Source organism: Lentzea rhizosphaerae (assembly GCF_042649515.1).
GTDB classification, from domain to species: domain Bacteria; phylum Actinomycetota; class Actinomycetes; order Mycobacteriales; family Pseudonocardiaceae; genus Lentzea; species Lentzea aerocolonigenes.
In genome coordinates this window covers 1-115343 of record NZ_JBHRZI010000023.1, presented here as the reverse complement: position 1 = coordinate 115343, position 115343 = coordinate 1, and the positions used below count along the sequence as shown (strand labels likewise).

Annotated in this window: 83 protein-coding genes and 6 pseudogenes (1 of these 89 running past the window's edge); 43 read left to right on the top strand and 46 right to left on the bottom strand. The window is 70.0% G+C overall.

The features are described from left to right. Together ACFOWZ_RS27625 and ACFOWZ_RS27620 are read left to right on the top strand one after the other, a co-directional pair. On the top strand, positions 1 to 21870 hold the 3' portion of the coding sequence (locus ACFOWZ_RS27625; RefSeq protein ID WP_382376812.1) for a WXG100-like domain-containing protein. It extends 5754 nt beyond the left edge of the window; 21870 of the gene's 27624 nt are visible here — the last part of the coding sequence; the start codon falls outside the window, past its left edge; its stop codon occupies positions 21868 to 21870. A 118-nt stretch (positions 21871 to 21988) separates the two neighbouring features. Next, on the top strand, positions 21989 to 22732 hold the full coding sequence (locus tag ACFOWZ_RS27620; protein WP_382376811.1) for a type VII secretion system-associated protein: 744 nt from the start codon (positions 21989 to 21991) through the stop codon (positions 22730 to 22732). A 97-nt stretch (positions 22733 to 22829) separates the two neighbouring features. Here the strand turns inward: ACFOWZ_RS27620 and ACFOWZ_RS27615 are convergent, their stop codons facing one another. Beyond that, positions 22830 to 25418, bottom strand: coding sequence for a LuxR C-terminal-related transcriptional regulator (locus ACFOWZ_RS27615; RefSeq protein WP_382376810.1), 2589 nt, complete (start codon positions 25416 to 25418; stop codon positions 22830 to 22832). 246 nt (positions 25419 to 25664) lie between these two features. Here ACFOWZ_RS27615 and ACFOWZ_RS27610 point away from each other — a divergent pair, with 246 nt between their 5' ends. The 7 genes from ACFOWZ_RS27610 (at position 25665) to ACFOWZ_RS27580 (ending at position 41098) form a co-directional block, all read left to right on the top strand. After that, positions 25665 to 28079, top strand: a complete 2415-nt coding sequence (locus ACFOWZ_RS27610) for a right-handed parallel beta-helix repeat-containing protein (protein ID WP_382376809.1) — start codon at positions 25665 to 25667, stop codon at positions 28077 to 28079. 143 nt (positions 28080 to 28222) lie between these two features. Continuing rightward, positions 28223 to 30820: a helix-turn-helix transcriptional regulator gene (locus ACFOWZ_RS27605; protein ID WP_382376807.1), complete on the top strand. Its 2598-nt coding sequence runs from the start codon at positions 28223 to 28225 to the stop codon at positions 30818 to 30820. A gap of 104 nt (positions 30821 to 30924) precedes the next feature. Next, complete coding sequence (locus tag ACFOWZ_RS27600) at positions 30925 to 31689, top strand: IclR family transcriptional regulator (protein WP_382376806.1); 765 nt, start codon at positions 30925 to 30927, stop codon at positions 31687 to 31689. 232 nt (positions 31690 to 31921) lie between these two features. Further along, positions 31922 to 34573, top strand: coding sequence for a helix-turn-helix transcriptional regulator (locus ACFOWZ_RS27595; RefSeq protein WP_382376805.1), 2652 nt, complete (start codon positions 31922 to 31924; stop codon positions 34571 to 34573). A 58-nt stretch (positions 34574 to 34631) separates the two neighbouring features. Continuing rightward, positions 34632 to 37046, top strand: coding sequence for a hypothetical protein (locus ACFOWZ_RS27590; protein ID WP_382376804.1), 2415 nt, complete (start codon positions 34632 to 34634; stop codon positions 37044 to 37046). After that, positions 37043 to 39841, top strand: coding sequence for an ATP-binding protein (locus ACFOWZ_RS27585; RefSeq protein WP_382376803.1), 2799 nt, complete (start codon positions 37043 to 37045; stop codon positions 39839 to 39841). The genes ACFOWZ_RS27590 and ACFOWZ_RS27585 overlap by 4 nt, the downstream gene beginning before the upstream one ends. A gap of 381 nt (positions 39842 to 40222) precedes the next feature. Continuing rightward, positions 40223 to 41098, top strand: a complete 876-nt coding sequence (locus ACFOWZ_RS27580; protein WP_382376802.1) for a PucR family transcriptional regulator — start codon at positions 40223 to 40225, stop codon at positions 41096 to 41098. Between the two features lie 101 nt (positions 41099 to 41199). On the opposite strand, the gene ACFOWZ_RS27575 is transcribed toward ACFOWZ_RS27580, so the two are convergent. The 6 genes from ACFOWZ_RS27575 to ACFOWZ_RS27550 form a co-directional block, all read right to left on the bottom strand. Beyond that, positions 41200 to 41790 carry a superoxide dismutase family protein gene (locus ACFOWZ_RS27575; RefSeq protein ID WP_382376801.1) on the bottom strand — a complete coding sequence of 197 codons (591 nt, stop codon included), beginning with the start codon at positions 41788 to 41790 and terminating at the stop codon, positions 41200 to 41202. Between the two features lie 51 nt (positions 41791 to 41841). Continuing rightward, positions 41842 to 42192 (bottom strand): hypothetical protein, encoded by a 351-nt coding sequence (locus ACFOWZ_RS27570; RefSeq protein WP_382376800.1) that lies wholly within the window; start codon positions 42190 to 42192, stop codon positions 41842 to 41844. A 177-nt stretch (positions 42193 to 42369) separates the two neighbouring features. Beyond that, the gene (locus ACFOWZ_RS27565) at positions 42370 to 42777 is read right to left on the bottom strand and encodes a hypothetical protein (protein ID WP_382376799.1); all 408 of its coding nucleotides are present in this window, start codon (positions 42775 to 42777) and stop codon (positions 42370 to 42372) included. A gap of 82 nt (positions 42778 to 42859) precedes the next feature. Next, positions 42860 to 43192 carry a hypothetical protein gene (locus ACFOWZ_RS27560; RefSeq protein ID WP_382376798.1) on the bottom strand — a complete coding sequence of 111 codons (333 nt, stop codon included), beginning with the start codon at positions 43190 to 43192 and terminating at the stop codon, positions 42860 to 42862. A gap of 38 nt (positions 43193 to 43230) precedes the next feature. Further along, positions 43231 to 43512 carry a DUF3040 domain-containing protein gene (locus ACFOWZ_RS27555; RefSeq protein ID WP_382376797.1) on the bottom strand — a complete coding sequence of 94 codons (282 nt, stop codon included), beginning with the start codon at positions 43510 to 43512 and terminating at the stop codon, positions 43231 to 43233. A 45-nt stretch (positions 43513 to 43557) separates the two neighbouring features. Beyond that, positions 43558 to 44604: a baeRF3 domain-containing protein gene (locus ACFOWZ_RS27550; RefSeq protein WP_382376796.1), complete on the bottom strand. Its 1047-nt coding sequence runs from the start codon at positions 44602 to 44604 to the stop codon at positions 43558 to 43560. A gap of 231 nt (positions 44605 to 44835) precedes the next feature. Here ACFOWZ_RS27550 and ACFOWZ_RS27545 point away from each other — a divergent pair, with 231 nt between their 5' ends. The 8 genes and pseudogenes from ACFOWZ_RS27545 to ACFOWZ_RS27510 all read left to right on the top strand — a co-directional run bounded on the left by ACFOWZ_RS27545 (position 44836) and on the right by ACFOWZ_RS27510 (position 50280). Continuing rightward, positions 44836 to 46050, top strand: a complete 1215-nt coding sequence (locus ACFOWZ_RS27545; protein WP_382376795.1) for a PucR family transcriptional regulator — start codon at positions 44836 to 44838, stop codon at positions 46048 to 46050. Positions 46051 to 46197: 147 nt separating this feature from the next. Then, entirely contained in the window at positions 46198 to 46599 is a 402-nt protein-coding gene (locus tag ACFOWZ_RS27540; protein ID WP_382376794.1) for a TraR/DksA family transcriptional regulator, read from the top strand. Positions 46600 to 46680: 81 nt separating this feature from the next. Beyond that, positions 46681 to 46887 carry a hypothetical protein gene (locus tag ACFOWZ_RS27535; protein WP_382376792.1) on the top strand — a complete coding sequence of 69 codons (207 nt, stop codon included), beginning with the start codon at positions 46681 to 46683 and terminating at the stop codon, positions 46885 to 46887. Between the two features lie 36 nt (positions 46888 to 46923). Further along, positions 46924 to 47424 carry a VOC family protein gene (locus tag ACFOWZ_RS27530; protein WP_382376791.1) on the top strand — a complete coding sequence of 167 codons (501 nt, stop codon included), beginning with the start codon at positions 46924 to 46926 and terminating at the stop codon, positions 47422 to 47424. A 15-nt stretch (positions 47425 to 47439) separates the two neighbouring features. Beyond that, positions 47440 to 47720, top strand: a pseudogene (locus ACFOWZ_RS27525) (universal stress protein); the annotation flags it as partial. A 45-nt stretch (positions 47721 to 47765) separates the two neighbouring features. Beyond that, the gene (locus ACFOWZ_RS27520; protein WP_382376988.1) at positions 47766 to 48245 is read left to right on the top strand and encodes a universal stress protein; all 480 of its coding nucleotides are present in this window, start codon (positions 47766 to 47768) and stop codon (positions 48243 to 48245) included. A gap of 45 nt (positions 48246 to 48290) precedes the next feature. Beyond that, positions 48291 to 48656, top strand: coding sequence for a hypothetical protein (locus tag ACFOWZ_RS27515; RefSeq protein WP_382376790.1), 366 nt, complete (start codon positions 48291 to 48293; stop codon positions 48654 to 48656). Between the two features lie 97 nt (positions 48657 to 48753). Then, positions 48754 to 50280 carry a cellulase family glycosylhydrolase gene (locus ACFOWZ_RS27510; protein ID WP_382376789.1) on the top strand — a complete coding sequence of 509 codons (1527 nt, stop codon included), beginning with the start codon at positions 48754 to 48756 and terminating at the stop codon, positions 50278 to 50280. 40 nt (positions 50281 to 50320) lie between these two features. On the opposite strand, the gene ACFOWZ_RS27505 is transcribed toward ACFOWZ_RS27510, so the two are convergent. Beyond that, positions 50321 to 50950 carry an RICIN domain-containing protein gene (locus tag ACFOWZ_RS27505; RefSeq protein WP_382376788.1) on the bottom strand — a complete coding sequence of 210 codons (630 nt, stop codon included), beginning with the start codon at positions 50948 to 50950 and terminating at the stop codon, positions 50321 to 50323. Between the two features lie 479 nt (positions 50951 to 51429). On the opposite strand from ACFOWZ_RS27505, the gene ACFOWZ_RS27500 reads away from it, so the two are divergent. After that, the gene (locus ACFOWZ_RS27500) at positions 51430 to 52806 is read left to right on the top strand and encodes a family 43 glycosylhydrolase (RefSeq protein WP_382376787.1); all 1377 of its coding nucleotides are present in this window, start codon (positions 51430 to 51432) and stop codon (positions 52804 to 52806) included. A gap of 74 nt (positions 52807 to 52880) precedes the next feature. Further along, a complete protein-coding gene (locus ACFOWZ_RS27495) occupies positions 52881 to 54803 on the top strand; it encodes an alpha-L-fucosidase (RefSeq protein ID WP_382376786.1) in 1923 nt (640 codons plus the stop codon). 47 nt (positions 54804 to 54850) lie between these two features. Here the strand turns inward: ACFOWZ_RS27495 and ACFOWZ_RS27490 are convergent. The 3 genes and pseudogenes from ACFOWZ_RS27490 to ACFOWZ_RS27480 form a co-directional block, all read right to left on the bottom strand. After that, positions 54851 to 54928, bottom strand: a pseudogene (locus ACFOWZ_RS27490) (hypothetical protein); the annotation flags it as partial. Positions 54929 to 55089: 161 nt separating this feature from the next. Continuing rightward, positions 55090 to 56541: a glycoside hydrolase family 43 protein gene (locus ACFOWZ_RS27485; protein WP_382376785.1), complete on the bottom strand. Its 1452-nt coding sequence runs from the start codon at positions 56539 to 56541 to the stop codon at positions 55090 to 55092. Positions 56542 to 56560: 19 nt separating this feature from the next. After that, positions 56561 to 57955: a family 43 glycosylhydrolase gene (locus ACFOWZ_RS27480; RefSeq protein ID WP_382376784.1), complete on the bottom strand. Its 1395-nt coding sequence runs from the start codon at positions 57953 to 57955 to the stop codon at positions 56561 to 56563. Positions 57956 to 58839: 884 nt separating this feature from the next. Between ACFOWZ_RS27480 and ACFOWZ_RS27475 the strand changes: the two genes are divergently transcribed. Beyond that, positions 58840 to 61575, top strand: a complete 2736-nt coding sequence (locus tag ACFOWZ_RS27475; protein ID WP_382376783.1) for a beta-L-arabinofuranosidase domain-containing protein — start codon at positions 58840 to 58842, stop codon at positions 61573 to 61575. Between the two features lie 48 nt (positions 61576 to 61623). On the opposite strand, the gene ACFOWZ_RS27470 is transcribed toward ACFOWZ_RS27475, so the two are convergent. The 4 genes from ACFOWZ_RS27470 to ACFOWZ_RS27455 all read right to left on the bottom strand — a co-directional run bounded on the left by ACFOWZ_RS27470 (position 61624) and on the right by ACFOWZ_RS27455 (position 64334). Beyond that, entirely contained in the window at positions 61624 to 62685 is a 1062-nt protein-coding gene (locus ACFOWZ_RS27470; protein WP_382376782.1) for a hypothetical protein, read from the bottom strand. Positions 62686 to 62696: 11 nt separating this feature from the next. Continuing rightward, entirely contained in the window at positions 62697 to 63251 is a 555-nt protein-coding gene (locus ACFOWZ_RS27465) for an RNA polymerase sigma factor (protein WP_382376781.1), read from the bottom strand. Between the two features lie 85 nt (positions 63252 to 63336). Beyond that, entirely contained in the window at positions 63337 to 63753 is a 417-nt protein-coding gene (locus ACFOWZ_RS27460) for an MmcQ/YjbR family DNA-binding protein (RefSeq protein ID WP_382376780.1), read from the bottom strand. 17 nt (positions 63754 to 63770) lie between these two features. Next, positions 63771 to 64334 carry a TetR/AcrR family transcriptional regulator gene (locus ACFOWZ_RS27455; protein ID WP_382376779.1) on the bottom strand — a complete coding sequence of 188 codons (564 nt, stop codon included), beginning with the start codon at positions 64332 to 64334 and terminating at the stop codon, positions 63771 to 63773. A 109-nt stretch (positions 64335 to 64443) separates the two neighbouring features. On the opposite strand from ACFOWZ_RS27455, the gene ACFOWZ_RS27450 reads away from it, so the two are divergent. Both ACFOWZ_RS27450 and ACFOWZ_RS27445 read left to right on the top strand, forming a co-directional pair. Further along, a complete protein-coding gene (locus ACFOWZ_RS27450) occupies positions 64444 to 64878 on the top strand; it encodes a DUF6069 family protein (RefSeq protein WP_382376778.1) in 435 nt (144 codons plus the stop codon). A gap of 118 nt (positions 64879 to 64996) precedes the next feature. Continuing rightward, on the top strand, positions 64997 to 65899 hold the full coding sequence (locus ACFOWZ_RS27445; protein ID WP_382376777.1) for a DUF4082 domain-containing protein: 903 nt from the start codon (positions 64997 to 64999) through the stop codon (positions 65897 to 65899). A gap of 102 nt (positions 65900 to 66001) precedes the next feature. Here ACFOWZ_RS27445 and ACFOWZ_RS27440 read toward each other — a convergent pair whose 3' ends face one another. The 6 genes from ACFOWZ_RS27440 to ACFOWZ_RS27415 are packed head-to-tail and all read right to left on the bottom strand — an operon-like array spanning position 66002 to position 72514. Beyond that, positions 66002 to 67021 carry a C40 family peptidase gene (locus tag ACFOWZ_RS27440; protein ID WP_382376776.1) on the bottom strand — a complete coding sequence of 340 codons (1020 nt, stop codon included), beginning with the start codon at positions 67019 to 67021 and terminating at the stop codon, positions 66002 to 66004. After that, a complete protein-coding gene (locus ACFOWZ_RS27435) occupies positions 67022 to 67708 on the bottom strand; it encodes a M23 family metallopeptidase (RefSeq protein WP_382376775.1) in 687 nt (228 codons plus the stop codon). It lies immediately after the preceding gene. Between the two features lie 48 nt (positions 67709 to 67756). Further along, positions 67757 to 69481, bottom strand: a complete 1725-nt coding sequence (locus ACFOWZ_RS27430; protein ID WP_382376774.1) for a sensor histidine kinase — start codon at positions 69479 to 69481, stop codon at positions 67757 to 67759. Further along, positions 69471 to 70175: a response regulator transcription factor gene (locus ACFOWZ_RS27425; RefSeq protein WP_382376773.1), complete on the bottom strand. Its 705-nt coding sequence runs from the start codon at positions 70173 to 70175 to the stop codon at positions 69471 to 69473. The genes ACFOWZ_RS27430 and ACFOWZ_RS27425 overlap by 11 nt, the downstream gene beginning before the upstream one ends. A 5-nt stretch (positions 70176 to 70180) precedes the next feature. Then, the gene (locus ACFOWZ_RS27420) at positions 70181 to 70981 is read right to left on the bottom strand and encodes a hypothetical protein (protein WP_382376772.1); all 801 of its coding nucleotides are present in this window, start codon (positions 70979 to 70981) and stop codon (positions 70181 to 70183) included. Between the two features lie 45 nt (positions 70982 to 71026). Next, on the bottom strand, positions 71027 to 72514 hold the full coding sequence (locus ACFOWZ_RS27415; RefSeq protein WP_382376771.1) for a hypothetical protein: 1488 nt from the start codon (positions 72512 to 72514) through the stop codon (positions 71027 to 71029). 86 nt (positions 72515 to 72600) lie between these two features. Here ACFOWZ_RS27415 and ACFOWZ_RS27410 point away from each other — a divergent pair, with 86 nt between their 5' ends. The 3 genes from ACFOWZ_RS27410 to ACFOWZ_RS27400 all read left to right on the top strand — a co-directional run bounded on the left by ACFOWZ_RS27410 (position 72601) and on the right by ACFOWZ_RS27400 (position 75457). Continuing rightward, positions 72601 to 73716 (top strand): sensor histidine kinase, encoded by a 1116-nt coding sequence (locus tag ACFOWZ_RS27410; RefSeq protein WP_382376770.1) that lies wholly within the window; start codon positions 72601 to 72603, stop codon positions 73714 to 73716. Beyond that, entirely contained in the window at positions 73713 to 74369 is a 657-nt protein-coding gene (locus ACFOWZ_RS27405) for a response regulator transcription factor (RefSeq protein ID WP_382376769.1), read from the top strand. Before ACFOWZ_RS27410 ends, ACFOWZ_RS27405 begins: the two co-directional genes overlap by 4 nt. A 62-nt stretch (positions 74370 to 74431) precedes the next feature. Then, positions 74432 to 75457 (top strand): DUF4268 domain-containing protein, encoded by a 1026-nt coding sequence (locus ACFOWZ_RS27400; RefSeq protein WP_382376768.1) that lies wholly within the window; start codon positions 74432 to 74434, stop codon positions 75455 to 75457. Positions 75458 to 75493: 36 nt separating this feature from the next. Here ACFOWZ_RS27400 and ACFOWZ_RS27395 read toward each other — a convergent pair whose 3' ends face one another. Beyond that, a complete protein-coding gene (locus ACFOWZ_RS27395; RefSeq protein WP_382376987.1) occupies positions 75494 to 75982 on the bottom strand; it encodes a substrate-binding domain-containing protein in 489 nt (162 codons plus the stop codon). A 16-nt stretch (positions 75983 to 75998) separates the two neighbouring features. On the opposite strand from ACFOWZ_RS27395, the pseudogene ACFOWZ_RS27390 reads away from it, so the two are divergent. The 3 pseudogenes from ACFOWZ_RS27390 to ACFOWZ_RS27380 form a co-directional block, all read left to right on the top strand. After that, positions 75999 to 76364, top strand: a pseudogene (locus tag ACFOWZ_RS27390) (carbohydrate ABC transporter permease); the annotation flags it as partial. Next, a pseudogene (locus ACFOWZ_RS27385) lies at positions 76361 to 76846 on the top strand (hypothetical protein). The pseudogenes ACFOWZ_RS27390 and ACFOWZ_RS27385, both read left to right, overlap by 4 nt. A gap of 22 nt (positions 76847 to 76868) precedes the next feature. Continuing rightward, positions 76869 to 79185 (top strand): annotated as a pseudogene (locus tag ACFOWZ_RS27380) (beta-xylosidase/alpha-l-arabinosidase). 188 nt (positions 79186 to 79373) lie between these two features. Here ACFOWZ_RS27380 and ACFOWZ_RS27375 read toward each other — a convergent pair. The 3 genes and pseudogenes from ACFOWZ_RS27375 to ACFOWZ_RS27365 all read right to left on the bottom strand — a co-directional run. After that, entirely contained in the window at positions 79374 to 80228 is an 855-nt protein-coding gene (locus ACFOWZ_RS27375; protein ID WP_382376767.1) for an IS3 family transposase, read from the bottom strand. Continuing rightward, complete coding sequence (locus tag ACFOWZ_RS27370; protein ID WP_382376986.1) at positions 80225 to 80542, bottom strand: transposase; 318 nt, start codon at positions 80540 to 80542, stop codon at positions 80225 to 80227. Before ACFOWZ_RS27370 ends, ACFOWZ_RS27375 begins: the two co-directional genes overlap by 4 nt. Before the next feature lie 18 nt (positions 80543 to 80560). After that, a pseudogene (locus ACFOWZ_RS27365) lies at positions 80561 to 80692 on the bottom strand (helix-turn-helix domain-containing protein); the annotation flags it as partial. A 202-nt stretch (positions 80693 to 80894) separates the two neighbouring features. Here ACFOWZ_RS27365 and ACFOWZ_RS27360 point away from each other — a divergent pair. After that, entirely contained in the window at positions 80895 to 82058 is a 1164-nt protein-coding gene (locus ACFOWZ_RS27360) for an HNH endonuclease signature motif containing protein (RefSeq protein ID WP_382376766.1), read from the top strand. Positions 82059 to 82270: 212 nt separating this feature from the next. Continuing rightward, positions 82271 to 83044, top strand: coding sequence for an IS5 family transposase (locus ACFOWZ_RS27355; protein ID WP_382376765.1), 774 nt, complete (start codon positions 82271 to 82273; stop codon positions 83042 to 83044). Positions 83045 to 83071: 27 nt separating this feature from the next. On the opposite strand, the gene ACFOWZ_RS27350 is transcribed toward ACFOWZ_RS27355, so the two are convergent. Both ACFOWZ_RS27350 and ACFOWZ_RS27345 read right to left on the bottom strand, forming a co-directional pair. Beyond that, on the bottom strand, positions 83072 to 84526 hold the full coding sequence (locus ACFOWZ_RS27350; protein ID WP_382376764.1) for an NF041680 family putative transposase: 1455 nt from the start codon (positions 84524 to 84526) through the stop codon (positions 83072 to 83074). Between the two features lie 238 nt (positions 84527 to 84764). Next, a complete protein-coding gene (locus ACFOWZ_RS27345; protein ID WP_382376985.1) occupies positions 84765 to 85028 on the bottom strand; it encodes an STAS domain-containing protein in 264 nt (87 codons plus the stop codon). A gap of 262 nt (positions 85029 to 85290) precedes the next feature. Between ACFOWZ_RS27345 and ctaD the strand changes: the two genes are divergently transcribed. From ctaD to ACFOWZ_RS27325, 4 genes are all read left to right on the top strand, one after another. After that, entirely contained in the window at positions 85291 to 87045 is a 1755-nt protein-coding gene (gene ctaD, locus ACFOWZ_RS27340; protein ID WP_382376762.1) for an aa3-type cytochrome oxidase subunit I, read from the top strand. A 60-nt stretch (positions 87046 to 87105) separates the two neighbouring features. After that, the gene (locus tag ACFOWZ_RS27335) at positions 87106 to 88335 is read left to right on the top strand and encodes a cytochrome P450 (RefSeq protein WP_382376760.1); all 1230 of its coding nucleotides are present in this window, start codon (positions 87106 to 87108) and stop codon (positions 88333 to 88335) included. 73 nt (positions 88336 to 88408) lie between these two features. Further along, positions 88409 to 89308, top strand: a complete 900-nt coding sequence (locus ACFOWZ_RS27330; RefSeq protein ID WP_382376759.1) for an SDR family oxidoreductase — start codon at positions 88409 to 88411, stop codon at positions 89306 to 89308. 415 nt (positions 89309 to 89723) lie between these two features. Further along, positions 89724 to 90305, top strand: coding sequence for a DUF2231 domain-containing protein (locus ACFOWZ_RS27325; RefSeq protein WP_382376758.1), 582 nt, complete (start codon positions 89724 to 89726; stop codon positions 90303 to 90305). A 9-nt stretch (positions 90306 to 90314) separates the two neighbouring features. On the opposite strand, the gene ACFOWZ_RS27320 is transcribed toward ACFOWZ_RS27325, so the two are convergent. The 3 genes from ACFOWZ_RS27320 to ACFOWZ_RS27310 form a co-directional block, all read right to left on the bottom strand. Continuing rightward, complete coding sequence (locus tag ACFOWZ_RS27320; protein WP_382376757.1) at positions 90315 to 90617, bottom strand: hypothetical protein; 303 nt, start codon at positions 90615 to 90617, stop codon at positions 90315 to 90317. A gap of 64 nt (positions 90618 to 90681) precedes the next feature. Next, positions 90682 to 91479 carry an MBL fold metallo-hydrolase gene (locus ACFOWZ_RS27315; RefSeq protein ID WP_382376984.1) on the bottom strand — a complete coding sequence of 266 codons (798 nt, stop codon included), beginning with the start codon at positions 91477 to 91479 and terminating at the stop codon, positions 90682 to 90684. 191 nt (positions 91480 to 91670) lie between these two features. Then, the gene (locus ACFOWZ_RS27310; RefSeq protein WP_382376756.1) at positions 91671 to 91937 is read right to left on the bottom strand and encodes a hypothetical protein; all 267 of its coding nucleotides are present in this window, start codon (positions 91935 to 91937) and stop codon (positions 91671 to 91673) included. A 23-nt stretch (positions 91938 to 91960) separates the two neighbouring features. Between ACFOWZ_RS27310 and ACFOWZ_RS27305 the strand changes: the two genes are divergently transcribed. After that, positions 91961 to 92431, top strand: a complete 471-nt coding sequence (locus ACFOWZ_RS27305; protein WP_382376755.1) for a hypothetical protein — start codon at positions 91961 to 91963, stop codon at positions 92429 to 92431. Positions 92432 to 92687: 256 nt separating this feature from the next. Here ACFOWZ_RS27305 and ACFOWZ_RS27300 read toward each other — a convergent pair whose 3' ends face one another. From ACFOWZ_RS27300 to ACFOWZ_RS27290, 3 genes are all read right to left on the bottom strand, one after another. Continuing rightward, positions 92688 to 92963 (bottom strand): hypothetical protein, encoded by a 276-nt coding sequence (locus ACFOWZ_RS27300; RefSeq protein WP_382376754.1) that lies wholly within the window; start codon positions 92961 to 92963, stop codon positions 92688 to 92690. Positions 92964 to 93040: 77 nt separating this feature from the next. Continuing rightward, entirely contained in the window at positions 93041 to 93709 is a 669-nt protein-coding gene (locus tag ACFOWZ_RS27295) for a response regulator (protein WP_382376753.1), read from the bottom strand. Next, positions 93706 to 94911, bottom strand: coding sequence for a sensor histidine kinase (locus ACFOWZ_RS27290; RefSeq protein ID WP_382376752.1), 1206 nt, complete (start codon positions 94909 to 94911; stop codon positions 93706 to 93708). Before ACFOWZ_RS27290 ends, ACFOWZ_RS27295 begins: the two co-directional genes overlap by 4 nt. A gap of 154 nt (positions 94912 to 95065) precedes the next feature. Here ACFOWZ_RS27290 and ACFOWZ_RS27285 point away from each other — a divergent pair, with 154 nt between their 5' ends. Further along, entirely contained in the window at positions 95066 to 95989 is a 924-nt protein-coding gene (locus ACFOWZ_RS27285; protein ID WP_382376751.1) for an ABC transporter ATP-binding protein, read from the top strand. Next, entirely contained in the window at positions 95989 to 96855 is an 867-nt protein-coding gene (locus ACFOWZ_RS27280) for an ABC transporter permease (protein ID WP_382376750.1), read from the top strand. The genes ACFOWZ_RS27285 and ACFOWZ_RS27280 overlap by 1 nt, the downstream gene beginning before the upstream one ends. A gap of 272 nt (positions 96856 to 97127) precedes the next feature. On the opposite strand, the gene ACFOWZ_RS27275 is transcribed toward ACFOWZ_RS27280, so the two are convergent. Continuing rightward, entirely contained in the window at positions 97128 to 98018 is an 891-nt protein-coding gene (locus tag ACFOWZ_RS27275) for an alpha/beta hydrolase (RefSeq protein ID WP_382376749.1), read from the bottom strand. 24 nt (positions 98019 to 98042) lie between these two features. Further along, positions 98043 to 99401 (bottom strand): FAD-dependent oxidoreductase, encoded by a 1359-nt coding sequence (locus ACFOWZ_RS27270; protein WP_382376748.1) that lies wholly within the window; start codon positions 99399 to 99401, stop codon positions 98043 to 98045. Between the two features lie 14 nt (positions 99402 to 99415). Between ACFOWZ_RS27270 and ACFOWZ_RS27265 the strand changes: the two genes are divergently transcribed. Beyond that, entirely contained in the window at positions 99416 to 100315 is a 900-nt protein-coding gene (locus ACFOWZ_RS27265) for a LysR family transcriptional regulator (RefSeq protein WP_382376747.1), read from the top strand. Between the two features lie 311 nt (positions 100316 to 100626). After that, positions 100627 to 100998 carry a DUF5655 domain-containing protein gene (locus ACFOWZ_RS27260; protein ID WP_382376746.1) on the top strand — a complete coding sequence of 124 codons (372 nt, stop codon included), beginning with the start codon at positions 100627 to 100629 and terminating at the stop codon, positions 100996 to 100998. A 39-nt stretch (positions 100999 to 101037) separates the two neighbouring features. Here ACFOWZ_RS27260 and ACFOWZ_RS27255 read toward each other — a convergent pair whose 3' ends face one another. Continuing rightward, on the bottom strand, positions 101038 to 102063 hold the full coding sequence (locus tag ACFOWZ_RS27255; protein WP_382376745.1) for an alpha/beta hydrolase family protein: 1026 nt from the start codon (positions 102061 to 102063) through the stop codon (positions 101038 to 101040). A 63-nt stretch (positions 102064 to 102126) separates the two neighbouring features. Then, on the bottom strand, positions 102127 to 102447 hold the full coding sequence (locus ACFOWZ_RS27250) for a hypothetical protein (protein WP_382376744.1): 321 nt from the start codon (positions 102445 to 102447) through the stop codon (positions 102127 to 102129). A gap of 180 nt (positions 102448 to 102627) precedes the next feature. Between ACFOWZ_RS27250 and ACFOWZ_RS27245 the strand changes: the two genes are divergently transcribed. Continuing rightward, on the top strand, positions 102628 to 103029 hold the full coding sequence (locus tag ACFOWZ_RS27245) for a pyridoxamine 5'-phosphate oxidase family protein (RefSeq protein ID WP_382376743.1): 402 nt from the start codon (positions 102628 to 102630) through the stop codon (positions 103027 to 103029). A 19-nt stretch (positions 103030 to 103048) separates the two neighbouring features. Continuing rightward, complete coding sequence (locus tag ACFOWZ_RS27240) at positions 103049 to 103171, top strand: hypothetical protein (protein WP_382376742.1); 123 nt, start codon at positions 103049 to 103051, stop codon at positions 103169 to 103171. Positions 103172 to 103287: 116 nt separating this feature from the next. On the opposite strand, the gene ACFOWZ_RS27235 is transcribed toward ACFOWZ_RS27240, so the two are convergent. Further along, positions 103288 to 106056 carry a hypothetical protein gene (locus ACFOWZ_RS27235; protein ID WP_382376741.1) on the bottom strand — a complete coding sequence of 923 codons (2769 nt, stop codon included), beginning with the start codon at positions 106054 to 106056 and terminating at the stop codon, positions 103288 to 103290. A gap of 100 nt (positions 106057 to 106156) precedes the next feature. On the opposite strand from ACFOWZ_RS27235, the gene ACFOWZ_RS27230 reads away from it, so the two are divergent. Then, entirely contained in the window at positions 106157 to 107152 is a 996-nt protein-coding gene (locus ACFOWZ_RS27230; RefSeq protein ID WP_382376740.1) for a Vgb family protein, read from the top strand. Between the two features lie 47 nt (positions 107153 to 107199). Here the strand turns inward: ACFOWZ_RS27230 and ACFOWZ_RS27225 are convergent, their stop codons facing one another. Together ACFOWZ_RS27225 and ACFOWZ_RS27220 are read right to left on the bottom strand one after the other, a co-directional pair. Beyond that, positions 107200 to 107580, bottom strand: coding sequence for a hypothetical protein (locus ACFOWZ_RS27225; RefSeq protein WP_382376739.1), 381 nt, complete (start codon positions 107578 to 107580; stop codon positions 107200 to 107202). 127 nt (positions 107581 to 107707) lie between these two features. Further along, positions 107708 to 108001, bottom strand: coding sequence for an HPF/RaiA family ribosome-associated protein (locus ACFOWZ_RS27220; protein ID WP_382376738.1), 294 nt, complete (start codon positions 107999 to 108001; stop codon positions 107708 to 107710). A 245-nt stretch (positions 108002 to 108246) separates the two neighbouring features. Here ACFOWZ_RS27220 and ACFOWZ_RS27215 point away from each other — a divergent pair, with 245 nt between their 5' ends. Further along, positions 108247 to 108798 carry a DoxX family membrane protein gene (locus ACFOWZ_RS27215; protein ID WP_382376737.1) on the top strand — a complete coding sequence of 184 codons (552 nt, stop codon included), beginning with the start codon at positions 108247 to 108249 and terminating at the stop codon, positions 108796 to 108798. A gap of 150 nt (positions 108799 to 108948) precedes the next feature. Here ACFOWZ_RS27215 and ACFOWZ_RS27210 read toward each other — a convergent pair whose 3' ends face one another. From ACFOWZ_RS27210 to ACFOWZ_RS27185, 6 genes are all read right to left on the bottom strand, one after another. After that, on the bottom strand, positions 108949 to 109542 hold the full coding sequence (locus ACFOWZ_RS27210; protein WP_382376736.1) for an Rv1733c family protein: 594 nt from the start codon (positions 109540 to 109542) through the stop codon (positions 108949 to 108951). Between the two features lie 279 nt (positions 109543 to 109821). Next, the gene (gene ppk2, locus ACFOWZ_RS27205) at positions 109822 to 110613 is read right to left on the bottom strand and encodes a polyphosphate kinase 2 (protein ID WP_382376734.1); all 792 of its coding nucleotides are present in this window, start codon (positions 110611 to 110613) and stop codon (positions 109822 to 109824) included. Next, the gene (locus tag ACFOWZ_RS27200; protein WP_382376733.1) at positions 110613 to 113138 is read right to left on the bottom strand and encodes a cation-translocating P-type ATPase; all 2526 of its coding nucleotides are present in this window, start codon (positions 113136 to 113138) and stop codon (positions 110613 to 110615) included. The genes ppk2 and ACFOWZ_RS27200 overlap by 1 nt, the downstream gene beginning before the upstream one ends. Beyond that, positions 113119 to 113526 carry a CBS domain-containing protein gene (locus ACFOWZ_RS27195; RefSeq protein WP_382376732.1) on the bottom strand — a complete coding sequence of 136 codons (408 nt, stop codon included), beginning with the start codon at positions 113524 to 113526 and terminating at the stop codon, positions 113119 to 113121. Before ACFOWZ_RS27195 ends, ACFOWZ_RS27200 begins: the two co-directional genes overlap by 20 nt. Continuing rightward, positions 113523 to 113972: a universal stress protein gene (locus ACFOWZ_RS27190; protein ID WP_382376731.1), complete on the bottom strand. Its 450-nt coding sequence runs from the start codon at positions 113970 to 113972 to the stop codon at positions 113523 to 113525. Before ACFOWZ_RS27190 ends, ACFOWZ_RS27195 begins: the two co-directional genes overlap by 4 nt. A gap of 23 nt (positions 113973 to 113995) precedes the next feature. Next, positions 113996 to 115343 (bottom strand): acetate--CoA ligase family protein (locus ACFOWZ_RS27185; protein ID WP_382376730.1); only part of this gene is annotated, 1348 nt, incomplete at its 5' end.

Here is a 115343-nt window from a genome sequence, read left to right as displayed (position 1 = left end):
AGGCGGGTTCTGTTCGGCAACCGGCCGGCCAACATCGACCAGCACAAGCCGAACAACCTGGCCGGCGCCGACCTGAACACACCGGACGAACGCACCGCGGCCAGGGAGGCGCTCGAGGCGTTCGCCGAGCTCCCGGCGCGGGCCGGGCGGTTCGACCGGACCGCGGTGTTCAAGGACAGCGTGGAGCTGCGGACCTACAACCGGCCCGGTCTGCTCGGCGACCGGGAACGCGTCGTGCGCGTCGACCTGTCCGCGGACCTCACGAACCCCCGCGTCCTCTCCGTCGACACCACGCACCAGTTCTCCGCCTCCGAGGTGGTGGAGCACGGCCAGACCGCCGACCGGCAGAAGGGAACCGGCTTCGAAGTCGGTGCCGGCGCTGTCGACGTGCCTCCGCTCGGCCACAAGTTCACCAACGTCGTCGCGGTGGGCGGCGGCGGAGTGAACTACATGAGCAAGCAGGGCTCGACCGAGGGCACCGGCGTCAAGGAGTCCGTGGTCCACACGCGGACCGAGCGCGCCTACCTGGTCGCGTTCGACGCCACGTACGACGTGCACACCAGCAAACGGCAGCGCTGGCACGACTTCCTCGGCGGTCAGCACGACGGCCGCAGCACTTCGGACGCGATGCGCGTGCACGTGCCGGACGCCGCCACGGCGTGGATCCCCGCCAGCGAGATCCACCAGATCGGCCTGCTGCGCGACGCGGACCTCCAACACCTGCTCCCCGAGGAGGTGAAGGCCTACCGGCGCACGAACGAGGGCGAAACCGACTCCAGCCCGGACCGCCGCTCGGACGACTCCGGTGCGGGCGAGGAACAGAGTCCGCGCCAGGACAACACCGATCTCGACGTCGCCGCGCCCTCCAACGTGGGCCGCGGCAGCGGCCGGGTCGAGCTGCACCGGCTGGAGGCGGGCAAGGAGCTGCTCTTCCAGATCTCCAGCAGGATCGACGAGTGGTCGATCGAGCAGGGCGCCAGGAGCGTGCCCGCCTCGGTCGTCGAGCTCGCCCAGGAGGTGCTGTCCTCGCCCCGGACCGACCTCGTGAGCCGCGGCGCGGGCGACTTCGGCTCGATCAACGACCGGCTCGTCAACGACGTGCTCGGGCCGACCCTGACCGGTGCGGAGTTCGGCCCGGCCCTGCGCAGCATGCTGAACGGCGGCCTGCCCGTCTTCCTGCCCGCCATCAACGTCTTCGGCCGCGTCGAGCAGCTCGTGGTGCTGCGCGCGAACCTCGGTCCCGGTGAGTTCCACCGCGTCGCCTTCGACGAGACCGTCGAGGCCCAGACGGCGGCAACCCGGTCCTCCGGCTCCTCCACCGGCTCGACGTGGGCCATGGACTGGGGTCTCGGCGGGCAGGTCGCGATGGGCAAGAAGGGACTCCCCGCCGGCGGCTCCGGCCTCAGCATCGGCGGCTTCGGCGACACCGCGACCACCCGCACCGTGACGCACGAGCACGGCGAGACCGTGACCGCCAAGAGGTCCTTGGACGCCGTCGAGTTCCTGCACGACCTGCACGTCACGATGGACGTCTACAACTACTCGCGGGCCACGAAGTTCCGCCGCCTCTTCCCCGGCGGCACCTGGTACGAGAAGCCCTGGTCCACCGACTTCACGCTGCCCGCCGCGGTGCGTTCGGTCGTGCCGAAGGACGAGACGGTCCCGGTCGACGGGCAGCAGACACCGGCGCAGCGGGAGGCCACCGGGTCGCTGACGGAGTGGCAGCAGGCGCAGGAACTGCCCGCGGGACTGAAGGAACAGACGCCGCTGCACGTACGGCCGTTCGACTCGCCCGCGTTGCACGAGGCACTGGACGTGCTTGCGCGCGGCGACGGCGAACGACCCGTGCTGCACCCGCGCGCGATCCACCAGCTGCAGGCCGCGACCGGATCCCTGCCGCTGCGGGCGCACATCCGCGACCTGCTGGCCGGACAGCCCTACACCGTCAAGATCACGTCGGATGCGGTGCGACAGGTCGACATCACGGCCGACGTGGTGAAGCGGGAGCTGATCGGCCCGGTGCGGACCGAGCTGACCACCAAGGTGTCGGACACGGACACCACCAAGGTCAGCACGGTCACGAATGCCCAGACCGGCCTCATGCCGGCGGCCACCGCGAGTGCGGTGCACCTGGACAACGCCCAGCAGCGGCCCGGCATCAACGTGATCGAGAACTTCATGAAGGCGGTCGACTACAAGTCGACGGCCGAGCAGACCGTCAAGACCACCAAGGAGACCTCGTCGTCGGACGGCGACGGGCAGCCCGCCAGGACAGACGAGCGCTACCTGGTCCGGCTCACTCCGCAGTGGACGGTCACGCCCACGTTCCGCAGCTCGAAGGCGCCCCGGGCGTGGACGGAGCCGGTGCGCACGGCGGTGGACAGCCCGATCGTCGTCGAGACCGACCGCGCCGGCCTCGAACAGCTCGGCCTGGCCGATCCGACGCCGCCGGCCGCGGACCCCCGGCCGCGGAAGTCGCTGATCGACTTCCTGAACGAGCCGATCGAGGAGAATCCTGCCGGGCAGCAGAGGACGATCGCCGACTTCCTGAGCGAACCGGCGGACGCGAGCCCCCGGCGGGCGGACGAGGCCACCGGCACGTCCGGGCTCGACACGATCGACGAGGGCGGCGAGTCCGTCCTGACCCCCGCGGAACGGGACGCGGCGCCGGTTCGCGGGACCGTGGCCGAACTCGACCGGATGACGTGGACGGACCAGCGGCCGTTCGGGGTGGACCCGAGCGGGGAGATCCGCCACTTCGAACCGGGTGAGGTGCGGGTCCGGCCGTTGACGCGCAATGGTCAGGAGATCGGCCTGACCTTCCTGTCCGGCAAGGAAGGCGCGCGTTCGCTGAAGTGGGCGCAGGCACCGGCGGAGTCGCACCTGCGCGGCTACGTGCACCCGGAGACTTCTTCTGCGTTCCCCGGCCTTCGTGGCGCGGAACGGATCGTCTCGCCGTGGCGTGCCGACTCGACGTACGTCGCGGTGGGCGGTGGGGAGCACCACTTCGAGCTCCGGCTGGGCGACGGCACACCGCTGCGCGTGGACGGCACGACCTTCGCGAACGTGTTGTCCGGACTGGATTCCTTCCGCCGTCTGGCGGAGAACAACGCGGCCGCGTCGCTGGTCCTGCTGTCCGGTCGCAGCGGCTCCCTCGACGTGCCGGGTGGTGCGGCACGGGACTTCGAACGCGGGCTGCGGGCCGCCGCGCTGGACCACCTGGTGGTGGCGCCGACGACGGACGTGCACCTGCGCGGCCCGTTGTTCGGAGGCGCAGGGGCCTTGCTGGACCGCGGTGGCGAGACCGTGCTGGACCGCGGCGGCAGCTGGCGCGCGTTCCCGACGCCGGACGTCGTCGAGAACTCCGTGCTGCCCGCGACGATCGGTGACAGCCGGGTGCCGACCACCTTCCGCACCGGCGACGTGCGGGCCACCGGCATCCACCGCGCGGACGGCACGCCGGTGGGCGTCGCCTTCACCGTGGGCCGCGACCTGCGTGACGACGTGGGCGCCGTGACGTCGGTGCCGACCGGCACCACGCGCCGCTACGACGCCGGATACCCGACGGAAGAAGGTCTCGACGCCGCCGAGCTGCACGGTAGGGGGCGCTCCGAACCAGCGCCGTGGCCGGAGAACTCCTCGTACGTCTTCGCCCACGGCGAGGGCGACGCCGTGCACCTCGACCTCGTCGACGGCCGCACCGTCGAGGTCGACGGCGAGACTTTCGGCCGGGTGTTGAACGACCTGAAGGCGTTCCGCGACGGCACGGCACACACCGAGTCCCTCACGCTGATCTCGTGCGACACCGGCGTGATCCCCGGGGCGGGAGGCGTCGGGCACGACCTGCAGCGCGCGCTCAACCAGTTCGGCTACCGCCAGCCCGTGGTCGCGCCGACCCGCCAGGCGGGCACCTGGCGGCACGGCGACGGCACCTGGGAGCCGTGGATCGCCGACGCCGGCACCTGGGAGAGGTTCGCCTCCGACGACGCGCGGCAGCTCGGCGTGCGCAACGCGGACGGCGAGTGGACGTCGTTCACGCCTGCCGACGTGCGGTCCACCCCGGTGGTGCGCGACGACGGCAGTGTGGCCGGTGTGTCGTTCCGGCCGGAGGGAGCGGCCACTCCGGCAGGGCGGGCTTTCGCCGTGGACGTCGAGTCCACTTCGGACGGTTGGCTCACCGTGCACACCACCGACGGCACCGCGCTGTCGGTCGACGGGCCGACGTTCGCGCGGCTGGTCGCCCAGTCCGAGCCGTTCCGCACCGCGATGGGTGACGGGGAGCAGGTGCCGCTCGCGCTGGTTCCGTCGACGGCGGCGGAGGTGCCGAGCCGGCGCCAGGCTTTCCAGGACACCCTGCAGCGGGAGTTCGGCTTCCGCGAGACGGTGTACGAGATGCCGGTCGCGCGCGTCGAGACCGAGACCGTTCCCGGCACGTCAGGGAAGCCTGACGCCGAGCCGGTGCGGGCCGAATCGGACCCGCAGGTTGTGGAGAGGGACCGTGGTGAGGGCGAGTCCCAGCCGAGCCGGACGCCGTCGCGGCTCGACACGATCGACGAGGGTGACGAGTCCGGGCTGACCGTCGCGGACCGCGAGGCGGCGCCGGTTCGCGGCACGGTCGCCGAGCTCGACCGGATGACCTGGATCGACGAGCGACTCGCCGGCGTCGACCTGCACGGCGAGATTCGCCGGTTCGAGCCGGGTGAGGTGAGCGTCCAGCCGATCTCCCGGCGTGGTCAGCAGATCGGCCTGACGTTCCTGTCCGGTGATGAAGCCGTTCGTTCCCTGGAGTGGGGCGAGAAGCCCTCGGCATCGCACCTGCGCAGCTACCTGCACCCGGACACCTCCTCGGCGTTTCCGAGCCGCCGCGGCGCGGAGCGGTTCGAGTCGCCGTGGCACCCGGACTCGACGTACGTCGCGGTGCGCGGCAGCGAGACCTCGTTCGAGCTGCGGCTGGCGGACGGCACGCAGGTCCGCGTGGACGGGGCGACCTTCGCGGACGTGCTGACGGGCCTCGACGCGTTCCGTCAGATGGCCCAGGCGAACCCGGCCGCGTCGCTGGTCCTGCTGTCCGGTCGCAGCGGCTCGCTCGACGTGCCGGGAGGTGCCGCGCGGGACCTGGAACGCGGGCTGGCCGGCGCCGCGATGGACCACCTCGTGGTGGCGCCGACGACGGACGTGCACCTGCGCACCGCGCGGTTCGGGCGCGGTGGCGAGCTGGTGCTGGACCGGGGTGGCTCGTGGCGCGCCTTCCCGTTGCCCGACGTGATCGAGAATCTGGAGCTGTCCGGGGTCCACACCGACGGCACCCCGGTCACGTTCCGCACGGCCGAGGTGCGCACACGCGCGGTCACCGGGCCGGACGGCACGAACACGGGGACGGCTTTCGTCGTCGGCCCCGAGCTGGGCCCCATCCGCGGCGTCGAGCGGGACCCCTACCTGAACCGGACGTTCCTCTACGACGAGGGCTTCCCCGAGAACGGGAACAGCAGGTCGGACGGGACACCGCCCGGCCGCTACGAGGCGCCGTCCTGGCCTGCGGACTCGGCCCACCTCTTCACCCACGGCACCGAACGCACGATGTACGTGGAGCTGACCAACGGGCGCATCGCCGAGGTGACCGGCGAGACCTTCGCCCGTGTGGTCAACGACCTGCGCCCGTTCCGCCAGGTGCTGGCCGAGCGTCAGCCGGGCGCGATCCTGCTGATGGCCTGCGACACCGGGGCGGTGCTCGGACCGGGTGGTGCCGCGCACGACTTCCAGCGGGCGCTGGCGGAGTTCGGGCACCACCAGCCGGTGGTCGCGCCCACCCGCCCGGTGGGCATCCACGGCTGGAGCGGCCGCGGCTGGGAGACGCGGGTCAAGGACGGCGGCACGTGGGAGCGGTTTTCTGCGGCGCCCGCGCACGTGCTGGGCGAGTTCATCAGCCCCGACGGCACGGGCCGGTGGGACTCGTTCGCGCCTGACGCCGTCCGTTCGGAGCCGGTCGTGCGCGACGGCCAGGTGGTCGGTGTGTCGTTCCGGCCGGAGGGTTCGGTCCTGGAGGCCACCGGCGGCCGGATCGCCGACGGTGGTGTGCCGGAGCGCGCGTTCGCCGTGGACGTCGAGTCGTCCTCGGACGGCTGGTACGTGGTGCAGACCTCCCGCGGCGACTCCGTGTTCGTCGACGGTCCGGCCTTCGCGCGGGTGGTCGCCGAGTCCGAGGCGTTCCGCGGTGCCGACGAGGCTCCGATGGCGCTGGTGACGTCGACGCCGCTGGACCGGCCGGGCGAGGGTGCCGCGTTCCACGAGGCGCTGGTCCGCGACTTCGGCTTCCGGGAGTCGGTGTTCGAGCCGCGCGGCGCGGTCGAGGTCGTCGAAGGCGTGGACGGCACGCCGGTGTTGCAGACCGAGGACGGCTGGAGGGCACACCACGAGTCCGGCACGCCTTTGTCGGAGGACGTCCCGTGGGCGGACGAACGGCCGCAGGGCGTCGATCTCGCCGGTGAGGTCCGCCGGTTCGAGGCCGGTGAGGTGCGGGTCCGGGAGATGCTGCACGACGGCCGGCCGGTCGGCCTGACGTTCCTGAGCGGTTCCGAGCAGGCGGCATCGCTTCGGTGGGGCAGCGCGCCCGAGAGCGAGCACCTGCGGACGTTCATGCACCCCGAGGGGTCGTCGTCGTTCCCGAGCCGCAGGGGCGCCACCGAGATGGCGGGTCCGTGGCGCCAGGACGCGATGTACGTCGCGGTGCGCGGCACGGGAGACTCCTTCGAGCTGCGGTTGGGCGACGGCGCGCCGGTGCGCGTGGACGGGGCGACGTTCGGCCAGGTCGTGGCCGAGCTGAGGCCGTTCCGCGACATGACCCGGGACAACGCGGGTGGCTCGCTGGTGCTGCTCGCGGGCCGGTCGGGCGAGGGCACGGCGGCGCGGGACTTCCAGCAGGCGCTGGCGGCGCACGGCTGGGACCACTTGGTGGTCGCGCCGACGGCCGACGTGCACCTGCGGACACCACTGCTGGGCCGGGGTGGCCAGCTCGTCGTGGACCAGGGCGGGGCCTGGCGGGCGTTCCCGCTGCCGGACGTGGTCGAGGACCGCGTCCTGCCCGCGCTCACGACCAGGCGGGAGCCGACCGAGTTCCGCACGAGTCAGGTGCGGGTCACCGGGGTCGTCGATCCGCAGGGCAGGCCGGTCGCGGTGACGTTCGGCATCGGTGCGGAACTGCGCGCCGACGTGTCCTACCTGCGTCGTCCCGACGGCGGGACGACGTTGCTGCTGCCGGAAGGCGACCAAGGGCAGCGGGTCGAGCAGGACTTCGACGAGGGCAGGGACGGGTCGCAGCCGGCTCCGTGGCCGGAGCGCTCGGCGTACGTGACGCTGCACGGCTTCCCCACCCACGCGTTCCTGGAGCTCACCGACGGCCGCAAGGTCGGCGTGACCGGTGACGTGCTGGCCGGGGTGCTGCACGACCTGCAGGTGTTCCGCGACCTGATGTCCGCGCGTGAACAGGAAGCGCTGACCCTGCTGTCCTGCTCGACCGGTGCGCTGCGGGCCGCCGGTGGTGTCGCGGACGACTTCCAGCGCGCGCTGGCCGAGTTCGGCTACCCCCAGCCGGTGGTGGCGCCCACCAAGCCGGTCTACCTGCACACGTTGCGCAGGACCGTGTGGGAGACCTTCATCGTCGACGGGGGTCGCTGGGAACAGTTCTCGTCGGGACCTGCTCCGGCCCTGGGCAGGCTGTCCGGCGACGGGTGGGTGCCGTTCACGCCGGCCGAGGTGCGTTCGGCTCCGGTGCTGCGCGACGGCCAGGTGGTCGGTGTGTCGTTCCGGGACGGTGGCGCGGCCTGGGGCGAGACGGGCGGCAGGTTCACGGACCCGGTGCCGGAGCGGGCGTTCGTCGTGGACGTCGAGCCTGCCGGGGACGGCGAGTTCGTGGTGCGCACCTCCCGCGGTGACGCCGTGTTCGTCGACGGTCCGGTGCTCGCGAGGGTGGTCGGTGAGTCCGAGGCGTTCCGCGGTGCGGAGCGGGCCCCTGTCGTGCTGGCGCTGTCCGAGCCGGTGAACGTGTCGGGGCAGGTCCGCGGTTTCCACGACACGCTGGTCCGCGACTACGGGTTGCGCGCCTCGGTGTTCGAGTCGCGCGGCGGGATCGAGGTCGTCGCGGGTGCGGACGGCACGCAGGTCCTGCGGGCCGGGGACGGCTGGGCCGAGCACCGCACCGCCGCCGATGATGCGGAGATCACGCTGGCGGACGCCGACGGGCAGCGGCCTGCCGAGCGCACCGGCGAGGACAGCGAGAGCACGCCGTCGGAGGCGGAGTCCGAGCAGGCTCCCGCACCACAGGCGCCGCCGTGGGTGGACCGGCGGCCGATGGGCATCGATCTCGACGGTGAAGTGCGCCGGTTCGAGCCCGGCGAGGTCCGGGTCAGCCGGATGTGGCGGCGGACCGACCCGATGGGGCTGTGGAACAACAACCCGGTCGGCCTGACGTTCCTCAGCGGCACCGACCGCACCAACTCCCTGCGGTGGGGTGCCGAGCCGAGGGACACGCACCTGCGAGCGTTCGTGCACCCGGAGGGTTCGACGTCGTTCCCGCACAGTGCGGGTGCCACCGAGACGGGCGTGCCGTGGCGCAGGGACGCGATGTACGTCGCGGTGCGCGCCGAGGGCGGCACTTTCGAACTCCGGTTGAAGGACGGCTCGCGGCTGGGCGTGGACGGTTCGACGTTCGGGCGGGTGACGACCGAGCTGTCCAAGTTCCGGCACATGGTGAGCCACAACCAGAGCGGCACGGTGGTGCTGCTGGCGGGCCGGTCGGGTGTCGGCGGCGCGGCGGGGGACTTCCAGCGAGCGATGGCGGCTCAGGGCTGGCACCAGCTCGTGGTGGCGCCGACGGCCGACGTGCACCTGCGGACGGACTGGCCGGGCCGCGGCGGTCAGATCGTCGTGGACCGCGGTGGCGCCTGGCGGGCGTTCCCGGAGGCAGAGGCCGTCAGGAACCTGGAGATCGAAGCGGAGACGGGACACGGGCGCCCGACCAGCTTCCGCACGAGCGAGGTGCGGATCACCTCGATCAACGGCCCGGACGGCAAGCCTCAGGCGATCACCTTCCAGATCGGGGTCGATCAGCGCTTCGGACTGAAGTCGCTGTCGCGCCCGCACGAGGGCACGACCGGACTGCTGCCGGAAGGTGTGCGCAGCCTCTCCGAGGCCAGGCGCGCCATGCGCGCGGGGCGAATGGATGTGCAGCTCGCACCGTGGCCGGAGCAGTCCGCGTACGTGAACATTCACGGCTCTCCCGAGACCGTGGCGGTGGAGCTCACCGACGGCCGCACGGTCAGCGTGCGCGGTGAGGCGTTCGCCGACCTGTTGCTGGATCTGCGGGCGTTCCGCGACCTGATGGCCGTGCGCGAGCAGGAAGCGTTGACTCTGCTGTCCTGTTCCGTCGCCGCGGAACGGCGCAGCGGCGGTTTCGCGCACGACTTCCAGCGGGCGCTTGCCCAGGCCGGACATCGCCAGCCGGTGGTGGCGCCGACGAGGGTCCTCATCACTCACACGCACCACGAGGGTGTGTGGGGGAGCCAAGTCGAAGACGGTGGCCGGTGGGAACAGTTCTCGTCGGGTGGGGCCGTCACGCTGGGCAACCTGGTCGACGAGGCGCGCTGGGTGCCGTTCGAGCCGAGTGAGGTGCGGTCGGCGCCGATCACGCACGGCGACCGCACGGTCGGCGTGTCGTTCCGGCGGGACGGCGCCGTCGAGACCGTGCCCGTCGACGGGCAGGCGAAGCAGTTCCCGGAGCGGACGTTCCACGTGTCCGCTGAGTCCGATGTGGACGGCCGGATCGTGGTGTACACGGCCGAGGACAGGGCCGTGCACATCGACGGCCGGACGTTCGCACGGGTGGTGGCCGAGAGCGAGACGTTCCGCGGCACGGGAAGTCTCCGGCGAAGCGACCCGCTCGCGCTGGTCGTGTCGACCCCGCTGGACGGCCCGACGCAGGGGCGCGCGTTCCACGACGCCCTCCGCCTCGAGTTCAACGTCGAGAACCCGGTCCACGAACCCAGGGGAGCGGCGGGCCTGCGCGACGGTGCCGTGTGGACCCAGGACGGTTGGACCGTCTACAACCACAACGACAACCTCAACGTCCGCGTCATCGCCAGCAGCGACGGGACGACGTTGCGCGGTGTGGACCCGTCCGGTGAGGTGCGCCGGTTCGAGGCGGGCGAGGTCCGGGTCCGGCGGATGTGGCGGCAGACCAACCCACTCGGTCTGTTCGGCGAGCCCGTCGGGTTGACGTTCCTCACCGGCGCCGGTCTCGACTCCTCGCTGAAGTGGGGTGCCGAGCCCAAGAACACGCACCTGCAGACGCTGGTGCACCCGATGCCTTCACCGGACGGCACCCGCGGCGAGCCCACGCGGACGGCCGCACCGTGGCGCGAGGACGCGACGTACGTCGCGGCGCGCGGCGACAGGGACTACTTCGAGCTGACGCTCAAGGACGGCACGACGCTGCGGGTGGACGGCTCGACGTTCGGGCGCGCGACGGCACAGCTGGACAAGTTCCAGCACGTCGCGAACCGCAACGAGGGCGGCGCGGTGGTGCTGCTGACGGACTGGTCCGGTTCAGGTGAGGCCGCGCGGGACTTCCAGCAGGCGCTGGCGGCCGCCGGACGGAGTGAGCAGGTGATGGCGCCGACGACCGCGGTGCACCTGCGGACGGACGCGGCGCAGGCCGGTCAGATCGTCGTGAGTCACGGCGGGACGTGGCGGGCGTTCCCGGCGTCGGACGCGGTGCCGGCGCGCACGTACGGGTTCGGGCGGCTGCGGGGTGTGGACGCGACCGGTGACGTGCGCCGCTTCGAGCCGGTCGAGGTCCAGGTGCGGCCGATGACGCGCAGCGGTGACCAGATCGGCCTGACGTTCCTCACCGATGGCGAGCGGTCCGCTTCGCTGCGGTGGGCTCGTGAGCCCGGGAGCGAGCACCTGCGGACGTTCATGCACCCCGAGGGCTCGTCGGCGTTCCCGAGCAGCAAGGGCGCCGCAGAGGCGGCGGGTCCGTGGCGCGAGGACTCGATGTACGTCGCGGTGCGGGGTGGCGCGGACTCCTTCGACCTGTGGCTGGGCGACGACGCGCGCGTGCGGGTGGACGGGTCGACGTTCGGCCGGTTGATGGCGGAGCTCGCGCCGTTCCGCGCGATGACCGAGCACGACAACAGCGGCACACTGGTGCTGCTCGCGGGCCGGTCGGGCGGAGGTGCGGCGGCGAGGGACTTCCAGCAGGCGCTGGCGGCGCAGGGCTGGGACCACCTGGTGGTGGCGCCGACGACCGACGTGCACCTGCGGACCGCGTGGCTGCAGCGCGGTGGTCAGATCGTCGTGGACCGGGGTGGGTCCTGGCGAGCGTTCCCGTTGCCGGACGTGATCGTGGACCGGTCCCTGCCCGCGCTCACCCTGAAGTCGGAGCCGACCGTGTTCCGCACCGGCGAGGTGCGGGTCGCCAGGATCGACGACCGGCAGGGCCGGCCGGTGGCGGTGACGTTCATGGCCGGGCAGATGCTGCGCACCGACCAGCAGATGCTGAGCCGTCCTCACGACGGCACCACGTGGCTGTTGCCGGAGGGCGACCGCGGCGAGAGCTTCGACCAGGACGTGGCCGACGGCCGGGTCGCGTCGCAGCCCGCGCCGTGGCCGGAACAGTCGGCGTACGTGACGGTGCACGGCGTTTCCCACCTCGTGGGCTTCGACCTGACCGATGGCCGGAAAGTCCTGGTGGGCGGTCGCGTGCTGGCCGAGGTGCTGCACGACCTGCAGGTGTTCCGGGACCTGATGTCCGCGCGCGAGCAGGAAGCGCTGACCCTGATCTCCTGCGAGGTCGGCGCGAGGCGCGGCGCCGGTGGTGTCGCTGACGACTTCCAGCGCGCGATGGTCGAGCTGGGCTACCACCAGCCGGTGGTGGCGCCCACGAAGTCGACCGCGCTGTACGAGTGGCGCAGGAACACGTGGGACACCTACACCATCGACGGGGGACGCTGGGAGCAGTTCTCGTCGGGTTCGGCCACGGCGCTGGGCAGGGTGGAGGACCGGTGGGTGCCGTTCGCACCGGCCGAGGTGCGTTCGGCTCCGGTGCTGCGCGGCGGCCGGGTGGTCGGCGTGTCGTTCCGGGACGACGGTGCGGCGGCTCCGGGCTCGGCCTGGGCTGCCACGGGCGGCCGGGTCGCGGACGGGTCGGTGCCGCAGCGGGCGTTCGTCGTGGACGTCGAGCCGGGGGCGGCGAACGAGTTCGCGGTGCGCACCACCCGTGGTGACACCGTGTTCGTCGACGGTCCGGTGCTCGCGAGGGTGGTCGGTGAGTCCGAGGCGTTCCGCGGCGCGGAACGGGTCCCTGTCGTGCTGGCCGTGTCGCAGCCGGTGGACGTGTCGGGGCAGGTCCGGGGTTTCTACCAGACGCTGATCCGCGACTTCGGCTTCCGCGACTCGGTGTTCGAGTCGCGCGGCGGCGTCGAGGTCGTCGCGGGTGCGGACGGCGCGCCGGCGCTGCGGGCCGGTGACGGCTGGGCCGAGCACCGCGCCGACGCCGTGGCGCTGGCCGACGGCGGGATGCCACAGGACCGTCAGGCGAGGGTGAACGCCGAGGCCGGTCTTCGGCTCCTGGACGGCCCCGAGCAGGCTCCAGCGCGGGTGGACTCACGGCCGACGGGCGTCGACCTCAACGGCGAGGTGCGCCGCTTCGAGCCGGGCGAGGTCCGGGTCCAGCGGATGTGGCGCAAGACCGATCCGCTGGGGCTGTTCCGCGAACCGGTCGGGCTGACGTTCCTCAGCGGCGGCGAGCGTTCCGCGTCGTTGCGGTGGGGCGCCGCGCCCAGGAGCGAGCACCTGCGGACGTTCGTGCAGTCGGCGAACGACTCCGGGTTCCCGAGCAGCAAGGGGGCGGTGGAGGCGCCCGCGCGGTGGCGCAGGGACTCGATGTACGTCGCGGTGCGCGGTGGTGAGGACTCCTTCGAGCTGCGGCTGACCGACGGCTCGCGGGTGCGGGTCGACGGCGGGACGTTCGGGCGCGTGGTGTCCGAGCTGCCGAAGTTCCAGAAGATGGCGGAGGCCAACGAGGGCGGCTCGGTGGTGCTGCTCGCCGGTCGGTCCGGTGCGGGCGCGGCGGCGCGGGACTTCCAGCAGGCGTTGATGGCGAACGGCCGGCACGAGTTGGTGGTGGCGCCGACGACGGACGTGCACCTGCGGACGGACTGGCCGGGCCGCGGCGGCCAGATCGTCGTCGACCGCGGCGGTTCCTGGCGGGCGTTCCCGCTGGCCGACGTCGTCGAGGGCAGGGAACTGGAGGCGCGCACCCTGGGGAGGGGCTGGCCGACCAGGTTCCACACGAGCGAGGTGCGGGTCGCCTCGATCAACGGCCCGGACGGCCGCCCGCAGGTCGTGTCGTTCGTGGTCGGGCGGGAGCTGCGCCACGACGTGACGGAACTGTCGCTCCCGCACCGGGGCACGACGTCGCTCATCGAGGGGAGGTCGGATCACGGCAGGCCGGACCATTCGCAGCCGGCGCCGTGGCCGGAGCGGTCTGCCTACGTCACTCTGCACGGAAACCCCGACAATGCGCGGCTCGAGCTGACCGACGGCCGCACCGTCACCGTGAGCGGGGACGCGCTGGGCGAGCTGCTGCACGACCTGCGGGTGTTCCGCGACCTGATGTCCGTGCGCGAGCAGGAAGCCCTGACCCTGGTGTCCTGTCTGACCGGTGCGGACCGCTTCGGCGGCGGCATCGCGTTCGACCTGCAGCGCACGCTGGCCGACTTCGGATACCGCCAGCCGGTGGTGGCGCCGACGACGGTGGTCCAGGTCGGGGCGCCCCGCAGGGACGCGTGGGACACCGTCGTGGTCGACGGCGGCCGGTGGGAGCAGTTCTCGTCGGGACCGGCGTGGACGCTGGGCGAGCTCCACGGCGCGGCCAGGTGGATCCCGGTCGAGCCGGCCGATGTGCGGTCGACGCCGATCATGCACGGAGACCGGCAGGTCGGAGTGTCGTTCTGGCGCGAAGGCACGGGCGAGGCCGGGCCGGTTCCCGCTGACGCGCGGCCCGTGCCGTTGCCGAACCGGACGTTCCACGTGTCCGCGGAGTCCGATGTGGATGGACGCGTCGTGCTGCACACCCGCGACGGTGCGACGGTGCACCTCGACGGCCCGGCATTCGCGCGGGTCGTGGGCAACAACGAGACATTCCGCGCCGTGGGCGACTTCCGGAGGTCGGGACCGATCGCACTCGCGGTCTCCACTCCGCTCGGCGGTCGGAGCTGGGGCAGGGACTTCCACCAGGTCCTCAACCGCGAGTTCGCCGTGGAGAACCCGGTTCACCAGCCCAGGGGCGCGGCCGGCCTGCGCCGCGGCGAGGACGGCGCTCCGGTCGTGTGGAGCCAGGACGGCTGGACCGTGCACGACCGCACAGCCGACGTCTCCGAACTCGTCGTCCGTCCCGGCGCCGGACCGGACACGGGCTCCGGGCGGATGTCCCGGTCCGGCGGGGAACCGTCCTCGACGGGGCGGCTGCACGGTGTGGACGCGACCGGTGGGGTGCGCCGCTTCGAGCCGGGCGAGGTCCAGGTCCGGCCGATGGTGCGCGGTGGGGAACAGGTCGGCCTGACGTTCCTCGGCGGTGGTGAGCGTTCGGCTTCGTTGCGGTGGGCCGGTGAGCCCGGGAACGAGCACCTGCGGACGTTCATGCACCCCGAGGGCTCTTCGTCGTTCCCGAGCAGCAAGGGTGCGGCCGAGGTGCGTGGGCCGTGGCGCACGGACTCCACGTACGTCGCTGTCCGAGGTGGCACGGACTCCTTCGAGCTGCGGCTGACCGACGGCTCGCGGGTGACGGTGGACGGCTCGACGTTCGGGCACGTGATGTCCGAGCTGACGCCGTTCCGCAGGATGGCGGACGCCCCCAACGGCGGCACGCTGGTGTTGCTGGCCGGCCGGTCGGCCGCCGGTGCCGCGGCACGGGACTTCCAGCAGGGCCTGGCGTCCGGCGGGTGGCACCAGCTCGTCGTGGCGCCGACGGCGGACGTGCACCTGCGGACCGCGCTGCTCAAGCGCGGCGGCCAGATCGTCGTGGACGGCGGCGGCTCCTGGCGGACGTTCCCCGAACCCGCCGTGATCGCCAACCGGCAATTGGACGCGGAATCGTCCTACGGTGCGTCGATCACCATCCGCACCGGTGACGTTCGAGCGACCACGCTCAACGGTCACGACGGCAGGCCGCTGGCGGTCTCGTTCCTGGTCGGTGACGAGCTGCACCACCACGTGCAGCGGCTGGCTCTCCCGCCCACGCACCGGACGTCGCTCGTGCCGGAGGGCGTGGACGGCGCGCGGTTCGTGCAGGAGATGAAGGCGGGGCGGGACATTTCGCAGCCGTCACCGTGGCCCGAGCGGTCGGCCTACGTCATCACGCACGGCTTCCCGGAGAAGGTGCAGCTGGAGCTGGTCGACGGGCGCACGGTCATGCTGCGCGGAGCGGCGTTCGCCGACCTGCTCGGGGACCTGCGCGCGTTCGGGGACCTGATGGCGGCCCGCGATCCGGAGGCGCTGACGCTGCTCGCCTGCTCGACCGGCGAGATGCGCGGTGTCGGCGGTCTGGCGCACGACTTCCAGCAGGCTCTGGCGGTCCTGGGACATCGCCAGCCCGTGGTGGCGCCGACGAACACGGCCGGAACCTACTCCCTGAAGAAGGACGTCTGGAGCACCCACGTGCTCGATGGCCGGTGGGAAACGTTCTCGTCGGGCCCGGCCCCCGTGCTCGGTCAGCTGCACGACGAGACCCGCTGGGTGCCGGTCGACCCCGGCGAGGTGCGGTCGCGGCCGATCACGCAGGGCGACCGCCCGGTCGGAGTGTCGTTCTGGCAGGACGACGCCGGAGACGTCGGCCATCCACAGGCGCGGACCGCACGGTTGCGCGAGGGCACCTTCCACGTCGCAGTGGAGTCCGATGTGGACGGACGACTCGTCGTGCACACCACCGACGGTCGCACCGTGCACGTCGACGGCGCGGCGTTCGCCAGGGTGGTGGGCAACAGCGAGACGTTCCGCGCCGTGGACGGCTTCCGGCAGCCGATCGTGCTGGCCGCCTCGACGCCTCTGGACGGACGGACTCCCGGCGCGGACTTCCACCAGACGTTGCGCGGCGAGTTCGGCGTCACCACTCCTGTGCTCGAGCTCAGGGGCGCGGCCGGCCTGCACGCCGACGGCCTCAGCAGGCCCGTCGTCTGGTTCCAGGACGGCTGGACCGTCCACGACCGCGACGCCGCCGTTCCCGCACAGGTCGTCCGCCCGCCCGCTCCTGGAGCGCGCGCCGACGGGCTGACGTCACTGCCAGGGCTGGGACGCCTGGAGGGTGCGGAACCCTCCGGTGAGGTGCGCCGGTTCGAACCCGGTGACGTCCGGGTCGAGCAGCTGCGGGGCAAGTCGAAGGAGCCGATCGGGTTCACCTTCCTCACCGGTGCGGAGCGTTCCGCCTCGCTGCGGTGGGGTGCGGAGCCCGGCAAGGAGCACCTGCGGACCTTCGTGCAGCGGGAGGGTTCGTCGTCGTTCCCGAGCAGCAAGGGCGCGATGACGGTCCCCGCGAACTGGCGCCAGGACGCGATGTACGTCGCGGTGCGCGGTGACGCGGACTCGTTCGAACTGCGGCTGACCGACGGCCCGCGGGTGCGGGTGGACGGGTCGACGCTCGGGCGGGTGCTGTCCGAGCTGCCGAAGTTCCAGCGGATGGCGGAGACCAACGCAGGTGGCACGGTGGTCCTGCTCGCGGGCCGGTCGGGCGCCGGCCGTGCGGCCGCGGACTTCCAGCAGGCGCTGACGGCGCAGGGCTGGCCGCACCTGGTGGTGGCGCCCACCACCGACGTGCACCTGCGGACGGCGTGGTTCAAGCGCGCCGGCCAGGTCGTCGTGGACCAGGGTGGTTCCTGGCGGACGTTCCCGACCGCCGAGGCGGTCGAGAACCGGACGCTCAGGGCGCGGACGCTGAGGGGGCAGCGCACCTACTTCAACACCGACGACGTGCGGGTCACCTCGATCAACGGCCCGGACGGCAGGCCACAGGCGGTGTCGTTCGTGGTCGGCGGGGAGCTGCTCCAGGACCTGAACACGTTCGCGCGGCCGCATCGCGGCAGGACGACGTTGCTGCCGGACGGAGAGGCCGGTCGGCGGATCGAGCAGGAAATCAACCAGGGTGCGGATTTCTCGCAGCCCGCACCCTGGCCGGAGCCGGCCGCGTACGTCACCGCGCACAGCAACCGCAACATCGCGAGGATCGAGCTGACCGACGGCCACTCGCTCCTGGTGGGCGGAGCGGTGCTGGCGGAGTTGGTGCACGATCTGAGGCCGTTCCGCGACCTGATGGCCGCGCGAGAGCACGAAGCGGTGACGCTGCTGTCCTGCTGGGCCGGCGCCGACCGGCACGCCGGTGGTACCGCGTTCGACTTCCAGCAGGCACTGGAGAGGCTCGGGTACCGCCAGCCGGTGGTGGGGCCGACGGGACCTGTCCGCTTCGGCCTCGACGTGCCCGGGACCTCGTGGGAGAGCTTCGTGTCCAGGGGCGGCCACTGGGAGTCGTTCCCGTCCCCGTGGGAGTGGTCCCCGAACCGCCGGGGCGACGTGGACCTGATGGCCGCGCCGCGGACGAGCCGGCTGCCCGAGGGCGTGGGACTCGACGGACAGGTGCGCCGCTTCCGGCCGGAAGACGTGCAGTTCAGGGCGATGACGCGCTGGGGCTCGCCCGTCGGGCTGACGTTCCTGACGGGCAGTGAGCAGTCCGCCTCGCTGTCGTGGGGAGGTGCTCCCCGCGGCGAGCACCTGAACACGTTCGTGCACCCGGAAGGTGATGGTCCGTCGGCGTTCCCGAGCAGCGACGGCGCTCAGCCGGTCCCGGCTCGCTGGCGCGAGGACTCCCTGTACGTCGCGGTCGAGGGTGCTGCCGGCGGCTTCGAGCTGCGGCTGACCGACGGCTCGCCGGTGCGGGTGGACGGATGGGACTTCGGCCGGCTGCTGGGTGGCCTGGACAGGTTTCAGCAGATGGCCGCCTCCAACCAGGGCGGTTCGCTGGTGCTGCTCAGCAGCCGGTCGGGGCTCAGCGGCGCGGCGGACGGCTTCCAGCGCGGGCTGGCTGCCGCGGGCTGGGACCACCTCGTGGTGGCGCCGACGTCGCACGTGCACCTGCAGCCGGGGACGTGGCGGCACAGCGGTGGCCAGCTCGTCCTGGATCGCGGTGGTTCCTGGCGGACGTTCCCGACGACGGACGTGCTCCACGGCGTGGACCTGCCCGCGATGACGGTCGACGGAGAGTGGACGCGGTTCCGCACGAGCGAGGTGCGCGCGACCGTGCTCCACGGCCCGGACGGCGCTCCGATCGGGATGGAGTTCCTCGTCGGTGCCGACCTGCGTGACCACCAGGCGCAGATGTCGCACCCCCACCGCGGCACGACGATGCACCTGGGGGAGTGGGAGACCACTCGGTGGCGAGCGGCGCAGGACCTGCGCGACGGCACGGACAGCTCGCGACCCGCGCCGTGGCCGGAACGCTCCGCCTACGTCGTGCTGCACGGCAACACCGAAGGGGTGGACTTCACGCTCACCGACGGGCGCACCGTCGGGATGAGCGGTGACGTCCTGGCGCGGGCGCTGCACGACCTCCGGCCGTTCCGCGAGCTGATGGCCGGACGCGACGCGGAGGCGCTGGTCCTGCTGTCCTGCGAGGCCGGCGCGGTCAGGGAAACGGGTGGGGTGGCCCACGACTTCCAGCGGGCGCTGGCCGAGTTCGGGTACCGCCAGCCGGTGGTCGCCCCGGCCGCCAAGGTCGGCCTCCACACGCACCGCGGAGACGGGACGTGGGAGACCTACGTGCGCGGCGACGGCCGGTGGGAGCACTTCTCGTCGGGCGCGGCGCTCGCGCTGGGCAGGCTGCCGCAGGAGTCCCGCTGGGTCTCGTTCGACCCGGCCGCCGTGCGGTCGGCTCCGCTGGTGCGGGCGGGCCGCACGATCGGCGTGACGTTCTCCGACGGCGCAGAACCCGCGCCGCGCCACGAGGTGGTGCAGGGCGTGCGGTTGCCGCAGCGGACGTTCCACGTGTCCGCCCAGTCCGATGTGGACGGTTTGCTGGTGGTGCACACCGGCGACGGCAGGACTGTGCACGTCGACGGCAGGACGTTCGCGCGGGTGGTCGGCAGCAGCGAGGTCTTCCGCGGTGCTGACGGCACAGGGCCGCGGATGCCGATCGCGCTGGTCACGTCGACCCCGCTGGACGTGCCTGGCCAGGGCGGTGGCTTCCACGAGATTCTGCGTCAGGAGTTCGGCGCCCACGAGCCGGTCTTCGTGCCGAGGGGTGCGGCTCGGTTGCTGTACGCCCAGGACGGCGGTCCACTCGTGTGGACGCAGGACGGGTGGACGGTCCACGACCACGCGGCCGGTGTGCACGACCACGTCGTCCATCCCGCCGGGGCCGGGCAGTCCGGTGCTGGGCAGGCCACGTCCACGCCGATCGAGGCCGGTCGCAGGGACGACGTGGACCTGATGACCGCCGGGCCGAGCCGGTCCGAGCCGCACAGCGGCGCTCACAGCGGTGTCTCCGAGCAAGATGCCCGGCTGGCCGCCTGGTTCGACGAGGCGGATCGCAAGGCGGAGACGCCCGCACCGGTGGACCAGGTGCCGCTGGCCGAGCGCGGTGCCGCGCTGAAGTCAGGCCGTTCCTGGCTGCAGCGTGTTTTCGACCGGTCGACGGTCCTGGCGGCCCTGGACGCGGCGACCGGCGAGCCGCGGACGTTCCGCCGGCGCGATGTCGTCGGGCATCTTCTGACCTCCGGGGGCCGCACCGTCGGCGTGACGTTCCGCGGCGGAACGGATCAGGTCGCGGTGCCGGTCACGGCAGCGCGGGGCGGCGTCTTCCACGTCGATGCCGACGCCAGCGCCACCCGGTTCGGGCTGACGTTGAAGGACGGTTCCCGCATCACGGTCGACGGTGGGACGCTGGCCGCCGTGGTGGCGAAGGCCAAGCCGTTCCGGTCGGCGGAGGCACTCGCCGGTGTCGCCCTGCCGGGAACGGCGGCGGGCGCGCTCGGCCACGACGGTGGTGCGGCGCACGACTTCCAGCGCGCGCTCGCCGCCGCGGTGGTGGCCGAGGACGGCCAGGGCCGCTGGCGCGGGTTCGGCGGCGTGGTGGCGGGCACCGACGCCACCGGCCGGGTGCGGCTGTTCAGCGCGGCCGACGTGCCGGTCGAGCCGATCCGTGCCGGAGACTCCGTCGTGGGCGTCTCGTTCCGCGGTGCCGTGGACGAGCCTGCGACGGGCCCGTTCCAGGTGGCCGTGGACGGCGACGTCGAACGCTTCCACGTGAGGCTGGGCGACGGGACGCGGGTCGCACTGGGCGGCTCGGCGTTCGCGGACCTGCTGGCGTCGCACAGCGAGTCGCGCGAGGTGACGCTGCTGGCCTCGAGGGTGGGCGCGTACAGCTGGCGCGGCGGTGCGGCGCACGACTTCCAGGCCGCCTTGAGCGACAGGCTCGGCGCGGAGGCGAGGGTGACGGCGGCCCTCGGCGAGCTCGCCGGGCCGGAGACGGCGTGGCGGGAGTTCCCCGAGGTGCCGCTGCACCAGCCGGCTCAGGGCTACCGCGCCGACCTCGGCGCCTACGTCGACGTGACATCTGCCGACGTGCGGGTCGAACCTCTGGTGAAGGACGGCCGGACCATCGGTGTCGTGTTCGGCATGAGCGACGACGACGTGGCGGCCGCGCACGCGTGGACGGCGGCGGACGGCCGAGGCACGATGTCGGTGCTGCCGCAGGGAGTCAGCGACATCAACGCGGTCGAGGGCGGACTGGATGCTCAGTCCGGCCCGGTACCGTGGCCGGAGAACACGTTCTTCATCGTCAGCCACAGCTTCGGCGCCGAGGGCGCCTCCTCCGGCTTCCGCGTCCACGACCGCGACGGTGCGGTGGTGTCGCTGTACGGGCACCCGTTCGCCGACCTCGTGCGGCGGCTGGAGCCGTTCCAGGAGCGGATGAGCGGGCCGGACCGTCCGGAGGCGATCGCTCTGATCGTCTGCACGGTGGGCGACGACGGCGCCGGTCAGGCCGCGCACGACTTCCAGCACGCCCTCTCGGCCTCGTTCGGCCACGATCTCCCGGTGCTCGCCTCGACGGACTCCGTCCACATCGGGGTGCGGGACGGGCGCGCGGTGACCGCGCTGCACCACGGCGGTCGCTGGAACACGTTCTCGGGCGGGTTCGGCCTGGTGCTCGGCACGGACTCCACCGGCCGGATCGCGTCGTTCCGGCCAGAGGACGTCCGGTCGCACCTCGTGGATCACCCGGCCGGAGTGTCTTTTGTGGATGGTCCGGAACGGACTGCCGTGGAACGGTGGCCGGACGGCGCGGCTGGTGTGGACGTGCGTGCGGCCGAGGACCGGTTCAGCGTCACGCTCGCCGACGGCCGTGAGCTCACCGTCGACGGCCCGGCTTTCGCGAAGGTGCTCGTGGCGTCCTCCGCGTTCCGCGAGCTCACGGCGTCTGGAGCTCCGACCGCGCTGGTGGTGACGGACGGTGCGCCGAGCGCGGTGCGCGAGTTCCAGGCGAAGCTGGCGTCGACCTTCCACGTGCACACGCCGGTGCTCACGCCCGGTGCCGAGTGGGCTGTCCACGCCGGGCGGCCGTTGGTGGTGGAGCGTTCCGCCGACGGCGAGGTGCGCCTGGTGAGCGCGCCGGAGACCGAGGACGACGCGGCCTCCGAAGACGGCTGGTCGGCGGCTGCGTCGTCCGCCTGGGACGAGCGCTCGGTGCCGGATCTCGACGACGTGGAGACGCCGCGCTCGATCTCCCTCGCCGACTTCCTCGGTGGCACGCCGCCCCGTGAGGAGGATCGATGAGGACTACAGTGGGTGTTCACCTCCGCACGGGCGTGGCCAGGACTTCCGTGAATGATTCCCCCGGAGGTTGCCGCCTCCGCGCTCCAGGAGGCCCACCGGCCGTCGACGGGTTCCTTGAATGGACACGCACGAGAAGCATCACGACGAGCACATCGGCCGGGAGGCTGTGATGGCGGAGACCGCCACGACGACCGAGCAGACCGAAGCCCGGTTCGAGGGTGATCAGTGGGTGTTCCTGATCGACCCCGCCTGGCAGGCAGAGCAACCGGAGCCCGCGGAAGGCGAAGAACGTCCGCGCCCGCCCCTGGAGGTGGTCGTCGGAGGGTGGTTCGTCGAGCAGGACGGCACCACCAGCCGCTTCCACGCCAACCCCGACTACCTGCCGACGCGACCGGACTCGCCGACCGACCCGGTGGACGCGACGCTGCAGATGGTGACGCGCGGCGAGGCCGAGCCCGGCGAGCTGCTGTCGATCATGACCGAGGGCAGCGTCTTCGGCGTCGCCGTGACCGAGGAGAACACCCCGGTCGTGGTGATGTCGCCGGACGAGGTGCCGTGCGTCGTGCTCGCCACGGCCCCCGCGCACAGCCGGCGGATCGCGGAGATCGAGGAGCTCGACAACATCGCGGCCTGGGCCGAGGTCAGCCTGGAGCAGCTGGTCGGCCTGCTGCCGGAGGAGGGCGTCGACGTGCTCGTCAACGCGGGCGCGCCCGCGTCGATGCGCCTGATCGCCGCCGCACTCCGTCAGGCCCTCGCCGAGGCCCCCGCCGCCTCCGCCGCTGCTGAGAGCCGCCCGTCCACCGAGTCCGATGCTCCCCAGCCCCGCGGCAAGAAGCCCAAGCCGGAGTCCGCCGCGGGCTGACGCCCGCCCGCCGTGTTCCCGGAAGGTAACGCGGGGGCCCCGCGTTACCTTCCGGGAAACGCGGGGCCCCCGCGTTCTGGTTTGAAGGGCGCCGGGATCAGGCCGTGAAGCGTCCGGTCAGCATGGCGGCGGCCAGTTCGACCCGCGACCGGTAGCCGGTGCGGGAGAACAGCCGCGAAAGCCGCCCCTCGACACTCTTCTCGCTGGTGTCGAGCAACGTCGCGATCTGCTTGTTGCCGAGGCCGTCGGTCACCAGCACCGCCAGCAACCGCTCGTTCTCCGCCACCGTCGCCTGCCGCCCCGGCACCGGAATGCCGTGCGTGCGCATCAGGTTGCGCAAAACCGACCGGTGCAACAACGCGTCCACGGCGCCCGCCGCCTCGTAGGCCTCCGACAGCAGCTCCGGCGCACCCACGCCGAACCGCACGAGCCGCTCCAGCCCTTCGGCGAGTTCCAACGGCGGCCTCGTACGCAGCAGGTTCGCAGCCTCGGTCGCCGAGTTGCCGTGCACGGTGGCGTGCAGGACGAGCCTGCTGATCTCGGCCTGCTCGGTCGGCATCCTTTTGGCCACCTCGGCGACACGCTCGAGATGGCACGGCAGCGGCGACCGATCTCCCCGGCTGACGGCGATGTCCGCCAGCGCCATCCACAGCAGGTCCGTCAGCGCGACCACACCCGTCGCTCTGGCGTGGTCCAGCGCCCTTTCGAGGAGGGCGACGGCATCCGCGTGCCGTCCGAAGAGCACGTGATGCGAGGCCTCGGCCACGGCGAGCAGGTGGGGAAGCGCGGGCCCGCGCTCGCGGCTCGCGGCCACCATCTCCAGCGCCCGGACGAGCTTCCCCTTGCGCAGCAACAGGGTCGCGGCGACGTGGAACATGACGCCCTGCCCGGGATCACACGCGGTGCGAGGCTGCGTGGCCATGCTCTTGCGCACCAGCTCCAACGCCTCGTCGGCCCGCCCACCGGCCGCGGCCAGCGTGGCCTGACACGAGAGCCGGACCTGCCCGGTGAGGGCGAGCAGCGGCTCGGCGCGCCGCAGCTCGCCGAGCGCCACGAGCACCTCGGCGTCGCGCTGGAGCAGGTCGGGCAACGGCTCACCGGCAGCCACCTCGGCGTCGAAGGCGGCCGAGTCGCCCAGCCACAACCGCGTGATCGGTTCGAGGTCACGCAGGTGCCGTGCGACGAGGTGCCCGTCCGGGTGGTCGCGCACGTCGGCCAACACCTGCTGGGCGGCCCGCCAGTCGCCCAGCGACGACAACGCGGCAGCACGACCCACCGCGCGCTGGACCTCGCCCCCCGGCCACGGCCACCACGTGCCCGCAGCGACCCGGCTGACGGTGTCCAGCTCACCCGCGGCACCGAGGGCGGCGAGGTGGGTCAGGCAGACGTCGACGAGCCGGTCGTCGGACAGGTCGTCGACGTGCTCGTGCAGCAGGACGTCCGTCGAGTCCAACGCCCACCAGGCAGCACCGTGCGCCAGGCACGCGCGGGCGTGGGCGAGCAGGGTGAGGGCACGCTCGGCGGGGTTCGGTGCCAGGTCGGCCGCGGCGCGCAGCCACCGCAACGCTCGATCGGCGTCGTGCGCGTGCAAGGTGAGGGCCGCGGCCAGTTCGCTGCGGCCGGTCTCCGCGGCTACCGCGTGCCCGCCCAGTTCACCGTCGCTGCGGCCAGCCGCCTCGGCTACCGCGTGCCCAGCCCGCCCGAGCAGCTCGGCCCGCGCCCGCCCGGCCTCGACCAGGTTGCCCGCCTCCACGATCCGGTCGGCGAGAAACGCCGGATCGGCGCACTCCGCGGTTCCCTGCCACAACGCCGTCACCGCGATCTGCGCGATCCGCCGCCGCTCGTACGGCCCGAGCGCGGACCGCAGCGCGAGTTGCAGCAGCGGCAGCCGGAACCGCACCAAACCCGCCCGCATCGGCAGCAGCACGCCCGCGTCGGCCAGCGCGGTCAGCAGGGCGGCGGCCTCGTGTGTCGGCACGCCGAGCGCCTGACCGGTCAGACGCGGCACGGCACGGCCGAGCGGGGCCAGGACGGCTGCGGCCTTGGCAGCGCTCCACAACGGCAACCCCAGACCGCGGATCCTCGCCAGCAGGTCGTCGGCCTCGAACCGGGTGGGCCAGCCAGAGAGGTAGCAGTGGCGATCCACGACGGTGATCGACCCGATTCGGAGGGCGGCGGCGACGGCGCTGGGCCAGCCGCGCGTCAGGGACCACAGCAGCGAGCACAGAGCGGCTTCCGGCAGGGCACCGGTCAGCGACACCACCAGGTCCGGCAACCCGCAGCGCGGCACCGGTCGCAACGTCACCAGCCGGACCAGGCCGTGCAGGCGCGCGAAGGCCGCAGCGAACGCGGGTCGGGAGGACGGCGCCAACGGCAGGACGACGGTGGCCAGGCATCGGGTTCCGGCGGCGGCGATCTGACGTGCCAGCGACTCCACCGCCACGCCAGGCAGGCGGTGCAGGTTCGTGAACACCGTCAGGCAACCCCGCGTCAGCAGGTCGGCGGTCGACTCGCTGAACGACAGGTCGACGACCTTGACGCCCTGACCGTGCCGCCGGCGCAGTTCGTCGACCACCACGGCGAGGTCCACTTCGGACCGGCCGCACACCACTGTCAGCCCACCAGAACCGAAGTCGGGGACGAACGGGACACGTTCGGAGGAGACGACGAGTCGATCTTGCTGCAACGGGCGCTCCACCGGGTAGGTCGCGGAGGAAGGTCCGTGAGGGAACTCCCTGGAGTGCCACGGGGTTCGGTGCCGGCCGGCACCAGCCCCCTCACTGCGGCGCCACACTAGTCCAACCGGTGGGTGGCCGCCAGACGAGCGCGCTCTCCGCGAATCGAGGAATTTGTTGCGCGAGTGCGGACATGTGCGGCTGAACGCGGGTGGCGGCGTGGAGGATCGGACGCGGCGCAGACGGGAGGAAACGAGTTGGGCCACGACGTGATCACGGTCAACGCCTCGGCGGCTCGCGGGCACCGGTCCATTTCGGACGCTCTGGCGTCCGCTGTGGACGGTTCCGTGATCTTGGTGGGTCCCGGCCGGTACCAGGAGTCGCTGGTGCTGACCAAGGCCGTCACGATCACCGCGGAGGACGGTCCCGGCACCGTCGAGCTGCTCGCCGCGAACGGGCCCGCGGTGCTGCTCAACGCCGGTTCCGCCGCGCTGACCGGGCTGACCGTCTCCTCCGCCGACACCGACTCGCCCGCCGTCCTCGTGGCCGCGGGCCAGCTGAGCTTCACCGAGTGCAAGATAACGGCCGCCGCGTGGTCGGCGGTCTACGCCACCGGCAAGGGCACGGTGCTGATGCGCGGCTGCGAGGTCCGCAATCCGGCCGGCGCCGGTGTCGTGATCACCTCCTCCGGCGGCAACCTGATGGACTCCTGCCGGCTGCGCGAACTCGGCACGTCGGGCGTGGTGATCGCCGAGCACGGCGAGCTCGTCATGCGCGCGTGCGAGGTCCGCGAGGCCGGCGGCAACGGCATCTGCCTCAACGGGCACGGCCGGATCACCGTGACCGACTCGACCGTCACCGGCACCGCCAAACCGGCCGTGGCGGTCGAACAGCACGCGAGCGCGGTGGCCACCCGCCTCGCGGTGAGCGACGTCGAAGGCATCGGGTTCTACCTGGCGTCCTCGGGCGACGTCCTGCTCGAGGACAGTTCCGTGACCGGCGCGGGCGCGGAGGGCGTGTTCGCCGCCGAGTCGTGCGCGCCCGTGCTGCGGAGGTTCCAGGTCCGCCGGACCAGGGAGCACGGCTACCTGTTCACCGGTCAGGCCGCCGGCACCGCGGAGGACTGCGAGGCGCGCGACGTCGTCGGCGTCGGCATCGGCGTGGCTGACCGCGGCACCACCGAGATCACCCGCGCCTCGGTGTCGTCGTGCACGGGCGCCGGTGTGCGGCTGGCGACCTCGGCCGACCCGTTCTTCCGCCGGCTGCACGTGGCCGGCTGCGACGGCGCGGCGATCGAGGCGGGTGACGGCGCGCTCGGCACGTTCGAGAACGTCGAGCTCGAACGCTGCGGGCGCAACGGAATCGTGGTGCTCACCGGGGCGCGCACGTCGATCACCGGCGCGAGCGTCCGCGGCACCGCGGGCGCGGGTGTGCTCGTGCGGGAGGCGACGCTCAGCCTGACCGACTGCGAGATCGCCGAGTCCGGTGGCGACGGGGTGCTCGTGGACACCGCGGGGGAGATCACCGCAGTCCGCTGCCGGGTGCGCGACGGCAAGGGCAGCGGTTTCCTGTTCGGCGTCGGGTCGTCGGGCACGCTGGAGGAGTCCGAGTTCACCGCGAACAACGCCGACGGCATCGGCGTGCAGAGCGAGCTGAGCATCCGGATCGCCGGCTGCCTCGTGCGCGACAACCTCGGTTCCGGCCTGCGGCAGACCAGGGGCAGCACCGCACTGCAGGTGCTGGACCTGCGCAGCACGGGCAACGCGACGCGCGACGCGTACGGCACGGTGTCCGCGAGCGGTACTGCGACGGCCACGGCCGCACCCCCTCCGCCCCAGCAGCAGGACCGCGGCGCGGCGAACGACCCGATCAGCGAGCTCAACGCACTGGTCGGCCTGGAGGGCGTCAAACGCGAGGTCAACTCGCTGGTCAACCTCAACCTGATGGCCAAGCGCCGGGTCGAGGCCGGTCTCTCGGCGCCGCCGATGGCGAGGCACCTCGTGTTCGCCGGCGCGCCCGGCACCGGCAAGACGACAGTCGCCCGGCTCTACGGCACCGTCCTCGCCGACCTCGGCGTGCTGCGCTCGGGCCACCTCGTGGAGGTCGCCCGCGCGGATCTCGTCGCCCAGGTCATCGGCGGCACCGCGATCAAGACGACCGAGGTGTTCAACACCGCGCTGGGCGGTGTCCTGTTCATCGACGAGGCCTACACGCTCGCTGCCGGGCAGGGCGGTGGCACCGGTCCCGACTTCGGCCGCGAGGCGATCGACACGCTGCTCAAGCTCATGGAGGACCACCGCGAGGACGTGGTGGTGATCGCAGCCGGCTATTCGCGGGAGATGGCCGAGTTCCTCCGCTCCAACCCCGGCATGGAGTCCCGCTTCAGCCGCACCGTCGAGTTCGAGAACTACAGCGCCGACGAGCTGGTCACGATCGTCCGCACGCACTGCAAGCGGCACGACTACCGCCTCGACGAGTCCGCCGCCGAGGTGCTCGAGGACTACTTCGAACACATCCCCAAGGACGGCACGTTCGGCAACGGCCGGACCGCGCGCAAGGTGTTCGAGGTGATGGCGGACAGGCAGGCGTCCCGGCTCGCGATGTCGCCAGAGGTGACCGCCGTCGACATGACCGTGCTGCTGGCCGCGGATTTCGACGCGTCAATGGTGTGAGGAAATAGTTCCGCACATCACGGAATTCGTGGAGTCCGCGTGGTTGCGAACTTTGCGGAAAGTCTTTCAGTCAATAGTCAGTCACTTCTCCTCCGTGCCTAGCCTTGCCCCCATCTGGCCGCCGCGGGCGAGGAGGGGTGATCGTGGCCAACGAACGCAAAGCTGTGGTGGGGCGCGCGACGGAGCTCGCGGCGCTGGGCGAATGCGCTGATACGGACGCTCTGGTCCTGGTCAGCGGGCCCGGCGGAATCGGCAGGACAACTCTTCTGAACGAATTCGCGCGAACGGCCGGGGAACGCGGAATCCGGGTGATCGCGCTTCCGTGCGCGGTTGACGAAGAACGCTGGGACCTGTTCCGGGCCAAGGCGGTCGTGGAATTCTTCCGCAACTCGTTCGCGGAGTTCGGCAGCCCGGACGTGCTCGAGTCCCTCGCGGCGATCACCAGGTCCTGCCGGCCAGAGACCTACGAGTCGGCGCGATCGCGGATCGCGTTGTTCACCGACCTGGTGCGCCTCTTCGACCACGTCCGCGCCGAGGCGCCGCTGGTGGTCCTCGCCGATGACGTGCACCTCGCGGCACGGCCGTTGCTCGCCATGGCAGCGGCGCGGCGTGCCGGGTGCACGGTCGTCGCCACCGCCGGGACGGACGTCGGACCGGCCGAGATGAGCGGGCTCGCGGACCGGGTGCTCGACCTCGGCCCGATGTCCGCCGGCGAGATCGGCGAGCTGCTCAACCGCGCCGCCGGCGGACGCCTGGACGCGTCCGTCGCACCCGCGCTGCGCACCGCGCTCGGTGAGCTCGCGGGCAACCCCGCCGCCGCACTCGCCCTGCTCGACCGGGTGCGTCGCGAGGACGGCCTCACCGAGGTGGTCGGGCGACTGTGCCTGCGAAACCTCGTGATCGCGCTGCCGGCCGAGCACGACCTGGTGGCCCGCACCACGGGACTCGGCGACGTGGCGGTGCGGCTCGTCGCGCTGGCCGCGGCGGGGTGGTTCGGCGTGGACGAACTGCCGCTGTTCGCCGAGGCCTTCGGGCACGACCTGGCGGACAGTGGTGCCGTGGTCGACCGGCTGGTCGCGGCGGGCGTGCTCCGGTGTGCCGACGACGGCGTGCTGACCACGGCTTCCCCGGCGCTGGCGGACTCCGTCGTCGGCACGCTCGGCACCGACGGGCTGGCGGCCGTGCGCCGCACCTTCGCCGTCCACCTGCTGCGCAGCGGGTCGGCCCGGCCCGCGGTGCTCGCCGCCCACGTCGCACGTGCGGGTACCGCGCTGTCCCCGGACGCCGCGCTGGTGCCGGTGCTGGACCGCGAGGCGGCCCGGCTGCTGCGCGTCGACCCGGCGCTGTCCGCCCGCTGGTACCGCGCGGCGCTGTGGCACTGCCCGGCGGGCCAGGACCACGAACGTCTCCTGTGGACGGTGCTGCACCTGCTGGTGCGCGTGGGAGACCACGAACTCCTGGCCGAGGTCGTCGAGGACGCGGTCCGAGCGGGAACCGGGAACCGGTACGAGCTCGCGGCCGCTGCCGCGCTCGCTTCCGTCCACATCGGACGACCGCTGTCCGGCGCGGTGCACAGCGCGCTGGCCGGGTACGCCGAAACCCGTGCCCCGCTGGCGTTCGCGGTCCGCTGGTTCGCCGGAACGCCGATGCGGGTGAGCGACGTCGCGGCCGCGTTCGCCGAGTTCCGGATCGAACCGTGCGCAGTCGTCGACCTCGCCGAGATCGAGGCGATCCGGGCCGCCGACGACAACCACGACGTGGTGGCGATGTTCCGGCTGGTGCTCGGCGACGAGTACGGCGAACCCGCGAGCGGCCCGCTCGCGAGCTGCACGCGGTTGCTGCGCGACTACCTCGGCGGGAACTGGCAGTCGATCACGTCGCACGCCCGGCGCCTGGAGCTCGACGCGGCACCGCGGGTCGCGATCCACGACGTCGCCCGCCTGCTGACCGCGGAGGTCCTTTCGTCGACGGACCACAAGACCGCCGCGCGCTGGCTGGAGCTGGTCGACCAGGACTGCGCGCTGCCCGCGTTGCGCGCGTGGACCGAGCTCGGGCTCCTCTACCGCTCCGTCGGCTGGCGCGAGGCCGCCGAGCTGGGCTGGGCCGCGTACGACAGGGTCCGGGACGAGGCAGAGCTGGACAACACCGCCGGACTGCGGTGGTTCCTCGCGCGGATGGGTTACCTGGAGTGGACCATCGGCGACACCTGCGCGCTGGCTCGGGTGCACGCCGAGACCGAACGCTGGCACGCCAGGTTCGGCGGCACGGGACTGCACGCGACCGAACGCATCGTGCGCGCCCTCGCCGGACGCGACGGCGCCGCGGCCGCCGAGGCGGTGGAGCTGTTGCGCGGCGGGGAGAGCCAGGCGGAGCTGATGCGGGCGTGCGTCACCGCGGCCTACGTCGGCGACGACCCCGCGACCTGGTACCAGGAGGCGCTGAGCATCGCGAAACGCCTGGGAGAGGGCTGGATGGACGCCCACATCAGGCGGACGATGCGCGAGCTGGGCATGGCACCACCCCGCGCGAGGGCCGCCAGGGACGACTTCTCCGACGTCGAGCTCCGGATCATCGCGCTGGTCAAGCAGGGCAGGACCAACCGGCAGATCGCCACGGCGGTGCGGATGAGCGAGAAGACGGTGGAGAACTACCTCACCCGGTTGTTCTCCAGGACGGGCTGCCGCACGCGGCTCGACCTGGCGGCCGCGAGCCTGGAAGGGCGGCTCGTCGCCCAGCCGTGACAGGACATTCGCGAGCACGTTCGGGTCCTGATATTTGCACGAAGAATTACCTGGGATTGACCCTGTTTCGTTTTGTTGGCTGACGAGGAGTCGATTTGGACGCCGTGCGGTCCTTGCGATCGGTGGAGAGCAAGTCGCCTGCCGTGACCCGGGCCGTGGCGCTGGTCGAAGAACTGGCCCGGCAGCGGCGTCCACTCGGCATCGCGGAACTCGCCCGGTCGCTCGACCTCGCGAAGTCGACGGTGGCGAATCTCTGCACCGCCCTCGAGGGCACGCACATGATCCGGCGGGTCGACGGCAGGTGGGCGCTCGGATACAAGGTGGTCGAGCTCGGTCAGGCGTTCCTCGCGGGCACCGATCTCGTCCAGGAGTTCCGCCGGACCGCGAGCGGGCTGCCGGTCGGCGCGCAGGAGACGGTGCTGCTCGCCGTGCTCGACGGTCTCGAGGTCGTCTACCTCGCCCGCCACGACGGCAGCCAGCCGGTCCGCCTGGCGAGCGACATCGGCCGCCGCATGCCCGCCGTGGTGACGGCCCTGGGCAAGGCGATGCTCGCGTCCCTGCCCGGCGACGAACTGGAGGAACGGCTCTCCGGCGTCGGCAGGCTCCCCGTGCTCACACCCAGGTCGCACCGCGGCGTGGACGAGCTGCGCGCCGACCTCGACGCGACGCGGGAGCGCGGGTACGCGGTCGACGACGAGCAGAACACCGAGGGTGTCGTCTGCGTCAGCGTGGCCCTGCCCGGCACCGAGATCCCCACCGCCGTGAGCGCGACCCTGCTGGCGGCCCGCATGACCGACCAGCTGCGCACCGGCCTCGTGCGGGATCTGACCGCGCTCGCCGAGGGACTGGCCCGATCCGTCACCCGATAGTGGGAATTCTCGTCACGATCCGCCGTGCCGGGCGTCTCAATTCGTGAATCAGCTCGAAACTGCGCGGGCCAGCGTCAACACCTTCGTGAAACCTCAAGTGGTGCTCAAGTTGTCGAAGCGTTATGGCGAATGTGAGTAACCTGTTTCGCGATTGAAAGTTGTACCAAATGCTGAACGCGATGGCGGGCTGACTCGTTCGGTACGACCCTGGTGCGGACAAGGGAGTCGGGGAATGGCGCTGTCCGAAGTGGGTGAGCGGCTGACCACCGGGCGACCGGCCGGGCGGCGCCGAGAGCTGCGCCGGGTGGTCGCCGAGGTGCGGGAGGTCGTCGCCGGCCGTTTCGGGGTCCTGCACCTGCGCGGGCCGCGTGCCATCGGGAAGTCGGCGCTGGTCGAGCTGCTGCGCGAGCAGGTCTGCGACGAGGCGGACGTCCTCGTGACCACCTGCACCGGCAGCGAGGACCTCGCCGCCGCGAGGAGCCTGCTGGGCGCGGACGCGGTCGACGCGCTGCCTGCCGGACGCGACGAGCACGCCCGGCCGTACGCGCTGAACGACCTGGTCGTCCTGCGCGCGGCGGACCGGCCGCTGGTGCTCGTGCTCGACGACGCCCACCGCTGCGACCGCGCGACCGCCCGCTGGCTCGCGGTGCTCGCGCGTCGCATCCCGCAGCCGCGCATCTGCGTCGTGCTGGTCTACCCGTGTGCGGAGCGGATCGCCGCCGAGGAGATGTTCGCCGATCTCAGCGGCGCCGTGGACACGACCACGATCGACCTCGGCCCGTTCGACGAGGCCGACGTGACGGAGCTGATCGCCCGCGAGTGCGGGTTCATTCCCGAGCGCGACACCGTCCTCACCGCGCTGGAAGCCACCGCAGGCATCCCGGAGGTCGCACTGGCCTGGGCGGCGAAGGCCTGCTCCCGCGACGTCGTGCCCGACGTCGAGGAAGAGCTCGTCGCGTGGCAGCTCGCGTGGCTGCAGGACCAGCCGGAGCCGACGCGCCGGTACGTCACCGCGGTGGCCGTGCTCGGCGGCACCGAGGCCGCGAGCGCCGCGACGCTCGCCGAGATCTCACCGGCGGCAGCCGAGGCGAAGCGCGCGGAACTGATCGCCGTCGGCGTGCTCACCCCGGCCGGGTGCTTCCGTTCGTCCGTGCTGCGCGAACGGGTGCTCGACGGCGCGGAGGACCTGGCGGAGGTCCGGACGAGGGCGGCACGGCTGCTCACGGACGAGGGCCGCCCGCAGGAGGAGATCGCCCGGCTGGTCATGCTGCTGCCCGAGCTGACCGAGGTGTGGATGTTCTGCGCGTTGCGTGGCGCGGCACGGGAGAACACGCTCGCCCCGGAGCTGGCGGTGAGCTACCTGCGCAGGGTGCTGGACGCGGTGCCCGGCCACGTCGACACGCGCCGCGAACTGGCGACCCGGTTGTCCGAGATCGACCCGTCGGCGGCGATGGACGTCTACGCGGAGCTGCTCGCCGACGTCACCGATCCCGCGGTGCGTGTGTCGGTCGCGATCAGCTGCGGCGCGGTGGCGCTGCGGGTGGGCCGCGGGCCCGAGGGGTTCCGGTTGCTCTCCGGCTACCTGTCCGAAGAGGAGCGCACGGGCAGGCTCGCCGCGGTCGACCCCGAGCTGCGGGCCCAGACCGAGGCCATGGCCCTCGCCAACGGGTTCGGTGGCTCGGCCACCGTCAGCCAGGCGATGGACCGCGCGCGTGTGATCACACCGTCCGAGGGCCGGGCGGAGGGCGGGCGCAGGCTCGCGCAGCAGCTCGCGAGGGCCGAGGTGCTGCGCGGCGAGTCACTTCCCACCGCACTGGGCCACCTCCGGTCAGCGCTTCCCGCGCCTGGCGGCGCCCGCGGGTTCTGGGACGTCTTCACGGTCACGTCGCTGCACTTCTGCGGCGAGCCGGCCGCCGCCGTGACGCTGGTGGACGAGATCGTCGAGGCCGGTGATGTGGAGACCCGCAAGGTCGCCCTGGCAACTCGCGCAGGCCTCGTGTACGACACGGGTGACCTGCTGCAGGCGGAGCGGGACGCCTGCGCCGTGCTGGAGATGCCCGGTCCCGAGGACTTCTGCGCGCTGACGGTGCTGGCGTCGGTGCTGGTGCGCCGCGGCGACACCGACCGGACCGAGCAACTCCTGCACCGCATGCACACACCGCGCGACCCGGTCGAGTACGGCTGGGCGCTGGACGTCAGGGCGCACTGGCTGTGGAACTGCGGCGACCACGACGCGGCACTGGACATGCTCCAGCGGTGCGGCCGGGAGTTCGACGCGATGGGCGTGCACAACCCGGTGCTCGTGCCGTGGTGGATCGACGCCGTCGCGGTGAACATGCGGCTGGGCAGGCTCGCCGAGGCGGCCGAGATCGCCGAACGCGGTGCCGACGCCGCACTCGCCTGGAACACGCCGGCCGCGCGCGGCTACGCCCTGCTCGCCGAGGGGATGAGCACGGGAGACGTCCTGACGCTGGAGCAGGCCGTGACCGAACTGGGCGAGGCGGGATCGCGGCTGTGCGAAGCACAGGCGTTGCGGGCGCTGGGCAACGCGCTGATGCGCGCACAGGACGAGAAGACGGCCCGCAAGCACCTGCGTGCGGCGATGGACATCGCGGTGCGCTGCGGCGCGAGCATGGCCGCGGACCGGGCGCACGAGCTGCTGACCGCCGCGGGCGGCCGGGTGAGCGCGGTGCACGCCTCACCCAGGGACGCGCTCACCAGCGGTGAGCTCAGGGTCGCGGAGCTCGCCGCCGACGGGCTGACCAACCGGGAGATCGCCGAGAAGTTGTACGTGACGGTGCGGACCGTGGAGAGCCACCTCTCGAACGCCTACCGGAAACTGGGCGCCCAGACCCGTGCCGAGCTCGCGGTGCAGCTGCGATGAGCGGCGGGGGAGTTGTCGCGATGGTGGAACGAGACGCTGTGCGGGCAGTGGAGCTGCGATGAACCCCCGGGGAGTGATCGCGCTGGTCGAACGGGACGCCGCGCTCGCCGTGCTGGAACGGTCGATGCGGATGCTGGCAGCGGGCCGGTCGTCGTTGCTGGAGATCTGCGGCCACCGCGGCACCGGCAGGACCGCGGTGCTGGACCACGCCGTCCACCTCGCCCGGCGCGCGGACGTCACGGTGCTGACGGCCGCGGGCGGGTGCCCGGCGGTGGGCGGACCCGGCGGTGCGGTGGCCGAGCTGATGTCCCAGCTGCACCGCGACGACCGCGGCCCGGCGGCCGTCGGGGCGCTGGTGGAGCTGGCTCGTGACCGCCCGGTGCTCGTCGCGGTCGACGACGCGGACCTGCTCGACGCCGAGTCGCTCGCCTGGCTCGCGAGCCTGGCCGGACGGGCCGTCGGGGTGCCGATGGTGGTCGCGGTCGTCACGGACGCCTGCCTCCCGGTGCTGCCCGGCGCCACGACTGTGCCGTTGCGGCCGCTCGGGCACGACGGTGTCTCGGGGCTGGTGACCGGCAGGTTCGGCAGGCCGGGCGACGACGAGTTCGCCACTGCCCTGCACGACCACACCGGTGGCCGTCCGGCGACGTTGCGGCCGTTGCTCGACCGGTGTGCGGAGGACGGCCTGGAACCCGTCGGCGCCAGCACCGGCGCGGTCGCGGGCATCGCGGCCGACGTGCTCGCGGACTTCACCACGCGTGCCGTCCGCTCGCTGCCCGCGGAGGCCGTCGACCTGCTGCGGGTGATCGCGATCTGCGGTCCGTCGTTCCCGGCCGACCTGATGGGGGTGCTGGCCGGGCTGCGGACGATCTCGCCCGGCCGGGCTCTGGAGCTGCTCGTGGGCGCGGGACTCGTGACGGCGCCGGGCAAACCGGAGCTGGCCGCGGGCATCAGGGTCGCGCGGGTGCTGGAGGGCATGCCGACCCGAGCACGCGAAGACCTGCACGCACGGGCGGCCCGGCTCGGACACCAGTGCGCCGTCCACCCGTCCGAGGTGGCGCGGTTGCTGGTCGGGGCCCCGCCGCTCGGCGAGCCGTGGGTGGTGCCGCTGCTGCGGGCCGCCGCACGGGACGAGGTGGACGGTGACTGTCCGGCCGAGGCCACCGCGTACCTGCGGCGGGCGTTGGCCGAGCACGTCACACCGCTCGTGCGAGCCGAGCTCGTGCTGGAGCTCGCCACCGCGGAGCACGTGGCCGAACCCGTCGCCGCGGACCGCAGGCTCGCCAGGATGTTGCTGGAACCCCAGCCACCGGAGTGCGCGGACGTGCGGCTCGCGGCGGCGGACCAGTTGTGGGGACGCGGCGACGCCGCCCTGCTGCGGCGCACGCTGACCGCGGTGCGGTCGTCCGGGGGCGATCGCGAAGCCGTCACGTCGTTGTACTGGATCGCCGACGACGCTCCGGTCGAGACGCCGGAGCTGGGCATTCTCGAGACGGCCGAACTGCCCGGCTCGTGCGGCAACCCCGATCGCGCGGGGGTCGCCGCGTGGATGCACGCGTGCGAGGGCGTCGACGCCGAACGCGCCAGGGCGGCGGCGAGGACCGCCCTCGACGCACCCGCCAAGCTGCTCACGTCGCGGCTGTTCGGGTGCCTCACGCTGGGCGCGCTCGACGACGTCGCCGGGGCCGTCGCCGGCCTGGACCTGGTCATCGCCGAGGCCCGGCGGAGGCGGCTGATCACGGTCGTGCCGCAGGCGCTGATGATGCGGGCGAAGGTGCGCGCGATGGCGGGCGACCTCGACCACGCCGCCGCCGACATGGAGCAGGCGCGGTCGGCGTACCCGCTGGAGAACCTGCACCCGGACGCGCGACCGATCATGGTCGCCGCGGACGTGCTGGTGAACCTCGAACGCGGCGACCTCGACCGCGCGATCGAGCTGGCCGCGAGCCAGCCGGACGAGCGGATCGGCTTCGGTTACGCGCGGACGTTCTTCAGCTTCGCCCGCGCCGTGCTCGCTCTCGTGACCGGCGACCCCGCCGAGGCCGTGGCGCGCGCGGACGAGTGCGGACGCTGGATGCTGTCCCGGCAGTGGGTGAACCCCGCCGCACTGCCGTGGCGGTCGATCGCCGCTGCCGCCCTGGCCGCGACCGGCGATCACGAACGCGCGGCCCGCACGTGTGCTCGCGACCTGGAACTCGCCCAGCGCTGGGGCGCGCCCAGCACCACGGCCCGCGCTCACCTGAGCTGCGCGGCCGTCGTCGGCGGAGAGGATCACCTGCGGGAGGCCGTCCGCCTGCTCACGGGCTCACCGTTCCGGCTGCTGCGCGCGACCGCACTGCTCGAGCTCGCCCAGGTCGTGGACCCCGCGTCCGCGGCGCCGATGATCGGTGAGGCGGCGGAGATCGCCGTCCTGTGCCGATCGACCCCGCTGATCCACCGGGCCCGCGGGCTCGGCTGGGTTCCCACGGCATGACGAGAGGATGCGCGACCGGAGTGCTGCTCGAACGCGATGACGAGACGAGCCAGGTGGCCCGGGCTCTCGAGCAGGCCCTGGACGGCAGCGGCAGCGTCGTGGTGCTGTCCGGTCCGCTGGGGAACGGCAAGACCGCGCTCCTCCGCGCGCTGTCCCGGCATCCCGCCGCCGCGTCGTTCTCCGTGTTGCACGCCTCCGCGACCTCGATGGAACGTGATCACGCCCACGGGGTGGTGCGGCAGCTCCTCGACCCGGTGCTGGCCGCCGCTCCGGCGGAGGTGTGGGAAGGGCCTGCGGCACAAGCAGGTCCGGTGCTCGGCAGGGGAGACGCCGACGACGTGACCCAGTCCGTCCACATCGGACTTCTCGCCCTCGTTCGCAACCTCAGCGCGGCCAAACCGCTCTTCGTGCTCGTCGACGACCTGCAGTGGTCCGACGAGCCTTCGCTCGCGGTGCTCGAACTGCTGGCCGGCCGCATCCGGCACCTGCGGGTGGTGATGGTGGTGACTGTGCGGGAGGGAGATCCACTCGCCGAACGGCCCGCGGCGGCGGCGGTTCTCGCGGCGGCCACCCGGCGGCTGAGACCGCGGCCGCTGAGCCCGGCAGGAGCCGCCAAGCTCGTTCGCGCCAAGCTGGGACGCGAGTGCGACGAGGCGTTCGGGCTGGCCTGTCACGAGGTGACCGGCGGCAATCCGTTGCTGCTCACCGGACTCGCGCTGGCGTGGGCGGTGGGGGACGAGCCGCCGACGGAGACGAACGCGGAGCTGGTGCGCACGGTGCGTCCGGCGCAGGTCCGGGAGCGGGTGGTCGCCTGCATGAGGGCGCAGCCGGAGCCGGTGCGGCGGCTGTTGAAGGCGGCGGCGGTGCTGGGGGAGTCCGCCGAGCTGGACGTGGTGAGCGCGCTCGCCGATCTCGACGAACCGTCGACCGCGGAGATCGTGCGCGGTCTGGAGCGGCTCGGGTTGTTCCGCGGCACCGGGTTCGCCCATCCGGGTGCGCGGGAGGCGGTCGACGACCTGATGACCGCCGGTGAACGCGAACAGCTCCACCTCCGCGCTGTGCGGTTGCTGTACGACCTGGGCAAACCCGTGGAGGCGGTGGCGGGGCAGCTGCTCGCCACCACGACGCCTCAGGGCGTGTGGGCGGTGGAGGCCCTGCGGGACGCCGCGCACGTCGCACTGCGGCGCGGTGCACCGGAGACCGCTGTCGCCTACCTGCGGCGCGCACTGCTGGACACGTCCGTCGACGGGCAGGACCGGGCCACGGTCCTCGTCGAGCTGGCGAGCGCGGAACGCCTGCTGGACGTGAACGCGGCGGTGCGCACGCTCTCGTACGCGATCGCGCTGCTGCCCGGTCCCCGCGAACGGGCGGCCGCGTTGATCAGGCTCACGCCCGCGGTGATGGGGGACGCGCCGGACGCCGTCGTCTCGATCCTGCGCGGCGTCGTCGACGAGTTCGGTCCGCCGGAGCAGCTCAGCGGGGTCGATCGCGACCTCTCCCTGCGGCTCGAGGCCAGACTCCGCTTCATCTGGCGGACCGAGCCGTGGGGGCTCGCCGGCACCGCTGCGCGGCTGGACGAGCTGCAGGAGGCCGAGTGGACCGACAGCGGGGCGGCCCGCGAACTGCTGTCGGTGCTGGTCAACGCGGCGGCGCTGACCGCGAGCGTGCCCGCGCGCCGGGTGGCGGTGCTGGCCGAGCAGCTGCTGGCTCGTCAGCCGGCGTCGTCGACGCACTCCGCCAGCGCGGCGCCGCTGCTGGTGACGGCACTGGCCGCGGCGGACTCGCCCGGCGCGGTGGCGGGCTGGCTGGAGAGAGCGCTCGGCGCCGCGCGGCAACGGGGTGACGTCGTCGAACAGGCGATGATCCGCACCGAGCAGTCGTTGGTCCACCTCGTGACCGGCCAGGTCGCCGAGGCGACGCGCGCCGCGTCCGACGCCCTCGACCTCGGTGCGTGGGACTCGGGTTCGGTCGGCACGTCGGCGGCTGTCGTGTCCGGCGCCGTCGCACTGCAGCTCGGTGATCCGATCCTCGTCGACCAGGTGCTCGCCTCGGTCGAGGCGGAGCGCGGGAACCCGTGCCTGGTCACGGTGACCGGGCTGCTGCGCGCGCACGCGGCCGTCGCACGCGGTGCGCACGCCGCCGCCGCGCTGACGCTGACCGACTGCGGCGCACACCTGGACCGGTCCGGCTGGCGCAACCCCGTGCTGTTCCCGTGGCGGTCGGCGCTCGCGCTCGTGAAGCTCAAGCTCGGCGCCACCTGCGACGCGATCGCGCTCGCCGAGGAGGAGCGGCTGATCGCGGAGGAGTGGGGTGCGGCGTCGGGCATCGGCAGAACGCTGCGGGTGCTCGGGAGAATCGTCGGAGGCGACCGCGGCCTGGAGCTGACCGGCCGCGCGATCGAGGTGCTGCGGACCTCGGCACACCGGCTGGAGCTCCTGCACGCGCTCAGACAACGTGCCGAGTTCACGGAATGTCCGGATTCGTGGCGTTCCTGTCTCGAACTCGCCGAGGAAACCGGTGCGCAGAGAATCGCCGATCGTGCTCGTGTCGCACTCGGTTTCAGTGCTCCTTCGAGCGCCAGCGGAAAACTGACGCGATCCGAGCAGAAAGTCGCGATGCTCGCGGTGGGCGGCCGGTCGAACCAGGAAATCGCCGAGATGCTCGACGTCACCTCGAGAGCTGTCGAGAAACACCTCACGAACACCTATCGCAAGCTCGGGGTGCGGGGGCGCTCGGAGCTGGCCGAGGCGCTCCGGAGCGTGGGGTCGACGTCACCCGGCTTGATGACGCGCTGACACCAGTTCGGAGCAGTCCGACCGATGCAGAACGGCTAATGCAATCGCCTGAACAGCCCATCTTCAACTGAGCACACGTCATACGTCTGACCGAACCGTCACGCTCCGTGCACCCCCTACCGAACCATAGGTGGTACGGCACCACAGTATTTGGTACGCGACGTTGACCCGGACTCCCGAGACTCCCTAACATTTTTCCCAGATCGGTGGAAACTTCAACGACCTCGGCTTTGTTCGGTCGAGCGTTCGGAGAACAGTTGAGGAATCGTGTTTCGTCGACACGACCGTGTCCTTCGGGAAGGTGGATCGACAATGACGGAAACCGCGGTCGAATGGGAGCCCTCGGTGGATGTCAGGGCCCCGTTTTCGGGTTTGCGACCGGTGAGCGACTCCTCGTCCGAGCCGGTGGACTTCCTGGCCAGAGTGCGGGCTGTCGGTGAGAAGTGGAGCGGCGACCGCCACGGCGAGCTCGTGGACGTCCTGCTGCAGGCGGCCGGTGACAACCCCGAGCTCGCGAACCTCGTGCGCAGCAGCGGGTCGATCCTCGAGGAGTTCCTGGAAGGCTTCCGGCGCAACGCGGGTCAGGCCACGAGCGTGCCGCGGGACCTGGCCGCCGACCTGATCGCGGGCCGCGCGGTGCCGCAGCCCGTGCTGGACAGCCTGGCCACGCGCTACCTCGTCGCAGTCGTCCGCAGCGGCGCTTCCGGGCGCGGCAAGGCGGTCTCGGCCGAGCTCGCGGGCCCCGGCGTCCTCAGCACGCGCCACGACGGCGACCTCGTGCTGCTGATCCCGGACATCGACGACTGCCGCACGAAGCGCATCACCGGACACCTCACCCAGTGGCTGAACGGCAGCGGCTGGCTCGCCGTCGCGAAGCGGGGAAGGGCCCAGCTCGCGGACGGCTTCCGCGAGGCGAGCGACGTCCTGCGCCTCGTCGCGGCGGGCAGGCGCGCCAGCGGGATGTACAGCATCAACGACGTCCTCGTCGAGTACGCGGTGATCCGCCACGAGGAGGTCACCGAGAACCTGGTCGCGGTGATCAAGCCGCTGCGGGCCCACGCGGTCCTGTGGGAGACGCTCACGGCCCTGATCGACGCCGACTACAACCGCAACAAGGCGGCGAAGAACCTCTTCATCCACCGCAGCACGCTCGACTACCGGCTGCAGCGGATCGCCGGCGTCACCGGCTGCGACCCGACGAGCGGCCGCGGCGTGCAGCTGCTGACCGCCGCGCTGATCGCCGATTCGGTGCGCTGACTCCGGCCGCAGGAACGAGAGCCGTCCGCCGGGTGCTCCGGCGCACGGCTCTGCGTCTGCTCCGTGCCAGTGCGGGAGGGACTGAGCAGACGATCCGGGGGTCAGAAAGCGTTGGTGAGGCAGGCCAGCCGGTCGCCCGCCGTGCCCGCCTTGCCGTGCTCCGTGCTGGTGTGCGCGGCGTGGACGACGACGGAGTTGGCCTCGCCCTTGCGGAACTCCCAGCCGACCGTCGCCGAGGAGGTCGCCCAGCCCTTGGCGTCGGTGGTGAAGTCCAGCCAGATCTCGTTCTCCGCGTTGGCGTACTTCGAGTCGACGCTCGGCGTGACCGGGTCCTTCTGGTCCTGGTAGTGCGGGCCGGAGTCGGCCGGTTTCGCGCCGCACGGCTTGGTGTGCACGTGCGAGCCGTACTTGGTGTCCGGCAGCAGGCCCGTGACCGTCAGCGTCACGGTGGTCCGCCCGCCGTCGACCTTCGCGGACGTCGCGAGCTGCGCGCCGGCCGGAATCCGCTTCGTGTCGTAGGTGATGCCCTTCGGCTGCTCGCCGGAGGCCGCGGGCCCGGTGACCGCGACTCCCACCACCGGGGTCACCCCGGTCGAGGCCGGGGCGGGGCTCGCGTCGCCGCCGGAGGAACAGGCGGCGAGTCCGGCCGCCAGCAGGACGGTGCCCGCGAAGGCGGTCGCGGTCGTGCGCATCGATTCTCCTAGTTGTTTCGTCCGAAGTGGATGGACAGTCGTGAAAGTGCGCTACCCGATCGGGTACGTGAGGGTGGAGCCGTTCCGCTCGGAGGAGCTGATGGTGATGGACGCCCCGATCAGGCTTCCGCCTCTGCGGGCGGCCACGCTCACCGTCTGGCCCGTCTTCCACCACCAGTTCGCGAAGAGCCGGCAGCCGCGTCCGGAGATGACGAGGATCGGCGAGGAGACTCTGGCGTTGTGCTGGTTGAGCCCGGTGATCTCGAAGTCGCCCGACTCCGGCCTGGTGTTGCAGAGCTCCAGCTGCACCGACGGCGAGGACGCCTGAGCCAGTCCGGGTGATCCCAGTCCGGCGGCGACGACGGCCGCGACCACCAGTGTCTTGCGTGTGAAGGGAAGCATCTCTCACCTCTCGTGGGGTGCTTGCAGGTAAAAACTAATTCCACAGTGGACGGTCTTGGGCGGCTTTCCGGACGATGCGCAAGAAGTTCGTGGGTCGGCGGAGATGTCCGGACAAGAAGACGGTCCCCCGCCCCGGCCGTGGTGGCCAGGACGGGGGACCGTCGCGTTCGGACGAGCTCAGCCGGCCAGGCCGACCCTGCCCCAGTACGGGTGGTAGGTCCGCCAGGACACCCAGACCTTCGCCAGGTTGTCCTGGTTGACGTCGATGAACCCGCTGCTCTGCGCACCGCGGGAGCAGTCGGAGGAGGAGTAGAACGTGAGGTCCGGCGTCGAGTAGTTGTCGACGTGCACGCTCGAGCTGTACGTCTGCCCGGACGGCAGGTTCCTCAGGCAGACGCGGGAGCTGGGCGCGCTCGTGTTGTTCGAGCGGTCGATGAGCACGCTCTTGGTCTCCGAAGGCACCTTCGAGAAGGCGACGACGTGCTGACCCGCGGGGGAGTCGGCCTGGGCGGCGGGTGCCCCGAGGAGCGCCGCCGCAGCGACGACCACGGCGACGGCGGAGCGCTTCACGACGAACTTCGGCATTGCTGGTCCTTCCGGAATGTGACGGCACCGAGAGCGTGACACGGCGAATTCCGAAATTCATCGGTGTGGAAGCGGCTCACGCTCAGACTTCATCAGTCTTCTGAACGACTTCCGCAGAAACCCGTGATCGGGCCGGCGCGGGCGAGGTGAAGTGGGCGACGAGGCCGATGATGAACAGGACGACGCCGAGGATCCAGTAAGACGTGCCCGAGATCAGTCCGATGAGGACGAACGCGACGCCCGACGCCATGATCACGGCCAGGTGCTTGGCCGGCGATCCGGGCGTGAGGCTGAGCGCGATGATCCGTTCCGAATGCCACGGATTGGCTTGCTCGAGTGAGGTCCTGCTGTCAGGCAACGACGTGTTCTTGGTTCTGTCCATTGCAGCGAGTACGTCCTTTCGACGGTTCGGCATCTTCGGGTGGTACGTGCGCCCAGGGCTTCCATCGGTCGTCAGATCCGGTTTCGCCAGGCCTGCCAACCTGTGGCCACGGGAACGGCCGCAGTCAGCAGAGCGCCCAGCACGATCACCAGCACGGAGGAGACCTGCACGCCCGCGACGACCAGGGTCAGGCCGGCCAGGTACGTGGCGATCACGACGAGGGCCGGTCTGATGCCACGTGGTGCACCGGCGCTGCCCAGCGCGGCCAGTTTCTGGGCCAGCTCGGGGGATTCCTCGGCCAGGTGTTGCTCGATCTCGGCGAGCTGGCGCTTCTCGAAGTCTCGTGCCGCCATGATTCGGTCTGCTCCCTCCAGGTGTGGTTCGTCCTTGACCTCGATTCACGTCCGCAGCAGTGCGACGGTGGTCGTGTCCTTCGGCAGGCGCTGGGCGGGGATCGTGAACACCGATCCCGCGTGGTCGAGAACGGCGGCCGCGGCGGTGCCGAGCTGCTCGTGCGGCCTCGGCTCCTCTCGCAGGCGGATGACTTCGGGGCCGTGCGGATGCCGTCCCCACCAGGTGGACTCGGTTGCCACGACGAGGGTCTGGACGTGACCGCGCTCCGCCGCGGTGACGACCCCGGCCGGTTCGTGGAGCGTCCGGCCGGTGCCGCGCAGGGCCAGCACCGCGTCGGCGGCGGCGAAGTCGCGTGCCCGCAACACGGGTTCGACGATCGGCCACGTGCGCCGGTGCATCGTCTCGGGACTGATGCGGTCGGTGATGTCCGGGACCGTGGGCGTCATCAGGCCCGGCCAGGAATTCGTCCCGCGGTAGGCGGCTTGCAGATGGGCTTCACCGACCACCACCAACGGCGCCCTGGTCCGGCCCGCCGCGTCGCGAACGACCGCCTCCACCAACTCGAAGTGGTGGTGGGCGAGCGTGGTGCGGACGTCGAGCGAGCCGAGTGAGGTGACCTCGTCGAAACCGGAGCGGGTGCCGGAGAACAGGCGGGTCTCGGCCTTCCCGAGCTGGAGCACCAGGAACCTGCCGCCCGCGTTGAGCGCGGGCAACAGCGGTGTGAGGGTGAACCTGTCTCCCACGGTGGCCATCTCCGGCAGCGGTGTCGGCACCCAGTACGTCCGCGTGGCGCCACCGCTTGCGAACAAAGCGATTCCGGCGGCGGGCCGTTCCCACAACCACAGGTCCTCAGCGAGATCCCGGGCCCCGTCCAGGACGGCCGCGACGTCGGCGGTGCTCGTCCCGTCGGTCCGCAGAACGTGTTCCACCCGTCGCACGAGGTTCGCGAAGCGAACCCGCGCCGGAAGCGCTGAGCCGCCGGCTCGCCGCGTGGACAGGAACATCGACGCCCGGTGACCGCCGCGGTCCGCGGCGAGACGCGGGAACTCGTCCACGTGCGGCACCGTGCAGCCGGACACTGCCGTTCGCACTTCAGCCTCCTGAGACTCGGGTTGGTTCATCCACTCCCACGGTGCCCGGTGGCGTGGCGGATCTCAGGAGCGTCCGCCGGTCGATTGAGGAGAGATCAGGTTGCCGGTGGTCGGCAACGTCCGGGTGTCGCCGTCCGGGTGAACTGGGTATGGTCGAGACCGACACAGGTCGGAGGTTCCGATGACGCGGCAAGTGATCCACGTCCGCCAGGGCGTCGCCCAGGCGCTCCGATGACCCCGAAGGCACGCGGCAGGCGGCGCAAGGCGAACCAGGGCCTGGACGAGCCGGGCGGTGCCTGGCTGGATGGTGTCGCCCAGGACGCCAGCGCGGCGGCGGGTGGTGTGCCGGTCGAGCTGCTGGGTGACTTCCTGCCGTTGCTGGCCGACGCCGCGGCGAGCGGGAGGCGGCCCCGGCGCTCCGAGTTGGAGGCGGTGGAGGCGCTCGGCCGCCGAGCGGCGGAGCTGGGTGTGTCGGCTGGTAGCGCCGTCCAGCTGTACCTGTCGGCGTCCTGGCGGCTGTGGCGGGAACTTCCTGTCGTGGTCCGTTCCAGCGACAGTGAAGTCGTGCGCGCCGCCGCCGAGGCCGTGTTGCACGTGGTCTCCGACGCGGTCGCGATCCTCGCGGACGGCTACAACTCGGCGCGGCGGCAGATGGTCAGGCGTGAGGAGACGCTGCGGCGGGAGCTGGTCGACGACCTGTTGCGCGGTGACTCCGACGTGGGTGGGATCGTGGAGCGCGCCGAGCCGTTCGGCCTGGACCTGGCCCGGCCGCATCAGGTCGCGCTGGCCGCACCGCACCGGCGGCTCCCGGACGTCGACGCGGCGACCAGTTCGCTGGAGCGCATCGTGTTGGACAGTCTCGGTGACCGCGACGTCCTCGTCGCGACGAAGGACGGATTGGTCGTCGTGCTCGCGCCGGGGGAGTCCGAAGCGCTGGGGCGGACGGATCTGGGGTCGCTGATGCTCGCCGAGCTCGACCGGCTGCCGCGGGGCAGGCCGTGGCAGGTGGCGGTGGGCCGGGCGTATCCGGGGTCCTACGGCATCGCCCGTTCCTACGAGGAGGCGCGTGAGGCGTTGACCATGGCGTCACGGCTGCACCTCGACACGCAGGTGATCCGGGCCGAGCAGCTGCTCGTCTACCGCGTGCTGGTGCGCGACCAGCCCGCGATCGTCGACCTCGTGAACGCCGTCCTGGGTCCGCTCGAGAACGCCCGTGGCGGAGCGGAACCGTTGCTGGCCACCCTCGAGACCTACTTCGCCACCGGTGACGTGGCGACCGAGACCGCCCGGCAGCTGCACCTGTCCGTGCGCGCGGTCACCTACCGGCTCGGCCGGATCAAGACGCTGACCGGCTACGACCCCACCGACCCCGCCCACCGGTTCACCCTCCACGCCACCGTGCTGGGGGCGAGACTGCTCGGCTGGCCGGGGAAGTCACCCCAGTAGTTGCCGACGATCGGCAATCTGAGCGAGGACTAGTCGACCGGCCGGAGACGCTGCCGAACCCTGGGCGCGGGAGGCAGAGTTGATGTCAGCCGGCCGAAGTTCGCCCACCGCTCGACCTTGGAGACCATCATGCACAGCGTGCCGGTCATGGAGACCGTGCAACCGAATCGGCTCACCGACCACCTGCCCGCGTTGAGGGACCGGCTGGAGCGGGAACGAGCGTTCCGGCTCGAGCAGCTCGCGGAGCTCGGCTCGACCTCCCGGCCAGGTGACGACGCGCTGCGTGAGGTGACCGAACAGATCACCGCTGCCGCCACGATCGCCCTCAACGACATCGAGATCGCTCTTCTGCGCATGGACATCGGGTCCTACGGCCGCTGCCAGACCTGTCACGCGGAGATCCCGATCCGTTTGCTGGAGGCGATTCCCCAACTGCGGCTCTGCCCGGCCTGTCAGCACGACGGCACGAGCAAGCGGTCGAGGATTGACCTGGTCGACGTCTGGGGCCACGGCTCGTTCCCGGCGAGCGATCCACCGGCCAACTGGTGAGGTCGCTGTACGACGAGATCAGCCGTCGATCCACTCCGGACGTGTCGTGGAACCGGGGTCGAGGCGCTCGAGAATCCGTTCGTGCGCAGTGCGCATCTGGTCGAGCTGAGCCGGACTGAGGACGTCCACGATCAGGTCGCGCACGAGGGCGACATGACCGACCGCCGCTCGTTCGACTGCGGCCAGGCCCCGGCGCTGGAGGAGATGGCGTTCCTGAACATCACCCTCAACGTCCGCAACGGCTGGTCCTGGCAGAGCGGCTGGAAGCTCGCCGAACCGTCCGCCTGACCTGATCTCGTTCACCAGAGAGGAATTCGCGCCGTGATGGCCCCGGTACGTCTCAACCACGCCGTGTTGTTCGTCGCCGACCTGGAACGCGCCGAGCGTTTCTACACCGACGTGTTCGGCATGGAACTCGTCGCTCGTGAGGCCGGGGTCGGCGCCGTGTTCCTCCGGCTGCCCCGCTCCGGCAACCACCACGACCTAGGCCTGTTCGCCGGCGACCAGGCCGGCTCCCGGCAGCGCCGCGTCGGCCTCTTCCACCTCGCCTGGCAGGTGGACACCATCGACGAGCTCGCCGAGTTCCGTCAGCGGCTGACCGAGGCCGGCGCCCGCACCGGTGAGTCGAGCCACGGCGCCACCAAAAGCGTCTACGGCATCGACACCGACGGCAACCAGTTCGAGGTCATGTGGATGCTCCCGCGCGACGACTGGGGCGCCTACGCCAACGCCGGCGTCGTGGAGTTCCTCGATCTCCCCGCGGAGGTCCTCAAGTGGTCGGGCGTGCGCACCGCGGGCCAGATCGTCCAGGAAACCGTTGTGTGAGCGAGGGAGTGACCGATGACTGACAAGCCGATTGTGGTGGGAGTGGACGGATCCCCCTCGGCGATCCACGCCGCGCGCTGGGCCGCCGCGGAGGCCGCCCGGCGTGGCACCCGGCTCGTGCTCGTGCACAGCAGCCCGCCTCTTCCCGTGCACTCGGCGAAGGTCGTGGCACCGCAGGTGGAACGAGCACCGAACTCGTCACCGGTGGTGCGGCCGAGCAACTCGTCGGACGATCGGCGTCCGCGGAGCTCGTGGTCCTGGGCTCACGCGGACTGGGCGGGTTCACCGGGCTCCTCGTGGGCTCGATCGCGGTGGCCGTCAGCACGCACGCCCTGTGCCCCGTGATCGTGGTGCGCGAAGCACAACCCCAAGCCGACCGCGCTGAAAACGCACCGATCGTGGTCGGCGTCGACGGTTCCGCCGCCAGCGACGCGGCACTCGAGTTCGCGTTCGAGGCGGCCGCACTGCGCGGCGCACCGGTGCTCGCCGTGCGCGCCTGGCGCGACGATCTGGCCGACGCGATGCGGCTCACCGTGCTGACCGCGGCGAGCGTAGAGGCGATCGAGGCCGACGAACGACGGCTGCTGGCAGAGCAGGTGGCCGTGCGCGCCCAGGCCTGCCCGGATGTGCCGGTGCGGCAACTGCTCACCCGCGACGGACCGGCGTCCGCCCTGATCGGTCGGTCCGCATCGGCACAGCTCGTGGTGGTTGGCACGCGTGGGCGGGGAGGCTTCCGCGGCCTGCTGCTCGGATCGACCAGCCAATCGCTGATCTACCACGCGGAGTGCCCCGTCGCGGTTGTCCCGCCCGCGCACCGGTGACGCCCTGGAGGTGGTCACACCCACAACAGCACGAGGAGGCAACAAATGACGAACGTGCCCAACACCGTGCAGAGCCCGCCGCGCGGAACCTATCGGCTGCGACTCGCGCCGGGCGAGGTCCGTGAACTCGGCAGGTACCTGTCCGTCATCGTCGCCAGGGTGCGAGCGGCGATGACGGACGAACGAGGTCCTCTCCCCAACGAGAAGCTGACGATCGACCTGGCCGGCGCCCCCACCGCCCCTGGCGCGCAACTGGTCCTGCTCGTCAAGCTGTTGCGCCGCAACCTGGGCGACGGCGTCGTCATCGAGCTCACCGGCGTGGCCCCGACGATCCGCACGTCTCTCGTCGCGTTCGGCATTCCACGCGACGTGGCGGTGATCGACTCTCGCGGCCGCTCCTGGAAGGCCTGAAACGCCAAGGCCTTCACGTTTCGCAGGAGCTTCGCTACGGTGGTTCTGGGAGCGCTCCCAGGCCAATGCCCCGCGCGACCTGCACAGAGGAGTGCCGATGCCGGGAAGAACCAGAAAACGCACCACAGCGCTCGCCGCCCTGGGAGCCGCGGTGTCCATCGCGTGCACCGTCCTGACGGCTGCGGCGGGCGGGTCGTGGGCGAGTGACACGAGCGCGGCGGCCCCGTTCGCGTGCCGGGTCGAGTACACGACCAACGACTGGGGCGGCGGGTTCGGCGCCGAGGTGACCATCTCGAACCTCGGATCGTCGGCGATCAACGGCTGGACGCTGACCTACACCTACCCAGGCAACCAGACCTTGCAGCACGGCTGGAGCGGTGGCTGGTCCCAGTCGGGCAAGAAGATCACCGTTACGAGCCTGAGCTGGAACAGCACCGTTCCGGCGGGCGGCAGCGTCGGTGCCGGGGCGACCTTCTCCTACAGCGGCACCAATGCCGAGCCGACGGACTTCGCCGTCAACGGTTCCGCGTGCACCGGCACCGGCCCGACGACCACGACGACCACGACCACGACGACCACTCCGCCGGTTGACGTTCCCGCACCGGCGTTGCGCGTCTCCGGCAACAAGATCGTGACGGCGGAGGGCGAGCCGTACCGGCTGCTGGGGGTGAGCAGGTCCAGCGGTGAATACGCCTGTGTGCAGGGCAAGGGCATGTGGGACGGCGGCCCGGTGGACCAGGCGTCGGTGGACGCGATGAAGACCTGGAACATCCACGCGGTGCGGATCCCGTTGAACGAGGAGTGCTGGCTCGGTGTCAACGGCACACCCGGCGGCGCCGTCTACCAGCAGGCCGTCAAGGACTACGTGGACCTGTTGGTGCGCAACGGCATCAACGTGATCCTCGACCTGCACTGGACCTGGGGCGCCTACCCGAACGGGCCGGACTGGCACTGCAAGGACGAGCACGCCGTGTGCCAGAAACCGATGCCGGACGCGCGGTACGCCCCGCAGTTCTGGACCGGTGTCGCCACCGCGTTCAAGGGCAACGACGCCGTCGTCTTCGACCTGTTCAACGAGCCGTACCCGGAGATCGCCAGCGACTGGAACAAGACCCTGGGCTGGCAGTGCTGGCGGGACGGCGGCACCTGCACCGGTCTTCCGTACGAAACCGCGGGCATGCAGGACCTGGTCGATGCGGTGCGGGCCACCGGCGCGACGAACGTCCTCGTGCTGGGCGGTCTCGAGTGGGCGAACGACATGCGGGAGTGGCTGGCCCACAAGCCGGTCGACCCGCTGAACAACATCGCGGCGTCCTGGCACGCCTACAGCTTCAACGCCTGCGCCAGCGAATCCTGCTGGGACACCCAGGTCGCCCCGCTCGCCGAACAGGTTCCCGTGGTGCTCGGCGAGTTCGGCCAGGACAACTGCGGTTTCGACTACATGCAGCGGCTGGTGAACTGGGCGGACACGCACCGGCTGAGCTACCTCGCGTGGACCTGGAACCCGTGGGGCTGCAGCACGGGCGCCGTGCTCATCAAGGACTGGAACGGCACGCCCGAACCCGGCGTCGGTGAGGGCCTCAAGGCCCACCTGCTCACCCAGAACCCTTACGCCACCAGGTAACCGGAGAGCGTGCGGGCACCTGGTGCCCGCACGCCCGCTTTCAGTTCACCCGGACGATCTGCCACTGCTGGCTGTTCGCAGAGGTGTCCGTGACCTGGACGATCCGGTCGCCCGCCTTCGTCGACGAGTTCAGGACGGCGAGAACCTTGCCGCTGTTGACGTTGCGGAGCTTGCTGTACCCGTTGCCCGCGTCGATCAGCTTGCCGCTGCGCCTGCTGGAGATCTCGTACGCGCCCGCGCTCACGGCCTCGAACTTCCAGTTCTGGTTGTCGGCGCCGTTGTAGCCCCACTGGGTGATGCCCGCACCGTCCGAAGTGGACCCCGAGGTGACGTCCAGCGTCAGCCCGCTGTTGCGGTTCACGATCTTGTAGTAGCCGTTCTGGCCGGGGAAGGGCGTGCTGGAGAACGCGTCCAGCGCACAGGTGGTGTTGGAGGAAGCCGCATTCTTCGTCCCCTTGCACACGACCTTGATCGTGTGCGACCCGGCGGACAGGTCCGTCCTGCGCAACAGCACGACCTGCTTCGTCACGGACGGCGCGTACGCGTCGATGTCGGACTGCGAGAGTGTGCCGTCGAGGTACACGTCCGCGGAACCGGCGATGACCAGCGCGAACGAGGTCAACGCCGACGACCAGGACAGTGTTCGCCTTGCAGAGCGGAATGTTGCCACACCGTTTCCTCTCGTCGACGTTCGCGGAAACATATGACGTATAACGTCGGACGTCAACGGGTGACTTCTGTCGGTCGGGTCCCTTGGGTCCACAGTGGAGGGGCGGTCAACTCCTTGGTGGACAAGTGATGACACGACCCGGTGGTTACCAACGAACATGTGCGTGCGGTAGTGCCACCTGCCTGAACCGTGTATGTGAGCGTTAACAGAAATGGATGTTAACGCGGATTGTCAACGATGGGACTCGGTCCTGTTGGATGCTGAAGACTTGACTTCAAAATTCCTGGAAACCCTGTCTCAGTAGCGAACATGGTGACAGGGGGTGTGTTGCTCCTCGATTCCAAGTTGCTCCGAAATGAGGTATTGGGGTTCCCGTTGCGTCCTGTTAGCGTTAACGCCGCTCTGGACGAGACCGGCGGCACGGTTCCGGCCGCCTTCTGTCCACAAAGGACGAGATTCCTGCACATCGCAGATTGGGAGTGGTCACCATCGAGACTTCACGCCTGAGGAAACGTCGTGGCGGGAGCCGGCGCCTGCTGCGCGGTGCCCTGGCCGCCGGCGTGCTCCTGAGCTCAACGGTGATCGGCGTGCCGCCGGCGAACGCCGCCAACCCGATCATTGCCGACCGCTTCGTGGCGGACCCGTCCGCGCACGTGTTCAACGGGCGGGTGCACCTCTACCTCACCGACGACCAGACCAACAGCGGTACCTACTGGGACTCGAAGGCGTGGCGGTCCTACTCGTCGTCGAACCTGGTGGACTGGACCGACCACGGCGACATCTTCTCGGTCGCGGGTTTCTCCTGGGCGAGCCAGTACGCGTGGGCGCCAGGCGCGACGGAACGCAACGGCCGCTACTACCTCTACCTCCCCGTCGACCGCACCAAGATCGGCGTGGCGGTCTCGTCGTCGCCGACGGGCCCGTTCACCGACGGGCGGGGCAGCGCGCTGGTGGACAAGGCCAGGGACGCGAACACGGGGGAGGAGCCCATTGACCCGATGATTTTCACCGACGACGACGGATCGTCCTACATGTACTTCGGCACGCGCACGCCGAAGGTGGTCAAGCTGGGCGCGGACATGGTGTCGACCGCCGGGCCGATCGCCGACGTCGGCGTGACCGGTGCGACGAAGTACGGCGAGGCGCCGCACCTGCACAAGATCGGCGACACGTACTACTTCTCGTACTCGACCGGCTGGCCGGGGCAGATCCACTACGCCACCGGCTCGTCACCGCTGGGCCCGTTCACCTACCGCGGCGTGCTCCTCGACTACGTCAACGTCAACACCAACCACCACTCGCTCTTCCAGTACCAGGGCCAGTGGTACGTCGCGTACCACAAGAACGCGCGTGAGGGCGGCGGCAACCACAAGCGGTCCGTGGTGATGGACCGGCTCTTCCACAACCCCGACGGCACGATCCGCACGGTGGTGCAGACCGCGGGCGGCGTGGGCGCGTTCGCGAGCTTCACCGCGCAGCACAGCGGTTTGCGGCTGGACACCTCGGGTTCGGCGGTCCAGCAGGCGACCGCGTCGAACGCCGAGTCCCAGCACTGGCAGCTCCGCGCGAAGCCGGGCGGGTACGTCGAGGTGCTCAACCGCGCCACCGGTTCGTGCCTGGACGTGTCCGGTGGTTCGACCGCGGACGGTGCGAGCGTGCTGCAGTGGCAGTGCCACGGAGGCACCAACCAGCAGTGGACCGTGCGCACCGTCGACGCGACCACCGTGTCACTGGTGAACCGCGCCAGCGGCAAGTGCCTCGACGTCCCGTCGTCGAGCACGACCAGCGAAACGTTGCTCGTCCAGTGGACCTGCAGCGGCAGCGCGAACCAGCGCTGGCAGCAGACGGTCGCCTGAGGTGAACCGTGCCGGCTCCGACCAGCGGTGGACCTTCCACCCGGTGAACTGATCCTGACCAGACTGGAGTGTCAATGACGACATCAGGCATGTCCCGCCGGGGTTTCCTGGCCGCCACCGGCATCGCGGCGGCCTCGGCCGCGGTACCGGGGCTGACCGGCCTCTCACCGCTGGCTCACGCGGCGGATCCCTTGGCCGATCTGGTGAACATGCGGTTCGGCATGTTCAACCACTTCAACCTCGGCACCTTCACCAACGAGGAGTGGGCGGCGGGCGGCCAGAGCCCGTCGAAGTTCGCGCCGCCCTCCGTGGACTGCGCGCAGTGGGCGGCAGCCGCGGCCGCCGCGAAGATGAGCTACGGCGTGCTCACCACCAAGCACCACGACGGCTTCGCCTTGTGGCCCTCGGCGTTCGACAAGCAGAACGTGGCGTACTCGGGCTACAAGCAGGACGTCGTGCGCCAGTACGTCGACGCGTTCCGCGCCCAGGGCCTGCGGGTCGGGCTGTACTACTCGGTCTGGGACCGCACGCACACCATCGAGGCGTACGGCGGCTATCACGGCAAGGATCCGCTCCAGGCCATCGAGCCGGGCGACATGACGGTGGTGCTCGGCCAGATCCGCGAGCTGCTGACCAACTACGGCACGATCGACATGTTCGTCACCGACGGCTACGCCTGGCAGATGGGCCAGCAGCAGATCTCCTACCAGGAGGTCCGCAACCTGGTGAAGTCGCTGCAACCGAACTGCGTGATGGTCGACCACGGCGCCCTGTCGCAGCCCTGGCTCGGCGACGCGATCTACTTCGAGGCCCCGCTGGGCGTCCGGTCGCCCGCGGGGAACACGTTCGCGGGCATCCAGGGCGAGACGATCAGCAACGGCTGGTTCTGGCACCCGGACACGCCCACGACCGCACCGCGCAGCCGTGACGCCATCCTCGCCGACCTCAGGGACCTGGAGCCCAAGTACACCTCGTACCTGTTGAACTGCCCGCCCAACCGCGAGGGCAGGCTCGACACCAACATCGTCAACCGGCTCGCGGAGGTCGGCGCGGCCTGGAGCCCGAACCCCTCCCGCCCGCCGCTGCCGGCCCAGCCGCTGCGGGTCGAGTGGCCGGTGAACGCGGTGGCCGCCTACGCCTCGTCGTACAACCCCGGCGAGGTCGCGTACAACGCGATCGACAACCGCAGCGACAACAAGCTCGAGACCTGCTGGTCGACCTGGGGCGGAGGTCGCACGCTGCCGCAGACGATCACGATCGACCTCGGCGGGGTGTGGAGCAACGTCTCCACGCTCGAGTACCTGCCGAAGCAGTGGAACCGCACCAACTCCACCGACGGCGACATCACCGCGGCCGCCATCTCCACCAGCACCGACGGCGTCGCCTTCACCACGGTGGCCACCGTGAACTGGGCCGCGAACGGCCGGGTCAAGCTCGCCGAGTGGACCAACCGGGACGTCGGCTTCGTGCGCATCCACGTCACGGCCGCCACCGGTGACTACGTCAACGTCGGCGGCGTGCACGTCGGCGGCCGCAGCGCCCGCCCCCAGCTGGTGTCACGCTTCCCGGTGGCGAACACGGTCTACCGCATCGAGTCCCGGGCCAGCGGCAAGGTGCTCGACGTGCGCAACGCCGGCACGGCCGACAACACCCCGGTGCAGCAGTGGTCGTGGCTGAACAACGCGTGCCAGAAGTGGACTTTCATCTCCACCGGGGACGGGTACTTCGAGATCCGCGACCAGAACAGCGGCAAGCTGCTGGAGGTCGGTGGCCGGTCCAGGGCCAACGGCGGAACCATGAACATCTGGGGTGACGCGAACGTCTTCCAGCAGCACTGGGCCGTCACGCCGGTCGGCAGCGACAGCTTCCTCCTCACCAACCGGCTCAGCCAGCTGGTGCTGGAGGTCCCCGGTGCGTCCACTGCGGACGGAACGCAGCTCGACCAGTGGGAGCACAACGGCGGCGTCCACCAGCAGTGGCGGCTGGTCCGGTCCTGACGGAACTCGGCCCGGTGTTCCCGTCCTCGACGGGAACACCGGGCTTTGCCAGCTCCAGGGGGCAGGTACTTCGTCGGGAAGTTGGCGGACTGGAAGGAATTGCCGGTCCCGCTGTTGCCCGTGATGCGACAGAAGGTGGCGTCCTTCGCGAGCGCCGTGCCGCCGTCGTCAGCACTTGAACACCCCGTTCACCGTGGCGTTCGTCGCCCGGTACAAGGACGTAGCCGCCTGTCTCGGGGTTCCAGGTCGCTTCCGGCGCCCACCCCTCCACGACTGCGCGGTCCGGTCAGCTGGTCACGCGGAACGTGGCGTCGCTGCGAGCGGTCGCGGTGGTGATCGGGTCGAGCTTCAGCTGGTAGGCGTAGTGCCGGATGTACCGGTCCGTGTGGTTGTAGGACTGGAAGGAGCTCCACGACGACGAGGCCAGGCCCGCGACTTGGCGGAACGTCGCGTCGGCCGCGAACTGCGCGGTGCCGTCGTAGGGCGCGAGCACGAAGTCGTAGTTGATGTGCCGCAGGTAGTAGCCGGGGTAGTTGACGGACTGGATCGACACGGCCGTGGCGTCGGCCAGGCCGGGCGTGATGCGGAACTGGGAGTCCTGCAGCGGGCTGACGTTCGCGTCGATGCGCACGTCGAAGTTGGCGTGGCGGACGAAGCGGTCCTGGAAGTTGAACGACTGCAGGCGGTTGACCGGCCTGCTGACGCCGTACTTGCCCAGGACGCGGCTCTCCTCGGCGGCCGTCAGGTTCATGATCCCGCCGTGGCGCTTGCGGTTGGTGCCGAGCGCGTAGTCCGTCACAGTCTGGAAGTTGGTCGTGCTGCCCAGGTTGGTCGACGTGATCGGCATGTACCCGCGGCCGGTCTTGAACTGGTCCAGCCACAACGCCCACTCGGTGCGGTCGTTGAACTTCATCCACATCGGACCCTCGACGACGTTGCCGCCGGTGGCGCCGTTGGAGATGCCCATGTGGGACAGGTCGCCGATCCGCGTCCACGAGCCGAGGATCGAGTTGCTGCCCTCGACGGTGATCTGCCCGTCGGCGGAGGCGCGGTAGTAGCGGAAACCCCCGACGCTGGTGGGCGACTCGACGATCTGGGTGTCGATGATGTGCTGTCCTCCCGGCCGGTCGATGTAAACAGCCGGTGCGGTCACCGTGCGGAAGTCACGGGTCCGCGTGTAGTAGACGCGGTGCTTCTTGACACCGTTGAGGGTGGCGTTCGTCGCCCAGTAGATGACGTAGTCACCGCTGGCGGGGTCGAAGATCGCCTCGGGTGCCCACGCGTCGCCCGCACCGGGGATCGCGCCGGCCACGTCCAGCAGCCGTGGCGCTGACCAGTTCACCAGATCCGTGGACTCCCAGACGACCAGTGAGGTGCTGCCGCGGTTGGCCGCGTCGCTCCACGACGTCCCGCTCGCGATGCGCAGGTCGGTCGCGATGACCCAGTAGCGGTCGCCGGCGGGGGAGCGGACGAGCGCGGGGTCGCGCACACCCTTGGTGCCCACGGTGGACAGCAGAGCGGGGGCTCCGTCGTTGAGGTCCGTCCAGTGCAGGCCGTCCCTGCTGTGCGAGAAGTAGATCTGCTCTCCGATCGCGGTCTCGCCGGTGAAGTGCGCCATCAGGTAACCGGTGAACGGGTCGGCGGCCGACGCCCGGTCCACGGCGACGAGAACCTGGGCGGTGAGCAAGAGCAACGCCGCGACCAGCGTCGCACCCAGGCGTGACAGTGTTCGTTGCACGGTCTTCTTCCTCCTGCGGTCAGAGGGTGGGGACGATCGGGGCGATGGTGCCGTCGGCGTTGAACGTCATGCGGTCGACGGTGACCTCGCGGTTGGTGCCGTTGCCCCCTGGCACGGCGAAGCGGTGATAGGCGATGTGCCAGGTGTCGGTTCCGGGCAGTTGGACCACCGAGTGGTGGCCGGGGCCCTTGATGCCGAGCTCGAGGCGCTTCTGGAGCACGACACCGCGTTTGGTCCACGGCCCCAGCGGCGAGGGGCCCGTCGCGTAGGCGACCTGGTAGTTCTCGTCACGGGTGTCGTTCTCGGACCACATGAAGTAGTACGTGCCGTTGCGCTTGAACACGAACGACCCCTCGCGGAAGCCCGTCGTGGTGATCGTCCGCACCGCCGCCGGGTCGAACGACACCATGTCGGCGTTGAGCGGGACGACGTGCGCGGCGCCGTTGCCCCAGTACAGATAGGACTGTCCGTTGTCGTCGGTGAACACCATCGGGTCGATGGCCTGACCGGGATACGCCCGTGCCGGCACCAGCGGCTTGCCCAGCGCGTCGCGGAACGGCCCGGTGGGGGAGTCGGACACGGCGACGCCGAGGTGCTTGGCGGTGTCACCGGACGCTGCACCGCCGCTGAAGTACAGGTAGTAACGGCCGTTCTTGGCGACGACGGCCGGCGCCCACGCCGAGTTGTCCGCCCACGACACGTCCGGCCCGTGGTCCAGGATCACGCCGTGGTCGGTCCAGTTGACCAGGTCGGTCGAGGAGAAAGCCTTGTAGTAGGGGGAAGACCAGCTCGCGTAGCCGTCCGTCGTCGGGTAGAGGTAGTAGCGGCCGTTGAAGAACGCGATGTGCGGATCTGCGAACAGGCCGGGGATGACGGGTCCCTTGGTGTTCTTGGGTGTCCAGGGAGCGGTCAGCCGGAAGGAGCTGTCCGCGCGGAACCGCTCGGTGTCCTGGAAGGTCTCCACCCACAGCTCGAAGTTGCGGTGCCGCAGCCGCCGGTCCGGGAAGTTGAACGACACCAACGACACCGAGCCCGTGACCGAGCCGTCGGCGGGGCAGAACGTCGCGTCCCCGCGGAACTCGGGTGTGCCGGTGTTGGCCTCCAGACGCACCCTCAGGTCCCGGTGGCGCAGGAACATTCCGTTGGCTGCCTGGAACGAGTAGCACGACGGCGATGCGAGGCCGTTGACGACGGTGAAGGTGGCGTCGGACTTGGTCAGCGACGAGCTGCCGGAGCTCACGGGATCGAGCCGGCCGAGGTAGTCGGCGTGCCGGAGGAACCGGCCGGGGTAGTTCACCGACTCCAGCGACCGCGCGCCCGTGGGCAACGTCGCGGCGGAGGCGGGCTGGGGCAGGGCGAGCGTCGAGGCGACGACGAGGAAGGACACCGCGAGCAGATGTGCTCGTCGGTCCATGATGTGCTCCGATCTTCGTTGAGCGGGGCGGTGGAGGTTCTGCAGAGGCGAACCGGCTCGGTCGAACCCGCGGGCCGAGGTTCGGTGACAACGCCATTCGCTGATGCCACACCTGCGAACTCCCTGCGTCTTTGCAGCGGCAGTCTTGGTCGATGGCGTGTCGGGGGCACGGGTGATCGAGGGCTCCACCACAGGTGGTCCCGCAGGTGCGTTCAGATTGTGAGCGTTAACATTACGGCGGACCTAGATGAAAACACGATGGCAACTTTCACGTCAATGGTCGTGCTGACGTGTGCGTCCTGCGGTCCGTCTTGATTGGCGCTTCGTTCGAATGGCCCCGATGGTGAAGTCCCTGGAGAACGTCGGGCCGCTCCACCGTTTGCCGGAAGTCTTCGGCGGCGATCTGTCAGGCAGTTCCTGTTAGCGCTAACAGGGTTAACACGTTTCAGCAGACAATTCCCGGCGCCGGAGTGTTGACACGGGGTCAACGCGGAGGTTACCTGTACGCCACACCGGATCGGACCTCGGTCTGCCGCACAGGCTGGAATGTTAGCGATAACATTCGTCCCGCCCGGTGTGTGAACTGGTGCGACCCCGACGGAGAGGTTGTCGAGAATGCGATGCCCTGCCGCGCTGCGCACCAGACCGGTCGCCAGGCCACTGCTCAGGTGAGAGAGCAGCTGCTCACCGCTGGCATCGCCTGAGGTCAGCGTCGGTCCTCCGACGCTGACTGACGCGCCGCCTCGAACCAGGAACGGGGTTCGGGCGCCGGCCCGCCGCACCGCGATCGACACGGACGTCCGTTGCCGATCAGTTCATGTTGACGAGCCCAAAGGTGTGCCCGCAGCTGCTTCCGCAGCGGCGGCAGTCGATCCAGGAGCACCATGTCATCCTCCTTGAACCGTCGCCGGCTGTTGCAGGCCGCGGGTGTTGCCGCTCTCGCGTCGGCCGTGCCGACCCTGGTCCCTTCGCTGACTCCGGTCGCGGGGGCCGCGGTGGTGCCGCCGGTCCGCGACGACATCGGCGCGTCGGCGTTCGCGTTCGACCTCGGCCAGGTCCGGCTGACGTCGAGCCGCTGGATGGACAACCAGAACCGGACGCTGTCGTACCTGAGGTTCATCGACGTCAACCGGTTGCTCTACAGCTTCCGCGCCAACCACGGGTTGTCGACGGGCGGCGCGACGGCGTGCGGTGGCTGGGAGGCCCCGAACTTCGACTTCCGCACCCACAGCCAGGGGCACTTCCTCAGTGCGTGGGCCAACGCCTGGGCCGTGCTCGGCGACACCACGTGCCGGGACAAGGCCAACCTGATGGTGGCGGAGCTGGCCAAGTGTCAGGCCAACAACGCCGCGGCGGGCTTCAACGCCGGCTACCTGTCCGGGCTCCCTGAGTCCGACTTCGACCTGCTGGAGTCCGGCAGGCCCAAGGGGGTGCCGTACTACACCCTGCACAAGACCCTGGCCGGCCTGCTGGACGTGTGGCGCTACATCGGCAACACCGAGGCCCGTGACGTGTTGCTGCGGTTCGCGGGCTGGGTGGACTGGCGCACCGCGAGGCTGACCACTGCCCAGATGCAGGCCGCGCTGCAGACGGAGTTCGGCGGCATGAACGCCGTTCTCGCCGACCTGTACCAGCAGACGGGCGACTCGCGTTGGTTGACCACGGCACAACGGTTCGACCACGCCGTCGTGTTCGACCCGTTGGCCGCCAACCAGGACCGGTTGAACGGCCTGCACGCCAACACGCAGGTGCCCAAGTGGATCGGTGCGGCCCGTGAGTACAAGGCCACCGGCACCACCCGGTACCACGACATCGCCCGCAACGCGTGGGACATCACGGTCAGCGCGCACACCTACGCGATCGGCGGCAACAGCCAGGCCGAGCACTTCCGCGCCCCGAACGCCATCGCCTCCTACCTCAGGGCCGACGCGTGCGAGGCGTGCAACAGCTACAACATGCTCAAGCTGACCAAGGAACTGTGGCTGCTCGACCCGGACAAGGCGTCGTACTTCGACTTCTACGAGAAGGCGTTGCTCAACCACCTGCTGGGGCAACAGGATCCCGGCAGCGCCCACGGCCACGTCTGCTACTTCACCGCGCTCAACCCCGGCGGCCGCAGGGGTGTGGTCGGCCCGGCGGTGGGCGGTGGCAACTTCAGCACCGACTACGGCACTTTCTGGTGCTGTCAGGGCACCGCTCTGGAGGTCAACACGCGGCTGGCCGATGCCGTCTACTTCCACAGCGGCACCACGTTGACGGTGAACCTCTACACGCCGTCCGTGCTCACGTGGTCCGCGCGGAACATCACCGTCACCCAGACGACGAGCTTCCCTGTCAGCGACACCACCACGTTGACCGTGACGGGCGATGTGGGCGGGTCGTGGACCATGCGGTTGCGCATCCCCGCGTGGACCAGCGGCGCGACCGTCAGCGTCAACGGCGTCGCCCAGAACATCACGGTCACGCCGGGCACGTATGCGAACCTGACCCGCTCGTGGACCTCGGGTGACACCGTCACCGTGCGGCTGCCGATGCGCGTGGTCCTGCAGCCCGCCAACGACAACGCCAACGTCGCCGCGATCACCTACGGCCCGGTGGTGCTGTCCGGCAACTACGGCGACACGGTCTTCAGCACGTTGCCGGTTCTCAAGCCCGCGTCCATCACCCGCACCAGTTCGTCCGCGTTGACGTTCACGGCTTCTGCCGACGGGGCGAACGTCAACCTCGGCCCGTTCTACGACGCCCACGGGTTCAACTACACCGTCTACTGGAACACCGGGAACGACTCCAACGCGGGCTACCGGTTGTTCAACGCGTCGAGCGGACTGGTGCTCGGCATCCAGAACATGTCGACCGCGGACGGCGGACTGGCGTTGCAGTGGGGTGACAACGGCACCGCCGACCACAACTGGCAGCTGGTGCCCGACGGCACCTCGGTCCGGCTGCGCAACCTCAACAGCAACAAGGTCCTGGGCGTGGACAAGATGTCCACAGCGGACAACGCCACCGTGCTGCAGTGGGCCGACAACGGCACCGCCGACCACCGCTGGACGATCGTCGACAACGGCGACGGCACGCACAAGCTCCGCAACGCCAACAGCTCCAAGGTGCTGGGCATCCTCAACGGTTCCACCGCGCAGGGCGCGCAGGCCGTCCAGGACCCGGACAACGGCAGCGCGGACAACAACTGGCGGTTCGTGCCGACCGGCGCCCGGCGCATCCAGAACCTGCGCAGCGGCCTGCTCCTCGGCGTGCTGAACATGTCCACTTCGGACGGTGGTCTGGTGATCCAGTGGGACGACAACGGGACCGCCGACCACCTGTGGACCGCCGTCCTCGACCCCGACGGCTACTTCCGGTTGCGCAACAGCAACAGCGGCAAGGTCCTCGGTGTCGAGAACGGCGCCACCGGCAACGGCGCCCGTGTCCAGCAGTGGGCTGACAACGGCGCGACCGACCACAAGTGGCGTCTGCGCTACGGCTCGGACGGCTACTTCCGCATCCAGTGCGCCAACGGTGGCCGGGTCCTCGGCATCAACGGTGCCTCCACCTCCCGCGGCGCGCAGGCGGTGATCTGGGACGACAACGGCACCAACGACCACCTCTGGCGCTTCGTCTGATCACACCACTGGGCCGGCCGGTTGCCCGGCCGGCCCAGTGGTGTGAGCTCAGATCTTGCCCGCCACCACGTCGGCGAGGTTCACGCGGGACGACTTGTAGGTCACCTTCGCGGGCTTCGACGGCGTGGGTGAGTTCGGCGCAGGGAAGATCTCCTGGAGGATGGGAAGGCCGTTGTCGGCGTTGATGGTGAGCACCACCGAGGCGTCGCCGCCCTGGATGTCGGGGCTCGCGGAGATGGTCAGCGCGCGCTGGCCGTCGATCTCGGTCGTGCCGACCTTCGTGTCCGGGATGGTCGAGATCAGCTTCAGCACACCGGCGCGGATGTCCGCGTTGGCGGCACCCAGGAACAGCGCGGACGTGGCGTTGCTCCACAGGTGGTTGTTGCGGAAGTTCTCCAGTTCCTTGCCCTCCGGACGCGGCCTGGCCGGGGGAGCCGGCTTGCCGATCTTGCGGAAGTCCTCCGCGATCTTCGCCTGGGCGTCTGCCCAGGCCTTGTCCGCCTCGGCGGGGCTCAGGCCGAGTCCCGTGACGTTGTGGGCCGCGGTGATCATCGCGATCCTGGCCTTCTCGAGGTCGCCGTTCGCGGCTTCGCGGGCCGCCGCCATCAACTTCGCGTGGTACGGCGTGGCCTGGTCGTCGTTCTTGCTCGCCGAGGCCGCCACGGTCTTCGTCGAGTCTCCGCTGAAGATCTGGCCCTTGTCGGTGTAGACGCTGTAGAAGGTGTACGACGGAAGGTCTGCGGGCATCTTCGTGCCGATGACCAGCGAGGAGTCGCCCTGCACCGTGGCGGCGGCCTTGACCTCGGACGCCAGTTTCACGAGCGGTGACTCGACCACCGGCGGGGCCTGGGGCGCCGCCTGGGTGGCGGGGCCGGTCGGGACGTTGCCGCCCGTCGTGGCCATCACCACGGCCGCGGCGACGGCCGCCACCCCCACGGCGGCAACACCAGCTCTGGGCCAGGAAAACCAGCGCTTCGGCCGCACGACCGTGTCCACTGGTTCAGCGGGTTCCGCCATCGCCGTCTGCAGCGCCGTGCGAGCACGGTCGTAGGCCTCAGGACTGGGGGATGGCACATCACTCAGCTTCTTCATCAGGTCCATTTCATCCATGAGTCGTCTTCTCACGTCGTCGGGACTTGCAGCAGCGCGGCAACTTCCGGGGCCTCTCGCAACGCCTTGCGCGCCTGGTGCAACAGACGGCGAGCCGTGCCGGCGGGAATGTCGAGCACCCGCCCGGCCTCCGCGACGGTCAGGTCCTCCCAGGCGACCAGGCCCAGAACCTCCCGCTCCTCGGGTTTGAGCCGGGCCAGAGCCCTGCGCAGCAACGCCTGCGTGTCGACGCGGGCGTCCACCGCCGGCCAGGGATCCCAGTCGCTCGCCACCCCGGTCAGGTCCGGTGCCGGCTCCTCGGCCGGTTCGGACCGCCAGTACCGCCGCAACCTGTTCAGCGCGACTCCGTAAAGCCAAGGCCTGGCCTCGGGATGCGATCGGTCGTAGGTGGCCCGGGACTCGTAGGCCGCCACCCACACGTCGCCGAGCACGTCCTCGGCGGCCTGACGGCCCACTCTGCGCGCGAGGTAGTTGCCGATCGCCGTCTCGTGACGGCTGATCACTTCCACGAACGCACCGGTGTCTCCGCGCAGCGATCTTCCGATCAGTTCCGCGTCTGACGACATGAAGCTCCTCGGGTTTCGCTTCGCCCTTTCACCCCGTCTTTGCCAACGCGCGGCGAAAGTGTTCAGGTTGCGCGAAACCTGCTGCTCAGCCGAGGTTCTGCGGACCTGCCACCAGAACCTTGAGCCGCCGGGGAGCCGCCGTCAGGTAGCTCTCCAGGAGCAGTTCCCCGACCTCGCCCCAGTCGGTGTCGTCGTCGAGCACCAGCCCGACGACGTTCGCCGCCCACCGGGGCTTGAAGAACGGGAGCGGCGCGTTGCTCAACGCGCTCAGCTCCGGACCTTCCGACCGGAACGTCAGCACGGTGCCGTCCGACATCCCGGAGGCCTCCGCGTAGGACGGAGGCCGGCCGGCCTCCACTTCGAGTACGTGCGCGAACGCCCTCTGTCCCACCCGCCAGCGGATGCCGCGCCAGGCCCGCTCCTCGACCACCTCCGGCAGCACCGCGCACACCGCCCGCAGGCGCTCCACGACCTCGTCCGAAACTTCCGCGTAGTCAGCCACGTGTCCCCCTCCTCGATCTACGCCGGCCGGTGCCCGTCGAGGAACCGCCGCACGACGGCCTCGGGGTCGGCGGGCGCCTGAGTGGCCCGCTGGTCGACCCGCCGGGCGATGGCCCGCATCATCACCGGACCGACCAGCGCGAAGAACGTGTGCCGCGGCGGTTCCGCGACGAGGGCTCCCCGGCGCTGGTGGTGCAGGATGACCTCGTCCACCTTCTCCAGCAGCTTCTCCGGTTCGGTGAGCACCGCCGCCACCTCCGGGCTGAACTTCGCCTCCCGCATGAGGGTGAGCACCACGCCGCCGCGGGTCTCGTAGAGCCGCAGGTAGTAGCGCACGATCGTGAGCAGGTCGGCGGCCACGTCGTCGCCCGGCGCGCCGAGGTCCAGTGCGAACTCCGCGAAGCTGCCGCGCACGGCCTGGCGCAGCAGGTTCTCCTTCGAGGTGAACCGGCGGAACAGCGTCGCCTCGTTGATCCCCGCGGCATCGGCGATCGCGCGCGTGGTCGCGCGTTCGTACCCCTGTTCGGCGATCACCTCCAGGACCGCGTCGAACACCGCCTCGTCGGGCACCCTGCCTGCCACTCACCCTCCTCGAATCCACATGCAAGTGGACACTTGCATTGACGGGAGCACGTGGCTACCTTGTTTGCAAGTGACCGCTTGCAAATCAGCCTACCCAAGGACAAGGCTCATGGCCGACAGCAGCTTCCCCGCCCGCTCCTCCGTTCTCGCGCCCAGTGCTGGAGAGGTCGTGGTCGGCCTCCTGGGCGCCGCGGTGGTCTCGATCGCGGTCAACGCGCTGATCGCCCTGATCGCGGGCAACCTCGTCCCCGCCGGCGTGCAACGCACAGGACTGGCGCTGGGGGAGTACGCGCCCGCCACCGTGATCGGCATCCTGCTCGGCACGCTCGGCTGGTATCTCGTGCGCCGCTTGGCACGATCTCCGCGGCGGGTGTTGCGAGTTCTCGTGCCCGTCGTGGTCGCGCTCTCGTGGATCCCGGATCTGGGCATCCTCGCGGGAGGTGCCAGCGTGGTGAACTCGTTGGCGCTCATGCTGATGCACGCCGTCGTCGCCGCTGCCGCGGTGCCCGTGCTGTCGCGTGTTCTGCCGCTCGGCGACAGGTGACCGTCCGTCTGCGCGGCAGGCACTGCGCCGGTCGCCGCACCGTGTAGCGAGGCCGTCACTTCGCGCGATCAACCTCGGGGGAGACCTCCCGTGTCGAAGCGATCGCGAGGAGAAACGCATGGCCTGGCAGGACTTTTTCGACCCGTCCCGCGTGAGATCGGTGTGGCCCAAGGTCTTGGCGGCCGCCGCGGCCGTTCTGTTGTTGCTCTCCGGTACGGCTCACGCGGTGGCCCCGCTCCCGCAGTCCCACATCTACACGCCCTCGAACGGCGGGCGGATCGAGGTCGGCGAACCCGTGCTGATCTCGGGTGGTGGCTACGAACAGACCGGGCCCGACAACCTGCGGGAGTACGAGGTGTCGGTGGACGGCGGAACGACCTGGAGGTCCGGACACCGGACCGCCACCGTGAGGCTGGGCGGTGAAACCGGCATCACGCAGGCGCTGTGGGCGTACGTGTTCACTCCGGACGAGCCAGGCGTCTACACGGTCGTCAGCCGGGTCAACACCGACACCGCGTACGGCCAGGTCTCTGCACCCAGGACGCTGTACGTCGGCGTACCCGCACCCGTGACGGGTGGCTGCTACTCGTGCGGCTTCTACTCGGAGAACCCGGCCGCGTACGAGGACGAAGGGCGGCCGGTGGAACTGGGGCTGCGGTTCCGGGTCGACCGGCCTGGCTCGGTGACCAGGATCTTCCTCTGGAACCTCGCCGGCGGCGAGGTCAGCATGGTGCGGTTGTGGCGCAGCGACGGGACTTTGCTGGCTTACCGGCACGTCAGCAGTTACTACACCGAACCGTTCCCGACGCCCGTGCCGGTGGTGCCGGGCGAGGAGTACGTCGCGTCGTTCACCTCGTGGCGTGGCATGTACCGGTCGACTGAGAACATGTTCCCGGCGACGGTGATCCAGGCGCCGTTCATCCTGCCCGCGCACGCGGGTGTGTACAGCTATGACGGCGGATTTCCCACCCAGACCTGGAACGACAGCCACTACTGGGTCACGCCGGAATTCCAGTCCTGACGAGGAACGTTTCTTTCAATCCCGCCGACGTCCGCGCGTGGTTCGCGCGGGTGTCGGCCTGAACTGGGTGCGGGACGACTCGGGCCACCGCATCAGCGTCGTTCAGTCGCTGATGCGGCGGATGACGCTGATCGGCCCGATCGAGTCGATGTCGGCGATCCTCACCGGCACGCCTTCGGTCGACGCGTGCACGGCGCGCACGCTGTCCACCGCCATCGCCACGTGGGACTGGCCGGAGTAGTAGACGATGATGTCGCCGGGCTTCACCTCGCCGCGGCTGACCGCGCGGCCCGCCTTGGCCTGGTCGTAGCTGGTGCGGCCGATGGACACGTTGGCCGAGCGGTACGCGGCCTGGATCAGCGAGGAGCAGTCCCAGGCGTCCGGGCCGGTGGCGCCGTGGACGTACCTGTCGCCGCGCTGGTCGAGTGCGAACTGCAGCGCCTTGCCCGCGGTTCCCGGAGGGGCCTGGATCGTCGACGTGTCGCCGGCGTTCTTGAGTGAGCTCTTGGTCGAGGCGTTGAGCGAGTCGTACTGGGTGCGAGCGTCGTTGAGCTGTTTCTGGAGGTCTGCGCTCTTCTGCTCGATCTCGGCGAGCAGCTTCTTCGACGCGTCGGTCGCCTCGTCCGCCGTTCTGGTGGCGGCGTCCGCGGCGTCGATGGCGCTGGTGAGCTTCTGCATCGCCTCGGCGTTGTCGGCGGCGAGGACGTTGAGGGCCGACATGCGGTTCAGGAAGTCCTGCTGCGAGTCGCTCACGAGCAACGCGGACAGCTGGTTGAAGCGCGCGCCCGAGTAGCTGACCTCGGTGAGGAGGTCCACCTGGCCGCGCTGGAGCCGCGCGGCCTCCTGCGCGGTGGCCAGGGTGGCCTCGGCCCTGTCCAGCTCACCCTGCTTGGCGGCCAGGTCGCCCTGCGCCTTCAGCTTGTCCTGGTTGAGCTGGGTGGCCTTCTGGGACAGCTCGTTGAACTTCGCGAGCGCGTCAGCGGCGGAGGGCTGTGCGGTGGCCGGCGTCGTGGGGAGCACGGCCGCGACGACTGCCGCCGTGGTGACGAATGCTCCGCGCACGGCGCGGCGCGAGGGGTGCGACGTCACGTCGCGGTCCTCCTTCTCGTGTGCCTGGCGCACTCAGACGGTGATGCCTCGATCGTTGAGCCAGGGGAGTGGGTTGATCTTGTTGCCGGCGGGGTTCCACACTTCGAAGTGGAGGTGGGGGCCGGTGGACTCGCCGCGGTTGCCCATGCGGGCGATCTGCTGGCCGGCCTGGACCCGTTGTCCCACGCGGACGCTGTAGGTGTCGACGTGGCCGTAGACGGTGATGGTGCCGTCGTCGTGCACGAGACGGACCCATTGGCCGAAACCGGAAACAGGGCCCGCGTCCTTCACCACGCCGTCGGCGGCGGCGAGGATCGGGGTGCCGATGGGGCCCGCGATGTCGATGCCGAGGTGCAGCCTGCCCCAGCGGCCGCCGTAGCCGGAGGTGAAGTCGCCGGCGGCGGGACGGGCGAACTTCGGGCGGTTCTTCTCCGCCTCCGTCGCCTCCCGCCGCGACGTGATCTGCTGGCTGCGCAGGAGCTTGGCGGCTTCGGCCGCACCTTCCGGCGTCGCACGGGAGACGGCGAGGACCTGCGGGGCGGAGAGGGTGTCGCCACCCGTTCCGTCGAAGGTCGCCCCGCCGTTCGCGGATTGGACCTCGTTGGCTGCGGCGTGCACGGTCTGGCCCGCGCCTGCCGCGGCGAAAGCGCCTGCCGCGACGGCGGCGACGACGACGCGTCCGCGCAGCGCCGACGGAGGCGGGGGGAGCCGGTGTCGCATGACCGCGGAGGTTCGGGCAAAGTTGTTAAGAACCCGAGAAGATGATGTTCAGGTTTCTTCGCGGGGCAGCCGGATCGTGAACGTCGTGCCCACCCCCACCTCGCTCGCCGCGCTGATGTTTCCCTTGTGCGCCAAGACGTAGTGCTTCGCGATCGCCAGGCCGAGACCACGTCCGCCGGTGACGCGAGCACGGGAGCGGTCGGCCCGCCAGAACCGGTCGAAGACGTGCGGCAGGTCCTCCGCGGCGATGCCGTTCCCGGTGTCGGAGACGGTGAGCACGACCTCGTCGCCCTCGACGCGACCGCCGACTGCGACCTGTCCGTCCGCGGGGGTGTGCTGCACGGCGTTGACCACGAGGTTGCGCACCACCTGCCGCAGCCGCACCGGATCCGCGGTCAGCCGCAGCTCCTGCCCGGCGGGCACGTCGAGGACGACCTGGTGCGCGGCGGCGATTCCGGCGAGGAGTTCGGCGGCGTCCACCGGTTCCGGACGCAGGTTCAGCGCACCCGCGTCGGCGGCGGCCAGCTCCTGCAGGTCCTCGACCAGCTGCTGCAACACCAGTGTTTCCTGCAGCAGCAGTTCCAGCAGGTCGGCGTCCAGGTCCGCAACACCCTCCTGCGCGGCGACCAGCCACCCGCGCATCGTGCCCAGCGGCGTCCGCAGCTCGTGCGACAGGTCGTTGACCATGTTCTTGCGCAACGTCTCCGCGTGCGCGAGGTGCGCGGACATGTCGTTGAACGCCGCCGCGACCTCGGCGACCTCCCAGCGCGACCTGACCTCCGCCCGCGCCGACAGGTCGCCCGCGCGCATTCGCCTGGCCGCCGCGGTGAGCACGGTCAGCGGCCGCAACACACGCCCCGCCAACAGGAAGCTCACGGCGATCGCGAGCACGAGCACGAGCGACGCGGCGAGTACGATCTGCGTGATCCCGGCGGCGGGCAGGCCCACGACTGTGCGCTGGCCCGCCGGTTGCCCGACGAACAGGAACGCGGCCGGGGCCACGTGGGACGCGAGCACCGCGCGCCGGGCGTTGGCCAGGCACTTGTCGTTCAGAGGTGTCGAGTCCGGGAACGGCAGCATCTCCAGTGCGCCGTCGGCACCGATGTACGCCGGACTGTACGGCGTCCTGTTGCTGATCTGGCAGTCGCGCACGTGCTTGTTGATCTGCTGGAGCGCGCTTTGTTCCGTCGGCTGGTTCAGCGTCAGCGACCTGCACCTGTCCGCGTACGGCCAGGCGTACGAGCGCCCGGACGGACTCGTCCGGATCTCCGCCGCCACGCCCCCACCACGGGCACAGGCGACGTCGACCTCGGCTTGCGTCCGGGACACCCGCTGTTCCTCGGTGGTGAGCAGGAACGGGCCCACAGCGCGGGGGTCGATGCGGTCCTGCGGGGTGTCCGGTCGCAGGTCGAGGTCGACGTTGAGCGGATCGACCACCGCGGCCGGCTGGTTGGTCGCCTGCAGGTCCTCCGCACCGGCCGTGCCGCTGATGAGGGTCCGCTCCGCCGTGGTGAGCTGGACGTGCAACCCGGTCTGGCGGCTGAGGTCCTCGATCAGCGGCGTGATGCCCGACCAGTCGGGGTGGACGGCCCCGTACCCGAGCACGGCGTCGTAGACACGGGCCAGTCCGGCCTGCTTGCGCCCTTGCTCGGCCTGCAACGTCTGCGTCGTGCTCTGCACCGACAGCCACGCCGTCGCCGCGATCGAACACGCCGACACCAGCACGGTGCCCGCCAGCAACAGCAACCGCAGGCGGCGGGGCTTACCGGTCACGATCGCTCAGGTCCGCGATCTTGTACCCGACCCCGTAGACGGTCAGCAGGTACGCCGGGGACGCCGGGTCGGTCTCGATCTTGCGCCGCAGGTTGCGCACGTGCACGTCGATCGTGCGCTCCGTGATGAACCCGTCCAGCCCGTACCCGTCCTCGAGCAGCTGCGCCCGGCTGAACACCCGCCCCGGCTCGGCGGCCAGCACGGCGAGGATGCGGAACTCGGCGGGCGTGCAGGCGACCGGCCGGCCACCGATCCGCACCTCGTGCCGCATCGGATCCAGTTCGAGGTCGCCGACCCGCAACGCCCGCCGCACCGCAGTGCCGTTCGCCCCGGACCGCCGCAACAACGCCCGCACCCGCGCCATCAGCTCACGGGGGTCGTACGGCTTGGCGAGGTAGTCGTCCGCACCGAGGTCGAACCCGAGCAGCTTGTCGTCGGCGTCGGCCCGTGCGCTGATCACCAGCACGGGCAGGTCCGCGTCCTCGGCTCGAACGGCCCGGCAGACGTCCCACCCGTCGACGCCGGGCAGCATCAGGTCCAGCACCAGCAGGTCGGGCCGACGGACGCGGATCGCGTCGAGCGCCGTGCGTCCGTCGCCGACCAGCTGGAACGTGTGGTTCTCCCGAGCGAGAAAGCGCCCTATCAGCTCAGCCTGTTTCGGTTCGTCTTCGGCCACCAGGACGTAGGCGCACATGACGGTCATGATGCCAGCCGGGTGATCAAGGCTCGGCGGGCCGCGTTCCGGACGCGCACCACCAGAACCTGGACAACGACAGTCGCCCCGGCGGCGGCTGCGAACGCGGCGATGCCGAGCGGGACGGCGAGAACGGCGAGCACGAAGCAGAAGGCCGCGAAACCGAACAGGCCGGTGATCACGCCTGTCAGAGCTCGCGCGGTGATCACGGACCCGTGCTGCGCGTGGACGAAGCCTGCCAGAACGCTGGTAGCGATCGGGAACGGCGCCAGCAGACCGGTCCAGCCCGGGCCGAGCGCGGTGGATGCCGTGGTGATCACGAGCACCAGGCCGCTGGTGGCCGCGGCACGCCCCAGCAGATCCCACCTCGGTGGCGGTGACGATGTCGAGTCGGGCGGGTGGTCCGGCTCGGGTTTCGGCATCGCGACCACCGCGACCGCGGTCGCGGTGAGGGTGCACACGAACGCGACGAGCACCGGAACACGGAGGAAGGACAGCGCGAAGTCCGCGCAGAGCACAGCGGCCCAGGTCGTCGCCGTGGTGACGAACCAGCCCGCCCGCCGGCCGACGTGGGCGAACACCACGGCGAACACGGCGAGCGACACGAGTCCGAGCAGCGACGAACTGGCTGCGCTCTCGAGGAATGCGGCGCCGTGCTGCTGGTAGGTGATGAACAGGATCGGCCCGGCCACGATCGGCAGCCCGACGAGCACTCCCGCGACGGCCGGTCCCCACCTGCGGCCGGCCAGAGCGGAGACCACGACCAGAGAGGGCGCCAGAAACAGTTTCAGCAGAAGAAGGTCCACTTGATGGCAGTGTGCCACACGGACCGGGCAGCAGGGCCGAGGCGATCACCGCGCAGGTTCCGGCTGCGGTGCGGTGTTCGCTGCGGGTGCGCCGCGAACCGCCACGCGCACAACGATGACGGTGTAGGCGCAGAGCACGAGAAGACCGGCCCACCAAGGCAACGGGTAGTACCCGGCCGAAGGCGCGTAGTGCGCGATCACCTGTGAATACTCGACTCTTGTCTGCCCGACGGCGAAAGCGGCGGCCGGCGTGAGCCGCAACAACCACTCGGCGACCGGGTCGGGCAGCAGTGGCAACGTCGTCACCGCATAGGGAAGCGCGATCAGCGACAGTCCGATGAGGACAGCTGCCCAGCCACGGCGCGCCCACACACCGAGCGCGAGAACGAGAACGGCACAGAGTGCGAGCACAGTTGCGATGCCGACGACCAGCCGCACGGTGGTCAGCACGGACATCGGCTGCACCGGAACACCGTTGGTCTTCAGGATCGCCGTGCTCAGCGGGAGAACGACGGCGACGGCCACCAGTCCGGTGACGAAGGTGGCCGTCCCGGTGATCACGGCTCGTGCGGCGATCACCGGTCGAGACTGGTGCGCCGCGCGGGCGCCGTGGCGTGCCGCGACGACGATCACGATGATCAGCGCGATCACCAGGCCGGTCAGGGACTTCTCGGCACCACGTGTGCCGCCTTCGCCGAGCGGGCCGATGTCGCCGACGCCGCTGATGGTGACGACGCCGTCCTTCTCCACCGACCCCGACGCGTTGTGGTACTTCTCCCAGTCGGTGTGGTTCATGTCGCCGACCGGCTCGCTCTGCCACGTGCCCACGGTGCCGCCCTGGACGGTGATGTTGTCGAAGACGCCGACCGCCTGGGTGAACCGGACCTGTTCGATCGCGCCGCCGAGGCCGGTCCTGCGGAGGGTGAGGTCGCCGGGGGAGGTGGCGAAGAGGCCGACCTGTGCGGTGGCGGGAAGTCCGTCGAGCTGCACCGTCGCCACGGTGTGCCAGCGTTCGCCGTCGGCCGACTCGGAGCCGGTGATGGTGTCGCCCGCACGGGTCAGGCGCAGCCAGCGAGGTGACTGTTCCGTGGCGCCGGTTCCTGCGACGTCGTGCCGGTAGTTGTGCTGGAAGCGCACGCCGTGGCTGCCGGTCATCATCAGCGCGGCGTACTGCGAGCCCTGCCGGACCCCGTCCTTGATGATGATCCCGGCCTTCGCCCACGGCACCAGGCCCGGCACGATCTGGTCGTGGCCGGGCGGGGGATAGGTGATCGTCCCGGTCATCGCGGTCAGCCGGACCGTGATGCTGCCCTGTTCGCCCAGATCGCGATGCCGGAACCAGAACTGGTCGCTCACCACGGAGCCGTTGTCGGCGGTGGGAACGGCCGGGCAGGGACCGTCGCAGGACGAACGGTTGCCCACGGCGTAGAGCAGGCCCAGCGAGATGATCGCGAGGGCAGCGGTGGCCAGTGCGGCCAGGCGGCCGAGGCTGCGGAAGGCGGTCCATTCCCGCCGGAGGAGCTTGGTCGACATGGGTTCTGTTCTAGGCAGCGGCCGGGAACACGGGCCGAACCACGTCTGTCATGCCGTTGTTAGGTCGGTCAAGGCATGCTGAGCGCATGATCGGTCAGCGGAGACGCACGGTGCAATGGCGGTTCACGATCCTGTACGCCGTCGTGTTCCTGTTGTCCGGCATCGGACTTCTCGTGCTGACCTTCCTGCTCTCGGGTGGCAGCGCGAGCGACGTCGCCCCGTCCGGGAACCAGAGCGGTTCCGCAGAGCTGAGAATCCGGCTGCTGGAGGAGCAGTTGAGCACGGTGCACGAGCAGCAGGCCCGCCAGCTGCTGGCCGGTTCGGTGCTCGCGCTGATCGTGATGGTGGTGGTCTCGTTGCTCCTCGGCCGTGGCCTGGCACAGCGCGTGCTGCGACCGCTGCGGCTCATCACCGGTGCCACGCGCCGCATCTCCGCCGACAGCCTGGACCAGCGGCTCGCCGTCACCGGCCCGGCCGACGAGGTGAAGGACCTCGCGGACACCATCGACGAGCTGCTCGAACGGCTGGAGACGTCGTTCACCGCTCAGCGCCGCTTCGTCGCCAACGCGTCCCACGAGCTCCGCACACCCCTGGCGACGATGCGCGCCTCGCTGGACGTCGCCGTCGCCAAGCCCACCCCCGCCACGTCGACGGTGGCGCTGGCGGACCGCCTGCGAACCCAGCTGGACCGGGTCGACCACCTGCTCGACGGCTTCCTCGTGCTGGCCCGCGCGCAACACGGCGCGCTGGCCGACGCCGCCCTCGTCGACCTCGGTGACCTGGTCGACACGGCGTTGCGCGAACGGAGCGCCGACACGCGGAGCAAGGGCCTGACCGTCACAGTGGACCTGCCGCCGGGGATGACGACCGTCGGCAGCCCGGCGCTGCTGGCCCGACTGGTCGGCAACGTCGTCGACAACGCCGTCACGCACAACGAGCACAACGGCTGGATCAAGATCTCCGGATCGGCTGACGAGAACGAGACGGTGCTGGTCGTCGACACCGGCGGGCGAGTCCTCGACCAGCAGGACGTCGACCGCCTTCTGCTGCCCTTCGAACGTCTCGGCGAAGCCCGCACCGGCACCGCGGGACTCGGACTGTCCATCGTGGCCTCGGTAGCCACCGCCCACAACGGCCACGTCACTCTGCTCGCCCGGCCGGAAGGCGGCCTGCGGGTGACCATCCACCTCCCGGCATCATGAGGATCCTCGTCGTCGAGGACGACCACGCCCTGGCGGAGGTCCTCGCCGAAGGTCTGCGCGACCAGGGCATGGCCGTCGACCTGGCCCACGACGGACTGACCGCCGCCGCCAAACTGGACCTCACCGCCCACGACGTGGTCGTCCTGGACCGAGATCTCCCCGGCCTGCACGGCGACACCCTGTGCCACATGATCACCGAACGGCCGGAGCGCCCGATGGTGCTGATGCTGACCGCCGCGAGCACCCCTGGCGACCGAGTCAGCGGCCTGACGCTGGGAGCCGACGACTACCTCGCCAAGCCCTTCCACTTCCCCGAACTCATCCTGCGCATCCAGGCCCTCGCCCGGCGCAAACCGCACGCGCGTCCCCGCACCCTGCACGCGGCCGGGATCGAGCTGGACCCGTTGCGGCGCACCGCTGTTCGCGACGGGCGCCAACTCCAGCTCTCGGTGAAGGAGTTCGCGGTGCTGGAGGCGTTGCTGCGGGCGAGTCCTGGGTTCCTGAGCGCTGAAGCCCTGCTCGAACAGGTCTGGGACGAGAACGCCGATCCGTTCACCAACACCGTGACGGTGACGGTGGGGCGGTTGCGGCGGAAGCTCGGGAGTCCGGCGGTCATCGTGACGACGCCGGGCATCGGTTACCGCATCTCCTGACGGCGGAACCATGACAGTTGTTGGCTCCCGATACGAGCATGAAGAGCGATAGCCTGCTCGGCATGTCCGAAGACGGCGAAGTTTCCTCGGCGGCAGCACCACTGGTGAACCTCACCCGCCTGCAGCCTGTGGCGATCACTTCGGTGTGGCCGACCGAGCCACATCACTTCACCCCGTGGCTGCTCACCAACGCGGATCTGCTGAGTGAGGCTCTCGGGCTCGACGTCGAGCTGGAATCCCGGGAGTACAAGGTCGGGAAGTTCTCCCTCGACATCATCGGACACGAGGTCGCGACTGGCACACCCGTGATCGTCGAGAACCAGTACGGATCGACGGACCACGGCCATCTCGGTCAGATCCTGACGTATGCCGGTGGAACGAAGCCGACCACAATCGTCTGGATCGCCGAGCACTTCCGGGAGGAGCACCGCGCCGCACTGGAGTGGCTGAACACCCACACCGATCCCAGCATCCGCTTCTTCGGCGTACGTCTTGCGGCCGTCACCCTGAACGGAGCACCTGCCGGCCTGATCGCCCCGTGGCTGGAGTTGGTGGTCAAACCGAACGACTGGGAGAAGCTCGCGATGGCCGCCGCCTCGGCGGGAGCGGCGGGCCCGACCCAGACCCAGCAGCTCTACCAACAGTTCTGGTCTCTGTTCGAACCGCGGGCGAAGGAAAAGGGCTGGACGAACGCCTCCGCGCCAGCACAGAACTGGTGGAGCATGCCGACCGGGGTTTCCCACGCGATCTGGTCGGTGTCCTACGCAACGTTCGGCTGCCGCTCGGAACTCTACTTCGAGCATCCGGACGCCGAGATCAACCTCCTGCGCTGGCAGGTGCTCAACGCCCGCAAGGAGGAGATCCTCGACGTGTTCGGCGATGACTTGATCTTCGACGATCTGCCCAACAACAAGGGCTGCCGTGTCGAGGCCAGACTGCTAGGTCCGAAAATCGGTGAACAGCAGCGGTGGGAAGAGGTGCTCACGTGGATGCTCGACACCCAGGCACGCCTTCGCACCGCGGTGAGCCGAGTGGGTGGAGTGCCGAGCCTGACCGAGGACGCGGCACTCCCAGCCGGCGAAGGCTGATCCCAGCAGCGTCGCTCTGCACGACGAGCCAGACGGTCAGTCGGTGCACGGCGGCGCGGTCGACTCGCGCACCACGAGAGTCGTCGCCAACTCCACCCGCGTGCTGTTGAGAGTCTCACCGGCCGCCAGCTGGAACAGCGCCTCGGCAGCCGCGCGCCCCATCTCGGCGAACGGCTGCCGCACGGTCGTGAGCGGCGGCGACGCCCACCGGCTGGGCGACATGTCGTCGAAGCCGACGACGCTCAGATCCTCCGGGATCCGCAGGCCGCGAACGCGAGCAGCGGCCATGACCCCGAGCGCCTCAGGATCGTTGGCCGCGAAGACCGCAGTCGGCGGGTCGGGCAGGTCCAGCAGGTCCAACCCTGCCTGGTACCCGCTCTGGAACGTGAAGTCGCCAGGCCGGACGAGGTCGGGATCCGGAGTGATGCCCGCCGCGGCCAATGCGGCGTGGTAGCCGTGCAGGCGCGCGACTCCGCACAGCGCGTCAGCTCGTCCCTCGACCATGCCGATGCGCCGGTGGCCCAGTTCGGTGAGGTGTTAAGCAGGGGCCCGGCAGATCCCGGCCGTGCTCTACGAGGCGGCGGTCATCGACGGCGCCGGTCCGTTGCGCCAGTTCTTCAGCATCACGTTGCCGCAGCTGCGCTACACGATCATCACGTCGTCGACGCTGATGCTCGTGGGGTCGTTGACCTACTTCGACATCGTGTTCGTGCTGACCGGGGGAGGGCCCGGCAACGCGACACGTCTGCTGCCGCTGGACATGTACCTGACCGGGTTCTCGAACAACGACATGGGCAGGGCGAGCACCATCGCCGTTCTGCTCGTGGTGGTCGGGGTCGCGCTGTCGCTCGGCCTGTCCCGCCTCGCCCGGTTCGACCGCGGCAGCCAGCAGGAAGGAATGGGATGACGTCTCGCACGCGCCCGAACATCGCCGGTGGTCTCGGCGGTTTCCTCTGGCTGATCGTGATCCTCGTGCCGGTCTACTACGTGGTGGTCACCAGCCTGCGCAGCCAGGCAGGGTTCTTCGACGGCAACCCTCTCGCGCCACCGGCCGACCCCACGCTCGACAACTACAAACTCGTTCTCGACAACGAGTTCGCCTCGTACTTCGCCAACAGCGTCATCGTCACCCTGGCGACCGTCGTGATCACCGTCGCGATCTACGACGGCCTCACGGTCTGGAACGGGTTCCTGTTCCCGTTGATCCTCACCCAGAGCCCGGAGTAGCGGGTGCTTCCGCTCGCGCTGTGGTCCTTCCAGGGCCAGTTCACCGTGAACGTCCCCGCGGTGCTCGCCGCCGTCGTGCTGTCGACCGTTCCCGTCCTCGTGCTCTACGTCCTGGGCCGCCGTCATCTCGTGAGCGGCATGACGGCCGGATTCGGCAAGTAGCCCATCACCGCAAAGGAAACCCATGCCATCGAACGACCGCATCGAGGCACTGCTCGGTGAGATGACCCTCGAAGAGAAGATCGCCCAGCTCGGCAGCGTCTGGCCAGGCGCCTCGCACGGCACCGACGACGAGGACGGCGCGGTCGAGAACGTCGCACCGATGCAGGACATCTTCGCTCAGCAGGTCGACTTCGAGACCGCGACCCGGCACGGGATCGGTCACCTCACCCGTCCGTTCGGCAGCAAGCCGGTGGATCCCGCCGAGGGTGCGGCCGCGCTCGCGGAGCTCCAGCGCGGGCTCGTGGAGAAGACCCGGCTGGGTATTCCGGCGATCGTCCACGAGGAGTGCCTGACCGGCTTCACCGCCTACCGCGCCTCGGTGTTCCCCGCTCCGCTCGCGTGGGCCGCCACGTTCGACCCCGCCCTGGTCGAGCAGATGGCGCACGCGATCGGCAGCGGCATGCGCCAGGTCGGTGTCCATCAAGGACTGTCACTGGTGCTCGACGTCGTGCGGGGCTACCGGTGGGGACGCGTTGAGGAAACCCTCGGTGAAGATCCGTACGTGGTCGGGATGATGGCGTCCGCCTACGTCCGCGGCCTGGAGAGCGCGGGCATCGTGGCCACGCTCAAGCACTTCGCCGGCTACTCCGCCTCGCGCGCGGCCCGCAACCACGCACCCGTCTCGATGGGGCGGCGCGAACTGCACGACGTCATCCTCCCGCCGTTCGAGATGGCCGTCCGCGAGGGCGGCGCACGTTCGGTCATGAACTCCTACAACGACAACGACGGCGTGCCCGCTGGAGCCGACGAGTCGTTGCTGACCGGAATCCTGCGCGACGACTGGGGTTTCGAGGGCACCGTCGTGTCGGACTACTGGTCGATCGCTTTCCTCGTGTCGATGCACCGCGTCGCCACCTCCAACGGTGAGGCGGGCGCACTCGCGTTGCGCGCGGGAATCGACGTCGAACTGCTCGACGCCCTCTGCTACCGCGAAGATCTGCTCGACCAGGTCCGTTCCGGTGCTCTCGAAGAGAAGTACGTCGATCGCGCGGTCCGGCGCGTGCTGCGCCAGAAGGCCGAGCTGGGTCTCCTGGACGACGACTGGGCGCCGGTGCCGCCGGGTCCCGTCGACCTCGACCCACCCGGCAACCGGGACATCGCCCGCCGGCTCGCCGAGCGCGCCGTCGTGTTGCTCGACAACCCGCAGGGCGTGCTTCCGTTGGCAGCCAACGCCTCAATCGCCGTCGTGGGCCCTTGCGCGGACGATCCGCAGGCGTTCTTCGGCTGCTACTCCTTCCCCAACCACGTGCTGCCCCGCCACCCCGACCTGCCGCTCGGCATCGAGGCGCTGTCCCTGCTCGACGCCCTGCACGCGGAACTGCCCGGCGCGACCATCACCTCGTCGCCCGGCTGCCCGATCAAGGACGACGACCGGTCGGGCTTCACCGCCGCGACCGACGCCGCACGCGCCGCGGACCTGTGCGTTGCCGTCGTCGGCGACCGCTCCGGCCTCTTCGGCCGCGGCACGTCCGGTGAAGGCTGCGACACCGAGGACCTGAGCCTCCCGGGAGTGCAGGACGAGCTCGTCGAAGAGCTGCTGGCGACCGGAACCCCGGTGGTGCTGCTCGTGGTGTCCGGCCGCCCCTACGCGCTGGGCCGGTACGTGAACAGGGCCGCAGCGATCGTGCAGGCGTTCTTCCCCGGTGAGGAAGGCGGTCCCGCCCTTGCCGGCGTGCTCAGCGGCAGGGTGGTGCCCAGCGGAAAGCTGCCCGTGCAGATCCCCGCCCTGCCCGGCGGGCAGCCCGGCACCTACCTGCACCCGCCACTGGGCGGGAACACCCAGGGCGTCAGCAACCTCGACCCGACACCGGCGTACCCGTTCGGCCACGGCCTGTCCTACACGACGTTCGCCTACGCCGATCTCGCGTTGTCCGCGGACCCCGGTCCCGGCCGACGGCGAGATCACCATCAGCTGCGAGGTGAGGAACACAGGCGGGCGCGGCGGGGAGGAAGTCGTGCAGCTCTACTTCGACGACCCCGTCGCGCAGGTGACCCGCCCCGTCCAGCAACTCGCCGGCTGCGCCCGTGTCGCCCTCGAACCGGGACAACGCGCCCGAGTGACGTTCCGCCTGCACACCGATCGCCTCGCCTTCACCGGCCTGGACCTGCGGCGGATCGTTGAACCCGGCCGGTTCGACATCGCTGTCGGCGGTTCGTCGCTGGACACGCCGTTGCGTGGATCCTTCACCGTGACCGGCGGCATCCGGACCGTTGACGCGAACCGGGTGCTGACGACTCCCGTCGAGGTGGTGCATCAGGCGGACGCCGCGGAATCCTGACGTGTGGAGCCCGAACCCCGCGGCGATGGGGAACCGGAAAGACTTCGACGGGCGTTGGGACAACCTTGGTGCACTGGCGCGCGTCGAGGACTGACGTGGACGTTTCCAGTTCAGGCCTGTTGATCTGGATGAAGGGCTCCTTCATCCACGTGAACTGGTCCCCGGAAGTTGGACTGGCTAACTGAAGGTTAGGCCGTGAGGGCCTGGGCTCGGTATTCGACCGGGCTCAGGCCCTTGAGCGTGGTGGAGATGCGGGTGGTGTTGTACCAATCGAGGTAGTCGTCCAGGGCTGCGGTGAAGTCCTCGATGGTGTCGAACGTGTTGTGGTGGAACAGTTCTTCCTTGAGGTGGCCGAAGAAGTTCTCGGCGATGGAGTTGTCCAGACAGGTGGCCCGCCGCGACATTGACTGGGTCAGGCCCGCGTCGTCGAGCAGCTTGCGCCAGGAGGCGTGCTGGTAGTGGAAGCCCTGGTCGGAGTGCACCAGCGGTGCGGCTCCGGCGGGCAGGGTGGCGATCGCCGCGCGCAGCGAGGAGTTCGTCAGTTCCAGCGACGGGGACAGGCCGTGGGTGTAGGCGATGACGGACCGGTCGAACAGGTCGATGACCGGTGACAGGTAGAGCTTGCGGGCGCCGATGCGGAACTCGGTCACGTCGGTGACCCACTTCGTGTCCGGCGCGGACGCGCCGAACTCGCGGTTCAGCACGTTCTCGGCGATCGTGCCGGTCTGCCCGAGCCAGGACCGATACCGCCGCGGCCGGCGGACCTTGCAGACCAGGCCGAGGATGTTCATCAGCGTGAGCACGGTCTTCTTGGCCACCTGCCAGCCGGCACGGGTCAGCACCGTGTGGATCCGCCGGTGCCCGTAGCGGCCACAGGCCGCGTGGAACGCCTCGGTGATCGCGGCCTTGAGCCCGGCCTGCGGGTCGGGCCGGGTGAGCCGGGCCTGGTGGTAGAAGAACGTCGACCGGGCAAGACCTGCGACCTCCAGCAGCACCGGCAGCGGGTAGTCGGTCTTGAGGGTGGCGATGACCTGGGCTTTCACCCTCGCCTTTGTTCCCTCAAGGCCCGCAATTTTTTCAGGTAGGCGTTCTCCGCCGAGAGCCGCAGGTTCTCGGCCCGCAACTGTTCCAGCTCGCTCGGCCCGGAGGAGTCCGCGGCAGCGGCGGGCCGACCTTTGGGCTTGGGCCGCAACCCTTCCTCGCCCTCACGCCGATACGCCCGCACCCAGTTCTGCACGAGCCTGGGCGAGGACAGCTCGTGCTCCCGCGCCAGCTCGATCGCGGTCGCTTCACCGGCCACGAACCGGCGCACGATCTCGAGCTTGACCTCGAACGTGAACGACCGCTTGCCCGTCATCGCCACCAACGCTCCTGGGCCTCGCAGCCTCCAACGATCACGCAAGCGTCGCACCGCGGTCGCGGACACACCCAGCCGGGTCGTCACAGCAGCTCTGCCATACCCGGCCTCGAACAACGCGACAGCAGCCTCCTGCTGCCGCTCAGACAACGAACTGTGTCGATGCAACGAACCGCTCCCCAAGAGTCGGAACTGGATTCCCAGTCCAACTTCCGGGGAGCGGTTCAGTCGATGAAGGGGCCCTTCATGGCGCTGGCTACGTCACGGCAAGGCGCACCAGAACATGAGGACGGAAGCTTGGTTTCGTTTCCTCGACTGCACTTTCACTCGATCGTGAGGCCCTGAGCCCCCTTTGCGGTTTTTGATCACGAATAAAATTGTGGGCATGGAAGCGGTCGAGGTCCTCGATGCTCTCGATTATCACCACAAACAGATTGCCTATCACCAGGCGCAGTCGTTGCGTGTGCTCGCGGAGTACGCGATCGCGTGTGAGGGCGAGGAGTTCTTCGACGCCGAGATCGCGGCGGCGATGCGCTGGACGTCGCGCTGGACCACCGACCAGATCGCCCTGGCGCTGGACCTGGCGTCCAGGCTGCCGCAGACGCTCGATGCCCTGGAGAAGGGGGAGATCGACTTCTACAAGGCCCGCGTGCTGCACGACCAGACCATGCCGCTGTCGGCCGACCTGGCCGCCGAGGTGGAGGCCCGCGTGCTGGCCAAGGCCGCAGGCCAGACCGGCGCACAAATGCGCCGGCTCACGCGCCGCGTGGTGATGAAGGTCGACCCGGAAGGTCACCGGGAGCGCGCTGAGGAACGCAAGAAGCAACGCTGCACCGGCCTGGACTCAGTCGAGGACGACATGGCGCGGATCTGGGCTTTCCTGCCCGCGCACCTGGCCGCCGCGTGCTCGGCTCGGGTCGACGCGATCGCGCGTCAGGCCCACACGCCGTCCGACCCACGCACGCTGGACCAGACCAGGGCGGACGTGTTCGCCGACCTGCTGCTCGCCACCCCCGACAAGACCAGCGCGGTCAAAGTCGAGCTGTACGTGACAGTCTCAGCCGCCACGCTGATGGGCTTGTCCTCACAGCCCGGCGAACTCGCGGGCTACGGCCCGATCACCGCCGAACTGGCTCGTAACCTGGCCGGAGACGCGACCTGGCGGCGGTTGCTGACCGACCCGGCCACCGGCGAGGCCCTGGAGTTCGGCACCGCCACCTACCGCCCACCCGCAGCACTGCGCCGGTTCGTGTGGACCCGTGACCGGACCTGCCGTTTCCCGGGTTGCATGCGCCCCTCGCACGAGTCCGACCTCGACCACACGGTCCCGTTCCCGCGCGGCTCGACCTCGGCGGCGAACCTGGGCGCGTTCTGCCGCCGACACCACCGCGTCAAACACCGCACGGCCTGGCAGGTGAGCCAACCTAACCCCGGCAGATTCTGCTTCCGCAGCCCCGCAGGAAAAAACTACGAACGCCACCCCGAACCAGTACTCGGCGATCCACCACCATTCTAAAAATTTGCAACCCGCACCTAAGCACCTGTTTCCGAGCTTGAGCAGGTGAGAGCCCTGTGGTGTGCATACAGAGGAACTCCTGGTAGATCGGACGTTGTCGAAGCGCCGTTCTGCCAGGAGTTCCGTTGTTGTCGTGCCCGATCCCCGCGGGCGGTTCCACCCCGGGTCCCGCCTGTTGCCGCTTGGCCGTCACACATCAGCCCGGTCGGCGGGTGAGCCGGTATCCCACCGACATCGCCGACGCCCAATGGGCCGGGCTCGACCCCCTGCTGCCCGATCCGGCGTGCCTGGCCGGTCGTGGCGGACGGTGGGAAAAGCACTGCCGCCGGCTGATCGTCGACGCGATCCTCTACGTGGTCGACAACGGCATCAAGTGGCGAGCCCTGCCCGCCGACTTCCCGCCCTGGCCAACTGTCTTCAAGCGCTTCACCGCTTGGGAGAAGGCCGGCACCACCCAGCGACTGCTGGACGCGTTGCGCGGCCGTGCCCGGCCGGCGGACGGCCGCAACGTCGCCCCGTCGGCGGCGATCATCGACTCTCAGCCCGTGCGAGCGGCGCCTACCGTGTCCACGTCGACCCGCGGTTATGACGCGGGCAAGAAGGTGCAGGGACGCAAACGCCACATCGCCGTGGACACCCTCGGGCTGCTGATCGCGGTGCTGGTGACCCCAGCATCCACATCGGACAGAATCGCAGCCCGCTCCCTGTTGCGGCGCCTGCGGTCCGCCGCCGGACGGCGGGTCCAACTCATCTGGGCGGACGGCGGCTACACCGGAACCCTGCTCGGCTGGGCACGCAATACCCTCGCGCTGACAGTCGAGATAGTGAAACGGCCCGACCTACCGCATTTCACGGTGCTGCCACGGCGGTGGGTGGTGGAACGGACCCTGGCATGGATCACCAACCACCGCCGCTGCGCCCGCGAGGCAATGGTGCGATGGTCGATGATCCGCATCACCGTCCGACGACTCACGCAGCCTCAGTAGCTCAGAAACAGGCACTAAGCTTGATCTTTAACCCGTTCGTCGTGGCTTGGTGCCTTTCTTGTGGTGGGCAGGGCGTTGGTAGGCCTCGCCGGTCGCCAGGATGCGTCCGACGTCGTGGCGGGGAGCCCGGCACTGGTTTGTGGTGCCGGGTGGCCGTCCGGGGCCTGGGCGGGAGGGTTTCGGTGCGCTCGCTGGAGAGGTCATCTTCGCGCGGATGTTGCGAAATCCGCGTCGGACCCGAGCGGGGGTGAGCCGTTCTGGCGGGGTGGGCTTCTCCCAGGGGCGGCGCAGGTCGGTGGCCAGTAGCCGGGCGAGCCGGAGCTGTGTGTGCACGATGATCATCAGCCAGGTCCAGCGGTCGGCGGCCTCGGGATCGCGCAGTTTCGGGACGGTCCAGCCCAGGGTTTGCTTGAACAGGCGGAAGGTGTGCTCGATGTCGAAGCGGCGCAGGAACATCTGCCAGCAGCGGTCGACGTCGGCTTCGGAGGCGCCGGTTTGCGACCACCACAGCCAGACCGGTTTCGCCTCGCCGCCGTGGGGCAGCCGTTCGACGGTCAGCCGGATCACCGTGCCCTCGATGATCGGCAGTGGTCCCTGGTGGTCGGTCCAGGCCGCTCGGCTGGTGAGCTTGGGGTGCAGCCGGTCCCAGGCCTGTGCGGTGGCGGTGCCGTAGAGGCGGGTGCCGGTGGTGGTCGTGGCCTGTTCGGTGCCCCAGGTGGCGGGGTCGCCGAAGGCGAACTCGGCGCCGTGGCGGGCCGGGCGGCCGGGGCTGGGGCCGGGCCGCAGTGGTGGCGCGGGACGGCGCAGCACGCGGTCGGCGCGCATCCGGCCGAGGATCTGCACCGGCAGATCGGCCAGCAGGTGGGCGATGCGCGGGGCGTCGTAGCCGGCGTCGAGCACGACCAGGATTTCCGGGTCGCCCTCGCGCCATTGACCGGTGGTGATGAGCCGGTGCACGACCTCGCGGACCTGCGCGGTGCTCACCGCCGCGACATCCGCGCCGGGGAGTAGCCGGATCGCGTCGAGCAGCGCGGTCCACGAGGTGCGGCCGGTCTCCAGCGCCGCGACGACCGAATAGGGCCAGCCGGGGATCATCAGGTGCTGGCCCTTGCCGCGGCCGTAGGTGTGGCAGAACGACCGCTGTGGTGAGGTGTTCGCGTCCGGTCGCAGCCACGGCGACACATCCACCGCCAGCACGATGCGGTCATCGGCGGCTCTGGGTAACCGTTGCGCGGCAACAAGATTACGCAGACGGGCGAGATCGACCCGGCCGTGGTTGATTCCGTCGTAGAGCGCGCCGTGCCCGCGCTGGTGCTCCGGCGCCAGCGACAGGCCGACCAGCGAGCGGACCGGACCGTCGGTGCACAGCACCGCGTCGGCCAGCTCGAACAACGCATCCGCCCGAGCCGTCAGACACCCGTAGAACTCCTCGCGGAACCGGGTCAACTCCCCGAGTGCCGCCTTCTGATCGGGATCGTGCACACTGATCACCGCAGCCCTTGTGTCGATCGTTCTTCTGTCGCAAGACGAATGATCAACCAAGGGCTGCGCTCATGATCAACCAGGGTGCAGGTCACCGCTGCCGAGGTTAAAGATCAAGCTAGGTGTTTGAGCATGCAGTCGCGGAGTCGCGGATACGTGGAACGATCGAGAACTCCCCTCGGCCGGATCACCACGCAGTGGCCGAGCAGGTCGGCGTCGAGGGTCAGTTGGTCCGCGGTCATCGGTCCGCGTCGGCGCGGGCGCCGATGCTGGTCAACGCCGCTGAGATGGACCGGCTCAGCGGGAGGTAGCTGTCCAGGCCGCTGATCTCCATGGCGCGCAGGACAGCACGTGTGCCGACGACGATGCGGAGTGCGATGGTGCGGCTGAGAGCTGTCTCGTGAGCCCGCACGAGGATGTTCAGACCGGTCGAGCCCATGAACTCGACGTTCGTCAGGTCGACGATGACCGCGCTCGACGTCGTGTCGAGGCACGAGAACAGGGGATCACCCGCAAGGACGACCCCAACCCGCCCAACCTAGTGCGCACTGATCGCGCTTATGAGGTGGTGCCCGTGTCCGCCGGGCCGGCGACGCCACTCGGGACGAGGACGCCTTGCCCCACACCGGTGCCTTCATCTCGTTCCTGCTGCAGGAATGCGGTGCGAATTCGTCCGTACGGACGGGCGTTGGCGAGTGTCACGTGGATTCTGCGGGGTAGCCCCTGCGCTGCGCGGCACCTGCCGTGCGGGTCGAAGGGGGACCATGACCACGCTGAAGCCCACACCGGTCATCGCGCACCCGACGCCGGCCACTCGGGGCCGCAAGGGCGCCGCGTTCCTGAAGCTGCTGAACACCACCGATCACAAGCTGATCGGGATCATGTACATGGTCACGTCGTTCGGCTTCTTCATGATCGGCGGCGTGATGGCGTTGCTGATGCGCGGCGAGCTGGCGCGGCCGGGATTGCAGTTCCTGTCCAACGAGCAGTACAACCAGCTGTTCACCATGCACGGCACCGTGATGCTGCTGCTGTACGCGACGCCGATCGTGTTCGGGTTCGCGAACTTCGTGGTGCCGTTGCAGATCGGGTCGCCGGACGTGGCGTTCCCGCGCCTGAACGCCTTCTCGTACTGGCTGTTCCTGTTCGGCGGCCTGATCGTCGTCAGCTCGTTCATGACCCCGGCGGGCGCGGCGGACTTCGGCTGGACCGCGTACACGCCGTTGTCGAGCGCGACGCACTCCCCCGGCATCGGTGGTGACCTGTGGATCTCCGGGCTCGTGGTCGGTGGTCTCGGCACGATCCTCGGTGCGGTCAACATGATCACCACCATCGTGTGCCTGCGGGCGCCGGGCATGACGGCGTTCCGGATGCCGATCTTCACCTGGAACATCCTGGTGACGTCGATCCTGGTGCTGCTGGCGTTCCCGATCCTGACCGCCGCGTTGCTCGGGCTGCTCGCCGACCGGCACTTCGGCGCGCACGTCTTCGACCCGGCCAACGGCGGTGTGATCCTGTGGCAGCACCTGTTCTGGTTCTTCGGCCACCCTGAGGTCTACATCGTGGCACTGCCGTTTTTCGGCATCGTGTCGGAGATCTTCCCGGTGTTCAGCCGCAAACCGCTGTTCGGCTACAAGGGCCTGGTCTACGCGACGATCGCGATCGCGCTCTACTCCGTGGTCGTGTGGGCGCACCACATGTACGCCACCGGCGCCGTGCTGCTGTTGTTCTTCTCCGCCACCACGTTCATCATCGCCATCCCGACCGGCATCAAGTTCTTCAACTGGATCGGCACGATGTGGAAAGGCCAGCTGACGTTCGAGACGCCGATGCTGTTCAGCCTCGGGTTCATCGTGACGTTCCTGTTCGGCGGCCTGTCCGGCATCCTGCTCGCCTCGCCGCCGCTGGACTTCCACGTCACCGACACGTACTTCGTCGTCGCGCACTTCCACTACGTGCTGTTCGGCACGATCGTGTTCGCCACCTACGCCGGCATCTACTTCTGGTTCCCCAAGATCACCGGCCGGATGATGAGCGAACCGCTGGGCAAGCTGCACTTCTGGACGACCTTCCTGGGCTTCCACGGCACGTTCCTGGTTCACCACTGGCTCGGGAACCAGGGCATGCCCCGCCGCTACGCCGACTACCTGCCCACCGACGACTTCACGTTCCTCAACACCTTCTCCACCATCGGATCATTCGTGCTCGGGCTGTCGGTGCTCCCGTTCGTGTACAACGTCTTCCGCAGCCGCCTTTACGGCGAACCATCCGGTGGAGACGACCCGTGGGGCTTCGGCAACTCGCTGGAATGGGCGACGACCTCTCCCCCACCGCGGCACAACTTCCACGAGCTGCCCAGGATCCGGTCGGAGCGCCCGGCGTTCGAGCTGCACCACCCGCACATGGTCGAGCGGATGCGAGACGAGTCGCACGTGTCCATCACGAAACGCGGGCCCGCCGGCATCGACAAGACCACCGACCAGGTGCTCGCGCCGACCGACCGCGAGACGAAGCACTGAGCCGTGGAGCCCGCGCTCGTGTTTGAAGCTCAACGAAGTGGGCACAGGCAACGTATGGGAATGCGAGATCGCCTCGGAGACCAGTCGCTGCAGCTCCTGCTCGAGGGCTACGCCTGGCTGCCGGGCCTGCGGCGCAGCACCGGCAGCGACGTGGTCCGGACGCGTGTCATGGGCCAGCCCGCCCTCGGGTTGTGCGGGCCGGAAGCCGCGCAGTTCTTCTACGACGAGAAGCACGTGCAGCGGCACGGCGCGATCCCCGGACCTGTGCTGAGCACGCTGTTCGGTCACGGCGCGGTGCACACGCTGGACGGCGACACGCACCGGCAGCGCAAGAGCCTGTTCCTGTCGCTGGTGACCCGTGAGTCGATCGCCTCGCTGGTCGCCTGCGTGGCGGCCGCGTGGGAGGACACCGTCGTCGGGTGGCGCGCGGGCCGCGAGGTCGTGCTGTTCGACGAGGCGAGCCGGGCGCTGACCGCGGGCGTGCGCCGGTGGGCCGGCGTTCCGGTGGAGACCCACGAGGTGGCGGACCTGGCAGCCGATCTGGTGGCGATGGTCGACGGGTTCGCCACGGCCGGACCGCGGCACTGGCGTGCCCGCAAGGCTCGCAATCGCCGTGAAGCCTGGCTCGCGTCGCTGGTGCAGCAGGTGCGCGACAACGAGCTCGACGCACCGCCCGGTTCGGCCCTCGAGGTCGTCGCCGGCCACCGTGAAGCGGACGGCGAGCTCCTCGACCCGCACACCGCAACGGTGGAGCTGCTGAACGTGATCCGGCCGACGGTCGCGGTGTGCTGGTTCGTCGCGTACGCCGGACATGCGCTGCACCGGTGGCCGCAGCACCGGGAACCACTGCGGGCAGGCGGTGACTTCGCCGTGGCGTTCGCACACGAGCTACGCCGGTTCTACCCGTTCGCGCCGTTCCTCGGTGGCCGCGCCGCACAGGACCTGACGTGGCAGGGCGAGCACGTGCCGGAGGGTTCCCTTGTCCTGCTGGACCTCTACGGCCAGAACCACGACAGTCGCTTGTGGACGAATCCGTACCGGTTCGATCCGCAGCGGTTCGTGGGCCGTGAGATCGGTGACTGGGAGCTGGTGCCGCAGGGCGCCGGTGATCCGCACACCGGGCACCGCTGCCCCGGCGAACCGTTCACCGTCGCGCTGCTCGCCGAGCTGTGCACCCGCCTGGCCTGCCTCGACTACGACGTGCCCGAACAGGACCTCACGATCTCGTTGAGCAGGATTCCGGCGCGTCCGCGCAGCGGGTTCGTGCTCAGTCCAGCGCATCGGCGATGAGCTGAGGTTGAACAGCGTCCGCACGGGAACACCTGCGGTGCCGTAGTCCCGTCTCGTCACGAGGTGCCCGCAGATGCCAGAAGACCAGTACACGCGCCAGGACCCCAGGGAGCAGTACCCGCGCCCCGGCGACCAGGAGGGCCAGGAGCAGCCGCATCCCGGCACCGACCGGCGGATGGGGCCGGAGCCCGACCACGGCGAGCGCACCTACCGGGGCAGCGGACGCCTGCCCGACGTCAAAGCCGTGATCACCGGCGGGGACTCGGGCATCGGCCGCGCCGCGGCAGTGGCGTTCGCCCGCGAAGGCGCGGACGTGCTGCTGTCCTACCTGGAAGAGGAACAGGCCGATGCCGAACGCACCGCCGAACTCGTGCGCGACGCCGGCCGGGAAGCCGTGCTGGTACCAGGCGACCTGCGCACCGAGAACGCGTGCCGCGAGCTGGTCAAGCGCGCCGAAGAGGAGTTCGGGCGCATCGATGTCCTGGTGAACAACGCGGCGTACCAGATGGCGCAGAGCGACGGCCTGCTCGGCATCAGCAGCGAGCAGTTCGACCGGGTGTTCAAGACCAACATCTACGCGATGTTCTGGCTGTGCAAGGCGGCGGTGCCGCTCATGCGTCCTGGCTCCACGATCATCAACACCTCGTCGATCCAAGCGTTCATGCCCTCGCCCCCGCTCATGGACTACGCGGCGACCAAGGCCGCCATCGTCAACTTCACCAAGTCCCTCTCAGCCGACCTCATCGGCAAGGGCATCAGGGTCAACTCCGTCGCCCCCGGTCCGGTGTGGACGCCGCTGATCCCCGCGACGATGCCCGCCGAGAAGGTCGACGACTTCGGTGCGCAGACGCCGATGGGCCGTGCCGCACAACCCGCCGAGCTGGCACCGGTCTTCGTCTTCTTCGCCTCGCAGGAGTCCAGCTACATCACCGGCGAGGTCCTCGGCGTCACCGGAGGCCAGCTGCTCACGTGACTCGTTTACCCGGACACCGGCGCCGACGTGTTCGTCACGTCCCTCGCCTACGCCACCCTCGACGGCTGGCGGCGCCACATGGCCCAGCACGGCGAAGAACGTCTCACCGCGACCCTCGCGCTGGCGCACTCGACCCGCGCCGCGATCCACGACCTGCCCGGCCTGCGCCTGATGGGCGAGAACGAGTCCCGTCAAGATGTGCGTCGACGTGTCCGAACTGGGCATCAGCGACTACCAGGCCACCGACTGGCTGCCTGCGTGAGCACCAGCGCATCACCCTCGGCCTGTCCGACCACCGGCGCGTCGTCGCGCAGTTCACCGACTCCGAGCTGAAGAGCTTCCGCGTCGTGGCACGGACGCCGTGACACGTGCGCGTGCCGCCGGATGGGCGGTCCGCGGTGGGGTACCCGCAGCCATGAACCTTCACGAGGCGTTACGAGCTGTCGAGAACCTCCGGGCCGCCGACCGGCCGGCGGCCGTGGTGGCGGCGGTGGCCCGACGGCTGCTGCGGCCGCCGCACCTGCGCGAGGTGCTGCGCGGATCCTGGCTCGGCCACCCCCTCCATCCCCTGATGATCACCGTGCCGATCGGAGCCTGGGTGTGCGCGTCCGCGCTGGACGCCCAGGCGGGCAACGAGGACGCGGCGCGTCGCCTCACCGGCATCGGCCTGGCAGCGGCACCACCGACCGTTCTCCTGGGACTCGCGGACTACGACCGGCTCGGACGGCGGCAGCAGCGGGTCGGGGTGGTGCACGCGATCACCAACACCGCCGCGTTGGCGTGCTTCACCGCCTCTTACGCCGCGCGACGGCGAGACGCCCACACCGAGGGGAAGCTGCTGAGCCTGCTCGGGCTGACGGCCCTGGGCGTGGGCGGCGCGCTCGGCGGCCACCTCGCCTACGCGCTGGGCGCTGGCGTGTTCCGCTGGCAGCGCCCCGCGGAGGACGACAACGTGCGCCCGTTCGAGGCGCGGCGATCGACCCGACCGGTCCGTTGACAGCACCACTCACTCGTCGGCGGGCTCCAGCTGCACGACGAGCCCGCGGACGGCGAGCACCGTCGACTCCGGGCTCTCCGGCAGCACGAACTCGACATCGACCGGTCCGCCGTCCCAGCGCAACGTTTCCCGCGCGGCCAGACGAATCTCACCACCGGGCTGGGTGACGGTCGCCGCATCCTGCTCCAGCACGACGGTCCCGCCGTCCTCGGCACCACCCGCGTCCGGCAGCTCGGCCACCAACCGGATCCCGGCGACGACGTCGCACTCCCCGGTGAAGTCCAGGACCATCGTCTTGGACCGCAGCGTCACTTGGGCGCCGTCAACGCGGCAACGAGTTCGGGTCATACGTCAGCCCTACCCGTCGACGTCAGGATCAAACCCTCATCGGCAGCGCGACGGTATCTCCGCGCGCCACCACCTGGACGTCGAACCTGGCCCTGCGCCGCGAGATCTCCGCGGTGAAGTCGGACAACGGCGACTTCATGACCCCGTACTCCTCGTAATGCACCGGCACGGTGGTGCGCGGGGCGAGCAACTCGATCAGGTCGGCGCCCTGCCTGCCGTCCATGGTGAGCAGCACTCCGAGCACCTTGGTGCCGCCGAGGTGCACAACCGCCAAATCGATGCCCTCGAAGCGCTCGCGGATCTGATGCAACGCCGGATGTACCAGCGTGTCGCCGCTGAGGTAGATCCGGAACGGCAGCACGCCCGCCGCCTCCCGGTATTCGAGCATGGTGCCCATGACCGGAGGGAGCAGGCGTCCCAGCGGCCCGAGCGCGTGCTTGCCCGGCAGCGAGGTCACCGTCAGCTTCGCGGCCCCGCTGGACAGCGTGACCGTCTCCCACGTGCGCAACGGCGCGGCTTCACGGAATCCCCTGCGGTGCAGGCGTTTCGCCGCGTGCGGGGTGGTGAGCACCGGCAGGTTCCGCGACAGCTCCCTGCTCGCCACCCGATCGAAGTGGTCGCCGTGCAGGTGGGAGAGCACCACGGCGTCCAGCTGCGGCAGGTCGGCGATCTCGATCGCCGGGTCGGTGAGCCGGCGCGACACCACTCCCTGACCGATGTGCGTCCACTGTCCTTTGTGGAGGAAGTTGGGGTCGGTCAGCAGCGTGAACGGTCCGAGCCGGAGCACCGTGGTGGCGTTGCCGACGAAGTGCAGCGAACCGGTCATGGTCAGCCTCGGTCCGGGATGCGTGGAGCCGGAACGTCGCACGGTGTCGGCCTCGCCTACCCTCGCCTCCTCCGGCGAGGCGCGGCTCGCTTCGTCGTAGTCGTGCTCCGGGTTCTGCCGCTCAGTGCTCATGCCGGTCGGCTACCCCGGTACGCCGGCGGTGAACGTGCCGCCGTCGCAGTGGCGCGGTATCAACGTCGATCATCGACAACCAGGATTGGCGGTGGCGCACATGTCCGCCACCACGGGCAACAAACCGCATTCGAAAGTTCGGCGCGAAACAGGCCGCCGTCACGCTTCACCGAAATGGTCGCAACACTCGCCAGAACCAGAAAGCAGGCGACCTGCTCGGACAGTTCATGGCCAACGACCACATCGGCGAAGAAGACCCGTTCTACGTGCTGATTCGCGACTGATAACGTGCCGTGGTGTGCGGCAAGAGCCTTGCCGCACACCACCGGTGTCAGCTGAGGAGTCGAACTTGACTGCGAACATCACCAAGACGGTGAAGACCAGAATTCCCGTCGAGTTTGCCCAGTTCGTCCTGTTCGACTATTTCGGTGACGCGAGCGTGTCTGACATCGAGCGCCCCACCAACTCGAACTGGGTGGGGTGCGCGGGCCGAGGAGGAGCAGTTTTTCACCCCTCCGACCAGTCGATCGCCGCACACGTCGAGCTCGAGCTGTGGTCGGACCAACCGTCAACGGACGACCTGCACGACGATTTCGCGCGATTCGAAGGCCGTTTCACCGCAGATTCAGGCCGCGTGATCCTGGCGAGCCTCACCGGCTCACCTAGCGACGTCACCATCGAACTGCCCGCAGCGCCAGTCTATGAGGTTCGTGCGATCCAGCTCGGCTCATCAGTCGACGAGGAAGGCCATCAGAACGAAGCATGGCGACTGCTGGTTTGGCCGGTGTCTGGTGAACGAGGGGCTCACAGCGTGGCCTGATGTCCGACCACCCGCCTTGCTCCCACTTCGTCGAGATCTGGTCAAGCCTGCGGCAAGCAGTCCGCGAGACAAGGACCCGAAGCCGGTGATCAGAGATCAGACACAGGGCGCCGAGTCGCCCGCGAGGCAAGCGCAGGAATGGCGGCGATCTTCGCCGGGTCCAGCTCCGACCACAGGATCCCGACCGGTCGTCGAGGCGGTCCACACTCGATGACCTGAGTCGGAGTGACGATCACGTCGACGGAGAAGTCGTCGCTCATGGCGCTGAGACGCGTTCCAGACGAACTGGCCCATCACAGAGGCGACCAGGGTGTGCCCTCCCCAGGGCCTCGTAGACGAAGTCGCCAGCGGAGGCCGTCCACGGCCGTTCCAGGTAGCCCCACTTGCCGGAGATCGTGTACGCGAACACCTCGTGCGGGTGATAGTGCCGGTTGACCAATCCGGCCTGGGTGGCACGCAGGACGTCCGCCCAGGAGTTGTCCTTGACGTTGATCCACAGTGGTCGGGAACCAGCGGTGTCGGTGAACGGCACGTAGTACCGGTACCTCAGCCAGTTGGAGAGCTGTCGGATGCCCTGGCGGTGACTCGGTGCCCGAGTCTGCGGCGTGCTCAGGGTGGTGTGTCTCCCAGTCGCACCAGGCCGTTCTGGTAAGCGAAAACCACGAGCTGGGCGCGGTCGCGGGCACCGACCTTCGTCATGGCTCGGTTGACGTGGGTCTTCGCGGTCAGCGGGGACAGGACAAGACGCCGCGCTATGTCGTTGTTGGACAGTCCGAACGCGACGAGGATCACGACCTCGCGTTCCCTGTCGGTGAGCTGGCGGAGCGCGGACGGTTCCGGCGCGGGTTCCGGTTGGGCGAGGACGTGCTGGACGAGTCCCCTGGTGGCTTTCGGAGACAGCAGGGCGTCGCCTGCCGCGACGACGCGGACGGCGTGGAGGAGCTCGTCCGGGCCGACGTTCTTGCCGAGGAACCCGCTGGCACCGGCACGGATGGCGTGCAGGACGTTCTCGTCGTTCTCGAACGTGGTCAGCACCAGGATCCGGACGCCTGCCAGGGCGTCGTCGGCAGCGATGCGCCGGGTGGCCTCGATGCCGTCGACCTCGGGCATCCGGATGTCCATGAGGACGACGTCAGCGCGCGTGGTGCGCGCGAGGAACACTGCGTCGCGTCCGTTGGTTGCTTCGCCGACGACCTCGAGGTCGGCTTCGGAGTCGATGATCATCTTGTAACCGGCGCGGATGAGAGCCTGGTCGTCGGCGAGCAGCACCCGGATCACGTCTGTTGTCCTGTCCTGGTTTTCGCCGCTGGGGCGGGGAGTTCCGCGTGAACGGTGAACCGTCCGTCCGGCTGGGCCTGTGCCTGGAAGGTGCCGCCTGCGGCGGCGGCACGTTCCTTCATGCCGAGGATGCCGTATCCGGACCGAGTGCGGCCGCGTTCGGCGGCGGTCGGGTTGGCCACGTCGAGGGCGATGGAATCCGCGGTGTAGGTGATGGTGAGGTGGGCGGTGCCGGTGCCGTGTTTGTGAGCGTTGGTGAGCGACTCCTGCAGGATGCGGTAGGCGGCGAGGTCGACGACCGCGGGCAGTTCCCTGGCCTGTCCGAGCTGTGTGCGTTCGACGGTGAGACCGGCGGCTGCGAGCGCGTCGACCACGGCGGTGAGGTGGGCCAGACCGCGCACGGGTTCGGTGGCCGGGTCGGCCGTGTCGGCCGTGTCGTCCTCGGACTGCCGCAGGACGCCGACGATCGAGGCGAGCTCGTCGAGCACGGTGGCGCAGGCGTCCCGGATGTGGGACAACGCCTGGCCTGCCTGTTCGGGATGCCGTTCGAGGACGTGGCCGGCCGCACCGGCCTGCACGTTGATGACGGCGATGTGGTGGGCGACCACGTCGTGCAGCTCTCTCGCGATGCGGACGCGCTCCTGGATGACGCGGCGGGCCGCTTCTTCTTCTCGGGTCTGCTCGGCGCGGCGGGCGCGTTCCTCCACCTCGTGGACGTAGGCGCGGCGGCTGCGGACGGCGTCACCGGCGGCGGCGGTCATGCCGATCCAGGCGACCAGCCCGAGGCTCTGCGGTGACCACGCGGTTCCGGTGGAGGCGAACGCGTCGAGGAGGTACAGGCAGGCGGCGACCGGACCGGCCAGCGCCAGGCCGGTGCGGCGGTCGACGCGTGAGGTCACGGTGTAGGTGACGATCCCGATGGCGGGGACCAGCACCGGCGTCCGGACGCCGACCAGGATGAACACCGCCGCGGCCACCGCGGTGGCTACCAGGGCGAGAGATGGCCGCCAGCGGCGGGTGACCACCGCGAGCGCCGCGACCGCCAGCACCAGGACGTCGCGAGTGGTGATGACTCCGTCGGTCTGGCCGCGCATCCCGCTCAGCTCACCGGCCGCCCCGAACGCCACGATCACGCCTGCCAGGACGACGTCCTGGAACAGGGGGTGACGGGACATCCACCGCCGGACCGCCGTCGGCTCCATACCGGCCAAAGTAGACGCTCGCGGTGGTCCTGCGCGTCCATCCGTCGTCGTACGGCGTGCAGCCGGGCGTACCACGACCGCGGTACTCGCGGCTGTCCTCGGTGTCCACGTGGAGACGACGCGCACCGGCCCCGGTCCCGCGCATCGTTGAGACATGATCGAGCTGAGGCAACTCACCAAGACCTACGGTGACAAGAAAGCCGTGGACGGCATCACCGCCACCATTCGTCCCGGTGTCGTGACGGGCTTTCTCGGCCCCAACGGCGCCGGCAAGTCCACCACCATGCGCATGATCCTCGGCCTCGACCGGCCGACCTCCGGTACCGCACTGGTCAACGGGCGCCCGTACGTTTCCGCCGGCGCACCGCTGGCCGAGGTCGGCGCGCTGCTCGACGCCAAAGCGGTCGACGGCGGACGTAGCGCTCGCAACCATCTCCTGGCGCTCGGCGCCACGGTCGGCATCGGCCGTCGGCGGGTCGACGAGGTCCTCGAGTCGGTGGGACTGAGCGAGGTGGCGCACAGGCCGGCGAAGTCGTTCTCGCTCGGCATGGGCCAGCGCCTCGGCATCGCCGCCGCGCTGCTCGCCGACCCGGCGGTCCTGCTGCTCGACGAACCGGTCAACGGTCTCGACCTCGACGGCATCCAGTGGATCCGCGAACTGCTGCGCGAGCTGGCGGACCAAGGGCGCACGGTGCTGCTGTCATCGCACCTGATGAGCGAGATGCAGCTGGTCGCCGATCATCTGCTGGTGATCGGTCAAGGCCGCATCCTGGCCGACACCACGATCGACGACTTCATCGACTCGGACGGCGGCGCGGTCGTGGTGGTCTCGCCGGACGCGAGCGCGCTTGCCCGGCTGCTCACCGGTGACGGAGTGACCATCACGACCAGGGAAGCGGGCCGGTTCGAGGTCCGCGGCCTGACCGCGAGCGTGATCGGTGACCTCGCCTTCGAACATCGGCTGCGCATCCACGAGCTGACGCCCGTCACGGCCTCGCTCGAGTCCGCCTACCTGGAGCTCACGCGAGACAGCGTCGAGTACACCGCCACCACTCCCGCGCACCGGAAGGCAGCCTGATGACCACCACCCTCGAACGGACGCCCGACTCCGCCTCGTCCGCCGGTCCGATCGTCGCCGGTCCCGCGCGCCGCCAGACCCTCGGCCGGGCGATTCGCGCCGAATGGATCAAGATCCGCAGCCTGCGCGGCACCTGGATCGGCATGGCCGCAGCGGCCGTGGTCATGATCGGGTTCGGCGCGATCGCCTCGGCCGTGTCCTCGGGATCGATCGCGTCACCCGACGGCGGGGACGGCCCCGGCCCGTTCGGTGACACGGGTCCACTGTCGACTGTCCTGACCGGCTCCACGTTCGCCGTCCTCCTGATCGGTGTGCTGGGCAGCCTGGCCGGAGCCCGCGAGTACGGCTCACGCATGATCGTCGCCACGGTCGCCTCCGTACCGCGCCGCTGGCAGGTCGTCGTCGCGAAGACGGTCGCACTCGCCTTCGTGGTGGTCCCGACGGCGTTGGTCGCCGTCATCGGCGCCTACAGCGCGGGCATGGGCATCCTGTCGGCCAACGGCGCCGCGACCGTGTCGCTGAACGACGACGGTGTGCTGACGTCGCTGCTCGGCATGGTCGGCTACCTCGCCGCGATCGCCCTGCTGGGCCTCGGGATGGGCGTCCTGCTGCGCAACGTCGCGGGCACCATCGGTGTCGTGGTCGGCGGCATCATGATCCTGCCGAACATCGCCGGGGCGTTGCTCCCCGACAGCTGGGACACCGCTCTGCGGTTTCTGCCCAGCTCGGCCGCGTCGGCGTTCACCGAGGTCGGCGCTGCGGGCGGCAGCACCCTCAGCGCGGGCGCCGGTGTCGCGGTCCTGGCCGCGTGGGTGGTTGCCGCCCTTGTCGCAGCCATGGCCACCATGCATCGCCGCGACGTGTGACCACCGATGTGACGCGAGAGCCCGGTCGCCGGGCTCTCGCGTCATGTCCGGATGTTGACCCGCAGTGGCCAGTGCGTCAGGACCGGAGTGGCAGCACGCGGAGGTTGGGTGCCCACTGCGACAACGGTCCTGACCTCGGGCTGTGGAGTGGCTCTACTGGGAGGCGGCTGGCTGGGAGAGGAGCGCGAGTGCCTGTTCCCCGAGGGGCCAGTCGGTCCTGGCCAGGTCGCTGCCCTCGACGGCATCTCAGACCGGAGTCGTCCGGGTGCTGATCAACCGCGCAGGGTGGCGGCCAGCCAGCCGGCGCTGCGGGTGATGATCTCGGGGAAGTGGTTGCTGAGGATCTCGTAGTGCTGGCCGTGGTACTCGATCACCTCCTTGCGGCCGGCGATCCGGTCGTACATCTCCCTGGCCTCCTCGACCGGGGCGACGGTGTCCTTGGAGGCGAGGATCATCAGGACGGGGGCGGTGATGCGCTCGGCGTAGGCGCGGACCTCCATCTCGTAGATGCGGTCGAGGGTCGAGATGGTGATCTCGTTGCGGAAGCTGGGCAGCCGGTGCGTCATGTTCTCGACGAACTCGAGTCCTTCCTCGTCGCTGAACATCACCGGGTCTCCTGGCGCGGGAACGCCGTGCAGGCGGATGGTGGCGGCCGGCTCGCCGCGCAGCTGGGCCTGCCGGTCGGCCGGGATGAGGGCTTCCAGCTCCGCGAGGACGTCGGGGTGTTGCAGCGCGCGGGCGCTCCAGCCGCTGACCGGCGGGATGATGCTGACGACGGCCTTGACCCGGCCGTCGGTGGCGGCCGTGAACAGCGAGTTGGCGCCACCGATGCTGATGCCCCAGAGGCCGATCCGGTCGGGGTCGACGTCGCGGCGCAGGGTCAGGTGCGTGATGACGTCGCGCAGGTCGCGGCACTGCTGCCAGGGGTCGAACTGCTGGCGGGGCTCGCCGTCGCTGTAGCCGGTGTTGCGGTGGTCGTAGATCAGGCAGGCCAGACCGGCGTCGGTGAAGCTCCCGGCCAGGGGGTACAGCGACTCCGCGGGGCCGCCCAGTCCGCTTTGCAGGACCGCGACGGGAAAGCGGTCCACTCCGTCGGGCCGGAACAGCTTGCCTCGCAGGGTCAACCCCGACACGTGGAACTGGACGTCTTCGGTGATGGGCACGACTGTCTCCTCGAAGTGCGGTGGTCAGCGGTTGGCGGCCAGAACGTCGTCGGGAAGGAAGTTGGGATCCAGGGCTCGCGGGTCGGCGGACGCGCGCAGGATCGGGAAGACTTCGGCGCGCATCTCGCTCTCGTACTGGGCGACGGCCTCCACCACCGGCCGGTCACCCCGGGCGGCCTGGGCGAGCACCCGGCTCAGTGCGGCGGCGTCACGCAGCGCGGTGTTGGCCCCTGAGCCGAAGGAAGGGGGCATGGCGTGGACGGCGTCACCGATGAGCGTGACGCGACCGGCCGGCCAGGGATCAGCCGGCTGCAGGTGACGGATGGCCACCGGGAAGATCGTGGTGGGGTCGACGTGCTCGACCAGGCCGACCAGGGCGGGGTGCCAGCCCTCGACGGCGGTGCGCATCACCGAGTGCAGCGTCTGGGCGGAACTGCGCCACAGATCGGGTACGTCCCCCCAGTTCGGGGCGGTAGCGGGAGGGAGTCCGAGGTTGACCATGAGGTAGGGGTCGACCGGGTCGATGGAAGCGGCGGGTGCGAGTTCCGCCACCGCCTCGGCGATCGGCCGGCGCGGCTGGTACGCGCCGTAGGCGAACAACGCGCCGTTGGGTCCGGAGGCGCAGGCGAACCCGTCGAAGAGCGCTTCGGGCAGTCCGGCGGCCAACTCCGCAGTCAAGGGCGCGATCGAATACAGTGCGCGCGTTTCGGTTTCGACGATCGAGACGTCCGGCAGCAGCTGTTTGCGCACGACGGAGTTGATGCCGTCAGCGCCCACCAGCACGTCCCCCACGGCCGTAGTGCCATCGTCCAAGAGGACCCGCACTCCGTCCGTGTCCGTCTCGTAGGCCCGCACGGCGCGGCCGAACTGAACGACGTCTTCCAGACCCACGTTCATGATCTGGCGCAGAGTGCGCCGGTTGACGGCCGTGTGAGGCCGATCCGGGTCGTTGGGCGGCCCGATGTGGGGACGTGAGCCGAGTTCGCGGGCCTGGTGATCGAGTATGACCATGACCTCGCGGCGAGGCGTGGTGCGCGAGGTCTGCATGTACAGCTCGAAGAGGTGCTCCGGCAGACACTGCTGAAGAGCGCGGCCGCCGGCGCCGTTCATGTGCAGGCGGTAACCGGTCAGCACGACACCGGGCGCGCTTTCGTAGACGGTGCAGCTGACGCCGGCTTTGCGCAGGCCCTGTGCGAGGCACAGTCCTCCGATGCCGCCACCGGCGATCAGGACGTGAAACGACGACACGTTCGCCTCCTCGGGAACGTCGGGCACAGGCTCGGCGCTCGAGTTCGCGCCGCGCTCTGCATCACTCTGGCGACCGGCGCAGGATCGGGGAAGCTGAATCTGACTATCCTGAACATAGACAACATCAATGATCATTCGGAGATGGCGCCGTGTCCCTGGATCTCAATCTGCTGGTGCCGCTGGACGCGCTCCTGCGAGAACGCAGCGTGACCAGGGCCGCACATCGGCTCGGTCTGAGCCAGCCCACGCTGAGCGCCGCCCTGGCCAGGCTGCGCCGCCACTACGGCGATGAACTGCTCGTGCGGGCGGGTGGCGGCTACGAGCTGACTCCGCTGGCGGAACGGCTGGTGGAGCACACCGGCCAGGCACTGAGCTGGGCCGACCGGGTACTGCGCACCCGGCCCGACTTCGACCCCGCCAGTGCGCGGCGGGAGTTCACCGTGGTCATGGCCGACTGCCAGCTACCCACGTTCGGACGTGTGCTGGCCGACCTCGTCCGGACCGCCGCGCCGAACGTCCGGCTTCGCTTCCAGCACAGCACCGAACACGTCGTGCGCCAGGCCCTCGACCATCTGCGCAGTGTCGACGTTCTCGTGCTGCCCCAAGGCCTCCTGTCGCACATCCCGAGCCTGGACCTGTACAAGGACCGCTGGGTGTGCGTGGTCTCCGCCGACCGAGCCCCGGCCGCGCTCGACCGCGAGCAGTTGACCGGACGGCCGTGGGTGCTGCCCTACCGTCATCCCTCCCCGGTCTTCTCGCCGCTGAACCGGCTGCAGGCGGAGGGCATCGAGCCCCGTGCGGAGATCGTCACCGAGAACTTTCTCGCCATCCCGCATCTGGTCGCCGGCACCGATCGAATCGGCCTGATGCCCGAACGCGTGGCGTCCTCGTCCGCCCGTGGTGTCGTCATCGCCCAGCTCGACTTCGAGATCGGCCACCTGGTGGAGTCCCTGTGGTGGCATCAGCTCCACGAACGGGATCTGGCCCACATCTGGCTGCGCCGGATCGCCGCCCAGGCGGGCCAGCTCGTCGAGAACGGAAGTTCCTGACGGGCTCGGAGAAGTCGTTCGACGGTGCGGTTTCTGATGTCCAGGGCGAGCCGCGGCGACGGAGAACCGAGCGGGTGAATGGTCTTACCGTGGTCGAGAACGATGGCAGTGGAGGGCGTGAGGTGCCGGAGACGACACCGGCAACTGGCCCTCGACCAGCGACCACCCGAGGCCCAAGAGCACCCCGCCACGGTGGACGGCCTCGATACCCGGCGCCTGCTGCGCGACAGCGCAGACGATCCAAAGTGGATCCTTCAGGTCTTCGCGGTCGAGGGTGTCCGACCCTATGCGCACTCAACTACGCTCCGCAGATGCGTGACGACGCCGAACGGAGCCCTGAGGATCTCTTCGACGGATTCCCCGAGGGACTTGCCCTCTGTCGCGCGGTCCAGATGGCCGTCTCCACGATCGGCGAAGCGACCACGACGGCGACGAAGAGCCAAGTCGCCTTCCGCCGCCGCCGGGGCTTCGCCTATGTCTGGCGTCCGGGTCAGTACGTCAACAGTGCCGTTCCGGCGGTGCTCACCATCGTCCTGCCCCGCGAGGTGAGGTCCGATCGCTTCAAGGAAGTCGTCCATCCTTCGGCGAACGTGTGGATGCACCACATCGAGCTGCATGAGGCCGATGAGCTGGACGATCAGGTTCTCGGGTGGCTGGCGGAGGCTTTTGCCAGCGCAGGTTGAGCGCAGCAGTGCCGGACGAGTGCGATGCTCGGGGCATCGTCAGGTGGTTTCGCGGAGCACTTCGGGGTATCGCTCGGCCAGGCCGTCGAACGCGGCCGGCTGGTCTTTGAGGTGGCGGTTGAAAAATGCCAGCGAGTAGGCGGTCACGATGTCGTGCGCCCTGTGCTTGTCGATCGGTCCGGTGACGCCGAGCCAGCGGGTGAGCGGGGACAGCAGTGATGCGTCGGAGAAGTCCTGGTGGTACATGCCGGGCACCTGCACCAGGTACGCGTCGCCGGGCATGGTGTCGAACACGGCTCGGATGGTGGTCAGCGTCCGGTCGACGTCCGCCTGCGACCAGCCCTCGCGCCGCATCGTCCCGGCATCCCGGGTGATCCACATCGTGGGCTGGGACAGGCCCGACCGGACCACGCTGGGCGGCATCCAGACGTCCATCGGAAGGCAGGCGCGGAAACGGGGTTCCTGACGGCAGGCTTCGGCGGCGACCTCGCCGCCGAGCGACAGTCCGAAGATGCCCACGCGGGAGATGTCCAGGTGTCCGGTGAGGATGCCGGTGGGGTCGGCGTGGTTCAACGCGGTCAGCCGGTCGAGGGCGAAGACCGCGTCCTGGGCGAGGAACGGGACCACGGTGTCGACGAAGTCGTTGTCGAGCATGCGGGAGTCGAGCGTCACCAGCCGTCCGTCCGGGAAGCGCACGCCGGCGACCGCGTGCGGGTGGTCGATGGCCGCGACGACGTAGCCGTGCGACACCAGTTCTTCGACCTGCCAGGTGTTGTGCTGCCGGTAGCCGCCCCGGCCGGGTGAGAAGATCAGCACCGGGAAGCCCGGCTCACCGCGCGCCACCGGCGCGGACGGGACGGCGTTCGTGGAGACGTACTTGAGGCATCGCAAGGCAAAGCGCGGCAGTGTGAGCAGCTTCGCCAAGGGTGCGAGACCGTCGGCGTCGGGAACATACGGAGCCCGTGTGGCGGACGCGAGACGTGTCGCCGGATACCAGATCTGCACGACGAGCTCGCGGCGGTCGCCGGGATCGGCGGTGAAGGCGTCAGGCCTGTCGGTGTCCACCCAGTGCTGCGTGATCGTGCCGATCGCACACGGCCCGGACGGACGCGGTAGGCGGAACAACAGTCACTCGCGGGCGGCCAGGTGCTGTTGCACCCGGTCGACCGCGGCCTGTGGCGTGCGCCCCACACCACGCACCCTGTGCACGCCATCGGGCGTCAGAGCGGTCAGGTCGGCGAGCACCGCGTCGGGCATCGCCGGATGCGGCATGCGGCTGATCGTCAGATCGACGGTGTCCGCGTCCGGGAACTCGGCGGCCGCGAGGACGCGCATCCGGCGCGACAACGGGGAGAACCAGTCGGCAGCCGCTCCCCTGCCGAGGTGCAGGTGGATCGTCGGCTGTGGTGGCGATTCCCACCGGTGTTGCTCGGGAACGTGAACGGTCACGTGTTCCACGATCCAGCCAGGACTGATCTCCGACCAGGGACTGTGGACCTGTCCTGACCGGACCGTTGTGCTCAGCCGCGTTCGATCGGCCCGGTGAGGTCGGGGCCTTGTGCTCCGTCGCCGGTCGGTGACGAGGGCCATGCTTGCCTTACGCCCATTGAACTTCGTTAGGGGGCAGCGATGTTGACGGCGACCGCGGCCGAGCTCTCGCAGGCCGAATGCTGGGAAGTGCTCAAGACCGCGCATATCGGTCGGGTGCTCTACACGCGCAACGCGATGCCTCTGGCACACCCCGTGCCGTTCGTGCTGCACCGCGGATTGATCGTCTTCAGCCTTGATCCGGTGACCGCGGCCGCGGTCGTCCGGTACGGCTGCCACGTGGGTGCCTTCCAGGCCGATGATCTGACCGGCGGTGACGTGGCAGCGCGGTCGGTCACCGTGCACGGCGAGCTCGGGCTGCTCGAGCCCGGTCAGATCGCCGCGGTGGAGGGGTGCGGTCTTCCTGCTCACGGAGGCGAGGCGGTCTACGTCTACCTCGTGCCGGAAGTGCTGATCGGACGACGAATCGGCGATCATCGGTGATGATCCGGCGTGGGCGCCCATGCGCCTGCCCATCAGCGCATTGGCAACCGTGTGCCCGATCATCGCCGCCATGATCCTCACCGTCCGCGGACGTGAAGCAGGCGGCATCCGCGGGCTCTGGCGGTGCGTCAGGGTGCCGTAGGCGTTTCTCAGCGGATTCACGGTGCAGTTCGCTCAGGGACGCCACGCACCGCGCCTCGACCACGGCTCCGTCTCCGGTCGTCCCCGGATCACCCGCGCCAGAGCGAGCCGAACCCCTTACTGGCAGCGCAAGTCGTCTGGCACGGAGTCGGTGCCCACGAGCGCGCGCCATTCATCGGCGGTGAGGTCGCGTCCCGCGGTGCTGCAGGCGGCGCGTACGAGAGTGTCGTCGGAGATGTCGCGGAGGACGGCGGTGGCGGGTCCGGAGTCCCTGCTCTCGGTGAGGGTGAGCATTCGCGTGCCGTCACCGGAGAAGCCGATCCCCACCCGGCGTGCGGAGTCACCGGGGATCGAGGCGAGCACCGAGCCGGTGGCCAGGTCAGCCAGGGTGATCGCGTTGTCGGCGCGGGCTCTGGCGACCAGCGTTCCGTTGCTGATCGGCCGCCAGATGAAACCGGCGTCGCCCGCGATGGTGCTCTGCCTGCCGGTGAGGCGCTCGTCCCAGATCTCCAGCTCGCCGGACTCCAGTTGCACCAACAGCCGACCGGGGACGAAAGCGAGATACCGCACGCCAGAACGTGTGATCTCGCCGATCACCTTGCCTGTCGGCACATCGCGGACGGAGATCGACTTCTCGTCCGCAACCGCGACCAGGTCGGCATTGGCGGCCGCCGCTCTCACGACCGGCGCCTTGGGCCTGTCCGGGGCCGACGGGTCGGGAACCACTCTTTGCGTTGCACCACTGGTGAGATCGACCAGATCGAAACCTCCATCGGCCTGCACGACGATGAGCCGGCGTCGGTCCGAGCTCAGCGCGGCCGCGATCACCTCTCCGTCGCGTTCGCCTGCCGCCACGGCGTGGACGTGGTCCGGGAAGCCGGTCGGTACCACTGCCTGCGAGCCACCGGTTTCCGGTTGCACGACGACCGCCGCGTCGGAGCCGTTCCAGACGGCCGGTCCGTAGCGGGCGGACAGGTTCAGGTTGGGCAATGCGCGGAGCTGCTCCGGGTGTGTCACTGGACCGACGACGCCTTCCCAGCCGGACCCGTCGATGGCGATCATCTGGGCGGCGTCGTGTGACAGAGCGATGTTCGGTGGGCCGCAGGCGTTGCAGCCTGCCCTGAGCGACACCGGAAACGCCCGGCCGATCCGGTCGATCTGGTCGAGATCCCACAGCGTGACGCGGCTGCCGGACGCGGAGACCAGTTTGCGGCTGCTCGTGCCGAGAAAGGCCAGGCCGCGCGTGGTGATTGTGCCTGTACCGGTGAGCTTGACCGGCTCGGCAGGTGGGACCTCGGCCGGCAGGACTCGGGAGACGTGGATGGCGCCGTCCTCCGCGATCGCCAGGTGTGAGGCGTCCGCGCTGAGCGACATCGCGCTGGGTTTGGCGATCTGGGCACGTGCGGTCAGATCCGGGTGATCGATGTCGCTGGGGCGGTCCGTGCTCCAGACCGAGATGGTGGCGGCGCCGTTGGTGTAGCTGAAGGCGCGGCCATCCGCCGACACCGCCTGCCCGTAGTTCGCAGTGCCGAAGCTCACTCGGGAGCCGAACGTCAGATTCCAGTCCGTGATCCGTCGCCGTTCCCAGAATCCATAACCGCTGTCGAGCAGGAAGACCTCTTCGTCCGAACTCACCACCGCGTCGGGCCCGAGCGTGAACGCATCACCTGCCGGATGGTCCACTTTGCGGACGGTGTCGCCGTCCAGGTTGAACACGCTGACGACGGCGGAGTCCTTGTCGCTGGTCGCAACGGCGGTGCGTCCCGACGGCGATACCGCCACCGCGCGGAACTCGAAACCCCAGGCAGCGGGGATCGATTCGGTACTCCTGTCCTTGCGCACAAGCCTGACGGAGGACACGTCGGCCGCGATGACGGTGTCCCCGTTTTCGTTGACCGCCAACGCGGTCACCTCGGCAGCGAGGTCCACCAGCTGTTCCGGCTTGCCGTCGGCCAGCCGCCAGCGCAGCACCTTGCCGTCGCGCAGGCCGACCACGATGGCGCTGCCGTCCGCGCTCGTCGCGAGCCTGGTGATCTCGGCCTCGAACGGGAGATACCGGACCAGAGAGCCGCTCGTGGTCACCGCGCGGAACAGTGCGGCACGGGTCTGTGGGTTGGCATCGGTGCGAAACGCGCGTGCCGCCAAGAGACTGGCCACATCGAGGCTGTTCGCGAGCTGGCTCTCGGACGCCCCGGCCAGCCTGCGGGACAACGCGTTCTGCTCCTGCGTGCTCGCTTCCCCACCCTGCCAGACAGCGATCGCACCGGCGATCAGCACGCCGACCACGGCCATGGCGAGCACGCTGAAGGTGGCGCGCCAGGCACGCCGGGTCTTGCGCAGCTCGAGCTCGTCCTCGTTGTGCAGCCGGTCCTTCTCGACACCGTAGAGCTGCGCCGCGATGCTGACCGCGACATCGCGGAGCAGGGCGGCGCGCCGCCTCGTGCCGTCCGCGACGATCGTGCCCCAGATCGGCTGGTCTCCGTACCAGCCCTCGATCTCCCGCGGCAACGCCGTGGTCCTGTCCCAGTCGAAGTCCCCGCGCTGGTCGTCCCAATGGATCTCGCCGGCCGTGTGCACGATGACGAACTTGTTCTGTTCTCTGTGCTGTCGCCAGTGGTCGACCTCGAACCGAACCCACTCCGACTTCGCGGAGTCGGGCGACGCCATGAGGACGAAGGTGTCGGTCCGGTCCAGCGCGTCCACCAGCGAGTGCTTGAGACTCGGCGACAGCCGCAAATTCGTCGTATCACGGAACACGCGCAGCGATCCCGGCTGATTCCACGGGCGTCCCACCCGGCGGATCAGCCGCTGCAGCCTGAGCGCGTTGATCCAGTCAGCCTTCCGGTTGTAAGAGATGAACGCGTCGTAGTCCACCAGCACCCGCATCCGTTCGCACCGTGTCTACCGAAAGCGTCGCATCCACCACGGGCATCGTTACGCGTAACGAAGTGCTGGCGTACTTCGAAGTCAGGCCTGGAGGTGGGTCATGGCGCGATTGATCCTGCTGCTGATCGGTCTTCTCCTGGCGGGCTGCACGACTTCTGCGCAAGCGCCACCGGAGCAGGAAACAACGCCCGAAGCGCGGCAGGCCACCATCACCGCGGTGCAGTTGCCGAAGGGCTCCTTCCCCAGGCTCCCGTTCGTGGCTCCTGATGGCATCGTGTGGTGCAGCGAAAGCTCAGGCGAATCCATCGCCCGCATCGACAAGAACGGCGCCATCACCCACCTGCGCATCCCGGGAAGCAGCAACAGCCCCGCTGGGATCGTGCGCGGCCCGGACGGGCTGATCTGGTTCGCCGGGTTCCAGCTGATCGGCAAGATCTCCGCTGAAGGAACGCTGTCCGGCTGGCGAACGGGTCGGGGCGTGAACCTGGGCTTGCCCAACGCCATCACCACAGGCCCGGACAACGCTGTCTGGTACACCAACGAGAAAGTGCCGCCCGCGATCAGCCGCATCTCGACGTCCGGCGCGCTGAGACACACCACCGTGCAGACCGACGACAAACTCGCGAAGCTGCCCGGCATCACCACCGGCCCGGACCAGGCGCTGTGGTTCACGCTCAGCTCCAACGCCAAGGGAGCCAAGCACTCCATCGGCAGAATGCCGACAGATGGCAATCCCGCCAAGCTGTGGCCCCTGCCCGGCGAAGCAAGCCCCGGCAGGATCGTCACCGGCCCGGACAGTGCGCTGTGGTTCACCATGGCCCGCGGCATCGGCAGAATGACGGTCGACGGCAACTTCACCGAGTACGCGGTCCCCGACGACGCACGGCCGTCCGACCTCGCGGCCAGCCCGGACAGCGCGCTCTGGTTCACCACCGACCAGGCCCGCATCGGCAGAATCACCACATCCGGTCAAGTCACCCTCCACGCGGTGGACGGCGCCCAGCAACTGACCGGCATCGCGGCCGCACCGGACAGCACGTTGTGGATCGCCGACGGCAAAGCCGACACCGTCTGGCACTACTCCCCCGCCGGCTGACCACGTGGACGTCCTGGCCGTCCGCTTCCTGGATCGGGCCGTCCGTGTCAGCGCGGTTTGCCTTGTCCACAATGGACACCTTGCCGCCGACCACCGCTCCGCTCGATCACCCGCGCGGACTGGGTCGTCGAAGCCGAGATCCGCAACCGCCTCGGCGTGGTCGGTGGCGCACAGCGGTGGCACCAGCGGTTCGTGCCGAGCACCAGATCGAACAAGCCCTTGGGGTAGGTGCCGGTGAACAGCAGGGCGATCCCGGCGAAGAACACCACCAGCCCGGCGAGACCACCGGAGTGGTAATCGGTGCCTCCGACCTCGTCGGCGACGTAGCTGCCACTCAGGAAGAAACCGACGATCAGGTAGTGCGGAATCGCCAGGGTGACGACCGCGAACCCGAGCCACAGGAACGCGAGCACAAGGGCTCTGTCCACACCAGAACGTGGCAACGATGATCCCGGTACTGCCGAGACCATCGCTACCAACGCGACCAACGTTCCCGCTACCAAGAGGAAATCACCGTGCAGGTCGGCTCGGCTTTGGTCGCGGCGAGCTTCCTGGTCAGGGGTGCATCTTCGTCAGCTGACTGTGCAGGTGGTCCCGGACCGCGTCGATGGCTTCGGTCGCCGTCTCCGCTTGCGCCTGCGCCACCACGGGAGTGCCGTTGACGTCGAGGTTCACGCGCACCTCGATCGTGCGCGGGCTGGCGGTCACGATGCGGACGTGCGCGTAGGTCGTCGGCTCGGGTGCGAACCTGGCGAGCGGTGCGATCCGATCATGCGCATATTCCCGCGCTGTCTGGTCACCGGCCTCAACGACGACGTTGGCGATCTCCAGCTGTCCTGCGTGCTTCATCAGTTCTCCCGTTCACATGGCGATTGCCACTGTCATGCCGACGCTAGGTACCCGGCGAGGGAGAGAAGAGAGACCGGCGGCACGTCCGCGTTGAGCCAAAAGGCCCTACCCGTCAGGTGGCGTGATTCCGTGCTCGTACCTCCGCGGCAGGTCGTGAGGTCCCGGCTCGATCGGGACCAAGGGCTGCGTTCGCAGCCAACGTTCCTGAGAAGACTCAACCCGGAAGAACTTCCTGGGAGGTAACGATGTCCGCTGTTCATGCTCCTGCTCGCACCCGGACGGAAACGGGTGTTGTGGCCCTCGCGGTGCTGCGCATCGCGACCGGGTTGTTGTTCCTGTGGGCGTTCGTCGACAAGGCATTCGGTCTCGGCTACGCGACACAGCCCAAGAACGCCTGGTTCTCCGGCGGTTCGCCCACCAAGGGCTTCCTCAGCCGGGTCAACGTCGGACCGTTCGAGTCGGTGTTCCACGACATCGCCGGCGCCTGGTGGGCCGACCTGCTCTTCATGGCTGGACTGTTCGCGATCGGTGTGGCATTGGTGCTCGGCATCGGGCTGCGCATCGCCGCGGCGAGCGGCGCGGTGATGATGCTGCTCATGTGGGCCGCCGAGTGGCCGCCGGCGCAGCACACCGCAACCGGTGAGGCGACGATGTCGACCAACCCGATCATCGACTACCACGTCGTCTACGCCCTCGTGCTCATCGCCCTCGCGGCGACGGCCTCTGGTGTGACGTGGGGACTGGCCCGCTGGTGGAACGAACTGCCGATCGTCAAGGCGAACCCTTGGCTGCGGTGACACGGCCAACGGGAACGGGGCGCTGCGGACTCGCAGCGCCCCGTTCCGTCTGCTGGATGTGTTCCGAAAGTCCCAGCCTCACAACCAGAACCGGGCAACGAACGTAGCGGACGACGGCGGCCTGTCTTGGACCTCAAGCCCAAGCGCGGCTCACCGCCCAGTCCAGTCGGGCGCGGTCAGCTCCCATTCGAGCTGCCACCAGCGCAGGCGGATCCTCATGTGCACGAACCGCACCAGACCGAACAGCAAGGCCATCGCGCCGACGATCAGCGCCCACAGCAGCAAGGCACTGAAGATCGCGTTGAACGCGGCTCCCTGATTGGTCATGGGTGGTTCGGTCACGTCACCGTTGAGGTTGACCCAGACTCGCAGCGTGGTGCCGGCTTCAGCGCCATAAGGGGCTCGAACGACACCTCGTCGGGCGGTCCCATCGGGCATGCGCCAGGACGCGGTCGCCGCAGTCGTCTCCACCACCGCTTCACCACCGGGGCCGCGGCTCATCGACGGAGTGTCGTCCAGGAGCACCGCGTCCACCTGAGTCCGGCTCTTCTGCTCGACTTCGACGCGCGCCTCATGCGTCGCGTAGATGTCCGAGCCGACCGCAGCTGCCACGGGGACGGCGAGCAGCGCCACCACAGCGCCCAGTGCGAGGACTGCGCCCTCGATGCGGTCGCCGTGAGTCGCGAGCGGGTTGCGGCCGGGGAAGACACGGCGAAAAAGCCGGGACATCGGGTTCGCGGTCATGGTGCACCTCCACCACCAAGGCTCACGGGTGAGTGCGGTGGCCCCCAGGGACCTTGGTCTCGTCACCGATGAGCCCCTGGTCTCGCCGACCACGCCACTGCTCGTCGGTCGACCACCAGCAACTGCTCCTCGACGGCCTCCGTCGGCGTCGACGAGCTGACCGGTGATGTCCTGGTCAGGTGCAGTCGTGCCACCGACGCCCCGCACCGCCGCCACCCAGCAGATCATCCGCGCCTGCCGGGCGAGCCTGGCCGCGGCGCAGGGCTTCTTCCCCGACGTTCAGGCCAGCTTGGCGGCGTGGTCCGGGATCTCGTGCTGCAAAGTGCGGGAAGTTCGCTGGTAGCCGCTCGACGGTGGCCGCACCGGTAGCTTGATCTTCGGGACGGTCACCTCGTGGTAGTTGATCGTGCTGAGCAGGTGGGCGATCATGTTGATCCTCGCCCGCCGCTTGTCGTCGCCTTCCACCACGTACCAGGGGCATTCGGCGATGTCGGTGTGCACCATCATCTCGTCCTTGGCCCGCGAGTAGTCCTCCCAGCGCGTCAGCGACTCGAGGTCCATCGGGGACAGCTTCCACCGCTTCAACGGGTCGTCGAGGCGCTTGCGGAACCGGCGTTCCTGCTCGGCGTCGCTGACCGAGAACCAGTACTTCCGCAGCAGCACACCGTCTTCCACGAGCATCCGTTCGAAGACCGGGCACTGCCGGAGGAACAAGCGGTGCTCCTCCGGCGTGCAGTAGCCCATCACACGCTCGACGCCCGCGCGGTTGTACCAGCTCCGGTCCAGCAGCACGATCTCACCCGCCGCCGGCAGATGTGCCACGTAGCGCTGGAAGTACCACTGGCTGCGTTCCCGCTCGCTGGGCGCGGGCAACGCCACGATCCGGGCGACGCGCGGGTTCAGGTGCTCGGTGATCCGTTTGATCGCCGAGCCCTTGCCCGCCGCGTCCCGGCCCTCGAACGCCACCACGAGCCGGGCGCCGGTGGCCCGTACCCACTCCTGCAGCTTCACGAGCTCGGTCTGCAACCGGAGCAGCTCCTGCTCGTAGACGTCCCGCGCCAGCTTGCCCATCAGCGACCTTTCGCGTGGCGCTGGCGCCACTTCTCCAGTTCCACCAGGACGTACGCCACGACGCTGAGCGCGAGCACGACGAGCCACGGCTGCCAGCCGAGCGGTGCGGTGTGGAACAACGTGTTCATGAACGGCACGTAGGTCAGCGCGAGCTGCAGTCCCGCGGTGAGCGCCACGCCCACGAGCAGCCACCGGTTCGGTCCGGTGCTGGGCCGCCACTTCTCCAGTGAACGGCAGTTGACGAGGTAGGCGATCTGGGCGCCGACGAACACGTTCACCGCCACCGTGCGCGCAACCTCCAGCGTGGCGCCGGACGCGAGCTGCCAGCGGAACGCGCCGAACGAGCACGCGAGCAGGATCGCGGAGACGAACACGATGCGGCCGACGAGTTTCCTGGTCAGCAACGGCAACGACGGCGGCAGCGGTGGGCGGCTCATCACATCCGCTTCCCGCGGTTCGAACGCCAGTGTCAGTCCCAGCGCGACGGCCGTCGTCATGTTGATCCACAGGATCTGCACCGGCAGGATCGGCAACGCCGCGCCGAGCAGGATCGCCGTGAGGATCACCAAGCCCTCGGCCATGTTGGTGGGCAGCGTCCAGATGATGAACTTGCGCAGGTTGTCGAAGACCGCGCGACCTTCCTCGACGGCGGCGCGGATCGAGGCGAAGTTGTCGTCGGTGAGCACCATGTCGGCCGCCTGCTTGGCGACCTCGGTGCCGCCCTTGCCCATCGCGACGCCGATGTCCGCGCGGCGCAGCGCGGGTGCGTCGTTGACGCCGTCGCCGGTCATCGCGACGACCTCACCAGCGGCCTGGATCTCCTTGACCAGCCGCAGTTTCTCCTCGGGTGCGACGCGGGCGTGGACGTCGGTGATGCCGAACTCGGCGGCGATGGCGCGAGCGGTGGCCGGGTGGTCGCCGGTGATCATCTTGACCTCGACGCCCGCCGCCTGGCAGGCGCGCACCGCCTCGATCGCCTCGGGTCGTGCCGGGTCGTGCATCGCGACCAGACCGAGCAGAATCACGTTGCCCTGCAAGCTTTCCTCGGTCAGCTCGACGCCGGCCGCGCGACCGATGGCCAGCACCCGCAGGCCTGCGGAGGACAGTTCTTCGGCTTCGGGATGGTGGTCGAGCCCGGCGAGGGCGAGGATCCGTTCGACAGCTCCTTTGACGTAGACCAGGTCGTTGGCGTGCCGGGTGGCCATGAACATCCGTTCCGAGCTGAACGGGAGCACGTCCACGCGCTCCGGCACGTCGGCGTCGTCCAGGCCGGCCTTGCGCGCCGCGACGACGAGCGCGGCCTCGGTCGGATCACCGACCGGCAGCCAGCGGCCGCCGTCCTCGACGATTCGCGCGTCGTTGCACGCGAGACCCGCCAGCAGACACTCGCGCAGCGCAGGAGTCGGTTCCGGCGTGATGGTCCCGGTGGGCTCGTACCCGATACCGGACAGCTCGTGACGCGTGCTTCCCACGACGACCGCGTCGACCGTCATCGCGTTGGCGGTCAGCGTCCCGGTCTTGTCGGTGCAGATGACGGTGGTGCTGCCCAGGGTCTCCACAGCGGGCAGCCTGCGGATGATCGCGTTGCGTCGTGCCATCCTGGCCACCCCGATCGCCAGGGTCACCGTGACCGCGGCGGGCAGGCCTTCCGGGATCGCGCCGACCGCGAGTGCGACGGCCGCGGTCACCATCTCCGCGAGTGGTTCGCCGCGCAGCACGCCGACCACGACGCTGAATGCCGCGAGACCCAGGATCACCACCGTCAGGATCTGGCTGAACCGCGCGAGCTTGCGGGTGAGCGGAGTCTGCACGGTGGTGGTCGTGCTGACCAGCCGGTGCACCCGGCCGATCTCGGTGTCCGCGCCGGTCGCGACCACGACACCGCGCCCGCCGCCCGCGGTCACCAGCGTGCCGGAGTAGGCCATGTTGGCGCGGTCGGCCAGCGCGGTGTCCGACGGCAACGCCACCGGGTTCTTCGTCACGGGCACGGATTCCCCGGTCAACGCGGACTCGTCTACGCGCAGCTCGCTCGTGGCGACCAGCCGGAGGTCCGCACCGACCTGGTCGCCCGCCTCGAGCACGACCAGGTCGCCCGGTACGAGCTCCGCGGAGGGCACTCGCGCGGTGAGGCCGTCGCGCACGACGGTCACCTCGGTGCGCACCATCGCCGTCAAGGCGTCCAGGGCGCGTTCGGCGCGTGCTTCCTGAATGAATCCGATGACGGCGTTGACCACGACGACGCCGAACACCACGGAAGCGTCCACGACCTCGCCCAGCGCGGCGGTGATCCCCGCGGCCACCAGCAGCACGTAGATGAGCGGGTGGTGCAGCTGTCCCAGCAGCCGCATCACCCAGCTCGGTCCGCGCTGGGCGGGCAGCTCGTTCGGCCCGAGAGCGGCCAGGCGGTCGCGCCACTGGGCGCTCGAGAGGCCTGCCGCCCCGTCGGTCTCGGCGATCAGCACGACCTCGGCGACCGGCAGCCCGTGGTGGGCGACGTCCTCGCGGTCAGCTGTGGACAGCGGCACGACCGGCCTCCACGTGCAGGTTCTGGTTGTTCTGGGAGATCAGCTGGAGGATCGAGAGCCTGGTGACCATGCCGACGACGTGTCCGTCGTCGAGCACGGGCACGCAGAGCACCTCGTAGCGGATCATCGCGTCCAACAGCGTTGCCGCCGGCGTGTCCGTGGTGGCCACGAGCGCCGGCTGCGACATGACCTCCTGCACGTGCGGTGACTGCACGCCTTCCTCGCCTCGCAGCACGGCCACGCGCGTCACCACGCCCTGGAACACGCCCTGGTCGACGACGGGCAGCACGGCCAGGCCGAAGTCGTCCATGAGACCGCCCGCGTGGCGGGCGAAGTCGCGCGGTCCGACCGTGACGAGCGGGCGGATCATCGCGTCGCCGGCCTTCATCGCGTGCTCTCCGCGAGTTCGCGGTCGTTCACCGGGATGACGACGATCGGCGCGTGCGCGTGCCGCACCACGTGCATGCTCGTCGAGCCGAGGACGATCTGGCGGATCCGATGCCCGGTGTGCGAGGCGACCACCAGCATCGCGGCGCCCTCCGAGGCCTGCTCGAGCACCTCGGCGGCGTCACCACGCGGGCTCTTGCGGACGATCTCGGGCATCTCCTGCCGCCTCGCCTCAGCCGCCTGCAACGCCTTCTCGATCACTGCTTCCGACTCTGCCTGGGCGCGCTGCGCGGCCGTCTCGGTCCAGTCGGTCAGCGCCTCGAAGTTCCAGGCGTTCACGACGTGCAGCGGACAGCCGCGGACGACGGCCTCGTCCAGGGCCCATTCCAGTGCTCGGTCCGACGCGGGCGTTCCGTCGATGCCCACCACGATCGGCTTGGTGCTCATGGCTGTTCTCCCTCGGTTTCCGGTCAGGTGGTGCGCAAGCGGCGCAGGAACGGGTCGGACTGCCCGGCCGGCGCGACGCGCACTCGCGCGTCCACGACCAGGCATCCGCTGTCGGTCAGCAGCAGGGGGTTGATGTCGAGCTCGACGACCTCGGGCAGTGCGCCGGCGAGTTCGGAGACGCGCAGCAACACCTCGCGCACGGCCGCCTCATCGGTTCCCGCGAGCACGTGGCCGGCTGTGCGGAAGCCGTGCATCAGGTCGTCGGCGTCCGCTGTGGACAGTGGTGCCAGTGCCGCGGCACGGTCGTCGAGCAGATCGGTGTCCACGCCACCAAGTCCGGTCACCACGAGCGGTCCGAACTTCTCGTCCGCAACGACGCCGATCAGCAACTCGCGGCCGCTGGTGGCCATCGGTTGCACGAACACGCCGCGCAGACGGTCGCCGAAGCGTTCCTGGAATGCGCGGAAGGCTTTCGCCACACCGTCCGCGTCGGTGACGTTCAGCTCCACGCCGCCTCCCTTGCTCTTGTGCAGCAGGTTGTCGGCCAGTGCCTTGAGCGCAACCGGCGTGTCGTAGGCCTGTTGGGCCGCTACCGCGTGCTCTGCCGTCATCGCGAGGGTTCCGCCCAGCACCGGCAGCCCAAACGCCGTCAGCAGCGACACCACCTCGTCGGGCGGCAACCAGCCCTCGCGGTCGGCCACGATCGCCTTCGCGGCATCGAGATCGATCCGGCTCAGGCGCGCGAACTCCCTCGGCCGGGCCAGCCATTCGGCCCGCTCCACCAGCCGCGCGAGTGCCGCCGCGGCCCGTGCCGGCTCGGCGTAGCAGGGAATTTCGCCCGCGAGCCGTTCGATCTGGCCGGTGCGCACGGCGAGCACGGGCTTGCCGTCGACGTTGTGCACGCCGCCGGTGGGGTCGCCGAGCGCGGTCGGCACCGTCACGGTGATCACCGCGTCGACCGCGCGGTCGGCGCCGATGACGTCGAGGCAGCGGGCGAAGGTCTCCTCGTCGACGACCGCGGTGGTGTCGACCGGGTTGTGCACGCTGGCCGTCACCGGAACCAGCTGTGCCAAAGCTCTGCGGGTCTCGTCGCCCAGCCTCGCCACGTGCAGGCCTGCACGAACGCAGGCGTCCGCGGCCAACACGCCCAGCCCGCCGGCGTTGCTCAGCACCGCGACCGACCGTCCGCTCGGGAGCGGTTGCCAGCTCAGCGCCATCACGGCGTCGGTCAGTTCCGGCACGCTGTCGACCGCGATCACGCCCGCCTGGCGGAACAGCGCGTCCCTGGTGACCGAGGGCGTCGCGGTGGAAGCGGTGTGCGACGCCGCGGCACGTTGCCCTTCCTCGCTGGTGGCCGCACGGATGGCGAGC

Excerpts from the sequence above, each read along its gene's own strand:
- ACFOWZ_RS27620 (WP_382376811.1), top strand. The coding sequence starts at position 21,989 with ATGGACACGCACGAGAAGCATCACGACGAGCACATCGGCCGGGAGGCT.
- ACFOWZ_RS27595 (WP_382376805.1), top strand. The coding sequence starts at position 31,922 with ATGGCGCTGTCCGAAGTGGGTGAGCGGCTGACCACCGGGCGACCGGCC.
- ACFOWZ_RS27590 (WP_382376804.1), top strand. The coding sequence starts at position 34,632 with ATGAACCCCCGGGGAGTGATCGCGCTGGTCGAACGGGACGCCGCGCTC.
- ACFOWZ_RS27585 (WP_382376803.1), top strand. The coding sequence starts at position 37,043 with ATGACGAGAGGATGCGCGACCGGAGTGCTGCTCGAACGCGATGACGAG.
- ACFOWZ_RS27575 (WP_382376801.1), bottom strand. The coding sequence starts at position 41,790 with ATGCGCACGACCGCGACCGCCTTCGCGGGCACCGTCCTGCTGGCGGCC.
- ACFOWZ_RS27570 (WP_382376800.1), bottom strand. The coding sequence starts at position 42,192 with ATGCTTCCCTTCACACGCAAGACACTGGTGGTCGCGGCCGTCGTCGCC.
- ACFOWZ_RS27565 (WP_382376799.1), bottom strand. The coding sequence starts at position 42,777 with ATGCCGAAGTTCGTCGTGAAGCGCTCCGCCGTCGCCGTGGTCGTCGCT.
- ACFOWZ_RS27560 (WP_382376798.1), bottom strand. The coding sequence starts at position 43,192 with ATGCCGAACCGTCGAAAGGACGTACTCGCTGCAATGGACAGAACCAAG.
- ACFOWZ_RS27555 (WP_382376797.1), bottom strand. The coding sequence starts at position 43,512 with ATGGCGGCACGAGACTTCGAGAAGCGCCAGCTCGCCGAGATCGAGCAA.
- ACFOWZ_RS27545 (WP_382376795.1), top strand. The coding sequence starts at position 44,836 with ATGACCCCGAAGGCACGCGGCAGGCGGCGCAAGGCGAACCAGGGCCTG.
- ACFOWZ_RS27540 (WP_382376794.1), top strand. The coding sequence starts at position 46,198 with ATGGAGACCGTGCAACCGAATCGGCTCACCGACCACCTGCCCGCGTTG.
- ACFOWZ_RS27530 (WP_382376791.1), top strand. The coding sequence starts at position 46,924 with ATGGCCCCGGTACGTCTCAACCACGCCGTGTTGTTCGTCGCCGACCTG.
- ACFOWZ_RS27515 (WP_382376790.1), top strand. The coding sequence starts at position 48,291 with ATGACGAACGTGCCCAACACCGTGCAGAGCCCGCCGCGCGGAACCTAT.
- ACFOWZ_RS27510 (WP_382376789.1), top strand. The coding sequence starts at position 48,754 with ATGCCGGGAAGAACCAGAAAACGCACCACAGCGCTCGCCGCCCTGGGA.
- ACFOWZ_RS27495 (WP_382376786.1), top strand. The coding sequence starts at position 52,881 with ATGACGACATCAGGCATGTCCCGCCGGGGTTTCCTGGCCGCCACCGGC.
- ACFOWZ_RS27480 (WP_382376784.1), bottom strand. The coding sequence starts at position 57,955 with ATGGACCGACGAGCACATCTGCTCGCGGTGTCCTTCCTCGTCGTCGCC.
- ACFOWZ_RS27475 (WP_382376783.1), top strand. The coding sequence starts at position 58,840 with ATGTCATCCTCCTTGAACCGTCGCCGGCTGTTGCAGGCCGCGGGTGTT.
- ACFOWZ_RS27470 (WP_382376782.1), bottom strand. The coding sequence starts at position 62,685 with ATGGATGAAATGGACCTGATGAAGAAGCTGAGTGATGTGCCATCCCCC.
- ACFOWZ_RS27465 (WP_382376781.1), bottom strand. The coding sequence starts at position 63,251 with ATGTCGTCAGACGCGGAACTGATCGGAAGATCGCTGCGCGGAGACACC.
- ACFOWZ_RS27450 (WP_382376778.1), top strand. The coding sequence starts at position 64,444 with ATGGCCGACAGCAGCTTCCCCGCCCGCTCCTCCGTTCTCGCGCCCAGT.
- ACFOWZ_RS27445 (WP_382376777.1), top strand. The coding sequence starts at position 64,997 with ATGGCCTGGCAGGACTTTTTCGACCCGTCCCGCGTGAGATCGGTGTGG.
- ACFOWZ_RS27435 (WP_382376775.1), bottom strand. The coding sequence starts at position 67,708 with ATGCGACACCGGCTCCCCCCGCCTCCGTCGGCGCTGCGCGGACGCGTC.
- ACFOWZ_RS27425 (WP_382376773.1), bottom strand. The coding sequence starts at position 70,175 with ATGTGCGCCTACGTCCTGGTGGCCGAAGACGAACCGAAACAGGCTGAG.
- ACFOWZ_RS27415 (WP_382376771.1), bottom strand. The coding sequence starts at position 72,514 with ATGTCGACCAAGCTCCTCCGGCGGGAATGGACCGCCTTCCGCAGCCTC.
- ACFOWZ_RS27410 (WP_382376770.1), top strand. The coding sequence starts at position 72,601 with ATGATCGGTCAGCGGAGACGCACGGTGCAATGGCGGTTCACGATCCTG.
- ACFOWZ_RS27405 (WP_382376769.1), top strand. The coding sequence starts at position 73,713 with ATGAGGATCCTCGTCGTCGAGGACGACCACGCCCTGGCGGAGGTCCTC.
- ACFOWZ_RS27400 (WP_382376768.1), top strand. The coding sequence starts at position 74,432 with ATGTCCGAAGACGGCGAAGTTTCCTCGGCGGCAGCACCACTGGTGAAC.
- ACFOWZ_RS27370 (WP_382376986.1), bottom strand. The coding sequence starts at position 80,542 with ATGACGGGCAAGCGGTCGTTCACGTTCGAGGTCAAGCTCGAGATCGTG.
- ctaD (WP_382376762.1), top strand. The coding sequence starts at position 85,291 with ATGACCACGCTGAAGCCCACACCGGTCATCGCGCACCCGACGCCGGCC.
- ACFOWZ_RS27335 (WP_382376760.1), top strand. The coding sequence starts at position 87,106 with ATGCGAGATCGCCTCGGAGACCAGTCGCTGCAGCTCCTGCTCGAGGGC.
- ACFOWZ_RS27330 (WP_382376759.1), top strand. The coding sequence starts at position 88,409 with ATGCCAGAAGACCAGTACACGCGCCAGGACCCCAGGGAGCAGTACCCG.
- ACFOWZ_RS27325 (WP_382376758.1), top strand. The coding sequence starts at position 89,724 with ATGAACCTTCACGAGGCGTTACGAGCTGTCGAGAACCTCCGGGCCGCC.
- ACFOWZ_RS27315 (WP_382376984.1), bottom strand. The coding sequence starts at position 91,479 with ATGACCGGTTCGCTGCACTTCGTCGGCAACGCCACCACGGTGCTCCGG.
- ACFOWZ_RS27290 (WP_382376752.1), bottom strand. The coding sequence starts at position 94,911 with ATGGAGCCGACGGCGGTCCGGCGGTGGATGTCCCGTCACCCCCTGTTC.
- ACFOWZ_RS27285 (WP_382376751.1), top strand. The coding sequence starts at position 95,066 with ATGATCGAGCTGAGGCAACTCACCAAGACCTACGGTGACAAGAAAGCC.
- ACFOWZ_RS27280 (WP_382376750.1), top strand. The coding sequence starts at position 95,989 with ATGACCACCACCCTCGAACGGACGCCCGACTCCGCCTCGTCCGCCGGT.
- ACFOWZ_RS27270 (WP_382376748.1), bottom strand. The coding sequence starts at position 99,401 with ATGATCATTGATGTTGTCTATGTTCAGGATAGTCAGATTCAGCTTCCC.
- ACFOWZ_RS27260 (WP_382376746.1), top strand. The coding sequence starts at position 100,627 with ATGCGTGACGACGCCGAACGGAGCCCTGAGGATCTCTTCGACGGATTC.
- ACFOWZ_RS27245 (WP_382376743.1), top strand. The coding sequence starts at position 102,628 with ATGTTGACGGCGACCGCGGCCGAGCTCTCGCAGGCCGAATGCTGGGAA.
- ACFOWZ_RS27240 (WP_382376742.1), top strand. The coding sequence starts at position 103,049 with ATGCGCCTGCCCATCAGCGCATTGGCAACCGTGTGCCCGATCATCGCC.
- ACFOWZ_RS27235 (WP_382376741.1), bottom strand. The coding sequence starts at position 106,056 with ATGCGGGTGCTGGTGGACTACGACGCGTTCATCTCTTACAACCGGAAG.
- ACFOWZ_RS27230 (WP_382376740.1), top strand. The coding sequence starts at position 106,157 with ATGGCGCGATTGATCCTGCTGCTGATCGGTCTTCTCCTGGCGGGCTGC.
- ACFOWZ_RS27220 (WP_382376738.1), bottom strand. The coding sequence starts at position 108,001 with ATGAAGCACGCAGGACAGCTGGAGATCGCCAACGTCGTCGTTGAGGCC.
- ACFOWZ_RS27215 (WP_382376737.1), top strand. The coding sequence starts at position 108,247 with ATGTCCGCTGTTCATGCTCCTGCTCGCACCCGGACGGAAACGGGTGTT.
- ACFOWZ_RS27210 (WP_382376736.1), bottom strand. The coding sequence starts at position 109,542 with ATGACCGCGAACCCGATGTCCCGGCTTTTTCGCCGTGTCTTCCCCGGC.
- ppk2 (WP_382376734.1), bottom strand. The coding sequence starts at position 110,613 with ATGGGCAAGCTGGCGCGGGACGTCTACGAGCAGGAGCTGCTCCGGTTG.
- ACFOWZ_RS27195 (WP_382376732.1), bottom strand. The coding sequence starts at position 113,526 with ATGAAGGCCGGCGACGCGATGATCCGCCCGCTCGTCACGGTCGGACCG.
- ACFOWZ_RS27190 (WP_382376731.1), bottom strand. The coding sequence starts at position 113,972 with ATGAGCACCAAGCCGATCGTGGTGGGCATCGACGGAACGCCCGCGTCG.